The following is a 115,343-nucleotide window of genomic DNA, read 5'->3' as shown; positions in this document are numbered from 1 at the left end:
ACTAATTTAAAAAGGAGATACAGTTTTTGCTATCTATCAGTACTTTTGTGCTGGCGATGATACCGCTTTATATCATGGCGATTATTGGCTTCACTGCGCGCAAATTACGCGTATTCAGTGAACATGCGAATCAGGTCTTTACACAGCTTATGCTGTATATTACTTTACCTGCGTTGATCTTGTTCTCGCTACAAACGACTTTTTCCATTGAATTGCTTGTCGATTTTGTTTGGCTTGTCGCCATGTCTATTTTCGTACTTACTGTATCTGTATTTATTGCGGCTATTCTGCGAAAAAAAGCTGCACTTCCTGATGAGCAAAAAAGTGTGTTTGAGAGCTTAATTGTTTTTGGCAATCAAGGGTTTATTGGATTTGCTGTTATTTATATTTTGATGGCCGAGCAAGGGGTTATCTACTTGACGATATTTAACATCTTTTACTTAATATTAATCTGGACGTATGGCATTTATCTGTTTACAAAGCATGACCAAAGCATAAATTGGCGTGTGTTATTTTTCAATCCGGGGATATTGGCAACACTGGTTGGCGTATGTATGCTATTCCTTCCGTTTAGTTGGCCGGACATGATTTTAACGACATTTGAAGGCATCGGTAAAATGACGATTCCTTTATCCATGATTCTGATTGGTAGCTTTCTTGCTGACATTCAGCGAAAGGACTTTCTACAGTACGGAAAGAATCTCTATATTTGGATTGCCGCCATGTTTAAATTAATACTTCTTCCGTTAAGCTTACTTGTTTTTATATTTCTACCTGTTCCACCTTCGCTCATCATCGTTGCCGTGGTGACAGCTGCAATGCCAAGTGCTTCGACGACCTCTGTTTATGCGCAAAAATTTGGTGCAGACGCTTCCTTTGCATCGGTTGGTGTTATGCTGACGACAACCCTTTGCATCCTAACCATCCCGATCATTTACAACATTCTACAGTGGGTACAATTAGTAATAAACTAGTTAATGTGCAAAAGAATTAACGTATCTTTAGTACTGTCCTTGGCAGTGCTTTTTCTATTGAATTTCTAACGCAATAAAAAAAGGACCCTATTAAGATCCATTCGTGATATTAATTTATTAACAAGCGCACCCAATAAGAGAATATGCTAATCCCAACAATTAAAAATAACTTCTCCGTTTGTATTCGGTCTCCAATGTTTCTCATTTTTTATTTCAGTCTCTGACAAGTCATGAGAATTGGGATCAAAGGGTTTGTTTAGAAATGCCTTTTCTAAAACTGTATAGTATGGTTTTAATTCGTTTCTTAGATTTTCAGAATCTATATAATGGATTTGAAGTTCATCTTCATATAAAGCGATGGCAACATAAGGGAAATATTCATGAAGTAAAATGGACATTATATTTTCACCTATTTTTATATCTAGGCGAAAATATTTTAACGGATACCTGGGCGAATTATAACCAATTACTTCACCATGAAATTTCCTGGAAATTTCGTATCCTAACTTTTTAAATAAGTATCCATCCATCCTCTTTAAATCAATATTGTGATTTGCTATACCTGTAATATACATTGGTAACCGCATTTAATTCACCTCATCTCCACAAGCATTTTACTTCTATAATCTATAATTTAAATTAGAATATTTCACAACAACCTGGCCCGTTGCAGGAACCTCACCTTACTGTAAAGTCTCAAACCTTTTCGTTTTCGCATTGTATTTTATTATTTCAGGTTGTTATTCTTCTCCTGAAGGGTGATTAGAGCGTAGCATTTGAAGGATTTCCCTCTTCGTCAATCTGGTACAGCGCCCCACCGAAATACCATCCTCTTTCTTCAATAAATTCAATAAAAGCATTCGAAAACTCTTCTTCACTTAAATCTTCTCCACTAGTTGCATAAACACAACCATCGAGTCTTATTCCAAATGGTCTTTTCAACATCTGATACCTCCACAGTAAAAACTCTTTTTAGTTTATATCCAACAACCATGGCCCGATAAGACATAAAAGAGATCGTCAATGACGATCTCCTGTTGTTTAATTAATACAAGAACGTCAACTGGTTTCTGTTCATAGACATCTAATTCAGCACAATAATTCCCGATTTCTTCTTCAATAAGTTGGAATGTTTCAGAGGTAAGCGGTCAATACTGAATAGGGCGTCGCCTCATCATGTGAATAATGAGGCGACTGATTCGGTTCTTCTGCCAAATTCGTCGTTCGACTGCCAAGCAATTTATCTCGGTCATTTTCGCGCATAACAATTCCACCTCTGACTAAATTCCTTGTTTCTTTACCTGTTCCACTTCCAATGATAATAAAATATTGTAATTAATACGATAAACTCTGATGTTGGAATAGCTAACCAAACGCCCGTCAATCCTAATATCTTCGGTAGAATTGCAAGCAGGATGAGCAAAAAGACAATTTCCCTAGAAGCTGTAATCCAGGTTGCCATCCTGATTTGTCCGATAGATTGGTAGTAAGTCATCATGACAAAGTTCATGCCCATGAAAAGATAAGCGATAAAGAATAGTTTAATTCCTGGAATAGCCAGGGCCATCACTTCCTCTGGGAAATCTCCGAACAAACCTACAATTGGTCCGGACGCAAAGAGACCGATAAAGAAAAAGAGGATACCTGCTCCTACCGATGTCCCAATCGCCATTCGTAATGTTTTTTTCATTTTCTCCTCGTTCTTTGCCCCGTAATAATAGCTAATTAACGGTTGAATCGCTGCACCCATCCCTAAAAAGAGGAGGAGCATAACGCTGTGGACATAATTCAATATTGTAAATGCAGATACACCTGCGGTTCCTGCAAGGCGTTCAAATGTGTTGTTATGCGAAATTGTAAAGACCGAAAATCCGACCTCAGCAAGAAAACTAGGGAATCCTATGATCAATACGATTAAGAATAACTTTTGGTCGAATTTGAAGCGAACGAAACGTAAGTTGCTTTTCTTTTTGAAAAAATGGGTACTCAATATGATCATGCCAACAGCCGCACCGATTACCGTTGCCGCCGCAGCTCCCCTTACCCCATAATCGAGTACGAAAAGGAATACATAATTCAATCCTATATTAACAAGTGAGGTTGAGACAAGTGCAATCATTGACAGATTTGGTCCCCCGTCATTTCTCACCAATATGCTAAATGCATTTTCTACCGTAAAAACGAAACCGAACAATAACATGATACTCATATAGTCTGCTACATAGGGGAAGGTATCAGTATTCGCACCTAATAAATACGCAAGTTTTGCCCTATTCAAATAGGCAAGTAGCCCAATAATTATCGTTAAAATAAAGATAGAGATAATCGCATGTGAAAAAATAACGCGCGCTTTATCTGGCCGTTTAGCGCCCATCTCTGCTGAATAACGGGTTGCAGCACCAATTCCTATCCAAAGGGACATCGCTACGAATATCGTATACACAGGAACGGCAATGCCCACTCCAGCGAGCGCAACCGGGCCTAAACGATTGCCTACCATAATTCCGTCAACCACAATATTAATAGCCATCAATATCATTCCAACTGTGGAAGGAATCAAATACCTCATAAATGACTTTCCAACGGATTCCGTGTCTAAGCGGTTTAATAACTGTTGTTCTCCCATACATGTCCACTTCCTTAGCTACTATCTTTCCTTAAAACGTGGAAGCTATCTTAGATTTATCTCAAACTAAAATGGATGGCAAGTCCCATGTCATTTTTCTCTAATAATACCCGTTAATAACATATCCACAATCGTTTCAACCGCTTCGGTTACTGATATACTATGTTCTAAAAAAAACTGGCGATCGAATGTAGTGTTCATAGCCTCGATAATAATTTTCATTAGCAAATCAATATTACGATCCTTAATGACACCAGTTCTAATACCTTCTTCGAGCAGCCCTTTCAAGTCATCCCACATATATAATTCACGATTCACTCGTTCCCATTGTTCCGGATAAAAGCGTTTCAATTGCTCTAAAATACGCGTGTCGTAAAACTCATTATGCTTCGGCATGACCACAATGGCTTTTCGGATTTTCTCCACCAACGTAAATTTAGGGTTCTCAATTATATTGCGTGTCTGGTCGTCGAACTCTTCAAGCGTCATATCAATAATTGAATCCAATATATTCACTTTCGATGGAAAATGCTCATATAGCGTACGCTTACTAATTCCAAGTCGTCTTGCTAAATCATCCATCGTGAACTTAACACCATTATCTACAGACTCTTCAATAAATCCATTTATGATTCGACTCTTCAAATTTCAACCTCCTCAGATAAAACTATTGAAACGATTTTAGTTTTCTTAGTTTCATCATAAAATATGAACTGCTTTTCTGCAACTTTTATGGGACCGCTCGTAGAACTCACAAAAGAAGGGCTCGTTAGATTCTTACCAACTGTTTCTTCCATATTCACCAATTTAGAGCTAAAAAAAGCCTAATTCCTGCGTATTTTTGGCAAGGAATTAGGCTCTTGATGTTCATTTTTATGGATATAGGTCAATTTAAATTGGTTAACCCTCCACAAGCCCGTAGTATTTATATAGCTATTTCTCTAATTCTACAAGTAAAATTGGCCCTCCAACTTTTCCCGATTCTTAAGCCGAAAAGATTTTTGCACCAACAGGCAATTTGTTCGACATATCATCTTCAAAGTTTGTATTTGTTCACGTAATACCTCCTTTTATTGTTATACGTATAAAGGTTAAGAGAACCCGTTATGAATTAATAGCGTCTATTTAATAAATCTATTCAATCTCTAAAGAAAAGACATAACTTGCTGTTCCTTGTTCCCAGTGTGCGAGCACTTCGTAAATAACTTTTCCTTTACTAGAAAGAACCACTTTATCTGAGGCGCTTACAACATTGTCGCCATCCCATATCCTCACGCTATAACGATCTGGTTGTATTTCAAAGTTCAGTTCAACGTTCGTGTCTATTGTTACTTGCAATGAATTATTGTCGTTCATCATTTCTGGTGGCGCCAACGAATCTGACTCTATTACAGTTTCTGTCCCGTCTTCATTGTCAATACGCCAACTATAAGTGCCCAGAGCAGGATTTATAGTCTCTTCCCCAACTTTAATCGTTAAAATTGGCGGTTCCAGGATTGTATGTTTGGAAGTCCCGCCACTCCCACTTTCAACAATTGGTCGATCACTAACCCTGGAACACCCCATTATTGATAACAGGCATGTAAGCATTAAAATGAAAAGCAATAATTTGGATTTCACCTAATCCCCCCCCTAAGGACTTAGACGGTAAATGGATAAGATAGTTACACTCGGGTTTCATTCGCTACCTTTTTACTGTGCAAAGAAGGATTATTCGACTTATAACCGAATAGAAAAAAGTAAAGGAGTCCAATTCGCAGATGAATTGGACTCCCTAGATTTGCTTATATAAAAAACTTTCGGATACAAATAACGATTGTTTTATAGCATACTAAGTTTTCAGGATTCGGGCGAAATTCGATGATTCCCGCAGAAAAGCACCACCTGCAGAGAAAAACCCACGCCAGAATACATCAAATAGATTTCGTCTCCAGTTCTTCCCTATCTTCAACATGTTCAACAAACATACTCTCCACAACAGCCTTCAAAGCAAACGGCGTGTGCACAAATGCACTCTTCTTATGCAACCGCTCCGTCAACTTATGCGCATCTTTCCCAAATGGCCCAATGTTCAACACAGGTGCCTGCAACTGCTGCATTTCCTCGAAAGGTATACTGTATACATCTCCCCATAAAGGTGTATTATTTTTATATGCTTTCCAACCTGTATCATTTTCATCATAATTAACATAACTCAGATCCGAAATCCCATTGAAATAATGAACTTGTTTTGCGTTAACATCAAACTTTTCTTTCAAGATTCGTTGCGTCAGCTCAATCTTTTCTGTAACCAGTTCATTGTCAGACGAGTTAATCGCCGGATAGTAAGGCGGTGCATAAAATAGGATCGTTGCTGGTGCTAATTCTTGACAATTTAACATGAGTTGATCGCTGATTTGGATGGACATATCGCGTTCATCGAGTGTTTCATCTGCCATCACGACGTTTTTTATTTCCACGACTTTTGCGATGCCTAGTTTTTCTTCTGCATACGCCAATAAATCGCAGTATTCCATTACTTTAATTTTACCGATTGGATTGACGCCTTCGCGTTTACAAATCGCGTTGTAATCTATTTCACATTCAGCCATCGCAGCCACAGCTGTTTTATTGAACGTATTCATAATGTCCGTTGCATTTTGTTTCATTAGAAAAACGTTGTATAACGCTGCACTATGATGTGAGGTCTGTGTTGAATAATTTACTTTCAAGTCACTGATTTTTAAACAGATTGGTAATGGTGTTTTTTCATGGTACACTTCTTCGACGAAGTCTGCGTTGAACTCCATCGCCTTTGTTAAATAAGTGGCCATATAATGCCCGGTAATCCCATTTAACGGTTCGCCTGCATGCGTTTCCCTTCCGTAAAATAAAGCAGAAGGCATGATTTTCCCGATTGTTCCTGAGTAAATATAATAATTTTCATCTTGTGGTCTTTGTGAAAATGAAGGTTCACTGTTTAAAAATAATTCATATTCTAGCCCATACTCTTCTCGTATATCGATTAATCCACTGACAGCCGCCCTCATTCCCGATGAGTTCACTTCTTCATCAGGTACGGTTAATAAAATCAAGTTGATTGGCCATTTCTCAGTGGTTGCCAATTCCAGCAAGTGCAGATGCAACACTAGGCCCATTTTCATGTCCATCGTTCCCCGGCCAAATAAATACGCATCCGATTCAACATCTGGTTGGACATCCTTAGGTAAATCATCAATTTTTGTTTTGAGTTCCTCCGTTAACGCTTTCGGTTGGAATGCAAGCGCTTCCAAGTTACCGAATTCTTCTATATGGACCGTATCGAAATGACTGATCAGCACAATCGTTTTAGCTGTCACCCCACTATTATAAAAGCCTGTCACTGCGTTTCGGCCTTTCCCTGCATCATGAAATTGGATCTGCCAACGATTTTCTTCAAAATACTTCAGTTCCAGCAATTTGTCTTTTATTTTACTTGAAAACTCCATTTCGCCGGCTGTCCCGGTTCTGCTGTCCCAACTAACGACCTCGCATAATAATTCTTCTAGTTGTTCGGGTGTATTCCATTTCATGGCTTGCCCCTACCTTTCCTTTAATTCTTAGCGTAATAGCCTAAAAACCGTTTTTCCACATTATCTAAATGAACAATGATTTTATTTCTAGCCAATCGGATATCTTTTTTCCTTAACGCCTCGACGATATCTACATGCTCTTCATAAGCACCTTTTGCACTCGTTGGCAACGTGCTCGATAAGATTAAAAACGCACGATTGACGCCTGTATTTACGCGGTGAATCATATTCCTAAACTCGCTGTTTTTATTTGGCGACGCCAATAATAAATGAAATTCACGGTCTAATTCAATGAAATCATGGTAATGATCCCGTTCAATCGCATCTAATTGATTGGCAAGATTTTCTTCCAATAAAAGCAAAAATGATGCGTCTATTTTTGAGATGATTTTTTCAATATTATTCACTTCTAACAAGGTTCGTAACTCCATGAATTCCAAGGAATTTTCTTTCGTAAAACTAGCTACAACCGCAGGACGACCTTTTTTATGTATGACCAGTCCTTCAGCTGCAAGCCGATTAAGCGCGTCGCGTAAAGGCGTCCGACTAATTCCCAAGTCAGCAGCAATCTTCTCCTCCGGCAACGACTCATCGCCTTTTAACTTCCCCATTATAATTGCTTTCTTTAGTAAGTCATACGCCTGATCAGCCAACGTCTCGCTTTGTTTAATCTTCTTCATAAGCATCACCTCACTTGCTTTATATGTAAACTTTGTTTCATACCCAATCACCAAGTTCCGAACTTGCTTGCAGCTCCAAGCGATTTGCTTGCACTTGTAGCTAGTTTGCTTGCAGTTCGGACTAGTTTCCTTGCACTGATTTAACATTTGCTTGCACATAAATGATTTTGCTTGCAAGTCGGGACTATTCACCCACCAACATCTTCCACGCTCTATTTGAACCATTCCTAATAAATGTCTTAGTAAACAACCGCAATCATCTCTAATTCTTGATCAGTAAGATTCTCCAATCCATGACTCTGCCCTTTTTTAATAAGACATAAATCGCCCGCTTTTACAGGAACCCGCGCTTCGTTGTGATCAAGGAAAATCCCTTCGCCTTTCAACAAATAATAAGCTTCCGCATCGTCCGTATGCTGATGATAGCCGATTGTCGAGTGGGGGCTTACCACTACTTTGGCAAATAACGATAACCCCTCCACCTGATCTTCCTTCGTGATCTTTTTATGGATTTCAATCTTTCCTATCCCACCGTGCGCATTTTCAATGACCGTTTTTTCTTGTGTATTTCTAATCATGAACAGCACCCCTTACTCAAATAGATTTGGCAAAAAGGTTGAAATCGCTGGGAAAAATATAATGAGTAAAACGACAACAGCTACAATTCCAATGATGTGCAATACATACGGGAATGTGTCCTCAATCCCCATTTCCTTATCCGTAATACTACATCCCGCAATCAACGATAGGCCTACTGGCGGTGTAATATTCGCTAATGCAAAGTTCATAATCAGCACCATTCCGAAATGGATTGGATCGATTCCGTATTGCATAGCGATTGGCATGAAGATTGGGCTTAATAAAATGATTAACGACGTAACCTCGGTTAACGTACCAAGGATAAATAAGATCACCGATACGACTAAGAGGAACTGTAATGGCGTACTTGCAAACTGCAAAAAGAATTTGGATATCATTTCAGGGATGCGATTCGCTGTTAGCACGTAAGTAAATGCGCTCGCAACTGAAATAATAATTAAAATAATTGCAGAAGTCGATGCAGAGTTAATCATAATTTCTTTAAACTTTTTAAACGTTAATTCCTTATAAAAAATCGATAAGATGAAACCGTACACGACCGCAATGACCGCTGCTTCCGTCGCTGTGACGAGTCCACTGAAAATACCGCCTAAAATAAAGATGGGTGCCATTAATGGGAAAAATGCCTGCAAAGCAATTTTCAAAAACTCTTTCCCTGATGGATTCGATTGTTCGACGACACCGAAACCTTTTTTCTTCGACATGAAGGCCACATATATACAGAGCACGACTGTTAGTAGAATACCAGGTAAAAATCCAGCGATGAATAGTTTTCCAATTGATATATTTGCTGTGATTCCTAATATAACCATTGTTATACTCGGCGGGATGATTAATCCTAGTACGCCCGCAGGACCAATGATGCTGGCGATAAAGGAGTTGCTGTACTTTTGTTCTTTCATTCTTGGGACAACGACAGATCCAACAGCATATGTGGTAGCTACAGTTGAGCCTGATACTGCTCCAAAGAAAGCACTTGTGACCACTGCCGTCATGCCTAATCCACCTGAAAACCTTCCGACCAATGCATCTGCGAGCGCTATTAATCTTCGAGTAAGCCCGCCTTCACCCATAATATTTCCAGCCAGTATAAATAGCGGAAGTGCTAGATAAGAGAAGTTGTTAACCCCAGCAAACATTCTTTGGACCATTATTTCTAATGAAATGTCACTAAAAATCAATACGCCTGCCGAGACAATTCCGATAGTAAACGCGATGGGCATTCCTAAAAAAAGTAATGTGAAAAACGCGATTAAAATGGCGATAATCATAAGGTCGCCTCCCTGCCCTTAGCGCCACGGCTAGTAGGATTAAACATATTATTTAGGATGAAGTAAATCGAAAATATCGAGCTGATTGGAATGACACCATAAAATAACCCCATTGGTAATTGCAGTGTCGAAGAAGTTGTTGCCATAGTCGACCATGTTAATTTGAATCCATAAATCATTAAAATACCAAAGAATACAATCATAATAATATGTATAACGAAGTCTATTACTCTTTGTTTATTTTTACTAACCAAACCTACAAAATACCTTACCCCGAGATGCATTTTTTGATGAATGGCTAAACTTGTTCCTAGGAATGTCAGCCAAACAATTAGCAATCTCGCTAACTCTTCAGTTCCAGGCATCGATAACTTGATAAATCGTGAAAAGACTTGCACAAATACGATAACTGTCAATCCCGTAATTGCGATTACACATAATATCGAAAGGACTTTCACTATATTGTCGGTCAATTTCGGCAACATGATTTTCCTCCTTTAACTTAAAAAGAATTTTCCTTGTTTAAATGAATTCATCTAAACAAGGAAACCTTTACTAGATTACCAACCGGAAGCTTCACGATAAATATCCATTAACTCTTCTCCAAAAACATCTTTTTCCCACTTATCATACACAGGAAGCATTTTTTCACGGAAAGCGTCTGAATCTACATCTTCATTCACCGTCATGCCTCTACTTTTAAGTTCTTCAACATAGCCTTTTTCTGCTTCATCATTCTTCACTTGAACTTCTTTTGAAATTCTAGCAGACTCATCTAAAATAACTTTTTGATCATCTTCAGAAATTTTGTCCCAAGTATCGTTTTCAACGACCATCATAATTGTGTTGTAAAAATGGCCAGTTAAAGATAGATAATCTTGAACTTCATCAAATTTCGGTGCGACAATATTAGCTAAAGGATTTTCTTGGGCATCTAATGCGCCTGTTTGTAAAGCACCATAAACTTCACTGAACGCCATCGCTGTCGGCATTGCATTTAATTCTTCAAATGCATCAATGCGAAGTTTAGATTGCGCAACACGAATTTTTAATCCGTTCATATCTTCAGGTGTTACGATTGGTTTTTTGTTATTTGTGATATGTCTAAAACCCCATTCGACATAACCAATTTTTTTCATGCCTTGTTCATCCATTACATCTGCTAGATAGTCCCCAAATTTACCGTCATATGCGGCTCGCGCATGATCGATGTCTTTCCACATATAAGGTAAGTCTTCGATTGCCATACGCATGTCGAGAGATTGCATGGATCCTATCATAATTGCTGCTGATTCCATCGTTCCCATTTTAACTTGCTCCAACATTTCAGTTTCTGATCCCAGTTGACTGTTCGGGAATACATCAATTTCGACACGACCATCTGTTTTCTCTGCGATATTTTCAGCCATCTCATTGATTAAATCGGATGCTGGTGTTCCTTCTGATAATGCATGTCCTAGTTGTAACTTCACTTTCTCTCCACCGTCTTCTGAACACCCCGCTAGGATAATCATCAGTACGATTGAAAATGCAATCTTCTTCAACATTTTATTTCCCCCTTTATTCTATAAATCTTTTTGGTGAAACAACTACATGTAAAGCGCTTACATTCATTTTTTTAGTTTTCAAATTAACGCCTGTATACCGTGTACAGGGTTTAGATAAAGATACAATATGTTAAATAAAATGTCAATTCAATATTTTCCGCAATCCTATACCGCTATCCCCCCTGCTATGAAGCGGTATGAACACCATTTATTAACTCTCAATTTAATTAATTCCAAACATTACTAATAAAATTCATTTACAAATAACAATCCTTAAATTAAGATAGGTGTATACAGTACACAGTTGCGTGATAAGGAGTGTTATGATGATAAATCGAGTGAATGATCGTGTAAAGGATCTGGAAGTTCCCGGTATTCGGGTATTCTCAAATGAAGTCGCCCAATATGGCGATGGGGTTAATCTAACGATTGGCGAACCCGACTTTCCAACACCTGATCGAGTGAAACAAGCAGGAATTGAAGCGATTCAGAATAACTTAACGGGTTATTCACATAATGCGGGTTTACTAGAATTACGCGAGAAGGTTTCATTATTTTTTGAGGAAAAATATAAAATTTTATATGATCCAGTAACGGAAATAGTCATCACAACCGGAGCTAGCGAAGGAATCGACTCGATCTTAAGAACGATTTTAAATGAAGGCGACGAAGTAATCATGCCGGCTCCGATTTATTCGGGGTATGAACCTATTGTTCATTTAAGCGGTGCTAACGTAGTTTATTTGGATACGATGAAAACTGAACTTGTCCCATGTCCTGAAGCGTTAGCGGCTTTGATCACCGAGAAAACGAAAGCAATTATATTAAATTATCCATCGAATCCTACTGGAATGACTTTAACAAAAGAGCAGATGGACGGTATCGTGAATGTGTTGGAAAAACACGACATCTTTATCATCTCGGATGAAATTTATAGCGAGAATTCATTCAATGAAGAGCATGTATCTTTTGCTTCTTATCCTCAAATTAGACATAAACTCTTTTTAATCCACGGCCTCTCCAAGTCACATGCGATGACAGGTTGGCGATTGGGGTTTGTATTGGGTCCACAAGATTTAATGGATCATGTTTTAAAGGTGCATCTGTATAATTCCATTTGTGCCGCCCTGCCCAGTCAATATGCAGGTATCGAAGCGTTAACGCATAGTCGTAACACACCATTAGCGATGAACACCGCTTATTTGGAACGAAGAGATTATGTGTATGAAAGACTTACTTCAATGGGATTAAGCGTGATTAAACCGACTGGCGCATTTTATATTTTTCCATCGATTGAGATTACGGGATTAACATCATGGGAGTTTGCAACGAAGTTATTGGCCAGCGAACATGTTGCCGTTGTTCCTGGAAGTGCTTTTACTATATATGGTGAAGGATTTATAAGGATCTCCTATGCAAATTCCATGGAGACATTGGTGGAAGGCATGAATCGGATTGAACGTTTTATCAGTGGTTAATCGCTAGAAAAAAAACGACCTTTGCCAAAGGTCGTTTTTTTGTTCATACACAAATGGTCAATCTATTTCCAATACGTTGCGCTCATTAAGGATTGGATGTACTTTTCTTATATTTATCTTCTAGTGTCTGAATCGCTTCTTTAAAGTTACTATCATTTAATGCTTTTAAATCCTCTCTTAACTTGTCGTATTCTTCTTCAATCCATGAATGATATGAAATATTTTTCTCCTGTAAATAATCATGACTTTCACCTGTCATCATTTCTTTTTCTTGCAATAGGTAAGTCAAAACTAAGCTGACTTGTTGTCTTTCATTTACCCATTTTACAAATTCATCCGTATGATACACAAACACATCTAGATTTTTTTGTATTTTATCCACTTCCAAACTAGCTTCTTTTGAAGCCTTCCACTGTTCCCAGCTCTCTGCGATTTTATGGGCTTGGTCTAATTCATCTTGAAGACCTTGCGCATCTCGAACATCTTGATAAGAACCTTCTGCTGCTTCTGCAATTTCCTTTAATTGTTTTTGTGCTGCATCATCAACATTAAAACCAATTACATTAACGATTGGTGTTATATCCGATTCATATAGCTTTTTTGCCGCAGCCGCTGGGTCATCGTCACATGTAGAAATCCCATCTCCGACCAAATAGACGATATTCGTATTTTTATCTCCTTTGAATTCAGCTAAATCTTTTTCTGCTTCACTCAAAGCAAACTCGGTTGGCGTCCACCCTGCTGGGTGAACCTTATCTAAAATAGCATTAAATGAATTAGCGTCATACTTGTCAATCGGGTACACGATGTCACTGCTATTACACGACATTTCTTTATCGGCACGAGAACCAGTTCCTTTATGACCATATATGCGCAGCCCAACATTTGCTTCTTTGGGCAAACCTTGAACAAAGTTCTTTATCGCTAATTTTGCCGCTTCCATCTGCGTTTGATCATTAATATAATTTGCCATACTACCCGAGGCATCCAAAATGACCATGACATTCAGATTTTCCTTGAATTGCATTCGTGGATCTTCGACGTCCGGGTTACCAATCGAATCGAATTTCATTTTATTAATAATATCTTCCGGTCCATTAAAGTCTTGTTGGAAGAGAGATAACAGGGCTTCATAGTACTTATCCAATTCTTCGTTCGTTGGATTCTCTTTTATGTTGGGTAACCTGGCCGTCAGTTCATCAATTTTAGGCAGGTCTCCTTCGGTTTCCAAAGTGCTTAAGTAATTTGTTTCTCCTGGAAGTAGTCCTTCTAATTCTGTCAACGAAGTTGGTAAGGAGGCACCTGTTATGACATCCTCCACGACTACTTTTTCGGAATCATCATCGTCATCTATTGCAGTTTCCTCATCCAGCGTTTCGTCAGTAGACTTATCAGTTTCGATGTTTTCCGCGGTAGGCTCATCTTTAACAGTTGGTTCACCATCTTTACTGCATCCTACTAATACAAGCAATACCATAATTGGAATGTACAGTAATTTTATTCTCATTGCGTTTCCATCCTTTCGACGAGCTTCTCACGCCACCATTCTAGGCGATTATTAAGTGTGTAATGATACTTATAAATAATTCTCACAAACATTTCTAAGTTTGTCAAAAGTCTACAAGTCTTACCTATTCCAGTGCAGGTAGTTAGTCTAAATTTCAAAAAAGTTATAACTACTTTACCTGTCAATTTCAATATTTCTTCACCTAACAATTCAATTTACGTATCAATACGCTTCTATATTTAGGTAATTTGAACCCTTTTCAGCAAAAGCGCGCGTTTATCCTAGAATTTAACACGTTATTTATTAAAGGGTTGAATTTGCAGAAAAAAACGACCTATGCGTGTGCCAAAAGGTCGTTTTGTATTTGAATGGCTTATTGGGGATGATTCGTAGGCTTATATTGTGATCTGTAACCCAGTACTGTTCCAACTATTGAATAGTTGATTTTATGATACTTACAACATTTTCTACCGGCATATTTAACACGTCCGCGATTTCCTCAATCGGGTATTGTTTTCGATGCATACTTAAGATTACTTTTGTTATATTTTCTTCTTTGCCTTCTTCTTTTGCATCTAGTTCCCTTTGAATTTGATCTTTCAAATGAATTTCACGTGCGATGGCTGCTTTACGCATTTCCGTATCATCGCTTAAACGTTGGATCTCACTAAATGCATCTCTAATGGTTAAACTTTCCATCGCTAACGCCTCCTTTGTTTCTTTATCGCCCTTCATAAAAATTAACCATTGTTCAAGTTTGGTCGCGTTTTTAAGTTTTAATCCCTTCACTTTTGATAATTCAAGCACATGTATTTCCATATGAGATGAAAATAGAGCGCCATTCTCAGGGTCAATTAATTGAAACATGCTGTGGTAATGTGGTTTTTCAAGCAAGTTGAAATTGGTGATAACGATTTGAATCGCTTTATTGGTTCGACATATGGGCTCGTCAACTCTACAATAAAACCACGGCCTCATCTCAATTCTTTACGTCTATTATAAAACAAATGTTCTTACAAAACAATCCTGTAGTCTGAATAGTCTTTAAATATTATTGGATGGGAATAACCCGGCACGACACTCAAAATGGGAAACCTCCAACAACAAAAAAAACGCTTCCCATAACCGGGAAACGTCTAGAACATAGTTGTCTACAAGTCCGTTACTTCACTCTACCACCCGATAACTATTCAACGTAGCTATACAATCCCTTATGATTCTCCCCCTTTATGATATGTTCATTCAAAATTAAAAATGCCTGGCACCCACGTTGCGTAGGTGTCAGGCACTCTATTTTATTTACCGAAAAATTCAGCAGGTACATTATGCAAATCAAGTCCCCACGCAATTGGCATTAGGAAGTAAATAACCAATACGATTAAAAACAGGGCGAATAAGTTGACCAAGAAACCGACGCGAACCATTTCAACGATTCTTAATTTCCCGGTTCCAAAGATGATTGCGTTTGGTGGAGTTCCTACTGGCAACATGAACGCGCAGTTTGCAGCCATTGCCGCTGGTACCATCAATGCGAACGGGTGGATTTGCAGGGCTAGCGCTAGTGATGCCAATACTGGAAGAATCATCGTCGCAGTTGCCGTATTTGATGTAATCTCCGTTAATCCAAGAACGAGTAACGTTGAAAGTGTGATGATGATAATAATGTTAAAACCATCTAATACAGTGAGTTGCGCACCAATCCATTCAGACAGACCTGTTTGACGGAAGCCGGCAGCGATTGCAAGACCGCCTCCGAATAGGAGTAGAATGCCCCACGGGATTTCCTTGGAATCTTTCCATTCAAGAATGCGCGCGCCATACTTTTTAGATGTCGGGATTGCAAATAAAAGACCCGTTGCCAACACAGCAATCATGCCATCTTTTAAATCAGGTACGATTCCCAACCAAAGAAATTCTCTTGTAATCCACATGAAAGCTGCAAAAACAAATACAGCGGCAACTACTTTTTCTTCAAAAATCATTTTTCCAAGTGCTTTACGTTCATCTTGAATCACTTCTTTTCCACCAGGAAGGCCTTTAATACTCATTTTAAAAGCAAATCTTCCCAAGTAGATCCAAGTTGTAATCGTGAGTATCACGACAATTGGAACTGCAATGAGCATCCAACCTGCAAATGAAATCTCTACACCGAATAATTCTTTCACTTGTGCGGCAAGAATGATATTCGGCGGCGTACCGATAAGCGTACCGAGTCCACCGATTGTTCCCGCATAGCCAATTCCAAAGATTAACGCTTTCTCAAACTTCGGTAATTCTTTTTCCTCGGGTCGCCCTTTTAAAGCGGATGCGACTTGTGCAGTGATGGCTAACCCCATTGGGATCATCATCATAACTGCAGCGGTGTTAGACACCCACATCGATAGAAACGCTGTGGCTACCATAAATCCAAGTAAGATTCGTTGCGTGCTCGTCCCGATGAATGCGATGATCGCCAATGCCATTCTCTTATGGAGATTCCATTTTTCCATCGCTAGCGCAATAAAGAACCCACCTAAGAATAGATAAATAATGTCATTACCGTATGCAGCTGTTACGGTTCCGCTATCTAACGCGCCCGTTACCGGCAATAAGAATATCGGTAGTAGCGAAGTGACTGGAATCGGAATCGCTTCCGTAATCCACCATGTTGCAATCCATAATGTTACAGCCAGAACTGCTCTCGCTTCTGGAGACAATCCTTCAGGCGAAAAGAATAACAGCGTTAAAATGAATAATAAGGGGCCAAGTATCAAACCTACAATTTGTGCCGTTGTATAGGATTTTTTATTGTATTCATTATCCGGCTCCTGTAAAGGTCCCCCGGTATTTGTTGCTTGTTTCGATTGTTCATTTTTATTCTTTGCTTTTTCTATATCCTTCTTATACGAAAAAAAGTTTAGTAGATTTTTGGTCTGGTCATGCGAACGCCAAAGTCCTTGCCAGACAGTAGATACCATTGCTTTCAAGAATAATCCCTCCCAATGTAAACGCTTACTATTTGAAAGCTAACTATATAGGCAAATTTATCGTAAATATACATTACGTAACTAAGCAAAGACTTTTGTAACTAAAAAAAGAAAGCCACAATTGAACAAATTGTGACTTTCTTTTTGGTTATTCGCGGATTAATGCTTCGAGAATATCGATTTTTTCAGGTTTTACAATGAAGCGATTTAATGGACGACCCGTTTCTTGATACACGATGTCGACGGTTAACATGTCAGTTTCCACTAAATGATTTAAATATTTTCGAACGGAGACGCGTGAAATCCCCGTTTCCTTCGCCAAATCAGCGGCCGAAAATGCACCTTTTGGACGCTTCATCATTTGCCGGACAATCGTTGTAAAGGTTCGAACCGTGAGCCCTTTAGGAAGATCGAGAACAGTCGCTTGCGATTTTTCTGATCGAAGCAAAAATGTATCGATTGCTTCTTGACTTACGTGTTCCGTATCTTTCATCACCTGATGCTTCTGTTCATATTGGAGAAGCGCTTCTTGGAATCGTTCGAAGGTAAAAGGCTTTATGAGATAATCAACCGCCCCGTAACGGAGCGCTGTTTGGACGGATTGTTTATCGTTTGCCGCCGAAATGATGATGACATCCACTGGGTCATCCGCTTTTCGAAAATCGCGTAGCAGTTCAAGGCCAGTTTTTTTCCCCATATGTACGTCAAGTAAGATGAGATCGACTTTATTTGATTGGTAAAATGTCCATCCTGCTTCGGCAGTTTCAGCGATTCCAGCAAGGGTAAACCCCGGGATGCTTTCCAGATAAATCCCATTGAATTTTGCAACCATTGGATCGTCTTCAATAATTAATACGTTAATCATTCGTATCCCCCTCATAAGGAATCTTCACATGAAATCGAGTACCCGCTCCTTTCTCCGAAGAAATATCTAGCTTGCCGCCCAGTTCAGTGAGGGCTTTATTGACCAAATAAAGACCGTACCCACGATTTTCACCTTTTGTCGATAAGCCAATCTGCGAAGTTTGTTCAAAATCCGCTTCGCCAATACCCGGACCGTTATCATGTATATCAAAATAGAAGTGCTTGTTCTTATAATTTATAGCAATTTCAATTTGACCGTTCTCTTGATCTCGTACGGCTTCGCTCGCATTATCGAACAGGTTGCCTAGAATTGTAATGATTTTGTCCATATGCTCAATCTTCTTCAATCCGGGGAGTGGGTTGTCCCCTGCTAGTTCGACATGAATGCCGGTTTCACGTGCTTTGCTTAACTTATTAACCAAATAGCCCGATATGACGGGATCCTTGATGAGTCGAGAAACTGCGCCCACTTCTTTTTGATAAGCATCTGATAAATAGGTGGTGTATTCTTTTAGCTCGTCATACGATTTTGTGTGCACCATCGCTGTGATGACGTGTAGTTTATTCATAAATTCATGTGTTTGCGTTCTTAGGGTTTCCGCAAAAGCTTTCGCACCCGATAGTTGTTCTACTAAAGAAGTTAGTTCGGTTTTATCTCTAAATGTCGCGAGTGCGCCCACGATTTCACCGTTTAAAATGACCGGGACTCGGTTGACGACGATATCGATGCCATTCAGTTGTTGTTCTTGGTTGAAGGCTGGTTCTCCGGAGATTAGGACTTGTTGTAAACGTGAGCCCGGTAAATAGGCATCGGCTGTTTTGCCGATTGGGTTTTCCAGTAGACCCGCTTGGTGAAATAGTTGACTTGCGGCTTGATTGGCCACAATGATTTCGCCTTTATCGTTGATTGCAATAATTCCTTCTTTGACGGATTCCAGCATCGCATCGCGTTCGCCAAGAAGTTTAGCGATTTCCTCCGGTTCCAAACCGTATAGGGTTTTCTTAACTTGTCTTGCTAAAAGAAAGGCCCCAATGATGCCGATAAGTAATCCAAAGCCAATGCCTATGTAACTTGTGCGTAGGCTTTGAAATACGGCGGCTTGTATGTTTTTCGACAAAATACCTACGGAGACGACACCGACTATCTCATTTTCAGCATATATCGGCACAAAAGCCCTTAATGATTCACCGAGCGTCCCTTGGGCTAAAGATGTGTAGCTTTCCCCTTCGTACGCAAGGTCCTCGTCGCCCCCGACAAAATATTCACCAATTCGTTCTTCTACTGGGTGCGACTGGCGAATATGATCCTTGTTTAACACGACGATATACTGCACACTTGTACTTTTTTGAACTTCGCTTGTGAAAGATTGAATAGCTTCCACGGGTCCGTCTCCGGTTAACCCGTCTTTGATCAGCTTTGTATGACTGATAGTGGTCGCGATATCCATTACTTTATTTTCGTGAAAAGCCCTTGAATTTTCAACGGCTTTGCTGCCAATCAAATAGGCTGTTACTGATAATGAAACGAGGACTACTGTACAGACTAATATCGTTAATTTTGTTTGGAGTCGAATTTTACTTTTAGTAAACAATTTACATTTGGCCTCTATTCAACAATGTCTGATAAAAGTTTCATAAATTTTGAACTTGCATATACTACTTAATAAAGAATTATACAGTAAAAGGATGATGATTTGGAATTCAATAACCAATTTAATGGACATGGATTTCAAAACAATAGCAATTCCCAAGATATCGGTCCGAAAATTGCTTTGTGGGGCACTGTGCTATCAGCGCTTGGCGATACAATACAAGTCATTGGAGGAGCAATTTCAATAGAGGAAAGCAATATTGCCGATCAACAGCAACAACAGGCAATGGCAAAACTTCAAAGTCAGATTGATGATTTACAAAAACAGCAATCTCAAAATAACGGGATGAGTATAGATGTTGATACGTTTAATAATGTATTGGAGAAAATACTTGATAAACTGGAGACCATCGATAATGCTCAGATGGAAAATAAACCAAAGAATGAATACAAGAATTAAACTTCAGTTATATTTAATGATACACTATTCATATCAATATATATGTCAAAGGTTGTGTTCTTTATGAAATGGTTCGGAGGAATTTTGATTAACGCACTGGTATTACTATTTCTTTCGTGGTTGATTCCTAGTTTTATAGTCGAGAGTATTGGCACTGCAATTTTGGCAAGTATCGTCTTAGCGATTATCAATATGCTCGTTCGACCGATTTTAATATTGTTTACGCTACCAGCGACAATTGTCACGCTCGGGTTGTTTTTATTTGTTGTGAACGCGCTGATGCTTCTATTGACCAATAAAATAATGGGCGATGGATTTATTATTGAGAGTTTTGGCACGGCTTTGTTGATTGCGGTATTGATGTCGATATTAAATCTCTTTCTTAATCCTGCGAAGAAGAAGATAAAATAAAAACTCAGCCACTATTATGTGGCTGAATTTTTTATTTCTATTCTTTTAGTTCTCATTTTCACGTTTCTTTTTTATCCTACGGTTCTTTTCTTCTCGACGATTAATATGAATCATCGGGGAGTCATAATCTTTTGACGCTAAAATATCTTCACTCGAAGCCTTCATAAATGACCAAGCAAGTAAAAACAATATAAATACAACAGGAAAACCTGCAACGATACTCGCTGTTTGGAGCGTCTCAAGTCCCCCAATAAACATCAACACGAGCGGAAGCAGCGTTAACGTGAATGCCCAGAATAACCGATTCCATCTTAGTGGATCTGAATCCACTTCTTTCTGCACAACCGCTGCCAAAATAAAGGACGCCGAATCGAAAGTCGTCGAAAGGAAAATAATTGCTAGGATCGTGAACAAGGGCACAATAATTTTTGCGATTGGAAGCTGATGAAAAATGGCAATGATTGTCGCGGGCGCACCTGCTTCATTCATGAACCCAATTACATCAAAAGTACCGCTCAATTGCAGATAAAGTCCAAAGTTGCCAAGTATTCCAAAGAACAACATACTCCCGACAGTTCCGTAAATCATCGTACCGAGAATCATTTCCTGGATCGTTCTACCACGGGATATGCGCGCAACAAATAAACCGACGAATGGTGCGTACACTACCCACCAGGCCCAATAAAAAATAGTCCATTTCTGAGGAAAACTTGTTTTTTCAAACCCATCTAAATTCCCGAATGGCTCAAGCCATGTCGCCATTTTAAAGAAATTATCAATGATAATACCGAAACTTGTAAACGCTGTATTACTAATGAATAATGTCGGTCCAACTATAAAAACAAATGCCAGAATAAAAACCGCTAACCAAAGATTGATGTCACTAAGTAGTTTAATTCCTTTTTTGAGGCCGAAATAAGAACTCGTTGCAAAAATAACTGTACAAAGCATCATAATGACAACCTGCATACCGAGGGTAACAGGAATGCCTGTTATGTCTGAAACGCCGGCTGCAATCATCGGTGTCCCAAGTGCCAGCGTCGTGCCCGCCCCGCCCATTAAACCGAACATAAATAGAACGTCGATAATAACGCCGATTGGTGTGTCAACGAGTTTTCCGAGAACGGGTCTTACCGCCTCACTAATTTTCAATACGCGCTTTTTTCGAACGTAGTAAAAATAAGCAATTGGAAGAGCCGGTAAAGTATAAATTGCCCAAGCTATGGGTCCCCAGTGGAAAATACCATAGGCGGTAGCCCATGATATTGCCTCATTGGATTCTGGTGCAAGGCCGAATGGCGGTGCTTGATAATAATAAGCCCACTCGATCATCGCCCAATAGAGAATACTCGAACCTATTCCTGCCGAGAACATCATTGCTGCCCAGGAAAATGTATTGAACTCTTTTCGTTCTCCTCTATCGCCCAGCTTTACTTTTCCATTTTTACTAAAAGCAACATACATAAGAAATACAAATGCTGCTAAACCAACAAATAAATAAACGACGCCGAATGTTTCCGTCATAAATTCATTTGCCATATTGACAACTACTTCACCGGTTTCAGGAAATAGCATCAGCGGAATTGACACCGCCAGTAATAATATTAAAGCGCCTATGAAAGTAGGCCAATCAATAATTTTCATCGTAAGTAATCCTTTCAACAAATATTTTGATTTAATTATATACTAAGAATAAGGAATTGTAACTTTTGCTAGCAAATAACGTCTATCGCGAAATTTATAATATCGGTGCATTCGGTATGTATTTCCGCATGAAACGACATTATTTCCGTGCATTATAGAAATATATCCGTACCAATCTTTGCTGTATCAGCACATTTATCAATTATATCAGCAAACCGGGACTTTACATCTTTCCAATTGGATCATTCCTATAGCCCCTCAAAAATTCTAGTTACTAAAACTTTTGTTTTGGTACGTATGGACTACATTTTAACTTATGTATTCTGTTTAATCCTGTATTCGTGAATTTATTGATTTATTAATAAAAAGTCTCTGTTAAAGTTTAATGTTGTTTTATTTTTAAAAAACAGATCCTCCAATAAATGGAGGGCCTGTTGATTTTGGATTAACAGAGCTTTCCTCAACAATCGCCCCCGATTGCTGATAGCTTAATTTGGCTCAAATTTACTTTCAAAACATTCCCTACAGTAAATTACTCCATCAGTTTCTTTAACCCACTTTTTGATAATTGAATCTGTCCTGCCAACATATTCCTTTGTGGGATATTCCGCCAATACCGCCATAAATTCTCCTGGTTTAATCTCTCCACCGCAGGAATCACAGTTTAATTTATTCATATAATCACTCCCAACTTTTTATAATAATTCTTTTAATTTTATTCTGTTAAATTGCCCGTTTGTTGAATAAAAAATAATTCTATATTGTGAATTTACTTAAACTTAGTGTACCATATGTTTCTGTATCTTGAAGAATCACGTCTTTTATAGTGACTTTATTGTTTTGATGTGGATACCCTCTAATACTCGTTCTAAAAGTGCAATTATCAACAACAAGAATTAACAGAGCTAATAAAAAAAAGACCATCGTTTGATGATCTTTTAACTGCTAAACTAAAATCAACAGTCTCGCCTTTTATTCGTTCGGATAAAGATTCTGATATGTTTCCATAGTATATTTTATTAAAGCCTATCAAATATTGGTATCGATATCAGCTAATTTATTAACATAAATACAAGCCTTACTCAACGCTACGCTTCTCGCATCCGTATAGTAACTGCTCAACTTGATTCCTTTTTAAATCGATTGCCCAAGTTAGAATATATTAAACTAAAAATAAGAATAGCTAAAAATAAGATCAAACCAATAACGAATAGTACATTGTTTTGTAGTATGTCGCTGAACAACCAAAATACCATGCTTGCTGATAAAGCTAGAATTGTTTTTCCGTAGAATTTACTAAAAGCCAGTTTATCGTATTTTGCTTTTTCCTCTTTAGGTAACGTGTTAAATCCTGCAATAAGAAACGTTCCTTTTCCATTCAACAGAAATACACCTATAACAGTAAATATTAATATAGTAATAATTAATAGCATGTTAACACCTCCGTAAAGTAGCATTCTTACTAAGACATACGCATGCTGGCTAATAAAGTTTCAGAATGAGTAAAAGTTAATCAGTAAACTTCCTATTTCCTTATTCATTGCGGATTATATTCTTCCCAAGGTGGTCATTTTATTATATCCGCGCATTCAGGACGGATATCCAAAGAAGTCCACACTATATCCGTACATTTGGAACACATATCATCAATAATTCAACTTATATCCGCAAAACAAGACTTTACGCCTAGCCGGAAAAAACATTTATTCATAAAAAAAGGAAGTACATGATGTACTTCCCCGAATTGCTTTATGGAATGAGCACCAATTTCCCCATAGTCTTTCTTCCCTGAAGGTCTTGATGTGCTTCGGCTGCATCTTCTAATTTATACGTGCCACCGATTGTCAGTTCAAGTTCGCCGCTTTCAATATAACGAAGCAATTCTTTGAAACTCTTCAAGTACAATTCTGGTTTACTCACGATTTGTGGTAAGAAGAAACCTATCACTGATTGATTTTTACGCATGAGTTGCGCTGGATAAAGATGTGCTTGTTCCCCGCTGGCAGCACCGAATATGACTAATCTGCCGAATGGTGCTAGACATGCCAATGTTTTATCGAAGATGTCTCCGCCGACCATTTCGAGGGCAACGTCGACCCCTTTTCCATCTGTCAGCTCAAGAACTTGTTGTTCCCAATCTTCTTCTGTGTAGTTGACGAGATGATCTGCGCCTAGTTTTTTGGCATGTGCCAGTTTTTCATCACTACTGGCTGTCGCGATCACTTTGCCTGCACCGAATAATTTTGCGAGTTGTACGGAAATTGCTCCGACGCCGCCCGCTGCTGCATGAACGAGAACAGTTTCACCTTTTTCCAGTCTGCCCATAGTCGTTAAGATATGGTAGGCAGTCTGTCCTTGTAGCGGAAGTGCAACTGCATCGGAGAAATCTACGCCATTTGGAATCGGCGCCAATGCCACTTCATGTGCTTTCGCAAATTCCGCATACGCATCCGATTCAATTAACGAGACGACCCGCATCCCCGGCTTGTACTGTGTGACATTTTTACCTACAGCGACAATTTCACCGGCAATTTCTGCGCCTGGAATAAACGGTAATGGCGTTGGCACGACATACTTCCCTTCGCGTCGTGCGATATCTGCATAGTTCACACCAATCGCTTTAACGTTAACCAAGACTTCACGGTCACCTAATTCAGGAATATCAACATCCATATACTTTAAAACTTCCGATCCACCGTATTCTTCAAATTGAATTGCTTTCATTTTAGTCATTTAATTTCCTCCTCTTGATTTTACAAACCAACCGAGATATATTTTACTTCTAAATACTCGTCCATTCCTTGCTGCCCGCCTTCTCTTCCTAGGCCGCTCTGCTTGAATCCGCCGAATGGTGCTTGCGGTGTGGACGGAATGCCGTCGTTCAATCCGACAATGCCGTATTCTAGTTGTTCGGATATATGGATTCCTTTTGTGATATTTTCCGTGAATACATATGCTGCAAGTCCGTAAATGGAGTCGTTCGCTCGCTCGATTGCCTCGTCTTCAGTTTTGAATGTTGTAATCGGCGTGACTGGACCGAATGTTTCGTCTGTCATACAAATCATGTCGTCCGTGACACCGGTTAGGATTGTCGGTTCGAAGAAGAGCCCATCTTTTACGTTTCCACCAAGTTCGACTGTCGCGCCTTTTTCTTTTGCATCGTCAACATGTTGCCCCACTTTTTCAATGGCCGATTCGTCAATTAGGGGTCCGATATCGGTGCCCTCTTCCAAACCATTCCCCACTTTTAAAGCACTCGCTTTTTCTACGAGTTTCTTGGTAAAAGCATCGGCAATTGATTCATGAACGTAGACGCGGTTAACACAGACGCAAGTTTGTCCAGCGTTGCGGAATTTTGCAGCGAGTACGCCTGCTGCCGCTTTGTCTAAATCAGCATCTTCCAAAACAATTGCCGGTGCATGGCCACCAAGTTCGAGTGAAATTTTCTTGACCGTGTCCGCCGCGCCTTTCATAAGTTCCTTTCCAACTTCGGTGGATCCTGTGAATGTCAGTTTTCGCACACGCGTATCTGCGAGCCATGTTTCACCAATCACTTTTGAATCGCCGGTTACAACATTGATAACGCCTTTTGGAATGCCGGCTTGCTTCGCGAGTTGAACGAGTTTAATCGCCGTTATCGGGGTTAAATTGGCTGGTTTAATGACAACTGTGCAACCTGCCGCCAGCGCCGGACCAACTTTTCTCGTGATCATCGCTGCCGGGAAATTCCACGGCGTGATAACCGCGGTTACACCGACGGGTTGTTTATGGACAAATAGTCGTTTGTTTTGTCCGGTTGCTGGAATCGATTCGCCGTAAATTCGCTTTCCTTCTTCCGCATACCAAGAGATGAATCCATTCGCATAATTAATTTCACCGCGTGCTTCTGGTAACGGCTTTCCTTGTTCTTCAGTCATCGTTCTTGCTAAATCTTCTGTGTTTTCCTTTATCAAATCATACCAATCGCGTATTAACTCGCTTCGCTCATAAGCCGAAAGCTTAGACCACTCTTTGAATGCTTCATAAGCTGCATCGACTGCTAAAGCTGCTTCGTCCGCGCCGCCTTTTGGCACAGTCGCAATCACTTCACCTGTTGCGGGATTATTGACTTCAACTACTGGTAAATTTTCACCCTGGTTTTCACCATTAATCATCATTTGATAAGTTTTCATGATTTAGCCTCCTACTTTTAGTAGTGTGTTCTTATTATCGTATCTTCAATAAAATGCCAAATCAAGTAATGACGTTCAGGGAACTCAGCTTGCTAGAATCGATTCTGATATAATGATCCTATAAGGGATTAATTTGAAAGACCGGAGGATATTATTACATGAAGAAAAAATTAATCGCGACGCTTTATTTATTAATAGGTGCGGCGCTTTTATGTGCGGGATGTATGAATAGTAATGCGACATCGCCACCCGCAGCTGAAATTGAAGACAATATCAAGCTATCAAACATGATTGCCCATTTTATCGATGTTGGCCAAGCGGATGCGACACTGCTCGAGTTTAGTGACGGAACGGATAGTTATACGATGCTCATCGATACGGGGAATTGGAATGCAACCGACGTTGTCTCTTATCTTCACGATGAAAAAATCAAATCTATTGATATCATCGCGATTACCCATCCCCATGCCGATCATATCGGCCAGTTGGATAAAATCATCGATGCATTTAATGTCCACGAAGTGTGGATGAACGGTCAATCGGCGGAATCGGATGTATTTCTACGGGCATTGGATGCGATTGAAGTGAATGGGGTAGATTATTACGAACCGGAAGTCGGAGAAGTTTTTGATGTGGGTCCTCTTGAAATTACGATCTTGCATCCGAGTTCTTTGACTGGATCGACGAATAATAATTCACTGTCCATGCGAATGACATACGGGGATGTCGCATTCTTGTTCACAGGCGACGCCGAGGTACAAGCAGAGCGCGACATGTTAACGAGCGGCGCCAATTTAAACGCTGATATCTTGCATGTTGGACACCATGGATCGAATACGTCGACAACAGAAGATTTTCTAAATGCGGTCAATCCCGAAATCGCAATCTACTCCGCAGGGAATGAAAATCAGTACGAACATCCACATGAGGAAGTCGTCACTCGACTTCAAGCACATCAGGTGTTATTGTACGGCACGAATACGCACGGAACGGTTCGTGTTGAAACAGATGGTGCGACTTACTCGGTTCAAACGAATAAAGACGGCACCATTCCGCGAGATTCACCGGATGCAACAACAGCTGAAGGCTCTTGTATCAATATTAATGAAGCGACCGATGCAGACATTCAACAAATTGTACATATCGGTGCTGAACGCGTGGCTTTATTAATCAAAGGTAGACCGTACAAATCACTCGATGATTTGAAACGGATTCACGGCATCGGCCCTGCTAGAATCAATGATATTAAAGAACAAAACATCGCATGTATTGGAGGCTAATTTATGTATTCAGCATATCTTGACCGATTCACCGATAATCAACAAGCGCTCATTCTCGTAGAGCGTTTGCAAAAAGAATACCACGTCCCCACTTCTTCACTCCCTACTGGAAGTAAGGAAGGGTCATGGTTACTTGCTACTATTCAAGGAGATGCAGTTATTTCGCTACAATTGGACGAAAAGAAAACGAGCGACATGAGGCGGGATACACAAAATCGATTGGAACGATTGAAATCGAAAAAATCGAGTCGCTTCAAACGCGGTTGATAAAAAGGAGGCCTATAGGTCTTCTTTTTTTTATGAACAGATACTTATGATTGGGTACGAATATGATAGTATAGAATTATCAGAACTATTAATCACTAGGGGGATACTAATTGAAACGGAATTGTATGCGATTGCTCGTTTCCTTGTTTTTTATTGTCCTAATCGCTGGTTGCGGCACACCTTATGGAGATGACGTGATCCTGATAGATACTGACGATTTAGCCCCGAAGTTCGTACTTGAGGACTTGGATGGGAATCCGGTTTCGTTGGAGGATATCGGGCAAAAAGTTTACGTTAAGTACTGGACTTCCTGGTGTTCAATTTGTTTGGCGGGTCTAGAAGAACTAGATTCATTATCGGCAACTGAAACCGAATTTCGTGTGATTAGTATTGTGAATCCTAATTATAAAGGAGAAATGTCTCCCGAAAAGTTTAAAGAATGGTATGCATCGCTCCCCTACGAAAACATTACAGTCTTGCTTGATGAAGACGGTGTTTGGGCAAAAGAATTTGATGTCATTGGTTATCCGAGTTCTTATTTTATTAGTCGATTCGGGGAACTCGAGGAAACGATTGTCGGACATACTTCTAATAAAGAGCTATCGAAAATTATGAAACGACTCAGATAGGAGGATAGCGATGAAACGATTATTTAGCGGATTCTTATTTTTTAGCCTACTGCTGGTTATTTCGGCATGTGCAGTTCAGACAAAGACGGTGGATGAGGTCGATACGAAAACAAAACCAGTTAATTCGGCTTCTTCTGAGGCTAAAGATGAGCGTCAACTCGAAGTTATTTATTTCGCAGGTGGTTGCTTTTGGGGAGTCGAAGCATTCTTTTCTAAAATGCCCGGGGTTCATGAAGTAACCTCAGGCTACGCAAATGGCTTAGGCGAAAACCCGACATATGAAGAAGTGATTAGCGGAAAGATGGGATTTGTTGAGGCTGTGGAAGTTCAATATGATCCCGATGACGTGGAACTATCCACGCTTATCGAGTATTATTTTAAAGCTATCGATCCCACTACACTCAATCAACAAGGCAACGATGTCGGTATTCAATACCGTACGGGAATTTATTATTTAAATGAAGACGATGCTTATATCATTGATAAATTATTGACTGCGGAGCGGAAAAGACATGATAAAGCTGTCGTTACGGAAGTGTTGCCTTTAACGAATTATTTCTTAGCCGAAGAGGAACATCAAGACTTTTTAGTGAAAAACCCAAACGCCTATTGCCATATCGACATGAGTATTTTAGATGATTTGGATTCATTAGTAGATCCGGCACTTTATTCACGACCGAGCGATAAGGAGATTAAAAAGAAATTAACAGATGAACAATACAAAGTCGCGGTTCTGGACGACACCGAAACCGCTTATTCAAACGAGTATTGGGACTTGTATGAACCTGGAATTTATGTGGATATCGTCACAGGTGAACCCCTGTTTTCAAGCGTCGATAAATATGATTCCTATTGCGGCTGGCCAAGTTTCACCAAACCTATCGACCCGAATGTCGTGACATATACAGTCGATACGAGTTTTAATATGGTACGAACGGAAGTCCGCAGCCGCGTCGGTGATATTCATCTCGGGCATGTGTTTGACGATGGACCGGTGGACCGGGGCGGGAAAAGGTATTGTATTAATAGCGCGTCCATCTTATTTGTTTCGATGGAAGATATGGAGCAAGCGGGTTATGGATATTTGGTAGAATTGGTGAAGTAACGTTTATAAGTAATACCGGCAATGCGCTACTTAATCCGAAGAGCACCGAATACTGCAGTAGTAAAGTCCCGTTTTGCGGATATACGTGTAAAAGGTGCTGATATGTGACTCCGAGTGTCGGATATGCTTCCCAAATCGTCGCATATAAACGCCAATCTGTCGGATATCCGCTCCAAACCTGCGGCGACGCCCGCTTTACGCTCCGGGTCCTGTTCAATCCACACCCTTTTCACCGCAATGTCCCTGTATTCACGACTTTCATATTCACATTTACTTCATAATCCAACGACGCGATTACTTTCTGCGTCATTTCCTCTGTCCATTTTCCTTTATAATGCATTCTGAAAGATTCACTTAAGCCTACCGGGTCCAATTCTAACTCTTGTAGCTTTTTAAGAATATCTTCAATTTCTTTTTCCAAGTGTTTGTTAATTTCTTTCTCTAGCTTCTTATATTCGCCTATCTTACTTAAATCTCGATTACCTTTATATTCAACTAGCACCGCTTTAATGTTAAGGTCAATATTCACTTTCGGTGATTCAATATTCTTATTGCTTTTTATCTTAGCTCTGTTTTCTATTTGCTCTAAGAAGAGTTGGTTATCCTTCTCATTGTCTTTAAATTTCACGGCGAGCGGCGAAAGTTTTTTCAGTCCAACCAACGCCTGTACTAACAACGATTGCTCAGTCGTGATGGTATCCACCATTCGTTCACTATTAAATAATGCAACTTTAGTAACCTCAAGTGAATCGCCCTTCTTCTCCAAATATGGAACCATCGTATGATAAACCGGACTTGTTTGAGTGTTTATATAATCATGTATGGATGTAAACGGACTAAATGAAGTATGAAGTTTCGGCTCGAACAATTCATTCAAATAAGCGTCCATATGTTGATTTTCCGGATAATCTGCTTTCAGAACATCCTCAACTTGATCTTTGACAATGACGATGCGAACTTTGTTTCCCACTGTAGAATCCCGATAAAAATGTTCCACTACCCCTGTTACTTTTCCACTCTTCGCGAATGCTTCGCTAAATAAGAACGTACGCAATTGATTTAAAACAATCATTTTATCTGCTTTTGAAGATAGCTTAACGAGCCCTTCCTGTACCATTTCCGTGTTAATTGAATAAGCTTCGGTCAGTACAGGTGATTCTCCAGCAGGTTGTGGAATACCGACTGTCATCCTCATTTCTTGATTATCTACTAAATCGAAACCGATGCTACTAACGAGCGAGAGCTCCTCTACAGATGCGCGTTGCTCCGATTCAGTACATCCAGCCATTAAAGCAAAACCTGATACGAAAATAAATAATATGGATTTTTTCACTTCGATCCCTCGTTCTTTTTTGGTTTCATCATGTGGATTAAACATAATAGTATGGGCCAAAGAAAAAATGCATACATTACGTAAAATACACGTTCAAACAATAGCTTTTGAAACGCTTCCATATAAGGGGCTCTTACAAGTATAAAAACAATCGCTGCAACAAAATACAAGTGACTTTTTTTGGTCGAGGAGAGAACGGAATCGAATCCCTTCTTTGCCACCCATATATAAGCGGCCGTTGTAGATAAAATTAAATAAACCCACATCGTGATTCCTAGTACATCGAGTCTTTCAAGATAAGATAGCTGAACTTCCTGGAACAAGTTTAAAACAGGATACAACAAATTTTCAAGTTGCCATTCTGAAAAAAACATGACACTTACAAACGTAAAAGCAAATGTGAATACCATGCTCATCCATAAACCGAGGGATGCATGTTTGAAAGCTTTTTTCTGATATATGATATATGGAAAATAAAATAAAATTAATTCAAAACCGCCGATTGTCATTAACCCTTTTTTCGAAGCAGTGAATAATTCCTGGGGCGTGAAATTGAAAAATGGCATTATATGACGGATGTCCCCGTCCGCAACACCCCACTTCAAAAAGTAAAGCAGTCCGAACGTCAAGAAAAAGCTAATGATACAAAACCGCGCAACTGATTTAATTCCTCCGTGGGCAATATAAATTGCTATGATTAAGAAAATAATCAAGGGGGCTGTGATTTTTTGATCTACAAGCGCGACGATTTGAATTAATCGTATATAACTTGAACATACAGCCGCTATTACAATGATGAAATAGACAAGAAGAATTGCATTAATTGTTTTTCCTGCCCATTTGCCGAATAGTTTTTCATGAATGACAAATAACGTATCATTTGGGTATTTTCTTACGAGCCATATCATTGGTATGAGTAGTAAGTTTGCGACCACGCCAAATAACAATGGCATCCACCACAAGCTGTAACCCATGGAACTTAACCGGTTTGGCAGTGATAAAAGCGAGGTTCCTATGATCACATTTTGAATGAGAAACACGACGTGATAGTGATTCAACACTTTTAATTTATTGTCGACCAAGTTCATTCCTCCTTGTCTACTGGAGGCGTTTTTTTAGTTTGGGCCCTTGTAATCCCAGGTTTGTATTTTAAAAACTTGGTCGGCATTCGGACGACGGAGTCAAAAACGTCCGTCCACTTTCTGGGAATTAAAGGCGTCAAATAAGGCGTGTTTAGTGAAGTCAAGCTCAGTAAATGGTGAAACAGCCATGCAAATGCAATCATTTGGCCATACAGCCCGAACATACCTGCTCCAAAAATAAACAAGTAACGAACGAAGCGACTCGAGTTACTCATGATAAAGTTTGGGGGTAGAAATGATAGAAGTGCGGAAACAGCAACAATTACGATTAATGTATTACTAACAAGACTCGCTTCAACTGCTGCAGTTCCAATAACGATACCGCCGACAATACCAATCGTTTGACCAATCTTAGTCGGCATTCGCGAACCGGCTTCTCTCAAAACTTCAATAACAAGTTCCATAAATAACACTTCCATGAAAGGTGAAAAAGGAACCTTTCCCCGTGATTCCTGTAGATTCAACAGAACTTCGAATGGCAACATTTCAGGATGATAGGTTAAGACTGAAATATATGTCGGCGTTAGTATGATTGTCAAGAAAAACCCAAAGAAACGAAGAAATCGGAGAAGTGATGCTGTCGTCCACCGATTATAGTAATCCTCCGGAGAAATAAATAACTCGAAGAAGGAGATTGGACAAATGATGATACCTTTACCATTCTCCATGGCTATAACAATGCGTCCGTCTAATAGACCTGACACTGCGATATCTGGTCTTACCGTTTCATGGTATTGCGGAAACGGGGAAAACGGATGATCATCCATTAACTGTTGCAAAATTGAAATATCGTTAAATCCAGGGTGATCTATTTTTTTTATTTTATTAATGACGATGTCCAGATTTTCTTTATTGACAATATCGTCCATATACAGAACGGAAACTTTCGTATTGGTTTCAGATCCGATAACGAAATTTCGGATTTTTAAATTCGTGTTTTGGATTCTTCTCTTTACTAGTGATAAATTTGTTTCAAGTGATTCAGTAAATGCATTTTGTGGCCCGATAACACTAGATTCAGTGTCAGTATCGGATATCGCGGCAGTTGGCGCACTGAATGTATTTATACTTAAGTAAAGCCCTTCCGCATGGAAATAGAGGACAGTATTTCCTTCCGTAATTGTGGAAATGACGTTTGCAATATCGATTGCTTCGATAACTTCCGAGGTCTGCAACACATCTGCTTTCGATTGCAATAATGGCGCGATGACAGTCTGGTGCAATATTTTATTGTCGATTAGTGAACTAAAATAAATTAGTGTGATTCGTTCTTTATCTACATATATATCTTTAAATACGGCATCCTCAATTCCATCTAATTTCGTTTTAAGCGTTTCGATTGGAATGCCTCCTTTAGTGAATCGGTATAAGATTATTGTTTCCCTGTGGAAGAGGGTTTATTCAATATGGGGAAAGGCTTAGCGGCATAATAAAAACTGCAGAAACAATCATTTTACTGATTGCTCCTGCAGTTATTTTTATTTCGGACGATGATTCAGGAAGTTTTGATAGGCAAATCCTTTTACTTCCTCTTCGCTATAATGTTTTAGAAGCTCATTAAGTAAATTTGGATGCATGGACGCATCTTCTAGATGGATGATTTTTGATTCGATTCCGTCAAAGTCGGAACCCAATCCAATTTGTTTTACCCCACCTAGCGAACAAAAATGATCGATATGTTTAATAAGATCTGGGATTGTCACTTCCCCTTCTTCCTTCACAAACGGCGGACAATAGACGACGTGTATGAGTCCATTTTTGGCAAACATGGCTTTCGCTTGTTCATCTGTTAGATTGCGAACATGATCGCATATTGCTCTTGCATTGGAGTGGCTTGCAATCGGGTAAGTCGCTTCGTCCATGACATCCCAAAACGCTTTTTCGCATAAATGGGAGACATCCGTCAATATTTTATGACGGTTGTTAAATTGAACAATTTCTCTTCCGAACGTTGTCAGGCCAGCACCGCGTGATTCCCCTGCTCCGTCTGCCGCCAAATTCGCGTTATTCCAAGTGAGTCCAATTGAACGAACGCCTAGTTCATAAAGAATGCTCAACTTCTGAAGATCATTCCCAATGGCGTCTACCCCTTCAAGTGTTAAAAATGCGCCGATTTCTCCGTCTTTCAGTTGGTCGAAGTCGCTCCATTCTTTAATTTGTTTCATATTCGGATTATTCGCTAGGACATCTGTATAAAAATAATGAATTTGATCTAAAGCCGCTTGAAATTTCTCGTCTGATTTCATGTCAGGTTCGATGAAAATTGCAAACGCTTGGACGCGTACGCCGCCTTTTTTCAATTTTTCATAACTCGTATCGAGTTCTGGCGCGTCTTTAAATTTCAATTTTCCGTTTGATTCGTAAAGTCTTAAAAGAACGTCGCAATGTAAGTCGATAATAGCCATTTTTTTAGGACCTGCTTTCTTTGCATTTTTCTACGAATGTATTGAAAAGCCGAAGCGACACGGCTTCTCCGTATTCCGCTAATGCTTCCGGATGCCACTGCACGCCGACTACGAAGTCGTGTGCGGTGCTTTCTACGGCTTCTATGATGTCATCGCTTGCCGTTCCGCTGATTTTGAGTGGTTCCGGAACGTCTTTTACTGCTTGATGATGGAATGAGTTTACTTTAATCGTAGGTGTTTCTGTTATTGATTCGAGAATGGACGCTTTTTCTACTTGCACGAAGTGAGATGTATGGCTCCTAGGTGCTTTTTGCGAATGTTGCAAGATTGTGTTTTCACACTGCGAATGAATGTCTTGAATAACTGCCCCGCCCAGTGCAACATTTAAAATTTGAAGCCCTCTGCAAATACCTAAAATCGGTTTATTGACTTGAAGCATTTCTTTCGCAATTTTTATTTCGAGCGCATCGCGAGTTGGCGTCACTTCGCCTAGCAGCGCATGAGGTTCTTCATCGAATAAAGTTGGGTCAATGTCCCCGCCGCCAGTGAGTATGATGCCGTCGAGCATATGGGCTATTTGCTTGGCGTCACCTTCAACACCGATTGGTAAAATGAACGGCAATCCGCCTGCACGTGTGATTGCAGTTACATAATTTGTGTTCAATTGATGCTTTCTATCCCCATCGATATCTGTTGTTATGCCGATAACTGGTTTCATTAATTATATTCCCCCTAATTGATCGTGTAGTGCCAAACCCCGTTTTGCATTTCCCTTTGACAATTTCCTTTATGTCGCAGATATTCTAGATGCGCCAACGTTTCGCCTACTGCAAAACGAACTTCGTGAATGGTTAATTCGAATTGGAATAGTCGATTGAAAACCTCATAGACTGTAGCACCTTGGCCTATTGCTTTCATCGTTTCTGCAAGCCGTGTATCATGGTGCTTTATAATTTCATCGATTCGCTGATTTGCGCCGTGAAATGGTTTGCCGTGGGATGGCACGACAAAATCGATATCAAGTTTTTTTATTTTCTCCAATGATGTCAAGTAGGATTTCAGCGGGTTGTCATTTCCATGGAACCAGTACGAAATATTCGGCGTGATTCTCGGTAGGATATGATCTGCTGAAAGGAGCACATTTTTTTCCGCATTGTAAAAACAAACCATACCGTCCGAATGTCCCGGCGCAAAAATCACTTCATAGTCGAAACGGCCAATCGGCACTTTCTCGCCTTCGATAAAATAATGGTCAATTTTCGGATGCGGCGTAACGAGCGGTATAAATTCAACGGTATTTTGCACCATTTGCGTGCCGATTTCTTCAGGAATTCCCGATGCCTGATAATAACTATGTATACTTCCTAGAAATTCATCAGTCCACGCATTATACCCAGCATCCGCATCAATCTTTGACATGGAAACCCGTGCGCCGGTTTTCTGTTGCAGTGTCCCAGAATGCCCGAAATGGTCTGGATGATAATGCGTTAGATAGAGGTCTGTGACAGTTTTCCCTTGTAGTTTTTCGTCCCATAATTGAGTCGTATATGGATTATTTAATCCCGAATCAATCACCGTCCAGCCATTTTCGCCTTCCGCCATAAAACAATTGACGTGATTCAATCGAAATGGCAATTCTACTCTAATCGGTGTAATTCCTAGCTCTTTAAGCAAATGAACTCCTCCTTTGATGATGAATATTCCTATGTAACTATCATACACGTTTTCGGAGTTTTTTGTGAAGTGTGAATTTGAGGATCACTAACTTGGTGTAGAGCGTTGCGTTCTCATAATAATCATCTCGCACCACCGTCGAAATAATTCACAAAAAAAGCCGCATACGATTGAATTTGACATTCAATCGCACGCAGCCATTCTTTACTTCTCGGCAACTAAATTGAGGTAGTTGCTTAAGAAGTGTTGGACTTTATTTTTATACTCAGCCTTCTGCATGGCAAAAGATTCACCGTGATTCGCCCCATCGACCAGATAGAGTTCTGCTTCACTCGATGTATGTTGATACAATTCTTTGGCCATTGCTACTGGAACAAAAGTGTCGTCGTTTCCATGTACATACAGAATCGGGACATTCGTTTTTCCGACTTCTCGTAATGCGCTCGCTTCTTTAAATAAATAGCCTGCCCGAATCTTTGTTAATAGACTCGTACTATCCAACAAAGGAAATGCGGGTAGGTGAAACATGCGATCCATTTGATAAGCAAATAATTGGTAAACAGACTTATACGGACTGTCCGCGACGATGGCCTTGACCTGACGTGGCAATCCTTCTTCCCCGCTAGCCATTAAAACAGTTGCAGCACCCATCGATAATCCATGGTAAACGACTTCGGTGTCAGCGCCTAGTTTATCCACCAGCTTTTCAGTCCAATCAATCAAGTCCAGTCGATCCGGCCAACCGAACCCATAATAATCGCCTTCGCTCTTTCCATGTCCTCTTGCATCAGCCATGAAAATATTAAAACCTAACTCCTCATGGTAATACTGACCGAATAGCCCCATTTGTTTCGCGTTCCCTAAATAACCGTGCGTCAAAATGACAAGCTTATTCGTCGGCATGGAAGCACTTAAATAGTACCCGGATAGTTCCATGCCGTCTCGAGAAACTATATTCATTGGTTCAAAGTCTTGACTGGCCACCCAGTCTTTCCATTGCCCCTTCGTATATAACGCCATTGTTTCCGCAGACACTTCTAAATCTGCATTCTTCTGCAAGTATTCTTTCTCTCCCCTTTTGATTGCTAACTCATAAAAAAAGAAACTACCTGCAACTTGAATCACCAGAAAAACGACCGGGACGAGCAGCAAAATCATTTTCCAATTTATTTTTATCTTTCTCATTCCTTCTCTAGTAGACTATGACTTTCAGTTCACAATACAACTACTATTATACTACAAAAGCCATAGAAATAGATTGTTATTTTTTGTGAAAGAATGCTATGTGGGCGAATTGCGCGCATTTCGCGACCGATAGAGAGGAGTTCAGTAATTGCACGGACTTCACAGCGAATTCCGCGGACTTAGGCGGCGCTGGAGAGGACTTCGAGTGGACGAGAGAGGACTAGAAAGATTGCGCTGACTTCGCGACCGGTTGAGAGGACTTTGAAAGCTCTAGTGAGGACTTCAAGATCAATTACGCGCAATCAAAAAAGAGGTTTTTTCTTATGAAATCAAGATTAAGAAACTTTCACAACTAATCTTGTGATTGCTTTTGTTATATTTTCGCCTCTTCTGTCCCATACTGAATATCATTCTCGTTTAGTAGGAGGTCAAATTGAAAACCAATACACTCTTCCCTTTACAAATGAATGAATTGGAAGTCATTATTAAGAGTAAATTCGAGAATCATTCGGATGAAGATTTACTCTTTTCCGTATACGAACATAAAGGCAAAAAAGTTGCCGTGTTTGGAATTACTTATCTAATAGATACAAATAAGTTGGAAAGTTCTTTATTGACCCCTTTATTAAGTCATGAAGAGGCATGGACAAGTCGTGGCATAATAAACGAAATTCCACTGGGTAATGTAACGACAACAAACTCTTTAAAAGAAGTATTCAACAAGATTATCCTCGGTGAGGTTTTTATATATATTGAAGAGGAAAAAGAAATCGTTTCTTATTCCTTAGCCGATGAAGTAAAACGTAGTTTGGAGAAACCCGAGACCGAATCAGTTGTCATCGGCCCCCAGCTAGCTTTCACGGAGTCGTTATCTACAAATTTAAATGTAATTCGGCAAATTATCCCATCCACTGATCTTGTCATGGAGAAATTTACCGTCGGTCATTCAATCCCTCGCGAAGTCCGACTCGTTTATATGAAATCGGTTGCGAATGACGCGGATGTCAATACGATGCGTCAACGAATTCAAGATTTAGATGTCGCTGAAATAGAAGATAGTACTGCGTTAAAGCAATATATTGAAGATTCGTCGAAGACCATATTTCCACAGTTTTATATAACGGAGTTACCTACCCGTCTTGCCTATACCATCAAGGAAGGTAAAATCGGCGTTTTAGTTGAAAATAGTCCGAACTGTTTCATAGGTCCTACTAACTTTTTCAGTTTTTTCGAATCGATGGAAGATGTTTATATGCGATGGATCCCAGCATCTACGCTTCGACTTATTCGGATGTTTGCAACATTTGCTGCACTTATACTCACACCCTTTTATATCGCTGTCGTTACCTATCACTATGAACTTATTCCAACGGCATTGATTGTTTCCATTGGGCAATCTAGGGCAGCTGTTCCATTTCCACCCATTTTGGAAGCATTACTGATTGAACTCATGATTGAGTTATTACGGGAAGCCGGTGCCAGACTTCCGACAAAGGTCGGACAAACAATGGGGATTGTCGGCGGAATCGTTATTGGACAAGCAGCCGTTGCAGCCGGGCTGACGAGCAACATTTTAATTATTGTTGTCGCGATGAGTGCACTCGCCTCTTTTACGACACCCAGCTATTTGATTGGGACTTCTGTTCGAGTCCTTCGTTTTCCGATGATGGTATTAGCGGGCTTCTATGGTCTAATCGGTATCATGTTCGGAATTAGTTTATTAATCATTCATCTGCTCAGACTAAAATCTATCGGGCGTCCTTATTTGACACCTCTCTATCCACTAAAACTGAAAGATTTCAATAAAGTGTTCTTTCGCTCGCCACCCGATCAAAAGAGCAAACGCGCCACAATGTATCGTCCAAAAGATCATGCGCGATATTCCAAAGAAGAAGCCGTTAAAAAACGTGATATTGAGAAGTAGGTGATGTGATTGAAAGTCAATTTGACGATAAAACCAGGGCAAAGTATACGTGCTTTTTATTTGATCTTTATCATCGTCGGTATTCAAGTTGGTGTCGGTATCTTAGGCGTGCCGCGCTATATTTTTGCAGTGGCTCATCAAGATGCTTGGGTTTCGATCATTATTGCTTTTGCTTACATGCTCATTGTTACATGGGCGATGTTTATCATTTTAAATAAATATGAAAACGCCGATATTTTCGGCATTCAAGTCGATATCTTTGGTAGATGGATTGGAAAATTGCTTGGTACTATTTATCTTCTTTTCTTTATGGTGGAGTTTCTCTCAGTATTGCTAAATTATATTGAAATCGTTCAAGTATTTATCTTTCCAACGATTACTACTTTCATTATGGGCTTATTGTTACTTTTACTCGTTATCTATAGTGTTCAAGGCGGGATTCGTGTCGTGGTTGGCACTGTCTTTATTTTCAGTTTGCTGTCACCATGGATTTTCCTCTTGCTATATGATCCAATCTCGCGAATGGAAGTCACGCACTTTTTTCCAATGTTCGACGCCTCTTTTACGGAATTGCTAAAAGGTGCCCGATCAACTATTTATACTTTTCTCGGATTGGAAATTATATTTGTGATTTATCCTTTTATTGACAACAAAAAAGATGCAAAACTACCGAGTTATATTGGGATATCGATTTCCGCTTTACTCGTTCTGAGTACAACGATTATTTCCCTCGGCTATTTTAGCCCAAATGATTTCAATTTGATTACCTGGCCAGTTTTATCTTTATTTAAATCTGTCTCTTTTTCATTTATGGAACGCTTTGACTATTTCATCATCGCAGAATGGATGATGGTTACCATTCCAACGATGGTGCTTCTAATGTGGATGATTACACACGGGGCGAAACGTCTATATGCCATACCGGAAAACACCACATTATATGTCGTTTCAATTTTATCTTTAATCGTTTGTACAGTGCTCAATAGAGATTTCGAAATTCGAAAAGTTAGCGACATCGTTAATGTGATGGGATTTTGGATTGTATTTATCTATCCGTTACTGCTTCTTCCAATCGTCTTGTTCAAAAAGCGACGTCAGAAAACTAAAGGAAGTACAAAATGAAAAATTTCAAGAAAATAATAATCCTATCCCTTTCCAGTTTTTTACTTGCAAGTTGTGTGGAAACCCAAGCAATCGAAAAAATAGGGATTATTAACGCGCGTGGACTTGACATCACGGATGAGGACTTACTCGAAACTACTTTAGTCACTTTTCAATTTACCCCAGACTCAACAGAGATGACTAAGATATTATCAGGTAAGGCGAAAACAGTTAAAGGTGCAACAGAGAATGCCGGAGATGCCTTTTTATACAAACTTGCCCCTGGTAAGTTAAAACTCTCAGTAATTGGAAGAGATTTAGCGGAAAAAGGAATTTTACCACTATTGGACACTTCTGCACGCGATGCACGAATTCCGGATTTAATGTATTTGTCCGTGAGTGATACGACTGCAAAAGAATTATTATCGATTGATGAAGAAAATATTGCGACAGATATTGGACAGTATTTACATGGACTGATTGCTAACCGTTCAAACGATCATAATATTCCTCGAAAGACGTTACAAGACTTTTTGACGACTTACTATGATGTTGGACAAGATAATGTACTACCGATTTTTGAAATAGAAGAAGACATGCCTAAACTGAGTAAACTTGCATTATTTAAAGGCGATCAAATGATTGGCGAATTAACTAGCGATGAAGCAACGCTCATAAACTTAATGGAGCGAACTGTAAAAGAACACCATTTAGAGGTTACATTACCGCTTGCTCCGTTTAAAGACCACCTTGAAGAACGAGAAAAGAGGCCGCAGGAAACAGAAGTTCAGATGATATTTGTAATAGATAAAGGGCATAGTAAAACAAAAGTATTGGATGAAGATCAATTAGTTTTTCAAACAGACACAACGCTGAGATTACGCTTATTAGAGCAGTCAGCAGGAATCGTATTGAAAAAGTCACAAGTCGGTAAATTGATAGAAAATGAAGTGAAAAAGTACATGGAAGATCATTTTGATAAGCTCTTGGCTAAACTTCAAAAGCTTGAGTCTGACCCTTTTGGTTATGGTCGTATTTATAAAAGCAGCCAAAAAGGGAAGAATTTAACAGTAGAAGAGTGGCGTGAAAGTTTTCCTACAATTGAGGTTAAGTATAATGTCGATGTTGAATTTATCCAGCACGGCGTTATCGATTGAACATGGCGACAGTGTCTAAGACACTGTCGTTTTTTCATTTATTTGAATGGTAACCTTTATACTTATAATTCGTTATAATTAGTACATTGAAAACGATTGGAGGTGCATTGTTTGAAGTCAAAACCAATTTACGTTGAAGTTCCGATTCACTCTAAACTTGATGCCTTATGGGAAGCTTCTCAAAATCCACACTTACATGAACAATGGGATCTTCGTTTTTCCTCCATAACCTACTTGACGAAAAAAGAAAACGAAGCCCAGCAGTTTACCTATACAAGGACAGTCGGCCCTTTTTATAAAGTCGAAGGATGGGGGAAAAGTATTGGCTCGTTTCAAAACGATAACCAAAGAACTTCTTCACTTCATTTTGGTACCCCGCAAAAACTTTCCCCTATTCGTGAAGGTCGCGGGTATTGGAAATATGAACAACTGGATGACTCAGTGAAATTTCTAACGCAATACGATTATGACGTCAATTTCGGTCGAGTCGGTAAAATAGTAGACAAGTTTGTTTTCCGTCCATTGATTGGCTGGGCAACCGCGTTAAGCTTTGACGTGTTGAAAAGATGGCTTGAAAAAGGTGAAACCCCCTCCTCCCAGTACGTCCGTTTTTTCAGTACCTATATGATGACATACGCATTTGCTTTTATATGGATGTATCAAGGGTTGATTCCTAAAATTATCGGCATGCATCCGGCGGAACTTTCGATGATTGGCAATGTCTTTTCGGATAGACATGCATTGTTAGTAGTCATGATAATTGGCTTGTTGGAGGTCTTTTTTGGTCTGTTTTGGCTTTTCTACCGTCGGAAAGATCATTTGTTTCTAGTGCAAATGATTTTGTTTCCATTATTAACAATTACAGCGGTCATTTCTCTTCCTGAAACAGCAATTCATCCATTCAACCCCGTGACGTTCAATCTTTCGCTCATTATTCTTTCCGTGATTGGATTCATGTTATCGAGGGATGTTCCGTCTGCCAAAAGTTGTCTAAGAAAACGACGAGGTGTGTAAAATGATTTTTAAAAAAGTAATGGGTGATGATTTTTCTCGACTGCATCCGATGCTTCAAAAACGGTACGACTTGCCGGCAGGCACTGTTTTCAAAGCCTCTGGAATTATGGATGAAATAAAGGGCGGTCCCAAGTGGCTCTCTCCCTTTTTCCGTATTGGTACAAAGTGGAAACTACTCTTTCCAGAACGCGGAAAATCGATTCCCTTTTCAATCACGAATACGGCTTATTTGACGGATTACGATAAAAGCCATGTTCATTGGGAGCGCATATTTTATTTTGGCAATAAAAAAAGATATTTCAATGCGTTGATGAGTCTTGATGAAGAGCGGCTCGTGATTAAAGATTATTTAGGGGAACCACATAAGGTGTATGCTGATTTAACATTTACAGTGACTCCGGAGGGAGATTTAAAGATTGCCTCGTTGAATCAAAAGCTCGTTCTCGGTAAGTTTGAAATTCCCCTACCGAAATTATTTCAAGGCCTGGCGACTGTGACGGAGAAATATGTGGATGAACTCGAATGCTATCAAATCATTGTTCAAGTGGAGAATCTATTGATTGGAATGGTTTTTTCATATGAAGGGACGTTTTCTGCAGATGAAGATGCGTAACTTTGTACTTATACATAGTTTGCTATTTTTTATTTATATGCTCATCGGTACTGATCATTGGCCATTTCTACTTTTGACAGTTGCGCAATTGGTGTATGTTCCGATTGCTTTACGGCTCGTGATGGTTCCAGGGGATTGGTTGTCGAGGTATTATTGGTATTTTGCAGTGCCTGCATATGTTTCAGTGGTGGTAATTCAATGGGTGCCCTCCCAATGGGATAGCTTTTTAGCTGATGTTTATTTAGTTTTTACCGTTATTATTGCGTGCTACGGGTTATCGCGTTTTATTGACAGAGGGTTTACAAATATTGAAGAGTTTGCGATTGATAGCGGACTTGTTTACCTAGCGCTTGGCGGTGGATGGTATTTTGCCTATGTCGCAGGAATCGACACTGGTTTTACACCATTAATCACGTGGTTGACAGGCATCCATTTTCATTACTCCGCGTTTTTATTGCCAATTTTCGTAGGGTTTTTAGGAAGGCTTTATAAAAATAAATTTTACCGATTCATTTGCTTGGTTATTATCGTATCGCCTATGGTTGTCGCCATTGGCATTACGTTTTCGCGGTGGATTGAACTTTTCTCTGTCATCCTTTACATATTTGGTATCTATGGGCTACTTTATCTCACTTGGAAGACACCTTTTGTTAGTCGCATTCAAAAATGGTTCGTTCGCGTTTCTTTTGCTGCACTTGGGCTTACTATTGTATTTTCTTTGTTTTACGCACTAGGAAATGGGTTCGGAATTGTTTCTGTTTCTATCGATTTCATGTTGCGTTTTCATGGACTGTTGAATTGTGTTTTATTTGCAATGATTGGCCTTATCGGTTGGTCGCTATCTGTTCCAAAAACAACTTTTTCTCCGCGGACATTTCCTGTTAGCAAGATTCGCGGCAAATTTTTAAGTGAAGAGCAATCCGAAATATCAGGACTTGTTGATCGTATGAAAGTATTCGAACCTCAACTCGATTGCCATACACTCTCGCCCAAGGTCATTGATTTCTATGAAAACACAGTGGATTACCGCTTATTTGCCTCTGTAAAGTGGCATGCTTGGTTTATGCCTTTCGCGGTTGTTTACAAGGCAATTAGTCGGAAATTGAAGCAAATCAATTTGCCTTTGCACCGAAGAGAAATTGAAATGACGGGTGTGATTCTTTCAGTAGATGAAGAACTGGATGGTCGTGCAAGTGTTCGTGCGTGGGTTCGAAATGTAAATGGAGAGACTGCTTTTGTCGCGCTTTATTCCATTCATGAAAATGAAGAGCGTACCTATATGAATATCGCATTACCATTGCCTTTTTCAACCATGATTGGTGTGTTGGATTTGATGCAAGATGGACGAGACTTGCGCCTTACAAGTCAAAATCTTAACGCTCCTACTCCAGATGCCGGTATTTATTTGGCTGTGAAGAAAAAGATATTAAAATTGCCGATTGAAGAAGATTTTATCGTTCGGGAAAATAAGGATGGATCGCTTATCGCTACCCATAAAATGTGGATCTTCTCCATTCCATTTCTAACAATAAATTATTCGATTCATCACAATTCAATTGAACGTCCGTTCTAGAAAAACTATGATAGGATAGACTACGGAAGAATAAGGAGTGAAGTTACATGTTGAAAAAACAATTGGAACAATATATAGCAGACCAATTACTAAATGATCCCCAAAAAATCGAATTACATAAAGTAGAAAAAGATTATGCAGAAACGCATCAACTCCTCCCTACTGGCGTTGAAGTCGTTCTAAAAGATGCCACTTCAAATTTTTCAGATGCTTATTTGGAGCGTTGTGAAAAAGAAACAGTGGCGCTTATCATCGTTGAAACACCTCGTTTTTTAGAAGAAAAGATTGATCATCTGAAAACGCATATAAAAGAATTTTTATACGTCGAATCAAAATCATTCGATCTCGTCGGCGTCGATGCTGTTTCTTTAGAAGTCGATGATGTATTCGAAACTTATACAGCGATGTTTGGATTGAAAATGAAAAAGAAATATGAAGCAGCAATTAAAGAATACCTTGATACAAATTTATCTGGTGATGTAGGAAAATATAGTGTAGCTTTCTCTGGCAATGATGGTTTATTTGATATGAATTTCGCCTTGAATTATGCGACTGGCTTTACTGAAGAAATGACATTGCTAGAAGCTTATGACCTCATCTACTCATTTATCTTTTCTATGGTTGCGGAAATCGAGGATGCTGAATGACCAGTTCTAAATTCGTTTATACTTATGTCCGACATGGGGATGAATACGACTTATGCCAATTGGAAATGCGTTCTTTTTTTGGGTTTGATACGCAGTCGAATGTGTTGTTAAGCGATAAGAAGATCAATCCGAGTCGCAGTCCGTTTATGAAAGAGCGACTTGAAGTGTTATACGATGCGGATAGTTGGGAAAGTCTGGTCCAACAAGTTGCGCAACTAGATGTTTCAGGAACAACTTTTAAAGTTGTTTGTATGAATACAATGGTATTAGACGGAACGGAAAAGATGGAACATGCGGATCGACGCAAAATCGAGCGTGAAATTGGCTTACAGATTAACGGTGAACCGGATTTGTTTCACCCTGAAAGCGTTTATGGATTTTTGGTACTGGATAAACACTGGTATTTCGGGAAGTACGTTGAGAGCGAATCGGTTTGGTTTCGTCACCAGAAAAAACCGCATAGCTATTCCACCGCTTTGAGTACGCGTGTCGCTAGAGCTGTAGCAAATATTGCGGTTCCAAATCCTGATGGGTTAAAAGTGATTGACCCATGTTGCGGAATTGGAAATGTGCTTGTTGAGGCGCTTTCAATGGGAATCGACATTATCGGACGGGATATTAACCCGCTTGTAATTAAGCCTGCGAAAGAGAACATTGCATACTTTGGCCTTTCTGGTGATGTGGAACACGGTGCGATTGCAGATGTTATGGACAAGTATGATGTCGCGATTATCGATATGCCGTACAATATTTTTTCAGAAGCGACACCTGAAGATCAACTGGATATCTTGCGTCAGGCGCGACGGATTGCCGATAGGGTTATTGTTGTGACGATTGACACGATCGATCATATGATTGAAGAAGTCGGATTTACGATTTCAGACCGCTGTGAAGCGAAAAAAGGATTATTTGTAAGGCAAGTGCTTGTTTGTGAGTGAATTGTTGGACCGCGCTGGTTGATGGCGCGGTTTTTTTTGTTGGGTTTGGTTGGATTGGTGTGTTGTTTAGTCGTTTAAGATGGGTTTTGGTCGTTTTGATGGCGTTATGGTCGTTTCGTTCGCGCTTTAGTCGTTTACGACGGGGTTATGGTCTTTTCGTGGGCGGCTTTAGTCGTTTCATCAAGTATCCGATGTATTTTCAATCTAAAAAAGTGCTCAGTCATCCAGACTGAGCACTCCCCTAATTATTTCGAAACAAATGTTGTAAAGTCAGCTAATAGTCTTGCACCATATCCTGTTGCAGATTTTGCATAGTAGCCAGATGCTTTGCTTTTGTCCATGACGCCCGCCATGTCGACGTGCAGCCATTTGCTTTCTTTCGGTACGAAGCGGCGGAGGAATAGACCTGCTGTAATGGAACCTGCCATGTTTAATGAACTGATGTTGTTCATATCTGCATAATCGCTATCTAGTGAACTTTCATAAGCTTCAACTAATGGCATTGGCCAGATAAAGTCACCGTTTTGATCGCCAATTTTCTTCATTTCAGCAGATAGTTCCTCATCTCCGAAGACGCCGCCTAATTCAGTTCCAAGTGCATTCCCAATTGCACCTGTTAGTGTTGCGATATTCACGATATACTCCGCATTTAATTCGCCTGCACGGATCAAGGCATCTGCTAAGATGAGACGACCTTCTGCATCAGTGTTTCCGACTTGAACTGTCAAACCATTTTTATAAGTGATGACTTCGCCCGGAAGAACTGATGTATTATCTGGCATGTTTTCAACCATTGGAATTAAAACAACGACGTTCGCTTTCGCTTTTGTTTTCGCAAGCAAGGTCATCGCGCCTGCAACCGCTGCAGCGCCGCCCATGTCCATACGCATATCGCTTAAGTCTTTACCACTCTTCAAGCTGATGCCGCCTGTATCGAAAGTGACGCCTTTTCCGACCAATGCTACGAGTGGTTTCGATGCGTCGCCTTTATAAACGAGTTCTACGAATGCTGGTTTATATGTACTTCCGCGACCGACAGTCAGTACACCGTTCATTTCCATTTCTTCAAGTTTCTCTTTATCTAACACATTCACTTCAACGTCTGTGTCTTCAAATTGCTTCTTCAAAACTTCTGGAAAAGTTTCTGGATTTAAGACGTTAGAGACTTCATTCATCAAATCGCGTGAGAATGCAGTTGCTTCTGCGCGAATCTTCCCTGTCGTAACGGCTGATTGGACTGACTCGTCCCCTTCAACTTCTAGCGCTGTATTGAATGCTGTGACACTTGGTTTGTACGTGACAAATTGATAAGCGCCGAGTTCCCAACCTTCGACAAATGCAGTTAGAACAGCTTCTTTCTCCAATTCTGCAAAGCCAGCTGCAATATCATCAGCTACTGCAACCGCAGTTTCAACTTTCCGGCTGCCTAAGTCACGTGAAATATTTCCAGCAGTTGCCCGAACCTTTTCCAAACTTACAGGTGTTTTCTCATCGTTTTTTACGACCACATAATGTTCATCATTCAGTAATACAGAACAATGTCCAGCTGGACTGTTTTTCACGAAATTCTTTACTGTTTCATTTTCAGCAATTGCTGAATTGCTTTCGAAAATAACTTTTACTACATTCGACATTCATAAATTCCCCCATAATCGTGTTGACAAATTCTATCTGAAAATTGCCTACACTTATTATAACACTAGCAGACGGTTTCATCTATTAGCTTAGTGTATTAAAACAAAAAAACTGACTAATAGACCAACGGGTTCTCTTGAGATGTATACGCGCCTGTAGTTCAATTAAAAAATACTTAATCATTTTAATTTATATAATTTAGTATACTTGTGTAGTATTTTCTAACTTCGACAGACTCGTGATTTTTAATTTTTTCGGCTAATGAAACTAACGAATCCTTATTACTGATTTTTTGTTCCGTGTTGGCAATCTTCTTCATCATGTAAGCCATCACTTCCGGTGCTATGAATTCATCTGGATTGTCCATAACAATAAGGGCTTGTGACACTAACCAATCAAAATCACAATCAGCTACAGAATAATATAAAAAACTGTCTGTGATCAAGAATGGATCATCACCCTGTTCAACCACTCTCTCAAGTTGCCCCGTTGTATAAGAGCTTTCTGAAATTAATTCAAACTCATTCACTTTACCATCTCGAAAAAGTTTATCTATAAACCCTTTGAAATTATTCGCTACTATTATTTCAAAATTTTCTTCTGTATCTATGAAGGTAACACAAGGATCCTCTTTTTTTTGCCGGTAATCTAGAAAAAACCAACTATGTCCATCTCCACTAATTAAGACAATATCGTTAGGCAAACCCCATTCTTTAATCATATAAGGAGTAATAAGGATCCCTTCATTTTTCCTACTACCAATACCTAGAAGATGATCCGCAATCACATTCTTCTTATTAATCTTGAAAGAGTTTTTAAATAATCGTCCACCATTTTGAGTTCTCATTAATTCAACATAAAAATCTGGTAGTATTACTTTTAAACTTTTTTCTGCTTTTATTAATAAATTCTGGGTCAATTCTTCTAATTCATATTCGTCGAATGGTTCGTGCTCCCAAAGTCTATCACCCATAACAAAATCACCTTTTTCCTTCATTAAAAAAAGAACTGCCATAAAGCAGACGGATCTAACCAATTTGATCCGAATGCAAGGCAACACTTATTCAAGTATTGCACCCGTTAACCTAACAAACTATCCCTCTTCTTAATACCAATAGCCATTAAAGTAACCCCTATCCAAAGGACAATAAAACCTGGTATAAAAAACCCCTCTACTAAGTACAAACCTATGAAAAACAAGCAAAAGCTTATAAAAAATAAAGCTAGACCAATCTCAATATACCTCACTTAAATCACTCTCCTTCTTGTGCAATCTTTATTAGGCAATTGTGGCCTGTTTATAGAAGAACCAAATTTCATTCCTTGGACTCTGTGAACGAAACCTTCGAGTTATTTAATAGCGGTATTAACACATACATTAGCAGACCTACAATAGAAATTGAAATCCTGCTATAGGCTTATCAATAGAGCGTCTAAATTAGGTGTGTTGAATTCATAAATGTTGATACACTGGCAAAAAGAAAGAGTCCAATTCGTATGCGAATTCGGACTCTAATTGTGTGTTAAATTTATGTTTTGTATCACTCAACTGAACGGGTTACCATTGCAGTTTTGTGTCTCTTTACATAAGTTGTTTTGCTCGTTGTTAATTTATTTTTTCTTTGTGAGTCTTCCTAGTATAAACGCACCCGCAGCAAGACCAATCATCGTATTCGTTTTCTTTGTGAAGACTTGTTTCACGACAAGGTTCAAGTTTTGTGGGCGTTCCGCAAGTCGTCTCATGAAGTAGCCGTACCAATCATCTCCAAATGGTACGTAAACGCAGAAGTTATACCCTTCCTGCGCCAACTCCTGTTGCATATCTGTTCTAAAACCATACAGCATTTGGAATTCAAATTTATCGTTTGAAATGTTGTGTTCTTTAACAAATTGTTTTACATGATTAATGACATGATGATCATGTGTTGCAATCGATGTAAACTTACCATTCAATAGATGCCACTCGATTAACTCGATGTAATTTTCATCAATCACGGATTTTTCTTGGTAAGCGATTTCAGCCGGCTCCTTATAAGCACCTTTTACGATTCGCAAACGGAAATCCTTATATTTTTCGATATCTTCTTTGGCTCTAAAGAAATAGGCTTGAATAACAGTTCCGATATTGTTAAAGTCCTTTGATAACGTTTCCAAAATATCAAAAGAAGGTTGAAGACGTTCGTGATCTTCCATATCGAAGTTTACGAAAATATTATATTGATTCGCTTTTTCGACAATTTCTCTTAAGTTTTCATAACAAAAGTTATAATCGATATCAAGGCCTAGTTGTGATGGCTTTAATGAAATATGTGCATCCACGCTATGCGTATGAATCGCTTCAATTACATCAAGAATGCTATTTTTCGCCTCGGTTGCTTCTTCTCTTTCATAGACAAATTCGCCTAAATTATCGACAGTACAAGAAATTCCTGCCGCATTCAGCTTCTTAATACTTTCAATTGTTTCTTCGATATTTGTCCCCGCGACAACGTTCTGAGCACCCATTTTAAGTCCATACTTTTTAGCAGCACTATTCAAAAGTTGGTTTTGGGATAACTCCATAAAGAAATTTCTTACTAAAGCCATTGTCATACCCCTTACTTTATAAGTAATTGTAATATATTTTTTCCTACTCTTAATAATATAGCTTCGACTCGATATTTCAAACCTTTTTGTCCCATTGATCATAGGATATACATATGAATCGTAAGTCTTCAAATGATGATGAAAGAGGCCGCCATTTTGACTAATGGCGGCCTAACGTATTTCGGATTAATATATTTTATTACTCAGCTAACACTTTTTCGAGCTTGTTCGCCATACTTGTCCAGCCATATTTAGCTCCTTCAATGGCTCCTTCGGTTGCTTTTGTCGCATCACTAAATCCAGATTGATCAAGATGCAGATGAACAGTTCCATCCGAATCCTCTTTCAATGTCCATGTAACAGTAGTCGTTTCTCCGGCACTTGCCCATGTGTATGATAATCGATGAGGCTCGTCTACTACAAGCACTTCGCCGTCTACAATACCGTCCCACCATTCGGAAGGCTCCGCTCGAAACTGAAATTTATGTCCAACAACCGGTTTAAAATCATTATCCCAAATCCATTCCGCAAGCATATCCGATTCCGTTAATGCCTTCCATACTTGCTCGATTGAACTTGTAAATTGAAAATCTAATGATACATCTGGTTTCATTTCTTTTCCTCCAATAATTGATGTAATTTGGTCATTCTTGCTTTCCAAAAATCTTCATAAAATGCTACCCAATCTTGAATCTCTTGCAACGGCGCGGCATTTAACCGATACCTCGTTTCTCTACCGACCTTTCGAACACTGACAAGATGGGCATCCCTAAGGATGGTTAAGTGTTTAGATACTGCCGTGCGACCCATTTGAAAATGAGGGGTTAATTCGTGGAGGGGTAATTCCTCAACATCTGACAGTATTTGAATTAACTTTCGTCTTGTCGGATCCGCAACAGCCTCATAAACATCTCTTTTTGGTCCTGTCCTGTTCACAATCACTCCCCCCTGACTTGCATAACCAACATGCGACACTGAACGGTGTCGTATCTTGGTTTTATAATACGACACTAAATGGTGTCTCGTCAAGTGGAGGAATTATAACGAAAGAAAAAGCCTGGATTGGTTTGGAACTAACCCGTTCAATTCACTGGTATAAAAGTTAAAATAACAAGCGAAATAACAACGAATTAAAACAACTATTAGCATCGCAATTAGCGGTGCTATTTCATTTTAAAAAGGGTTTTTGTGGTAATTCCGGTATAATGGCAGTAGGATTAAGTATATATTCAGTATTCAACAATCGGGCCAGTTTATGGGGAATGTTTATGAAAAAATTCGACATTTATAGGCTGATTAATTTGTAAAGGGAGGGCGTAATGGTATTTTCAACAATGATTTTTGGTTGGATAGGAATTTTAATATTTTTAACGATTATTTTTAGGTTCCAAAAGATGATTAAAAGTAATGAGTATGCTTTTATACATTTATTAATGGCAATAATGTATGCAGTTTGGCTACCATTACCATTTGTACTATTTCAATTGCTAGATTCAGATGTTCTGTTAGTAGGAACTGTGTTTGGTTCAGTATATTTAATTATGTTAGTGATTGGTATGGTTCTGCAAACTGGTCATTTAGCATTTATAACAAAGCATAACGAAAATGGTGCAATTACTGATAGCCAAGGAAATCATATGATGGCGACATTATCCCATCCATATGAAAGTTTAGTGAATGTTTTTAAATGTATATGGGCTATATTTTTAGGTATAACCTTTTGGCAAAATGAAGAAATATTAATGGCAGGTTTGATGTTTTTATTTGGATTATTCATTTTTTATTATCTATTTATCATTCTAGATGCGAGTTTAATAAAAAGAATTAAGCTGTTTACAATAATGAAGCCAAATACATTTCTTGTTAATTTTGAAACTCTGTTTTTCTTTATATCTTTGATGATTTATCTAACCTTCAAATTATTAAAGCTTAATTAATATTTGTAAAGCGTTCTGCAATCGGGCGCGATTGTTGCACAAATTTTATGCCATTAACGGGCCAGATTGCGGAATAGGGGAAACCAAGGGTAAGTTTGTAATTCATAATCGTAGGGGTGAACGAAATTGGAGAAGAAAAATAATAATGGGGTTCTCATATTTCTAGGTATTTGTATTCTTTTTGCTGGAGGATTTATAGGAAGTGGTCTTGGCGATGTGGCGGAGAGTGTTAGTATTAATCAGTCCTATGATGGAGAAAGTGACTCATATAGAGTGGTTGTGCAAGATGGAATTATTTATATGTATGACATAACTACAGGACAAGTTTGGAGAAAGGCCGATAATTCCGATTCCAAATGGGAAGAAGTCGACGACTTGTATAGTGATTAAATAAGAGGTGCCTCAAACGGGTGCGATTGTTGCACAAACTTTATGCCATTAACGGGCCAGATTGTTATATAAGGAGGTAGCCAATTGTTTAAACGTAAGTTGTATTGTTCTAATTGTAGTCGTGAAGTTCAACCAGGAGAAGAAATATATGCAAAAATGAAAGTGCCACAATATGCAGGGATGGTAGAAATTAAAGCTTATTTGAAAAACGAGAGCAAAATCCTTTGTACAGATTGTTCTAAACCAAAAGAGTGAACAAAGGCAGCTATCCGGCGCGATTGTTGCATAAGAAATTTTAAGAACACAACTTTAACCAACAAATTAGCAGCGGCTTTAACGTATGTATTAGCCGCCCAAAGCTGTTTTCTTTTGAATCAAAAGGTTGATGGATAGGCAAAACAAAGATACCTAATTCATATGCGAGCTAGGTAACTTGGTTGTTTAATTGCGTTTTTGTACCGCTCAACTGAACGGATTTGTTTTGGAACGAAACACATATGATGTGTATTTCTCCAACGCTTTCTTAACTCCTCTCAATGACTAGATTCCTGGAACTAAAATAATCATATCCATCTCATCTACTGTACTTTGAAAGGCATAAACAGGTTGGTAATAGCTTTTGGAATCTAAATAATAGCTGACCCATACTTTATGGATTTGTAAGCTATCAATCTTGTTATTCTCAGCGTAAACTTGAAACTTCCCTACCAAAATTTCTTGATACGCTTCTTGTTCACTCTTTATTTGAACGTCTCGAACTTTGTCGTAGATAACTAACTGATTCTCGATTTCCTTCACCGTATGATCATTGTAATAACTTGCCTTTACAGCACCATCTATCAACTGGTTTTTCATCACTTTTTTATCTACTGTCCACTCATACACGCCAGTATCACTTTTTTGAAACTTGGCTTCCTGAGGAATTTCAATGCCGAATTTCATTAAATTTTCTTCCAAAGTTTCTTCATCTACATCTGTAAGCTTTATACCCGGGTCCAGGATTGAAAAATCCGTGAAACTGTAGCTTCCATCCAGGAATTGGAATGACATATTATATGAATTCTCGCCATTAATTCGATACATCGCTAAATCTGGATAAGAAATATCCTCCATGTCTGAAGGACCTTCCTGTATGCGTCCAAAAAAATCCTGAACAAATTCGTCAGCGGCACTCTTTGAATAGCTTGGTGCCTTATAAATCGGAACCGTCTTACCGCTGTCGTTCAATTCTACATTCGTCGTAATTGCGGCTGGTCTCATATCAATTTTATGAGTTGGCACAATGGAAAGGTTCCCAAACTCCTTCGAGTGATAATACGTAAACATGCTCCCTGAAAAGATAATCACTAGCAATAAAGGGGATAGGTAGTAAAAGAATCGCTTTATTTTTTTATCTTTTATGCTAATAAAGCCCATGGTAATCCCATATCCAATGGTTGCCCCCAGAAAATTATTAAATAAATCATCCACTACAAAATTACCGTAACCCGTTATTAACTGAACACTTTCAATGGATAGCGTAAATAACGCGGCTCCCCCGATTGTCCATACAGCTTTTCGAAAGCGTGGATGCAACAGCGGGAATAAAATGCCGAAGGGTACGAACATGAATATATTTAAATAGATGAACTGCCAATGTCGAATGCTAAACTGATACCAAGCTTCACGGTATGAAGAAAATAAGGATAAGTCTATCCCGCTATGATAGTTAGGTCCCCTGATCAAAAAAGTCACGCCAATCACCATGATGACATAACCCATAAACATGCCCAGCAATAGCATCTGTTTTTTCGGAAGCGTTCTCTTCCCTTTGAATAGTCTTTTATAAACAATGAAATAGATTAGAAAATAGATCATTCCCAAAGCAATTACTGCTAATAATGCCAAAGAAAAATATTCCCTAACGATGCCGATGATTTCTTCTAACCTCATTTTTTTCTCCTTCATCTATAAGCAGAATAAATACTTGTAGAATTTCATTAGTATGATCTTGTAAAGTCAACATTTTTTAATTTAAGATAGATAGTTTAGCGGTCGGACAACCTCACAAATTTCACTCTCTTCTAGAAATTTGTTCACGATAGTTGAATGCGAACTGCCTACTAAAAATAAAATACTTTCCTCTTCCGAATCAATCAGACGCGTTAAATTAGCGAACATAATTAAGTTTCTTTTGTACCACCAGCTTAACCACTTCATGCCAATATTGTTATTAACATCGCCTATACGGGCCATATTTACATACATTCTATGCAACATGTTAAGCCAAGAGGGCTCATTTAGTTCTTGATAATAGTCCACTATGCTTTTACTTTCCGTTAATTCAAGTATAGAAAGCCCCTGATATATTTCACTTAAAAGTTCTGGTTGATTGTCTTGCGCCCACTTCTCAACTTCTCCATATTCCATCTCAGCCTCACCCATCCAATCGGTTGGATAAATCCAATTATGCCCCAGCTTTAAACCTAAACGAAAGCCTACTTGATAAATTTCATTCATTTCCAATTCATATGTACCCAATTTGTATTGTTTATATTTTTCATTATAAAATTCACCATCTTCCGGTACCATTTCAACTGCAATTTTTGTTGGCTTAAAACCCGCTAGTTTAGAGACCAATTCCTCAATTTCAACTTGCCTCTTCTCTGCATATAAGCCCTCATGTTCCGACATATGAAAAGTTCCAAGTACAAGAACTTTCGCCTTTTCCCATTTCACTACTGAATTCCCCCTTTAAAGTGGTCCAATTTGAAAGAAGATAAATGATTAACTTCTTTTATCTTCTTTCAATTCCACTAACCTCTGTGATAATTCATCCATTTTTTGAAGTAATAACTCATCACTGCGATTTTTCCTTTTCATGAACAGAATTACCGTGATTAATAAGTAAGCGACGAATACAAAAATAAAAATATAGACAAGGAAAAATATAATGGGTACAAATGAAAACAAATCCAATTCTTCACCCCCTTTTTTATTTATTCGTTCATCATAATACTTTTTGGATTAGAATATCGTTTTCAATAAATAACTTTGCCAGATCTTTAAACAAATCGATATAAATATTTTACTTTTTATATGCAACCTCCACGTTTCTCCAAAATGGAAATTAAAAAGCAAAGGGACTTATTCGTTTAACAATAAACATAACCACGAATGACAAAGTAACAATGACCGCCAATTGTTTTGGTTCCTTGTAAAAGATCCTACATAAAATGACATACATAATGAGTTCTTCCACATAACTTAAAGACATATAAAAGAAACCTACTCCCAAAGAAAGGCTTAGCATTAATCCCATAGGTAATGCCGGTAAGCTATTAGCCGGACGCATACTATTTTTCGCTTGCCAAACAATGATTGCCAGAATAGGAGACGCTAGTGCAATACTGCCCCAAAGTAAAAAGTAGCTGGTTGGGAAAAATCCAAATAAATAAGCTGAATATAAATAATAACTGATGAGCATTCCTAAAAAGAAAACGAACGTATTCAATGCAGCTTTACTGAGCGTTTTACTATATGCGGCAATAACGGTTGCTATCAAAACCCAAATACCTAACCTCGTAAATAAATCCCCCAGGTAAGATAGAATGCTCATCCACCAATTCTCATCAATAATTGCAATGGTATCTAGATACTTGGATATCACGCCTAAGACTACACCTAAGGCGAAATATGCAATAAAATCTGGGGTTTTGTTTTTTAATTTACCCATTCCGACACCTCAAAAGGAAACTGCTTGTTGTACTTACTTCAACAAGCTATCTATTCCTGTTTTCTTTCTGAAATTCTGTTCGCGTCAGTATTTTTAAATGCTTTGATGCCAACTACAATCATAGATAATAAATTTAAAGAAAAGAATACTAAATAATAGGTACTTGTAGACCCCTCTAACAGATAGGATCCATATCGCAAAGTGTTAATTCCTAAGACAACCAATAACAATACCAACGTTTTATTATTCATTCTTCGTTACCCCCTATTAAGAAAAAAATTAGTTCTTATCCGAAAAAGCACGCGATTTGCTCAACTCATCCCCTTTGATTTCCTCCCAATTTCGCCATTCCGTAAAGTGTTTTGCCAAGTTGTTCGCGTTCTCTGTAATGCTTTCCGGATAGGCAAGTATTTCAAGAAGTTTAATGGCATTTCGGGTTCGTGACGGTCCATCATGAATTTTATAGTCAAACAGTACCTCGCCATTTTCAATGGATTCTCTGAAATGATAATTTGTGTAGATTGTTCTAGTCATTTCGGTCAGTTCGATATCATGTGAGGCAATAAGATTCATGCCTTTATTCGAAGCCAGCCATTCCATCATTGAGGCCGATGCAGCAATTCGTTCAATCGTATTCGTTCCTTTTAATATCTCATCGATAAATGAAATGACCGGTTTTCCTTCTTCAATCAGTTTAATAATCCGCTTAAGTGATTTTATTTCAGCTATAAAATAACTATCTCCGTCCAATACATTATCCTGAATCGCCATTGAAGTAACGATATAGCTAGGTTTCATCGTCCACTTTGTAGCCAGCACTGTATGAATTGTCTGCGCCAAAATTGCGTTGATCGCGACTGCTTTAATATAGGTTGATTTCCCGGAAGCATTAGATCCTGTAACAAGTGTGCTTTTACCCAAAGTAGATGTGTTCGTGACTGGATGAGAGATAAGTGGATGTGCTATATTTTCGAATAGAAGATTTTCATCTTCAATAAATGCTGGCCTACAATAGGTATCAAGCGATTTGCGGTAAAATGCAACTGCAATCGCTGCATCCAACTCCCCTATCCGCTCCCATACTTGACGATACGCTTCTTTATGATCGGTTATTGTTTCGATAATTCGATTGTATGCGATGAAATCCAGCATGAATAACATGCGGATATATTCAGATACGAAATCAAATTCCCCGCCACCACCAGTGGAAACCATCTTTCCCCAAAATGAGATTTTCTTAATCGGTTTGAGATTATCCTTAATATCCTTCACATATGCTCCGAGCGCAGGGTGATTAATTGTTGTTAATTTTTTGCCTGTATTAATAATCGCCGCCGCGTATGTAATTGAAAACATCTTGTTTTCTAATCTGTTTTTATTGCGATAGTAGACTAGCATATTAATCGTAAATGTAAGAATTAGACTTACAATGCCGTACTGTAAACTAAAAAACATCATGGCAACTGAAGCTATTGGCAGTAGTGCTAGTAAAATGTAAAGATACGAATGATCAATTTTTTCGTGATGATGTTCGTGGAAAAAAGAAGACGAGTTCGTATAATTTAATTTTCCAAGACCTGACAGAGTAAGTAGTACTTGTTCCCTTAACGCCTGGTCGTTTGCCAGCAAAAAGTAAAGTTCTTCCTGTTCATTTATCCCTTCAAGTTTCGGATCAATATCACGAAGTTGATTGAATAAATATTCTGAGCCAACTGTTGACTGTGTATAGTTAAGCTTATGGAAGATTTCATCCATCGCTAAATCATCCCAGGTTAGCTGATCTACCCCGAAGTAACTTTGGCTACTGTTCTTCTTATTCGACCAGTAAGAAGATATAGATTTCAGATCTTCACTTAAGGCGTGGAACTCACCTGTTTTCCATTCTCTACGCAATTTTTCTAGCTTTTTCTTATTTCTGGTTAGGAAATGATAAGCCATAAAAATAATAACGCTGGTAACAATAATGACTAACGGATCCCCCACCTATAATGCCCCCCATTCTCTCTATTCACTTAGCTACTATTACGATTGAACTGTCTGAAAGTTTCATGTTACTTCATATATGATACACTTTCGGTAATAAGTTAGGAGTGGGATGATTGAAAAAAGCATGGGATTATAAAGGAATCGTTGAAAAATTTGAGGCGAATCGTAATGTGGAACAAGCTGGCCCTATGGCGGCGTATATGAAAAACCATTTCACTTTCCTGGGAATCAAAAGTCCGCTTCGTAAACAATTACTACGCGAAGTTTTTGTGGAATATTCATTGCCGGAACCTGATCAGTTGTTTGAGGAAGTGTGGAAACTGTATGAACTACCTGAACGTGAATACCAGTATGCGGCATTTGCATTGCTTGAGAAAATGAAGAAACACTTGTCCGCTGAAGATTTACCCGAATTACGTAGGCTAATCGAAACGAAGTCTTGGTGGGACAGCGTGGATTCAATTGCACCGAAGTTTGTTGGCGACATTGTGAAAGCAGATCCTGAACGTGGTGAAAAAGTGATGCTGGAATGGGCTCAGTCCGATAATATGTGGACGAATCGTGCTGCGATTCTCTGCCAATTAAAATTTAAACAGGCGATGAATACGGATTTATTATTTGAGATAATCCAGCGACATCTGGATTCCAATGAATTCTTTATCCAAAAAGCGATTGGCTGGGTTTTGCGAGAGTACGCCAAGACGAATCCAGAAGTCGTGAAAGCATTTGTAGCCGAACATCCGTTGAAACCGTTGAGTAAGCGTGAAGCGTTGAAGCATTTTAAGTGAAAAAACCTTTGAATAATAGCGACGGGTTCAGTTTTAGTTGAGAAATTAAGCTCAGATTAATTTCTGGGCTTTTTCATTCATTTAGCAGAAAACCACCATACAAATAAATATTTTTTATAACAGTACCTTGCATTGAATAGTACTGTGTGATATATTTATGTTAACAGGTACTCCTCATGAGGTAGTACTATTCATTAAACAGTATTGAAAGGAGCGGAAGAATAATGAATGTACAATTTAAAAAAGGCGTATTAAACCTATGCGTTCTCGTTCTTTTAGACAAACAGGACCGCTACGGCTACGAACTCGTTCAAAAAATATCTAACCAGATTTCCATCTCAGAAGGATCAGTTTATCCGTTACTTCGCCGTTTAACAAAAGAAGGTTATTTTACAACCTATCTACAAGAATCCTCTGAAGGTCCCCCGAGAAAATACTATAAATTAACGGATACGGGCCGAACTTATTTACACGAGCAATTGGTTGATTGGCGAAACTTCACTGAAGGCGTCAATACATTAATCGAGGAGTGTGTGCGAAATGACTGAAAACCAATTTATAAGTGAACTTGAAACGGCTATAAATCGCTTACCCGAAGAGGAACGAAACGATATTCTCATTGATATCCGCGAATATTTTTCAGATGGACGCGAGGACGGAAAAACAGACGATGAAATTGCTTCTTCCCTTGGGTCTCCTGCAAAAATAGCTGCTGACCTTCTCGATTCATATCCATTTGTTCAAAATGAAACACCTGCGAAAATAAGCGATGAATACATTACAATTACAGATAACAGCTATACAAATGTCGATATCGATGTTCAACACGGCGCACTTTTTGTTAGACCCGCTCACGATACGACAACGACTGTGGAACTCATCGGCTCGAATGAGAAACTTGAATTGACTGCGCAAGTAGTCGGCGATACTTTAGTTGTCCGGTTGAAAAGTTTACGTCATTGGTTATTAATGTTCAATTTTAATATGAAAGCAGTGACTCTTAACGTGTTTATTCCAAAGAAGTTGTACCAAAAGTTTGCGATGAAAACGGATAATGGCCGTATTGACGCTACTAAAATTATTGGGAAGACTGTAACTGCAAACACGGACAATGGACGCATTCAACTAAAAGAAATTGCTGCCACTTCCCTAACAGCCGAAACAGATAATGGCCGCATTGACCTAGAAAATGTTCAAGTGGATCATGTCAGAACGAAGACGGATAACGGACGAATTGAAATGAGCCATATCGATGCCGAAAGTATCGGTGCCGAATCGGATAACGGGCGAATTGTGCTTGAACATGTAAAAGGTTCCGTTGTGGGAATTACAGACAATGGACGAATTATTTTACAAACGGAAAATCTAGATCGGAATATCGATTTGAAAACAGATAATGGCAGTATTTTGGTAGAATCAAGAATGGAACCAACGAACGTTTCCATCCATGCCAAAACAGGTCATGGTCGTGTAGATATTTTTGGGGATAGTAACTCGCGTACAGTCATTGGCGCTGGGGAAAATACCATTCGATTGAAATCAGATAATGGAAGAATCACAGTTAAGTAGCAACTTATTCAATCAATAAAGAGCAGATCCTCTTATTACAGTTAAGCGGAACTGCTCTTTTTTCTATTAGTTTTTAATGACCATATCTAGCAAATAATGATATTCAATCGGAATTTTATGAATCAGATCGAAGTTCGTATTATCGATGACTAGCAAATTCCCTTTCTTATCATCGCCTGCCCCTTCTACAATATAGATGCTATTATTTTTATGATCTTGATATAAAATTTTGTAATCGTTAGCTGGATTCAGATAGTCTTTTTCAAGAAGGTCGAATTTCGGTTCTTTCGATAAAGTTAACAAACCGAGCGTCGTTTTTCCGTCTTGATGGATACCCTGTAAAGCCACTTCTTCGTTTAACATTAGAAATTGACCAGCACTGTAGTAGATATCTTGTTTCGGCAAGTCTTTGTACGGTTCGTATGTTTCATACGCTAAATCTTTGTCCATAACGAATAGTTCACCCGTATCTGCGAGAATATAAGCATGTTCTTCTGTCGTGAAAATCGGTGCAAATTCAACCGCTTTTCTATCGAAGTTCATATACTCTGCAGTGCCCTTATTAGGGTCGGCAATCGCAATAAATGTATTCTCCGGGATTCCAGCATCATTCACCTGTCCGCTTCCCGCGTAAATAAAGTTATTGTTGAATTGTAAGATAGGTGACCAATCCGGCGCACGTCCATATTCCGTTTCATAGCTTTTTTCCTCAGTGAAATTGGAGATTGACATTTTAAAATCACCGGTTTGACTATTGTAATCCTGGTCCCCTGTTTTATGAGATGCGATTGTGTTGAATATAACATCCGTCCCATAATGCATGATATGATTGACACCAACATTGTGCTGAAAGTATGTCAACGGAACTTGTTCAAATTTCTGTTTAGACATGTCATACGTGTAGTAAAAATCTTCTACCACTGCTTCACCGAAAAGAGAGATATATAATCGATTAGGATCATTTGGCTTTTGGTGAATGGCTGCACGTCTGAAATCTTCGTCTTTAATTTCAAACTCTTTCATCACTTCTCCAGTTTCCGAAACTTCTTTCACTAACGTAAACCCTTGAGACACACGATGATCTGACGGATACATTAAATAATAATGACCATCTTCAACAGTAAAGTTTTCAATCCCATTAATGACACTTCGCGTACTCGCTTCGCTATGACTTTTAAACACTTGAAAAATAACAATAACTGCCGCGAGTACAACTAAGCATAATGCGAATAAACCTAATCTCTTGTTCATTATTCAGCCTCATTCCAATAATCTAGGTCAAGAATAACCCGGTGTACTACTTCCCCACGTTTTGTGCAAACGTGTGTTTAAGTCGATTATGATATCGTACGGAATTACGGCAATAATTCCCCCGATTGTCATACCTCTAGTCCCCCTCAAGTCATAACCTGCGTTATACCACATTCTCATCGTCAGTTTTGAGCAATACCATTTATCGCTCGCGAAAATAGATGTCAACATCGAGTATGGTTTTCCGACTTGATTTAACCCATAGGTTACCGCTGTTCTCCGTTCGGTTGTGGTTGCGTTCTTTCCCAGTTTAGAAGTCACTTTATATTGTTTAATGCCAGATGCACCTTGCCACATATTTGTTCTATTCCAATGGAACACTTTGTTCCCGCTCTTTTTTGTTTTTGATGCTTCAACGACATAATAATTTGTAGTTGTTAATACTGCAGTATGGCCTGTAAATGATTTTTCTCCCACTGCGTTGGTATTTCCAATTCCATAATATAATATATCTCCGTAACGCCATGATGTAGCAGTTATTCCATTTTCCGCTTCAAATTCTGCATTTACTTTTTCGTCAACGGCATCAAGATTATCGATTAATATTTCCATCAGATCTAGATTCATTTCGATATCTTCTGATGATAGTGATTTGACGTACTCATCCACTTCTTCGTGGATGATATTGGCCTTATCCTCGAGATCATTTGCACTTTGACTTATAAGATTATTAATCTCCATGACTTTCGATTCGACAAAAGCATTAAAATCTTTTGATCCATCATTTATATCTACGCTTGAAGCATATGCATTCATTCCACTACCGGATAAAATCATCAGAAAAACAAATGACAAGTAAATTATTTTCCTCATTAAAGTCCCCTCCAAAATGTTTTTTTGCTGAATATAACCCGTGATATAAGAGGCTTCTCAACATAAAAACCATGACTCGGCGGCTGCAACTCGAGACTTTTACTTACCTGTTTATTTGGGCTTTAGGGACCGGCAGTGGAAGTTACCTCCACAAATTCCATTAATTTTACTTTATGCTAAATACCTCCTCCTCTTGTTAACTAACAGTATGCGATTAAACTAGCAAATTTAACCCCATTCACTTGGGACATTTTTCTTTAAAATGCAGATTTATTAACCCATCCTAGAACATATTTCCGAAAGTTCTATTTATTCAATAAATTGACGAAAAAATAATAAAAAGCAATTCCACATAACGTCGAAATGTCATATGGAGCTGCCTTTTATATTGTATAAATAACATATCTCTATACTTTTCAATTCACACAACTGGTGCTTCTCCGCCAAACGCGGTCCATTCTTCACGAGCCGGCCCATAAACACCTGGTACGCGTAAACCTGCTTGACGCATAAGCACTGTCATTTGTCCGCGGTGATGTGTTTCGTGTGCAGTTAAGATGCCAAGAACCGTACCGACTGTCCATTGCTCTCCGTACATATCTTTCATTTCATCCAATACTTCGTCGTTCCACTGCGCTTTCATTGCTGAAATCATTGCTTCATTGGTCGAATGGTAAGCATCTGCTATTTCAGCGGCAGATTCTGGTACAGGTGCATCGTCTAGTGTTCCATCAAATTCTAAGCCTGTTTGTGATATCATTTCATGTAGCGTTTGTACAATGTGCCAAGCAATTCGACCTAGTGTGCGGTCTTCTGGCGATACTTCTTGGGCTAATGAATCGTCTGTAAGCCCATTCAATATTTTTTGTGTTGATCCGCTTTCATGTCCCCTGTGATTTAGGAATTCTTCGATTGTTGTAAACATAGACTGAACCCTCCAAAAATTCATTCGTGTACAGGCAACTTTCGACATGACATTAGAGGATTCCTTCTTTCCAACGCTATTAACTATTAATTGAATTCATAGTCCCGCCATCTTTTATGTTTTTATAATTTTGCTCTCCGACCCGCCGTTTGATTTCTTCTTCAGATATAGGCGGCGGGATTTCCTCCGGAGATAACGCATTTACGCTGTCCTCCACAACGACATTTTCATATAATGCATTTTTCGCATCAATTTCTCTTCCGTATTTGGCTGCTTCCTCTTCGGTCATTCGAGCTTCTTCTGGTTTCTCAAACATTTTTTAAACTCCCTCCAATTCCCTTCTTTTTCTCACTATCCCCCGAAACAAACCATTTGAAACGCATACAGGTCTTGCTTAGTTGTATTTATGGTATAATTCTCATAATTTGAAAGGAGGGATGACATGGTTCGAAAAACGATTTTAACTCCCATCTTGTTAGTACTATGTATCTCCATCACTGCTTGCTCTCCACCTGTTCAAGAAGTAACTAGCGATTCTAGAGATCATGTTGGTTCTGCTATTTTAGATAGTCTTGATGTCGATAGAATTTATTCGAACGCAGAAGAACTCTCAAAGGAGCCACGCGTTGCAGGTACAGCTTCTGAAAAAAATGCAGCGAATTTCATAACCGATCAATTAGAAACGTACGGTTATTCTGTGGAATCTCAACCCTTCGATTTTGATCAATATATTTTTCCTAACCAGGTGGAATTGACGATTGAAGGTATAGAAAAATCATTTTCACCCGCGCCATTTCAGTACTCGGTTTCCGGCGACGTTACAGCCGAATTAATAAACGTCGATAAAGGATTGGCATCCGATTATGAAACAAACGATGTCTTAGGAAAAATTGTGGTTGCATCAATTAGCGATGTGTATTTCGAGGAAATGGTTCTGAATGCTGCTGGAGCCGGTGCTGTCGGCATAATTATTGTCTTCAAAGATGGTTTGCAGAATGATGGTTGGTCGCTTGGAAAACATCATGACGATTATATTCCGACCATCGCATTGTCTCCCAATGAGGGGAAATCATTACTAAACCTCATGGACGACAATAAATCCTTAACCGGAACCATTACAATTGAAGGCGCCAATATTGAGAAACATGAATCACAAAACATACTTGTGACAAAACCGTCCAAGACTTCTGATGAAATTATTATCGTCGGGGCTCATTATGATTCAGTGGAGTCATCCCCTGGCGCAAGTGATAATGCAAGTGGAACTGCTGTTCTTCTAGAAATTGCGCGTGTTTTAGAAAGTGTGAAAACCGATAAAGAGCTTCGTTTTTTATTTTTCGGTGCCGAAGAACTTGGGTTATTAGGTTCGGAAAAATATGTAGATGAAATGACGCAAAAAGAAATCAAAAATACTGAAGCTATGTTAAATATGGATATGGTCGGTAGCGCGGATGCAGGTCCACTCACAATGTTCACTGTAGATGGTTTTTCCAATACAGTGACAGATACTGCCAAGTCGAATCAAAAAATCCCGCTTGAATTGACAGATCTAAGTGACCATGCGCCATTTCACAAAGTTGGCATCGATGCAGCTTTGTTCAGTTATTTTCCACTGGAAGAATGGTATCATTCTCCACATGATGAAATTGATAAAATCAGTAAGGAGCGTTTGGATGAAGTCGCTAAATTAGTGGCTGTATCCGTATTAAAGTTATCGATGAAATAATAATCAAGAATAAAGTTCTATTTTTGTTATACTAGACGTAGAAATGAATAAGGGAGGCGGGTTTATGCCTGCAATTCTTATCGATGCAGATGCATGTCCAGTGGTAAATGAAACCATACAAATTGCGAAACAATATGGATTTCGGTGCATCCTCATTTGCGATACGGCACATGAAATGCATCGTGAAGGCGCGGAAACAGTCATTGTTTCCAAAGGGGCGGATGCAGTCGATTTCGTCCTGGTTAACCGGGTTCAAAAAAATGATATTGTCGTCACGCAAGACTATGGATTAGCCGCGATGGTGCTCGCGAAACAAGGGCATCCAATTGACCAAAATGGCCGCCGCTATACGGATGACAATATCGATCAACTTCTATTTGCACGTCATACAGCACAAAAAATTCGAATGAGTGGTGGGCGATTAAGAGGGCCAAAAAAACGTTCGAAGGAGAATACCATCAAATTCGAAAACAGCTTGAAAAAGTTATGTAAGGAACTAACGACAAATAAAAACTAAAGCCTGCTGATTTTTCAGCAGGCTTTTTTCATGGCATGATTTGAAATACTAAAAGATCCGTGTCTTCAACAGCAAGCAGACTATGTTTTTCAAAAGGCTTCATATAGAGCATATTATCTTGTTTAACAATTGTTTCTGTACCTTCAACGTCAAAGATGACAGCGCCTTTTCGAACGACAATTACAACATCTCGACGAGAATCATGTTCAGCGATTGTTTCGCCTTTTTTCAGTTGAATATTAATGATGGATGCATTCTCCAGCGTTTGAAGTTTGGCGATATGTTTAGCTTTCTGCCCAAGTTGATACGGTGTCGGGATTAAGTCCATTGTCTCTCCTCCAATTCATTAGAATGATTTTTCGCAAATGACACATCCTACCGAGAAGGAGATGACAAATGATGCGAAAAACTTTTATTGCGCTTGGAATTTTTACGATTGTTAATGCTGCACCTGCCCATGTCCAAATCCTTGCCAATGCTCAAACAGAAGTTCCTGCTTACGCGAAATGGGGAAAACTTGCTGTGCAGGAAACCCAAGCGAAGTATCCTGCTGCCAATATTATTGACTACCTCCATGAAGGTAGCGAATCTATAGGCGATTCAACGGTTGAAAAGTTTAAGCTTTGGTTAAAAGAAGATGACCATGAATTCGGTGTTTTTGTGCGTATTGAGTATAATAGTGCGACTGAAAAAGTCATTGCGATCAGTTTCCTAGAAACACCTAGTTGATCTGCCGCATAGTTGGCGCAGACCATACATATAATCAAAGAACATTATTTCAACATCTCATTTGCGATTAATTCATAAGATTTGAGTTTGTCTTGAAAGTCATAAGCAATCATGACGAGCATAACTTCATCAGCACCAAAATCTGCTGCCAGTTGTTCGATTTGTGATCGTACTGTTTTGGGTGTGCCAACAATCATTCGCTTTCTATTTTCAATTACATGCGGTTTCTCATAATCTGTGTATGGATAGACAAGTGCTTTTTCTGGTGAAGGCGTTCCTTTTGAAGGGATCCCTTGTGCAGAAAGAATGAGCGATAGGTCGAGTGAAGAAGCAATTCGCTCGGCTTCTTCTTCTGTTTCAGCACACGCGAAGAAAACTGCAACTGCCTGTTTAGGTTTCTGCAAAGTTTTTGAAGGTTGAAATGTTTCACGATAATGTTTGGCTGACGTTATCCCGCCTTCACCGTTAATAAATTGGGCAAACATATAGGGCAAACCTTTCTCGGCAGCTAATGCGGCAGAACTAGGACTCGAACCCAACATCCAGATTGGTGGTACAGACTTTGTCATCGGTGTTGCTTTCAACCCGAAGTATGGATGAGCTTCAGGCATTGTATCATGCAGGTACATGTGTAAATCATCTACTTGCTGGGGGAATTTATGGATATCCCGGTATTCCCCGTCATTTAGTGCATAGGTAGCTCGTGGCATTCCACCCGGGGCACGGCCAACCCCGGCATCGATTCTTCCGGGGAACAATGCCTCCAATAACTTAAAGTTTTCAGCGACTTTGTAAGCAGAATAATGTGGAAGCATCACGCCGCCTGAACCAATTCGGATGGATGATGTAACGGTCGCCAAATGCGCCATCAAGATTTCTGGTGATGAACCTGCGAGTGTCGCCGCATCATGATGTTCGGAAACCCAGAAACGCGTATAGCCCCATTTTTCAGCTTTTCTAGCAAGTTCTGCAGTATATTTTAATGATTCCATTGCCGTACTTCCTTCAGCAATTGGTGATTGATCTAAGATGCTTAATTTTAGGGTCATTAACATCACTCCTAACCTAGTGACTTTATATTACATGAATTATAATTTTTCATCATTGGACATGCTTGCACTCCAGAGTTTAGAATAGTTAGATAACAACAAATAATTTTCTACGGAGGGACCTATGCCAAAAATTCTTTCTGTGAGCACTTTTAAACCGCCCCATGAAATACAACAACATCAGGCGGCCGAATTAACCCGTGCATTATTCAGTGAACGGTTTTCAAATATTGAAAGACTGTTACGCGTTTTTGATAATGGCGATATTGAAACTCGGAATATTTGCATGCCACTAGATTGGTTTGAAAAGGAACATGATTTCGAAGAACGCAATGCACTTTATATAAAACATGCCGTAGAATACGGAGTTCAAGCCGTAACATCCTGTTTAAAAGGCGAACATACACTGAATCGCCCTGTCGACGCATCTGAAATAGACGCTATTTTTTTCATCTCCAGTAGCGGAATTTCAACACCGAGCATTGAAGCGCGGATTATGAATCTACTTCCCTTTCGCGACGATACCAAGCGCGTTCCAATCTGGGGCCTTGGTTGTGCAGGCGGTGCTGCTGGCATAAGTCGAGCTTATGAATTCTGTCTCGCCTATCCAACTGCCAATGTACTCGTTTTATCCGTTGAATTATGCAGTTTGACGTTTCAAAAAGACGACTATTCTAAGAGCAATCTTGTAGGCGCCTCATTATTTTCCGATGGTGTAGCTTGTGCATTGGTCGCAGGAGATCATTCAACTATCAAAGCAAATCAACCCACACCGAACATAATGGCAACTTCTTCAAAATTCATGCCCGATTCGGAGGATGTCATGGGCTGGGATGTGAAAAACAGCGGTCTCCATGTTATATTTTCAAAAAGTATTCCAAGTATTATTACGAAGTGGCTCGGTCCGTTTGTTCATGAATTTCTAGCTGTTAATGAATTAACGAAAGATGATATTGCCCATTTCGTCGCACATCCTGGCGGCAAAAAAGTATTGGAATCTTATGAAGCTGCGCTAGGATTTGATTCGACTAAAACGGATGTATCAAGGGATATATTACGGGAGAATGGAAATATGTCATCCCCGACGATTCTATATGTACTTGAACGATTCATGGTGAACAAACCAGATGTTGGCGACTACGGGTTGATGGCCGCCCTTGGACCAGGCTTTTGTGGAGAACTTCTTTTATTGAAGTGGGAATGAGGTGAAGTCGGGATGCTATTTTACATGATCATTTTCATTGTCATTATCCAACGACTCGTTGAACTAATTATTGCGAATAGAAATGAAAAATGGATGCGGAGTCAAGGTGCATTTGAAGCAGGTGCCACCCACTACCCAATCATGGTCACTATGCATATTGCATTTTTCATTTCACTTCTTTTAGAAGTATTCCTAACAAATAAACCGCTATCGCCATTTTGGATCCCGCTTCTTTCTGTATTCTTGCTAGCGCAAATCGCCAGGGTCTGGTGCCTTGTCTCCTTGGGCAAGTTTTGGAACACCAAAATTATTATTTTACCCGGTGCCGATGTCGTGAAAAAAGGGCCTTATCAATTTATACGTCATCCTAATTATGTGATTGTAGCAACAGAAATACTCGTTCTTCCGTTAATATTCAGTGCTTACTTTACAGCTGTTATTTTCTCGCTCTTAAATATATGGATGCTATCAGTTCGGATTCCTACGGAAGAAAAAGCGTTGAAAGAGGTTACTAATTATAGAGAAGAATTTAAGCTGAAATAGCAAGCACGAAGTAGAGCTGAAAGGATTGATGTTGAATTGGATGTAGTTCTGGGCTTTCTTCCATTCGTTGTGATGGCACTAATTTGCGTTGGAATCTATTTCATTTTATATTACACTTTGAAAAAATTAAGAAGAGATTAGAATGAAATGACCTACTGAATCTATTCGCTATTAAAAACATGATACGAGAATTGTCTAATTAAGAGTGGCTTCTGCTACTCTTTTAGTTTTTTCAGAGAACTTTATGACGGATTGCGCGGACTTCGTACCGTGCGGAGAGGACTTCGGAAGACGACGGGAGGACTTCGTACCGTGCGGAGAGGAATTCGTCGTCACGACGAATTTTGAGTGTACATCTTTCGCGATTGCGTGGACATAATCAGGCTTTTTAAATGATTGGACGGACATTGTGAGGAATTGCGCGGACATAATCGCCGTACGGCTAGAAAAATATCAAAAAAGTCCCCACCATTCGCTTTGTATCCGAATGATAGGGACTTTCCTAATTCGTGTTAAAACAATTCTTTCGCCAACAAACGATAAACCTCAAGGCGTTTTTCCTGTGAATGAGGAATGCTACAAATCATTGCCTCATCAAAACCGTATTGCGCTTGCTCTTCTCGTAATTTAGTTGCCACTTCTTTCGCTGATCCGACGATATGAATGCTGCGATTTTGTTGAATCGTCATGCGGTCCATTTCGGTCAATTGAAAGTTTGCAGCCTCTTCTGGTGACAATACTTGGCCGATACGCCCTTTCGTAAACAATAGACGCCAAATATCTTGCGGCAATGCCTCATACTCAGCCTCTTCGGCAGTTTCAGCTGTTGTGACCATATACGTTACTTTAATTTCTGGTTTTTCCATAAACACAGTTGGTTCAAAGTTCTTTCGATAGGCATCTAAAATTTCTCTCGTCATGCCACCCATGAAAAACTCTGCAAATGAATAGCCGACTCCCATGCGCCCGGCTTGAATTGCGCTATTCCCAGTTGACCCTAACAGCCAAGCTTCAGGTAGTACTACTTGGGCCGGTGTAGCGATGGTTTTATTGTACAAATTATCTTCCGGCACTTCATCGTTGATCAATTGCATGGCGAGTTCAAATTTCTCGTACATATTGCTTGTCATCGGCTGGCGTCCTTCGGATAAAGCGTAAATCGAATGATTATCGCCGCCTGGTGCCCGCCCCACGCCAAAGTCGATTCGACCTGGTGAAAATGCGCTTAATGTTTTAAATACTTCCGCCAACTTCAATGGCGAGTAGTGCATCATCATGACGCCACCCGTTCCGATTCGCAGATTCTTTGTTTTCGCCGCTAAATGGGCAGCCGTTACTTCAGGTGCAGAACTGGCAAAAGTATTCGTTCCGTGATGCTCGGCCATCCACATTCTTGTGTAACCTAGTTCATCTGCTAAAATGGCCAATTCCTCTGCTTTTTTCAAAGCATCCGCGGCAGTATTTCCTTTTGTAATCGGTGCTTGGTCTAATACACTTAGTTTCATATACTTAACTTCCTTCCTTTTTAAAATCGCGCACTTTATCTGGCGTGACATCATTTCCTAATGGATCGATGACTGTTAAACCAGAAAATGTATCCAGCACTTGCCCGCGAATTTGTCGCAAGTAATCTTCTCGCAACGCTTTTTGCTCGACCTTTTCAGCATTGGTTAAACCTTCTTCACGTTGTTTTTTTGCCAATTGATTGATGCGCTCTAATTCTTTTATCATTTTACACACTTCTTTCTACTTTAAATGTGATGGAAAATGCGGAACCACATATTCGCCTAACTCTTGAATGACTTCATTCGCAGGGCGGCTTCCAGATTTCAATCCAAATAGCACATGGTTGACCCCCGCATCCTGATACGCATATAAATAATCGATGATGAATTTATAACCCGCTCTAAATCCGCCGGTTATCGGCTTTGGAGCCTCGTTTGGATTTTCGGATAAATCGAGTGCAACGGGTTGTGTGAACGGTTTAAATCCGCCTGCGGACTCATGCCAGTTCTTAATAAGTTCCCGTTGTTCATTCACGCCTTGTGCGTAAAATAACCAACCATCCGTATGTTGTGCCAACCACTCAATTGTTTGACCCGAATAACCGGTTCCGAAAATCGGGATATCACCTAGTTTAGGTTTTGGCACAACGTCACCTACCGTCAATTCAACTTGTTCAGTTTGAATTTCTGGGAATGATTCTCGCCATAACTTTCTCATCACTTCTATAGATTCCCTAAATAATGCTTCTTTATCATTCGAATCTATTTTAAATGCTGGGAACTCAATGGGACGGTCTCCTGTCGCTGCCCCAAATAAGAAACGTTGCCCGGATAAGCTATCCAAAGTCGCAGCTGCTTTCGCCAAATGAAGTGGATTTCGTAAAGGTGTAACGATACTTGCTGTACCTAATGCGATTTTTTCAGTATGTGCCGCCGCATACGTTAAAAACATGAGCGAATCATAGAGAAAGCCCACATCTCCAAAATTTGGATCGTACAGCGGCGAATCTCTTACAAATAGAGAAGCAAATCCTAAATCTTCTACCGTCTTGGCAAGTGTGATTTGTTCTGCTAAATCCATTTTAGGGAAACTGCCCGAATACGCCTCTAGTGGAAATAATAATCCAAGCGTCAATTTATTTTCTTTAAACGTACGTGTAAAACCTTGATGCGACTGAAACTTCCCCATGGGAATCCCCCTATATAACCATTTTTTCTCGAATCAATTCCTGTAATGCAGTCACTTGTTCTGAAAAACGATCTGCTAGAATTTCATCAGATAATGAGGCGATTGTTTTACGCTTTAACACAGTTTTCCAAGCACCCTCAGCCTCATCCATTAAATCTGTAAGTAAGCAACATTGTTCTTCTTCTTCCAAATCCAGCAGGTCATCGAGAATACCGCTCGGGGAATAAAGTGATTGATGTCCTTCTATCGCTAGATAAATATCGTATATTCGAATGTCTTCAGGTTTTTTATATAATTTAAATCCGCCTTTTACCCCAGGAACAGAGGCTATCAAATCCGCACTGACTAATCTTCTCAATAATTTCTGAGAGTATGAAGGCGATGTGCCTAACTTTTGACTGATTGCTTCGCCTGGTAGTACAGCTTTATCGGGCAACATATTTAATAGGAGAATGGCATATACAGCTTGTTCCACTCCTGTTTTCATTCTCAAGTTATTCACCTCTTCCTCTAACATGGATAACTAATGTCCACTTTATCAAAGTATACATTACTAAATGCGCAAAGTACATAAAAATGCCTGTGCAAACAAATGATCATTGTTTGCACAGGCATTTTGAAATTCATAATTGATGGGAGCATTATTTTTCATATATCCGACATTCTGATGAATATATCCGCATGTTTCTGCTGCATATCCGACAGTCTGCTGAATTTATACGTATGTTTCCACCGTATATCCGAACATTTATCAAACATATCCGCATTTTACGACTTTATACCAAACCGAAATATGGTTTACGACCCTATCTATGACTCATAAAACCCATGATTGCTTCATTCACAAAAGCTGCGCCTAATTTTACAGTTCTTCCATCAGCATCAAGCGTAGGGTTCACTTCCGCAATATCAAAAGAAAGCGTTTTGGAATTCCGGGCGACTTTTCGAATGATTGACCGAACAACTTTTGGATGCAGTCCAAATGGAGATGGTGCACTCACACCAGGTGCCGCGTCTGCTTCAAGAACATCCATACAAAGCGTTAGAATAATGGCATCATGCTTAGCGATAAAAGCATCGATTGCCGCATTCATGTTTTCATCCGTCAACTCATCTTCATAAATGTATTCACAACCGAGCTCATCCGCCTTTTGGAATAAACTCTCCGTATTTCCATACCGTTGAATTCCCAAAACGAGATAACCCGCATCTGCATCATTCTCTAGTATTTGGCGAAACATTGTACCCGAAGAAGGTTGCTCATCATACGGTCTCATATCGAAATGCGCATCGATATTAATAATGCCGAGCTTCTTCCCTTTTCCTAAGTAACCACGGGCACCAAGATAATGACCAAAAAACGTTTCATGCCCACCGCCTAAAATAATTGGCGTTCTATGCTCGTTCAAATTCGTCTTTACAACCGAACCTAGTTCTGCCTGCGCTTCTTCCAACTGTTCGCCAACGCAGACAATATTACCCGCGTCAGCTAGCTGTTTCCCTTCTGGAAGTCGCCATGCCATGTTCGAAAGCGCTGCTCGTAATGCATTCGGTGCCTCAGCCGCACCAACTCGCCCATTATTACGTCTTACCCCTTCATCACATTCAAAACCAATCAACACACAATCGGCCTCTTCCCCGATCACCTGATGGTATCGAAACTGTTGCCAGTCGGTTTTATGATCCGTCCTTCCTTGCCAATTAAACGAGGGTATTTCCTTCATATGAATTCCTCCAAGCCTTAAGATTTAGCAACTTCTTTGTACGTCAAAGTCTTCCCAAGATATCCGAACAATACGGTTAATATTGGCGAAAGCAGACAAAAGAATGCAAATGGTAAGTAAGTGAGTGTCGCGACACCTAACATCTTTGTTATAAATATACCACAAACGCTCCAAGGCACTAACGGATTCACAACCGTTCCCGCGTCCTCCATCACACGACTTAAGTTCTTTGGTGCAAGTCCAACCTTTTCATATTGCGACCCAAAAGCTTGTCCCGTTAATAAAATCGATAAATACTGCTCGCCGATCAACACGTTAATGCCGATTGCGGTTAACGCAGATGCGGCAATGACAGAGGATACCTTCCGCAACAGACTTTCAATTTTCGCAAGTAAACATTGCACAATGCCTAGTGTAAATAACAAGCCACCCATACTAAGCGCCAACAACACTAAACCAACCGTAAACATCATGCTTTCCATACCACCGCGTGTAAGCAAAGCATCAATATCTTCAATGCCCGTCGATGAAACAAAACCACCAAATAGAATGTTGAAAATTTCAGGCGCACTGTAACTATGATGGAAAAATGTGATGGCTACCGCAGTCGCAGAACTGATTGCTAATGTCATCATCGCTGGTGTTTTCTTGATTGACAAGACAACGAGTACGGCGAGTGGAATCATCGTATACCAATGAATCATCCCGGTTTCTAGCAAACCTTCTTGGAATCCAGTAATCTTATCAATATCAGTCAACGTAACACCCGGTGATAAAAGTCCAAAGATAAGCAGTGATAAAACAAATGCTGGAATTGTTGTCCAGCTCATATTCCGAATATGTTCAAATAAATCGACCCCTACTATGGATGACGCCAAGTTCGTCGTATCTGAGAGTGGTGACATTTTATCTCCGAAAAATGCACCTGACACGATTGCTCCAGCCGTGATTGCAAGTGATAAATCAAGCACAGTTGCCATACCTATAAAAGCAACCCCCACTGTCGCGACCGTTGTCAATGAACTTCCAATAGAAATCCCGACAATTGCCGTAATAACAAAAACAATCGCGAAGAAAAATGTCGGCGTAATTAATGTGAACCCTGCATAAATTAACGTCGGAATCGTCCCGCTCATGATCCAGCTACTCACCAATATCCCAATAAAAAAGAATAGAAAGACAGCAGCCATCCCTTCACCAGCACCTTTTACCAAACCGCGTTCAAGTTGCTTGTATGAAACCTTTTTAACAAGCCCATAACAAATTAATAATAAAATAGAAAACAAAATCGGCAAATGCGGCACCGCACCGAATTTAATAATACTCACATTTAGCAGCGCAACGATTGCGAATACTAATAGAACTGCTTCTACAAATGTAGGTGAAATAACTGCTTTTATTCGAAACATAATGGAACCCTCTCTCTGTCATCAATTATTTTTAGATACAAAAAAACCCCTACAATCCCTTAAAAAGGGACGAAGGAGTTCTCCGCGGTACCACCCTAATTGAATGTGCTGAAGGCCTTCAGCTAACAATCCACTTCATTACTATCTGAGAAAAACGGACGGCGTACTTCATCCCTATTGCTGCCTGAACTTCCACCACTAGCGTTTTGAAAATCACAAAACGCACTATTCAGTCTCTCGCTGCTGCTCACAATATGACTACTAAACCATCTCTCATATCAATCTATTTAAGTTTTAAAGATACACTTTACGCAAAATGTAATTGAATTGAATATTAACATGTTCATCATAGATGTCAACTGGAAATTTTTAATTATTGAACCCGCGATTCGTCACATAATCTTCGATTGACCAAATCCCAATCCCTGCTAGTTGTGCTTTCTTTTCTGCTTCTTTATACGGATCTAGATGCTTTGTATTCGGTGGATAAATATAAGCAACCCGCGCTAATCCTTCTTCGACGAGTTTCTGTTGAACACTTTCGCCGTCAATATACACATACGCTAGCAAGCGCCCGTATTTGTCCTCTCGCTCACCAATATCAAATTCGATTTCAAGTTTACCGCTCTTTAGCAGTTCGTCATTTCGTTTTGTCGCTTCTTCAGCAAATGGTTGTTTACCTTGCTGTTTATGGTTTAATTCTGGCGTATCGATTAATAAATAACGCAAATTTTGTTCTTTTCCATTATAGATGACTTTGATCGTATCCCCGTCAATCGTCCTCACCAACTCCACTGGGATAAAACCAGTTCTGTCTATTTCAGGCTCGTCATCAAGTGAGAAATACATAAATAGCCCAGCAACTATAAGTGCGATAATTGTCGTGAATCCTGACTTTCCTTTCCATCTTGATGTCCCTCGTTTTTGTCTGTTGTTTTTCATATGTTTCATCCTTTTTATCTGAAATTATATTCTCATGTTAACAGGTAAACTGCCAAACATGTATATAAAAAGACCCTTTTTAAATTGTAGAACTTTATAAAAATCATGATTGCATTCTAGTATTCACTAATGTATAGTTTATTCAAACTAGAATAATAATTCATTGTTGCATTAATCTACTGAATTGAGAAGGAAGGTGATTGTATGACTGGTTTTTATTTGCACCCAAATTCCGAGCAAGAAATTATCGATACAAGTGAAGAAGATATTATCGTTACAAATCATAAGGGAATCATCGTAAAAGCTTCTAAAATCAGTGGTAAATATTATGACATCGACCCTACTCAACTATTAGGTAGATCAGTTTATGATTTAGAAAAAGAAGGTGTATTTTCTCCGGCAATTACACCGCTTGTGCTAAAAAAACAAAAGAAAGTTGTCTTGGTTCAGACGACCCCCAATGGACAAAAAGTGCTCATTACGGGGATTCCATTCTTCAATGAATCGAATGAAATCGAATATGTCATTAGTTATTCTTACGAGGTTTCTGAGTTGCTAATTATTGAAGATTATTTAAAAGAACTTAAACACGAGATGAAAATGGCTAAAGAAGAACTTACCCTGCTAAGAAAGAAAAACCTAAAGATTGAAGGAGTAGTTGTTGAAAACCGTTCAACACGCCGGGCTTATGAAAGTGCACGAAAAGCCGCTCCAATTGATGTTCCCGTCGTAATTTACGGTGAACATGGTACCGGAAAAACGACGCTCGCAAAAACAATCCATAACGAGAGTGCTCGAAGCGACGGTCCTTTTATCATTGTCGATTGCGAAACAATCCCAGAGGCTTTATTTGAACAGAAATTATTCGGCATGGGTAATGAAAAAATCGGCCTATTATCACTCGCAAACAGAGGAACGCTCTTCTTGAAAGGAATCGATAAACTTGCCCCGCATCTGCAAGCGATGATTGCCCGAACTCTTCAAGAAAAAAAGTATATGCCTTTATATGCGAAAGAGGAGATGCCGCTTGATGTACGTGTCATTAGCTCATCAGAAATTCAATTGAATGAACTCCCTTCCTTTCAAAAGGACTTATTTTATATGCTTCATATTGTGCCAATTGAATTAAAACCGCTTCGCGAACGAAAACAAGATTTAAGCTATTTAATACCGATTTATTTACAGCAGTTTTCATTGAAACATAAGATCGAATGTTCACTAAGAGATGATGTATACAATCATTTACTAGATTTACATTGGCTGAATAACCATTACGAACTAATGAATGTCATTGAACGACTAGTTGTCCAAAGCACATCCGCAATTATATCCATGGAAGACTTGCCAACGGAATATAGACTCCCTATGGAACATGGACGATACCATGTGGAATTAGAGGGTAGCTCTCTTCCCATTATTTTAGAACGCGTCGAAAAAGAAGTCTTATTCAATGCACAAGAACGTTATCGAACAACGACGGAAATCGCCAAGTATTTAGGCATTAGCCAACCCACAGTCGTGCGGAAATTACAGAAGTACGGCGAAGAAGAAGATTAAGGGGGATTTATCAATGACAAAACAAATTGAAGAAAAAAATGACTGGACTCACATGGTCGGTCATATCGGAAATTACCTAGCGCCAAGCATGGCAAAAGATCATCCGAACTTGCCTGTTGTGAAAGCCGAGGGATGTTATTACTACGGTGTCGATGGAAAGAAATATTTAGATTTCACATCGGGTATCGCAGTAGAAAATGTCGGCCACCGTCACCCGAAAGTCGTCCAAGCAATTAAAGATAGCGCTGATTATCTTATCCACGGTCCATCAGGCGTCATCATCTATGAGTCGATTTTAAAATTAGCGGCCGAACTGCAAAAAATATTGCCACCTAAACTAGATAACTTCTTTTTTGCCAATAGCGGAACTGAAGCGATAGAAGGTGCGCTAAAGCTCGCAAAATATACGACAAAACGTCCTTATGTCGTATCCTTTACAGGTTGTTTTCACGGTCGTTCGATTGGTGCACTAAGTGTCACTACGTCAAAAAGTGCTTATCGCAAACATCTGCAACCATCTTGGCTAGCCTACCAGCTACCCTATGCCCTTCCTGAAGATTTACCAGAAGGCGCTGATCCTGAAGTCTTCTTTCCGGAAAAACTGGAACGCGACGTTAAAAAGCTTTTTAATCATCAAGTATCACCGGAAGAGGTCGCATGCATGATTATCGAACCTGTCCTTGGTGAAGGCGGTTATATTATTCCACCGAAAGCCTGGTTAAAAAAGATTCGCGAAATTTGCGACCGTCACGGAATTTTACTCATTTTTGATGAAGTACAAACCGGGTTTGGACGAACTGGCAATTGGTTCGCAGCACAAACATTTGATGTCAAGCCGGATATTATGGCAGTGGCAAAAGGGATCGCAGCCGGGCTTCCATTAAGCGCAACGATTGCATCTAAAGAATTGATGGACCAATGGCCACTCGGTTCACACGGGACCACTTTTGGCGGCAACCCGATTGCTTGTTCTGCGGCACTCGCTTCACTTGAAGTGATGAAAGAAGAAAATTTATTGCAAAATGCACAAGACATGGGCGAATACGCTATGAACCGCTTACGTAAAATGCAAGAAAACTTTCCAATCATTCGAGAAGTCAGAGGCGTCGGCCTTATGATTGGCATAGAGCTCGGAAATCCTGAAACTGGCGAACCAGACGGGAAAGCTGTTATGGACGTTCTCGATGGTTGTCTTGAAGGTGGCGTGCTCTTCTATTTATGCGGAAACTCTGGGGAAGTAATCCGTATGATTCCACCATTAACGGTTTCAAAAAGCCAAATTGATGACGGATTGGACATACTTGAAGACGTTTTAAAGAACTATCAAAGCTAAGGGGGAAATCGGATGACGACAGTAAAGGGGCAAGAAACGGTAAAAGTCAAAAGCTTGAATGCTTGGAAGTTTATCATTCCGTCATTAATCGGGGTATTATTATTCCTTGTTCCGATTAAGGTTAATGGGGAAATCACAATCGGAATTGGCGTACTGGCATCATCACTTCTAACAACATTTAAAAATCAAATACCCGCGTTTCTAGTTATTATGTTAGGTGTGACGGTTTTCTTCACTTTATTCGCGGTCGTACTCAAACCTAAATTCATTATGAATCAACCATTTTTCAAATCTGTATTTTACACCGGCCCCTTTGGGATCACGATGCGCATTATCGGATTTCTGGTGGGTGTCATGGCTTTCTACAATATCGGTCCAGAATTTATCTCATCCAGAAATACAGGCGGAGTTGTGCTCTATGATCTGGCGCCCGTCCTCCTGACTTGGTTTTTGTTTGCTGGAATTTTATTGCCGCTTCTTGTGGAATTTGGCTTAATGGAATTCGTCGGCTCGTTGTTGCAAAAAGTCATGCGTCCGCTATTCACCCTACCTGGTCGTTCATCGATTGATACGATGGCGTCTTGGATGGGCGCAGGAACCGTTGGCGTGCTGGTCACAATGAAACAGTACGACCAAGGTTACTATACGAAACGGGAAGCAGCTGTCATTGCAACAACTTTTTCGATTGCATCTGTCGCCTTCTCCCTTGTCATTGCGCAAGTGATTGGGATTGGTCATCTCTTTATTCCTTTTTATATTACCGTTACAGTTGCTAGTATCGTTGCCGCGATTATTATGCCGCGCATTCCGCCATTGTCGCGTAAGGCAGATACTTACTACGAACCTGTTGGACAACAAATCGATGAAACCACTCCAGATGGCGTGTCTGCAATTCAATGGGGATGGCAACAAGCGGTTGAAAAGGCAAACACAGGAAAAAGTCCAAAAAGACTTATACAAGACGGCGTTGAAACCGTGCTAGACATTTGGCTCGGGCTTATCCCGCTCGTCATGAGCCTTGGCGCGATTGCACTCATTCTTGCTGAATTCACACCGGTTTTCCAAATTATGTCCTATCCAATTGTGCCACTGCTCGAATGGATGAGAATTCCTGAAGCAACGAGCGCAGCACCTACCATGCTCGTCGGTTTTGCGGATATGTTCCTGCCAGCGGTCATCGGAAGCGGTCTAGAAAGCGAATTAACTAAGTTCATTGTCGCAGCGCTTTCATTAACACAACTCGTATACATGTCTGAGATCGGAATTTTGATATTACGATCAAATATTCCAGTAAGTTTCTTAGATTTACTCATTATCTTCATTCAACGTACAGTTATTACACTACCAATCATCGTGATTATTGCACACTTTATTATTTTTAGATGAAAAACGAGTGATAAATGAGAGAAATACTAAAGAAGAATTAAGTTCAATTCTTCTCCACTCATTTATCACTCGTTTTTATGGTTGTGCAATTTATGACGTTGGTGAAAGAAAATCCCCAAATTGAAGATAGAGGATGGAATTTCACTAATGTCATTTTTTATCAGTATATTGAACAAGTCCTATTACTCGCTGATTTGCGTTCCGTGGGGCCGTCGGACAAGTGAGGACATATACAGTTCAATCTTTCGCTCCTCTACGAAGTCTCATCAGTTCCCGCTTAATCCCACTGGAGTCGCTGTTCTCCACTCCGTTAAACTAAGCGTCTACAAAAAAATTATTCAACAATCGCACCCTTTAATGGAGTAACTAAGTTGACCGTCAATTCTGTATGGTTCCAACTAGGTTATTTCATTTTAAACGGAGGAGTTGTAGTATTTAACTGGTTTGCATACTGGATAATGACCATTGCGATTTGTTGAAATTCTTTCATCTGTTGCTTTAACATTTCAAATTCTTGTTGCTGAACAATATTGGCGTTGGATTTTATTTGTTCAATATACATCATTGCGTGTTCGAAGTTTTCAGCTGCTGGATAAACAAGTTCATTAATCCAGATGTTAATGCTATATGAAGAGTAAGCATTCGTGACTAAGAGACACTCAGCGTAACCTTGGCATCTGTAATGGTAATACGTACCGAGATTAAAGAAGTGGTTAAAAGCAGTCCATTGTTCTGGTAACGGTTCTTGAAGTTTTCCTGTAATACGATAAGACAGGTTTTGGATTACTTGAATCTTTTCACTGAACTTTACTAATTGGATATATATTTGTTCAAATGTATTCTGGATTGTTGATGTTTGCATAGGGGTTGATTCCACCTTTACCTAATAATCTTCATTATCACGGTATGCAACTTCCAGGTTATTTGTACATAAGTATCCAATAAAATGGCCCTATTGTTGAATAAAGAATAATGCCAATTCTTTCACTATCTATATTTAGTTTAACACAAAGATTCCAATATTCTACAAGTAATTAGCGTTATGAATTACTTATAGAATATCAATTCGTAACCCTCTTGGCACTGGTTTTAACGACACCGCATAAATTTAATGTGGTAGTACAATTCGTTTGTTAACTGATGTGCCAATATATGTGAATTGTATCCCCATATAGACTGATATTTAATGTTTCTCCCCAACAACCGTACCCGTTACCATTAAAAGTACTTGTTATAAAAATCATATCTTAATTTTCCACTAAGATGAGCATAAATCCTTGTCGTTTCACTTTTTTCATGCCCTAAAAGACTTTGGATTACTTCGAGTGGGGCTCCGTTGTCAACCATATGTGTAGCATAGCTGTGACGTAATTGATGAGGATGAATTGTCTTTTTGATTCCAGCACGCTTAGAAATACGTTTCACAACGTATCTCAAAGTGTCTACACTCATTCGTCGTATTGGTTTACGTTCTGTAACGAATAATGGTGGTTCTTCATCATCGCGCTCGTCTAAATACCTTTTCAGCCAAATCGCACACCGTATATTAAAATAAACTTCTCTTTCCTTATCACCTTTTCCATGGACAATTGCCTGTGAAGTTAATATCGTTACGATTTAATTTCGCAATTTCTCCTATTCGACAACCTGTTGAATAAAAAAACTCAAATAGAGCATTCTCCTGCGATGTGTGACAGCCTTCTCGAAGAAGTTCAATTTCATGTTTGGAAAGGAACTTTGGAATCCGTTTTCCTAATTTAGGCTCTTTTAATTTTGCAGCCGGATTTTTCAAAATAAATCCTTCTTCGTGCTTTCTTACAATAACGGAAGAATTGAGGGAATCAACAATAAAATAGCAAAAACCGTTATATCACGAAGCCACGTTACTTTCTAGGTACTTTATATGATCCAAAAACAGAAACTTTCGCTTATACTTCTCTCGTTAAAAGAAGATGGCGACTCCTTGGGGGTCAGCGTTAAGAGCATTGAAAATGTACTTAGTGGGATTTTTAATTTTTACTATCACTGTAGTTGATTGGAACGGAAGGCGGCGACTCCAGTGGGAAAAGCGCGTCAGGGTGAGACCCCACAGGAGCATAGCGACGAGGAGGCTCACCGACCGCCCACCGGAAAGCGTCCGCCTGGAGTGGAAATCAACGGCTTCTATGGGAAATACTAATTTATCTAGACTTTTTCAGTGCTCTCATCACCGAACACCCCACGAAAGCGTCCATCTGGAACGGAAAGCAACGAGGTATTAGGAAAACACCATAAAAAAGACTGTCCAGAAAATCAGTTTTACTGACTTTCTGGACAGTCCTACGACAAAAAATTCAATTGTAGTCGACTATTATTCTTCACCAACGTCATTTGACAAAGAACCATTTTTATAAACCTTTATCCATCTCATACAATGCACGGTATTTTGTAGATGTGGCAAGCAACTTTTCGTGGTTTCCTTGCAACGCGATATTCCCTTCTTCTAAAAAGATGATCTCATCCATCTCTTCAACGCCGGCTAAATGATGTGTCACCCAAATGACTGTTTTATCCTTTGATGCCGTGAACATCGTTTGTAGCAGATCGTTTTCTGTTTTCGGATCTAGACCGATTGTCGGTTCATCGAAAATGATCACTGGCGTTTCTTGTAATAGGACGCGCGCAAAAGCAATTCGTTGTCGCTCACCACCTGAAAAACGGTGTCCCATTTCCTCCATAGAAGTTTGCAGTCCCAAAGGAATAGAAGCGATTAACTTTGCTAACTGTGCTTGCTCCACGACTGATGCGACTTCTTCATCCGTTGCATCTGGGCGTCCAATACGAATATTATTTCCAACCGTCGTATTAAACAGATGTGATTTTTGATTCAATATCGAAATCGATTTCGAAAGCAAACTCTGATTTGCTTGTTCACCTGCGATTAGAACATTTCCGGTTGTCGGCTGAAGTGCGCCGGTTAGTAGTTTTAATAATGTTGATTTCCCCGTTCCACTACGGCCTAAAATCGCAATTTTCTTTCCTGGCTCTACTGTGAGCGAGAGATTATGAATGACATATTCACTACTTCCAGGATACTGATAAGATACATTTTGAAGTTCAATTGCAGCTCCACTATCCTGCTTCTTCAAAGTTTGTTCTTTTTCTATTTGTATATCTGCTGGAATTTCAGCATGTTCAATTTCCGTTAACCGCCGCAAAGAATCTTCATAGGCCGGGACACGTTCGATGGCTTCAGATGTGGGTGATAATGCATCCGTAATGGCCAACATCATTAATGTAAATGCCGCAATCAGCGTCGGCTCTAGCTGTTGTGCATTCATCTGATTTCCTGTCCAACTAATCATCATGATCACAGCGACTCCGATAAAGAATTGAATCATCCCGCTGCGAATATGTTGCCAACGCTTTAGTTTCTTTTCAGTTTCCAACAAGTCATGTTCATCACGTTTATAATTTGTTAAAAACGATGAAACTCTTCCACTCGCAATCCAATCAGATAAACCGAAAACAGCATCTGTTAACTGTTCATATAATTTGTTACGGCTTTTTTTCATTGCGATAAATTTACGACGCGTCATTGTTAAAGATATGAAAGGAATTAAAAACACGATAACAGCCAACACGAGCGCCATTAAACTCGCAAAAACCCAATCAAATAAACCAAGTACACCGATGAAGACGCCGTAAATAAAGAGCGATAATACGCTTGGAAAAACAGATCGTAAATAAAAATCTTGAAGATGCTCAATGTCATCCGACAACACGCTTAATAAATCGCCTGTTTTATAGCGAGATTGGAAAAAAATAGCTTGCGGCCGTAACGCACCATACAGACGGGTGCGCATTTTCTCTAACATCCGTAAAATGACATCATGACCTACCAAACGCTCCAAGTAGCGCATGACTGCTTGACTAATACTAAATGCTCGAACCGCAACGATAGGCACATACACAATCATAATATTTTCGGGGCGAAGCGCTGATTTTGAGATTAAGTAACCTGATAAGAACAATAGCATTGCACTCGATCCGATACCAAGAACCCCAAGCAATACTGTCAACAACATGCGTCCTTTATGCGCTTCTACATAAGGTCTAATCCAAGTATTCACAGCTCCCCACCCCTTCCCGTATGATGTCTAATTAAGTCTTGATACAACTGTTCACCTAGCAGCTCATCATGGGTACCGCTAGCAACGACACTTCCATCTTTCAGGACAATAAGATGTTCCATTTCTTTCATCCAATGAATGCGATGCGTCGCTAGAAAGACAAGCTTGCCTTCAAAAAGACGGATCATGGATTGTTTCAGTTCATATTCTGTTTCGATATCCAGGTGCGCTGTCGGTTCATCAAGAATAATGATGGGACGCTTGCTTAATAAGGCGCGAGCCATCGCAATTCGTTGTTCTTGACCGCCACTTAATGGCCGTCCGCCTTCACCGATTTGCTCCTCATATTTATTGGGTAACTGAGAGACAAGCGCGTCGAGTCCGACCTCCCCAATAACCCGTTTAACTTCCTCTTCAGTAGCAGTTGGTTCATAAAAACGAATATTCTCTAGGATGGAAGTCGGGAATATATAGGGATGTTGTGGGATATACGCAATTTGCGATGTCCAATCCGATCGCATGAGCGAAGTGGTTTCTTCGCCATTCACTTCAATCATTCCACGAGTTGGTTGCAAGAAACCTGCGATAATGTCAATGAATGTAGATTTTCCAGCACCAGACTCTCCTACAATCCCAATTAGTCCATTTCCTTCCCACGAAAATTGAAGACCTTTTATTATCTGTTTATTTTCGTCGCCTTGATTTACAGTTAAATCATGAATTGCAATTTTGCTTGTTGCGCTCCATTCAATAGGGGACTGAATAACTGGTTTCTTTTTTTCTTCTTGCTCTTTTATCATTGCCTCTACTTCTTGCAATGCGATTTGTCCGTCTAATGTTGCATGATAATCTGTGCCAACTTGTCTAATCGGCAAAAAGTATTCAGGCGCTAAAACAAGTATCGTTAACGCAGGCAATAGCAATACCGCCCCCTCAATGAGACGAAAACCAAGACTGACTGCAACAAAAGCGATGGACAAACTCGTAAAAAAATCAAGCGCAAACGAAGATAGAAAAGCTATGCGCAATGTTTTCATCGTTGCTTTTCGGTATCGTTTACTGACACTCGAGATTTTCCCTTCATGCGCTTCACTTTTACCTAAATAGGTCAACGTTTCTAATCCCTTTAATGTATCAATAAAATGATTCGATAAAACTCGATACGTCTTGTATTGGGCATCCGCCGTTTTCTGTGCAGCCATTCCGAGTAAAATCATGAAGATAATAATGATCGGAACTGTCACGATTAAGATGATGGAAGAGCCTTTATCGAGGGTGAATATATAAATGGCCAAGACCGCCGGGATGATAAATGTTCGAATCATCCGCGGTATTGTGATTTCCAAGTACGTTTTGATTTGATCTATGCCTTCAATTGCAAGCGTAACGAGTCTGCCCGTCCCGTTAACTTGTGCAAATCGCGGACCGAGCTTAAAATAGGCGCTGGTAAGTTGTTCACGCAATGCTTTTGTCGTTCGAACGGCAAAACGTTCCGCGAGCAGTTGTTGCACATGTGACAAAACGTGACGCAATAGAAAGAACAACATAAATAGCAATAGCTCTTGTCCGATTTCAGTAACAGACGTCCCTTGGAATAACAATGTAACGCTCCGTGCAAGATAGATTGCTTGAAGAATGATTGCGCCAGCTTCGACCGCGATTAAGATCGTCAACAGCACGTAAAGTGATCGGCTACCAGGATAGGATGGAAGTCCTTTTTTTCTCTCCATCAGTATTCCAACTGGTCTTTGCCTTTAAGACGTCCACGAAACACGTAATAGCTCCATCCTTGGTAGGCCATTACAAACGGTATTAGCGTTAACGATATATAGCTCATCACTTTGAGAGAATAGTCACCAGACGACGCATTGTACACGGTTAAATCATTTGCTGCGCCAAGCGTGCTAATCATGACCCGCGGGAACAACCCGATAAACACACTTGCAGTTAATGCAATGATTGTGATTGTTGTCATAAAAAATGACCAACCATCTCGTTGTTTTTTATTAAACACGCCTGACAGAAGTAACGCTCCCCAAGCCAAAACTGGGAGTGCAATCCAACCGCTTCCATGCGCTGTGAAAATATCTGTTTTCCAAAGCCCAATTGCCGCAAAAACCAATAATGATAGTAAAGCCACAGGTGCAAATTTGGATGATGCCACACGCGCTCGCTGTTGCAACTCCCCTACTGTACGAAGCGTAATGAATTGCAACCCATGAACGATACAAAGAAGCGTAAACATGACGCCGCCGAGTAATGCAAATGGATGTAACAGCTGTAGAAACCCGCCAAGCATTTCTTTATTTTCATCAATCGGAACGCCAGTCATGAAATTCGTCAATGCCACGCCCCAAAGGAATGGCGGAACAACACTTCCGAAAAATAACGCCGCATCCCATACTTTCTTCCATAGGGGATTATCGACCTTCCCTCTAAACTCGAAAGCAACTCCTCGTAAGATTAACGCGAGTAACATAAAGACAAAGGCGATATAAAAACCGCTAAAAAGCGTTGCATACCAATGCGGAAAAGCCGCAAACATCGCAGCTCCCGCCGATATCAACCATACCTCATTGGCATCCCAAAACGGGCCGATGGTATTTAAATAAACGCGCTTTTCATAATCATCACGTCCAAGAAACTTTGCAACCGTTCCAACGCCGAAATCGAATCCTTCTAATACAAAAAACAATGTGAACATAAAAGCGATTAGTAAAAACCACAACTCACTTAGTAGCAATATCGACACCCTCCTTATCGAATGGATCAACCGACTCAACTTCGACGGGTTCATCTAAACTCGCATCTGTCTTAATCTTTTTGACAAATAGATAAATCGCTACGCCAGCCAAAATCGCATACAACGTTGAAAATGAAATCAGAGAAAACAACACTTGTCCCGCTGTGACATTTGGAGATACAGCATCTTCTGTTTTCATCACGCCAAAGACGACCCACGGCTGACGACCCATTTCCGTCATAAGCCAACCAACCGAGTTTGCGATAAATGGTAATGAAATCGCAAATACCATGAATTTCATAAACCATGGATTTTGTTCTAGTTTGTTTTTCCGTGATAAGTACCAACCGTATAAACCGACAAGAACCATGATCGTACCCGTGAAGACCATTGTACGGAAACTCCAAAAGACTGTACGAACAGGTGGAATATAGTTTCCAGGACCATATTTTTCTTCATAATGGTCTTGAATCGTATTCATCCCTTCAACTTGTCCACTAAATTTATTGAATGACAAAATGCTTAGCATATACGGAATCTGTATTTGATTTGTCGTCGTTTTTTCATCTGGATTTATTTTAGCGACGACTGTAAACGGTGCTGGGTCTGTACTGTCTTCCCATAATGCTTCTGCTGCCGCCATTTTCATCGGTTGCGCAGTCATTAAATGAAGTGCTTGTTGGTGACCGACCAAAAGAACGACAACCGTTGATAGTGTTGCGATAATAATTGAAATTCGAAAAGACTTTTTGAACATATCTATTTGTTGCTTTTTGCGTATTTTCCACGCACTTACACCTGCTACGAAAAAAGCACCCGTTGCAAATGCTGAGAATAAGACGTGCGGGAACTGCACCCATAATTGCGGGTTCTTTAATAATGCGAAGAAATCATTCATTTGTGCGCGGCCTTCAAAGTATTCAAAACCAACCGGATGATGCATAAATGAATTGGCTGTTAAAATCCAAAACGCAGAGAGAACCGTTCCAAATAAAACGAGCCAAATTGATAGTAAATGAATTCGCTTCGGTAATCGATTCCAGCCGAATACCCATAAACCGATGAACGTTGACTCCATGAAGAATGCGAGCAACCCTTCAATCGCTAAGGACGGGCCGAAGACGTCACCAACAAATCGCGAATAGGATGACCAGTTCATGCCGAATTGAAATTCCTGTAGGATTCCAGTTACTACACCAACCGCGAAATTAATAAGAAACAACGTTCCCCAAAACTTCGTTAACTTTTTATACTTTTCATCGCCCGTCCGATAATAAATTGTTTGCATAATCGCAATGATTAATGCAAGACCAATTGACATCGGGACGAATAGATAATGAAATAATGTTGTTGAAGCAAATTGAATTCTTGCTAATATGAGAGGATCCATGTCGTATTCACTCCTTTAAACGTTGCCGACAATAGTAATTTATCAATAGTAGATAGTTGACTTTTTTCAACACATTTACCATTCTACATTGTACATTTGCACTATCTATGAAGTTTATATGCCGAAGCATTGACTAATCTGTCTCGTTTTCTTGTCCAAAGTTTGGCGAAATTATGTCCTTAACCCTATTGTGACAAAACAATTATCTCAATTGGTCACAATTGAAATTTGTCGGTGCTTTTTAATTGATAAAATAAAAAAGCCGCTATGAACTTCACCCAATAGGGATGAAACTCATAACGGCTTTTCTTTTATACAAAAAGTAAATAAGCGCCTATCAAGAAAAACGAAATAACAGCTACAAAAACACTATACGCATTGGATGAATGTTTGACTGATTCGGGCAGTATTTCTTTCATGGTCACCATATAAATCGTGCCCACTGTCAAACTCATTAAGAATGACCATAAATGCGTATTTTGTGTGCCAATCATCTCACCAATAATTGCCCCAACTGCGACCGGTGCCGCAACAATAAAAGATAGAAATAGTAACGGTAATAAACGGAAGCCAGCTATAAACAATAACGTAAATAAGACCATGCCCTCGGGAATATTGTGTAAGATAAGCGTTTGTAATAAGGATGTACTTAGAGCTGATTCTTCGCTCGTTCCTAGAATGACACCGATCGGTAAATTATGAAATGAGATAATAATCGTTAGCAGAAAACCACTCTTTAAATCAGGGCGCTTGTGTAAATGGATCTCCAACATCGCATGGACAAATCGAAACAATAATACGCCAACTATAAAACCAATGGATAATACAATCCAATTCCCCATTTCAATCGCTTCAGGTGCAATACCAAAACTCATTAGACCTAAAATTAGCCCCGCACAAACAGCGTAAATCGTGCCCATACTTCTCTTAAATCCATTTATGAAATAGGAAAGGCCACCGCCAATTACCACTCCGAAAAAAGTAGCTATAAAACCAACAAACCAGACATGTTCCAATCCATCATCCTTCGGTTATGTGTCACTAGTTTTTTATGTGAATGAATGATGATTTATGAATAAATCGAGCCTAAATAATAACCAAGCAGCGCTAAAATAATTCCCCCGGAAAAAGTAATCAAAACGTAAAGAATCGTTTTGATACGCTTACCGCCTTGCCATAATTCAATCAGTTCTTTGTTTAACGTTGAAAACGTCGTCAAAGACCCTGCCAAACCAGAAGCCAAGAGCAGCGTCCATATTCGTGACAAATCAGAACCGAATACAACACCAATTAGTAATGAACCCGCTAAATTCACAAGCAATGTCCCTATAGGAAAGCGCCCAGATTCATTCATCTTCGTGGCCATGAAATACCGCGTGACAGCACCCAAAAAGCCGCCAACGCCAATCGCAGCTAGCTCAAGAAAGCTCAAACTGCCACCTTCTTCCGACCGACATAAAATCCGAGCAGACCAGCGGCAAGCCCGCCAATAATGCTAAATACAACGTACAGAACTGCAATGACAAGCTGTCCATTTTCAAAAAGCAAGACAGTCTCCATACTTAACGCGGAAAACGTTGTAAACGAACCAAGAAAGCCCGTATTCACCGCATTTTGAATATGTGTAGCTTTACTAATCTTTGTGATAATACCTGAAACGAATAAACATAATATAAACGTGCCAATCATATTCACCGAAAAAGTAGCGAACGGAAATCCTGATTCATGCGGGATTAGCTCTCCAATCCCAGTTCGTGATAGCGCACCAAGCGCGCCAGCAAGCCCAATCCATAAATAACTCTTCATAGGTCTACCTCTTCTAAAAGTCCGAGCGACAAAATCGTTTCAAGATCAAATCGCCTTTCCATCTTCTCAAATTGGATTGCTATTTCCTGATCTTGTAGGCCCTTTATTTCTCCGTGTCCAAATACCCGATGTTTGACCTTCATGCCAATTGCTAGTCCTTTACTCGTTTGAATGCCGTTCGGGTTAATCTGAACTTTGAAGTTAGGTTTTTTCGACGCTGGAGTCGATTTCGTAACCCCGTTCAATTCTTTGGGCTTTACCAATAATCTTCGCACTTCATACAAAAAACGAGAATCTTCTTCTGCTTTCCCATTATCTTGTCGATACGTTAATAGTTCCAGACGTTCTTTTGCCCGTGTCATGCCGACATAAAAAAGCCGTCTAGCCTCTTCTAAAGTCGCATCGCTGCCTTCATCATCCTCAGATGGAATAATGCCTTTTATCAAATCAATCATAAACACGCGTCTGAATTCAAGCCCCTTGGAACTGTGAAATGTCGATAACGTCACCGCGTTTTCAGGCGGATTAAACTTCGCATTTTGTACAGCGTTTTCCAGTTCCTTTAATTGGTTCGCGAATTCCACCATCGTTCGAAGCGGCGCTGCGATTCCTTCGAGCGTATCAAGAATACTTTGCAGATGCTCGAACCTAAAACCAAACTTTTCCGCCCTGCTTTTCAGGGCAGCTTCATACCCAAGGTCGTTTCGAATGAGTTGGATCACACGCATCGGACGCATCTCTGGGATTACTTGATACTCCTTTTTATAATCTTCAAGTTTTTTTATTTGATCGTTCCTTAAATCTACACTTCGAATAAACGCATCGAACACATTCCCCGTCGTTTGACTATTTTCAAATTGCGTCACCATACTCCGTGAAACGTACAGATTCATTTTCAAAATGACTTTCGCGAAAATATCTTTTCGTTCTGTATTGAAGCTTAATCGCATGAAATTCAATATATCCTCTACAATCCAATGCGCAAAAAACCTATCATCGGCGTCTTTCATATAAAACGGGATTCCTCTGCGATGTAATTCACTCACAAACATCGTTGACGACGAGTTATTTCGAAATAAAATGGCGACATCACTGAGTTCTTTCTCACCTAATAATTCATAAGTGACATATTCAAGTTGCCGTTTCGGATCATCCAATTGTTTCAATGTAATCGGCCCGGCAGATGGGTTTTCAGTATGCATTTCTTTCGGATAACGATTCTTATTTCGTTTAATAAATTCGGCAGACGTCTTCACGATTTCTTTCGTTGAACGATAATTTCGTTCCATCATTAAGACCTGTGCATCCGGATAGACCTTTTTAAACGCCAATAAATAATCTGGATCAGCACCGCGCCACGTGTAAATCGATTGATCATCGTCCGCGACCACGCAAAGATTTCCGTGATGCGCTACTAGATGCTCGACAATCTGGTGTTGTACGAGCGAAGTATCCTGGCTTTCATCCGTCAGCACATAATCGTATTTATTTCGAAACTGTCCAGCAAGATCGTCGTCGAGTCGAAGTGCTTCTTCTGCAACGACTAACATATCGTCAAAATCTAAGAATAAATGACCCGGTTGTTTTGATTTAAACGCTTCATACTTCTGGGCAATGACGCCCGCTTTTTCAACTGGCCCCTTCAACTCGCTCCATTTTTCCATTGGGATCATACGATTTTTCAAGTAGCTAATGTATGTAGAAAGTGTAGAAAATTGATCATCCGTACACTCTTCTTTCAGCACTTCTTTATAAATATTTTTTAGTAGAAATAATTTATTCACAGTCCGCGATTCCCTACTACCCTCAATGAGTTCGTATGTCACTTTTTGCTTATCTAAATAGGTACGCGCGATTTGCAGCGCAAGACTATGAATCGTCGAGAAATCGACCCGTTTACTATGCGGGAAAAATCGTGCAAAACGCTCCGTCATATCCGCCGCGGAAGCGCGACTAAATGTGATGGCTTTAATACGCCTTGGATCCACTTTTTTCTCCTCAATCAAGTACCCGATTCTCATAATAATAGTTGTTGTTTTTCCCGAACCTGGACATGCCAAAAGAAGTGTCGGCCCTTCTGTTTGCAACACCGCTTTCTTTTGGATGTCATTTAATTCAATGCCAAGTTCAATCTTTTTTCGCTCAAAAAAATCAGTCATAGATGTAACTCCTTCAACTTACGATGTCTCTAATTTACCATATTGGAAGCAGAATGTAGAACCAGCAAGAATTGAGACGACATTTTTGCTGCGCGAGACGACATTTTATTAGATTGCGACCACATTCCTGAATTCAGACGACATTATTGCTCCGCGAGACGACATTTTATTAGATTGAGACCACATTCCCGAATTCAGACGACATTATTGCTCCGCGAGACGACATTCTATTAGATTGAGGCCACATTCCTGGATTAAGACGACATTATTGCTCCGCGCGACAACATTTTATTAGATTGAGACCACATTCCTGAATTCAGACGACATTATTGCTCCGCGAGACGACATTCTATTAGATTGCAACCACATCCCTGGATTGAGACGACATTATTGCTCCGCGCGACAACATTTTATTAGATTGAGACCACATTCCCGAATTGAGACGACATTTTAATATATTCCCAATCGAATCACATCACTTCATCCAAGCCTACTGATATATTATTAATCATCAACTATGTTTACAAAATGAATGTCGGGGTATTCACTTAGTAATAGACATTGAGGAGAGAATTTACATATAAGAAAAACGATATATCCTTAACGGAACTATCTCATTAACTTCTTTGTCAAATTCACATTCCCAATGTTCTAATTCCTAAAAAGAGCAAGCTCCCCCTAGCTTGTTCTTTTTTAATTCAAAAAAGCCTATTGCATATAAACTACGCAATAGGCTATCAATATTTAAAAACCACCAGATTCCAGCTTGTCATTTTTCAATGAACCGCGTTTTTTTCCGCCTCCCATATACTCCGTTGAAGCCACTTCATTCGTCATTCTTTCCTCGTGCGAAAATTCTTCGCTCTTCATTTTCGTATTTTTCAGGACATCTAAGCTATTTTTGGATTGTGGTTTTTTTCCTTCATTCGACAATACCTTCACTCCTTTACATCATTGCATCTAGTGAAAGTATGCCCAATCAAATCGAATGCATAACCACTAACCGCAATCCGATTATCTCGGAATACCAATATCCGTTAAAGGATAAAAACGAAAAGCCACTTTCCCAACGATTAATTTTTCATCGATAAATCCAAGTTCCCGGCTATCTTTACTAAACCGTCGATTGTCTCCAAGTACAAATATCTTTCCTTCAGGAACAACGACTTCGAAGTCCTCCGTTAATCTTTCACCGATAAAAATCTCATTCTTATGGGCCGCAAGATAATCTTCCTTATGTTCTTGATCATTGATATATAAATGATCTTTATCCATTACAACATGATCCCCAGGTAGTCCAATTACCCGCATGATCAGATTATCTTCCGCATACGGTGAATGAAACACAACCATATCAAAACGATTTATCGAATGGATTTTCGAAATAACAATCATATTATCATTTTCAAAAGTTGGTTTCATCGATTCACCGGATACAATCACAGGTGTAAAAAGAAATTGGCGGATAAGGATAACAAGGATAAGTGCAATTGCAGCTGATTTCACCCACGAAAAAAGTTCTTTTTTGTCCACTTCACTCATTTTATCTCCACCTTTATCTTTAGACGATATACCCCAGTGATCGTAAAGCGCTATGCATGAAAGATTCCGTATATAAAAATACTTCTTCTTGTTCGGGCTCTTGGTAAACGTCATGGTATAACTTGGCCCATTCTTTATATTGAAATTCCGTAAGCTGTTGTTTCAAAAGCCAATTTTTCGCGACAGTGGTGTCTGTAATTTTGTCATGTCCACCCGCGTGAAGCAAAACAGGCACATTTCGGATGGTCCCTTCATGCTGATTAACCGTCTTCATATAACTTTGCAACTCTCTATACCACCCTGCGGTTACCATTGAGCTGAAATTCTTATCATCACGAGCTTCGATATAAAAATCATAATTCCTTGTCAGTAGTTCAACATTAATATTATGATTGATTTTCATAGATGATGACAACTTCGTAAGCACACCCGCATACTTTGATGGTTGATGATCGAGTTGCAACCACGGGGAACTAATAATGACACCCGCACATATGATGTCTTCCGTTTGCAAAACACGCATGACAAGCGTCGCACCAAGACCGTGCCCTATTATAAATAACGGAAGCCCATCGACAATCCCAATTTTCAAAAGCTCTTTCACGTATTCCGTGTATGTAGCAAACTTTTCATCATGAATATTCCGAGTAGTTTGCGTTCCGTGTCCTGGTAAATCGCCCATGACAACATGAAAATTACTATTTCGCAGTTTTTGAATAAGCCAAGCATATCGATTATGATGTTCGTATGCACCGTGCACAATTGCAACCACGGCTTTTGGCTGACCTTCCGCTTCCCATTTCCACATGGACAAATCCCCCTTTTATGTTATACTCACTTAATTTCCCCTAATAATTCTCAATAAAACCATGTTCTTTGTTATGATGATTATACACTACAGAAGGAAAAGAGGAGAAAATATTTGATTTACCCTTATAAAGATAAAACACCAAATATCGATCCATCAGTTTTCATCGCAGATTACGCAGCAATTACGGGGGATGTGACGATCGGCGCTGAATCGAGCGTATGGTTTAACACCGTCATTCGCGGCGACGTATCACCCGTTATCATTGGAAAAAAAGTTAGCATCCAAGATTTAAGTTGCCTTCATCAAAGCCCAAAGTTTCCACTGATTATTGAAGACGAAGTAACAATAGGACACCAAGTAACACTACATAGTTGCACAATAAGAAAAGGCGCGCTGATCGGCATGGGTTCAATTATTTTAGACGGGGCCGAAATCGGCGAAGGTGCATTCATCGGAGCCGGCAGTTTAGTGCCACCAGGAAAAAAGATTCCTCCAAACATGTTAGCACTCGGCTCCCCAGCAAAAGTCGTCCGCGAATTAAATGACGAAGACCGGGCGGATATGGCGCGCGTTGTAAGAGAGTACGCTGAAAAAGGACAGTATTATAAGCGGTTGCAGAAATAAATTTTTTCTTCCTGCACACCAATATAAAAAAGCGTTAGAAGTGGGACATCCCCGCTTCTAACGCTTTTCTTATTTATTAGCTAGTTCTTTCAAAGCTTCAGCTTTATCAGTTTGTTCCCACGGAAGATCAATATCCGTACGGCCAAAGTGACCATAAGCAGCTGTTTGTTTGTAAATCGGACGACGAAGGTCAAGCATTTTAATAATGCCGGCTGGACGAAGGTCGAATAACTCACGAACAACTTCGACAAGTTTGCTCTCTTCTACTGTGCTTGTTCCGAATGTATTAATCGAAATCGATACAGGCTGTGCAACACCGATCGCGTAAGCAAGTTGAACTTCACAACTATCGGCGAGACCTGCCGCAACGATGTTTTTCGCAACATAACGTGCCGCATAAGAAGCTGAACGGTCAACTTTTGTCGCATCTTTTCCAGAAAATGCGCCCCCGCCGTGACGCGCATATCCGCCGTATGTATCGACAATGATTTTGCGTCCCGTAAGTCCTGCATCACCTTGTGGGCCGCCAATAACAAAACGTCCTGTTGGATTGATGAAATATTTAGTATCTGCATCTATTAAATCCGCTGGTACAATCGGTTCAATTACGTATTTTTTAATATCTTGCTGAATTTGTTCAAGCGTTACTTCCGGATCATGTTGAGTTGAAATAACGATTGTGTCTATTCGTAATGGTTTATTGTCTTCATCATATTCTACAGTCACTTGTGTCTTGCCATCTGGACGTAAATACGAAAGAATTTCTTCTTTTCGCACTCTCGCCAGCTCTTTTGAAAGCTTATGTGACATACTAATCGGAAGCGGCATGAGTTCCGGTGTTTCATTGCAAGCATATCCGAACATTAGTCCTTGATCTCCTGCGCCAATTGACTCGATGTCTTCATCGGACATTGAACCTTCACGGTCCTCAAGTGCCTGGTCTACACCAGCAGCGATATCTGCTGATTGTTCGTCAATTGCAGTTAATACTGCAGAAGTTTCCCAATCAAAACCAAACTTCGCACGAGTATAACCTATTTCTTTTACGGTTTCTCGAACTACTTTTGGAATATCAACATATGTTGTCGTTGTAATTTCACCAGCAACAAGAACGAGCCCTGTTGTGATGGTCGTTTCACATGCGACACGTGCATTTGGATCTTCTGCTAAAATTGCATCCAGAATGGCATCAGAAATCTGATCACACATTTTGTCCGGATGTCCCTCTGTCACTGATTCTGACGTAAACAGACGGCGGTTTGTCATATTATTTCCTCCTTATATCCTACGAGATTGATACGGTACTCATTTTCCCATGTCAAGCCCCAAATCATACAGGGGAATGGCTTTCATCACCATTACGAGCTTTGCACACGAGGATAAAGGGTAAACATATTTAAAAAAGCCTTTCACTCACGTTTTTACATGAGGAAAGGCGTAATTTCAAAGCACCCTTCACTCTTATCATCCAAGGAGTTTCACCTTGCATCAGGTTTAGCACCTTTGCATGAACATTATAGGTTCATGCAGGTTGCCGGGTTTCATAGGGACTGCCCCTCCACCAGCTCGGGATAAGAGTATCCGTTCAATAGTACATTTTACGAAACTGTATCAAATAAGTCAAATTTCTTTATTATTTGTAGTTGCACTTCTAAGTAGTATAGTTTATTATTTTAAATGTGTTATACTAATTAATGAATGTGATGACAAACCACCCTTAATCATGGGACTAACTTAAAAAGGACGGGACAAATCTATGATTTCAGCGAAAATTGGTAACGAGCTTATGAATCTTCTATCTGGCAGCAACGTGAATGTACAACTTTCAGTTCCACAACTAGTGGAAAAAGCAATTTCACGTGGTGAGGCTCTATTAACTGCAGATGGTGCAGTAACGGCGCAGACAGGAAAATATACGGGTCGTTCTCCCAAAGACAAGTACATCGTTGAAGAAGCTTCTTCAAAAGATAAAATCGATTGGGGAGCTGTAAACCGTCCAATCTCTGCAGAAATTTTTGATTCATTATATGAAAAAGTAATTTCCTATTTACAATTAAAAGATGAACTATTTGTTTTCAAAGGATTTGCCGGTGCGGATCACGCATCTCGTCTTTCAATTCAAGTCGTTAATGAATATGCTTGGCATAACTTGTTTGTCCATCAATTATTTATACGACCGACTCAAGAAGAACTTGAAACGCATGATGCACAATTCACAATCATCTCGGCACCAACATTTAAAGCAGACCCAGAAGTCGACGGAACGGACTCTGAAACTTTCATCATCGTTAACATGGAAAAGCGTATTATTCTGATTGGCGGTACTGAATATGCTGGTGAAATGAAGAAATCCATTTTCTCCATTATGAACTATCTGCTTCCTGAAAACGGTATCATGCCGATGCATTGTTCAGCTAACGTTGGTGAAGATGGCGACGTCGCATTGTTCTTTGGCCTTTCCGGCACCGGGAAAACGACACTTTCCGCGGATGCGAATCGTAAACTAATTGGTGACGATGAGCACGGTTGGTCCGATAATGGGGTCTTTAATATTGAAGGCGGTTGCTATGCGAAATGCATTAATTTATCGGGGGAAAAAGAACCTGAAATATTTGGTGCGATTCGTTTTGGTTCGGTATTAGAAAACGTAGTTGTTGATCCGGTAACGCGGATCCCTGATTATGACAACGGTTCATTAACGGAGAATACACGTGCAGCTTATCCAATCGAAAACATTGATAATATCGTTTCACCATCTGTCGCAGGACACCCAAACACAATTGTCTTCCTGACAGCGGACGCGTTCGGCGTACTACCGCCAATTTCAAAATTAACGAAAGAACAAGCGATGTATCATTTCCTTAGCGGCTTCACATCGAAACTCGCTGGAACTGAACGCGGCGTCACATCACCAGAAGCCACATTCTCAACTTGCTTTGGTTCACCTTTCCTTCCATTACATGCAACAGTTTACGCTGAAATGCTTGGAAAGAAAATTGACGTTCACGGCGCACAAGTATTTCTTGTAAACACGGGTTGGACCGGCGGCGAATACGGCGTAGGAAAGCGTATGGAATTGAAATACACACGCGCAATGGTACGCGCAGCACTCGCTGGACAATTAAATGATGTCGAAACTGAAGATAACAGCGTATTTGGTCTTCACATGCCAAAAACAATCGAAGGCATTCCATCTGAAATCCTAAACCCACGCAATGCCTGGGCCGATAAAGCTGCCTACGATAAAAAAGCAAACGAATTAGCAGATAGATTCCGTACAAACTTCAAAAAATTCGGCACCGTCTCAGAAGAAATCATCCAAAAAGGCGGACCAACTGCATAACAGCAAAAAAAATAGTAGATGAGGCGATTATAAATGAATCCCCTCATCTACTTTTTTTATTCAATGGCTCTTATGAATTATTCAATGCTTTTCCGATTCTTTCGATTATAAATAAATTGTTTGATGGAATACTTAATTATGTAATAGATAGCACTAACAATTGCCACTACTAATGCCAAGAAACTTAACGTCATCATAAATCCCCCAATAGCAGTTTGCAGGACATTATTCAAGATCAGAGTCGCAACCGCATAAACAACCCCTAAAATCAAAATAGTTCTTTTAGTTCTTTTGCTCATCTTAAAACCAAACCTCCTTATCGCTTTTCAATAACACGAAAATTGAATAATAATCCAATAAATCTACACTTTTTCAGAGATAATAACCATGTTCTTAATTTGCTTGCACTCTGATGGGGTTTGCTTGCACCTAACTCTAGTTTGCTTGCACACCGGGCGGGGTTCCTTGCACTAATCGACCATTTGCTTGCACTTAAATGACTTTGCTTGCAAGTCGGGACTATTCACCTAGCAATACACACCTGCATCCCACAGGAAAGCCTTCGCCCGGAACAGAAAGCAATGGACATCACCTTACTTCCCCTGTCTTCTCATCCACGCACAAAGATCCCGAACAATTTCTGCATTTTTCACAGGCGGAATATAATGTGTAAACTCCGGAAAATACCAAGTTTCATAGTCTTTATTATGTTCACGAAGGGCATTTTCCAATAACCTTGCCTGTTCAATAGAAACATGTTCATCAAGCTTACCGTGGATAATTAAAACACGCGCATCAAGTTCTTTGATTCGAAACAGTGCAGTTCTCTCACGATAAGCATCCGGATTATTATTCGGGGTCCCCCCGATCACACGCCTCATCATTCGCCTTAAATCTACACGTTCATGATAGGTAAACACAACGTCAGACACACCTGCCCACATGACAACAGAAGTAATATCTTCACGAAGAATTGCCGTCCAAAGTGCCATAATGCCGCCGCGAGAAAACGCCAATAGATGAATGCGATCAGCGATTGTCTTCGACTGCTGTTTCAAAACATCAACCGCATTCACCGCATCCAGGCGATCATCTCCCGCAAATTCATCGCGCCCTTCCCCGCCGCGATTACCACGGTAGTAAGGTGCAAACACAACAAATCCATTCGAAGCCAATTGCGCCATACGCGCCGGTCGCACCATCCCCACATGTTGAATGCCGCCCCGCAAATAAATAATGCCTTCATACTTTCCATCAGCAATCGGTTCTGCAAGCAAGCCTTTCACTTTCAAACCATCCGACCAATAAGTGATTTCCTCAAGCCGCACATGTGGATTTGGGGAAGGATAAAGCCGCCTACTTTCAACCATTCCGTCGCTTCTCATATGCTTCCACCCACTTTCGAATTGCCGTCATCCCATCGTCTTTCATATGGAAACTTAACGAATCACAATCAGTCAATTCCTTATCTGTCATCCAAACAGCACCTTCAGTTTCATGGAGTACAGGATTCTTTTCAATATGTACAACATCCGCCGTAAATACAGCTTTACAAAATGTCACATTACTTTGAACGACATATTCGGCAAACTTCACCAGATTCGTGATCGTCACGCCCGTTTCTTCGATTGTTTCACGAATAGCCGCCGCTTCAATCGTTTCCCCTACTTCCGCCTTGCCACCTGGAAATTCAATCCCACGGCTAGAATGTCGGGTCAGCAACCATTTTCCATTATATTTTAATACAACGAGCACATGTCGAGCTTCCATTCCAAATCGGTTTTCTCCGAATGTCAGATCGACCTGTGCGCCATTTAAATCTTTGAAATTCAGGATTGAAATCACGTCCTTTTATTCAGTGTAGCGAACGAAAGGATTTGATTCAACGGAAATAAGGCAGTTGTTCAATAAATAATTTTGACTCATTATCAGTGAATTCATGAATTAACGCATACACTTTTTTTGTTCGCGTATCGATTTGGTCATTTTGTTTGTCATAATGATAAGGAATAAAAGGAAGATGCGCTCGTAAAAAGTTACGAAATTCAAGATCACTCGTCTGTTTAAATAATTCGTGGAATATCGGCACATACTCTCGTGGAACTGTCACTTGATAATCCCATAATGAATCATCTGGGTAATGGTACACTTTCTGATCTGTAACTGAAACGTACATATTGTATTTTTCCATGAAAAAACCATCCTTTTTAACTGATAGGATGGTCCATAAAATAAAAAACATGCATCCCAATTATCTGGGACACATGTTCTTATCAATTAACTATTGTCTTCACCAAGGAATGCATTCAGCATCCACTGATGTTTCTCAATGCTTTGATACGTCGCATTCAATAAGTCTTCAGTCATGTCATCGCCAACTTTAGCAGCTTCGTCCATGCCTTTTTTAAGTGATTCCATAATCGAGCTGAAGTCATCGACAATTGTCGCGACCATTTTATCAGCTTTTTCATCACCTTTAGCCTCTTTTACGACCGATTGCTCCAAATGTTCCTGCAACGTTGCAACAGGATCTCCACCTAGTGTTAAAATTCGTTCCGCGATTTCATCCATATGAGCAGTCGCTTCGTTGTATAATTCCTCGAATTTCTCATGCAATGTGAAAAATTGGTGGCCTTTTACATACCAATGATAATTGTGTAATTTCGTATACATGACTGACCAAGTTGAAACCTGTACGTTCATTTCTTTAATAAGTTCCGTTGACATAAAAACATCTCTCCTTATATAATTCGTCTCACTGTTAATTTACCACAATCGGACCTACAATAAACATTAAGGAGAAATGATATGAAAAAACTACTAAAAGGGATCATTAAAATATATCAAAAAGCGATTTCACCTTTGATGCCGCCTTCATGCCGATTTCACCCGACCTGTTCGAATTATGGTCTTGAAGCGATTGAGACACACGGCGCATTAAAAGGCTCGTGGTTAGCCATTCGCCGTATTTCCAAATGCCATCCATTCCATGAAGGCGGCTATGATCCAGTTCCTGACAAAAAGTCAAAAAACACATAAAAGTTCAGTTATATGCTGAACTTTTTTATTTTGCAATTGTGTTGCGAAATTATGCCTATTCTTGTATGATAAAAAGTAATCATTCCAAATCGTAACGATTACTATTTAGAAAAACGGAGGACTCATTCATTTGAAAAAGAGAAAACTATTTATCATTTCACTACTAACCTTGGTGCTATTTACATTAGCAGCCTGTAATAAAACAGACATAGATGATGCTAATAAAATTATCATTAAAACCACTGTCTATCCACTTCAATATTTTGCAGAGCGAATTGGTGGCGATGTGGTTACTGTCCAATCAATCTACCCACCAGGTGCTGATGAACATACATTTGATCCTACACAAAAAGATATGATTGCACTTGCCGATTCGGATTTATTCTTTTATATTGGGTTAGGTCTTGAAGGTTTTGTTGAAAACGCTGAAAAGACGATGAAAAATGAACATGTAAAAATGGTCGCAACAGCAGATGCAATCACAGAAGAAATGCTTGGACACGAAGACGAGGATAGTCATGAAGAAGAAGATCATCATCACGGAGATTTGGATCCGCATGTCTGGATGTCACCAATTTTAAGTGATGCACTCGCTTACTCAATTAAAGAATCATTAATTGAAATAGCGCCTGACAAAAAAGCGGCATTTGAAAAAAACTATGAAGCATTACAAAACGACTTACTAAAACTTGATCGTCAATTTATCGAAATGGCTTCAAATGCACCTACAAAAACATTTTTTGTGTCGCATGCAGCCTTTGGATATATTGCGGATACGTACGGTCTTGAACAAATCGCGATTGCGGGATTGAATTCTCAAAGCGAGCCTTCCCAAAAACAATTAGCGTCACTTGTCGAAGATGCGAAAGCGAATAATATTAAATATATCTTATTTGAACAAAACGTGTCGTCGAAACTAACAGACGTTATCCGAAAAGAAATTGGCGCAGAATCGTTAATGCTGCACAATCTTGGCGTATTGACTACAGAGGATATTAAAAACAACGAAGATTATTTTTCTTTAATGGAATACAATATCCAAACCCTCAAAACAGCATTAAGCGGAAACTAAAACAGGATTGTCCAATTTGGACAGTCCTGTTTTTTAATACGATTCTATTAAATATTTTTCAACAAGCTCTTTATTTAAATTCACACCAATACCTGGTCGTTTCGAAAGTTTAATCACACCATTTTCTATTTCGACTGAAGGTTCTACTGGGTCTTCATGCCAAAAATGAGTCGATGCACTAAAATCACCAGGCAGTGAAAACTGTGGAAGTGATGCCAACGCCAAATTGTGGGCTTTCGATATCCCGAATTCAATCATGCCGCCAATCCAGATGGCCAAGTCATTCTCTTTCGCAATTTCAATCACCTTCAGCGCCTCAGTCGTCCCACCAATTCGTCCCGGTTTCAACACGACAACTGACCCCACACCGCTCGTCGCCATGCGTTCCGCGTCTAATACGGACCGAATACTTTCATCCAGCGCTATCGGCGTCTCCATAGATTGTCCAGCCTTCCAATGCATAGCCCATTCGTCATCGCCAAATGGTTGTTCAATTAAAGTCAATCCCGCTTGATCAAACCTCTTTAGCGCATCAAGTCCAAGCTTGTCAAAAATTCCATTGGCATCTGCAAAGAACAACATGTCTGCAGAAGAATCAACAAGTTTTTTTAATTCCACCGGATTCGTGTCCGCATCAATCTTCAATTTCACTCGCTTATAACCAGCATCTCGTGCTTTTCGGACCGACGAAACCATCCGATCATCAACACCGCCTGTCAATACGACACCAGCATCGATTTCATTCCGAACACCGTCTAAAAGTTTCCACAAAGGCAAATCCTTTTTCATCGCAAATAAATCCCAAGCTGCTTGATCCAAACAAGCTTTTGCCATTCGATTTCCTTTTACATGTGAAAACGCGGCACTTACTTCGGACGGATGTGTAAATTCCTTGTCTACTAATGCAGGAATAAGCCAGTTAACAAGCGCGTCCCAACAAGTTTGCACCGTTTCCTCCGTATACCAAGGCGACGAAAATGCCACACACTCGCCCAGTCCAACTTCCCCTTCCAAATCAACCATCTCAACAAAAATACTTTCACGTTCTTTCACAGTTTGCAGATGAGTTGAAAAATGATTTTTCAAGGGAACCAAAACACGATACAGACGAATTTCTCTTATTGTGAATCCACCCATTCCTTCAACTCCCGCCGTAGTAATTTATTGGATGCATTACGCGGCAACGCTTCAACGAAATAAAATTCTTTTGGCGCTTTATACGCAGCAAGTCTTTCCCTGCAAAATACCTTCAACGCTTCCTCCGACACATTTTCTGTTACAACGACAAACGCAATCGGTACACTTCCCCAATGTTCGTCACCTTTTCCGCAAACACCGGCCTCAGAAATCAGCGGATGCGCCGACAGTACATTTTCAATTTCAGCAGGATAAATATTCTCGCCGCCTGAAATGATCAAATCAGAACGTCGATCAACAATATATAAATAACCTTCGTCATCAAAATAACCGATATCTCCAGTTGGAAGCCACCCATCGATGAATGGATTTTGACTCGCAACATGTCCGATATAACCAGGTGTAACATGTGGGCCTCGAACATAAACTTCCCCATTTTCCATCGAATTTTCTGTGTCATTAATTTTTATTTGATTAAAAAATAACGGTTTCCCTGCAGACCCAATTTTTCGGATCGCATCTTGTGAGGAGAGCGTTGCAGTTTGAGAACTCGTCTCCGTCATTCCATATGTTTGCAGCACTGGAATACCGCAAGTTTGCGCTCTTTCCAAGTAGTCAATCGGAACAGGTCCACCACCCGCGAGCATCGTTTTAAACGAACTATGTGCGACAGTTCCATGCTTCTCGAATTCACGTAGGATCTTATCCAACGTAACCGAGACCACCGAAATTCGTGTCACCAGCCCTTGTTGAATATCATTATATATTTTTTCAGCATCAAACTTATCATAAAGTTTCACTTCCATCCCATAAAGAACCGAACGGACAAGAATTGAAAAACCACTGATATGAAATAGAGGCATTGAGCAAAGCCAAACATCATTTTCCTCTAGACCTAAATTCAACACAGAAGAGAGCGCACTTGAAGTATGATTATTCGCTGTTTGTCTAACACCTTTCGGAAATCCGGTCGTCCCCGAGGTATACATAATCGTAATCGTCCGGTTTGAATCCCAGGTTTCCTCGACTTCAAATGTACTTTCGTCACTCGATTGAATACTGGGAAAAGATAACGTAGAAGTTGTTAAATCACTTAAGCTGCTTTCTAACTCATCCGCAACGAGCACAACTGATGCTGCTGAATCCGCAACTTGCCATGCTATTTCTTTTTTCGTCAAGCGACTATTCAACATGACAATTTCAAGTCCAAGGAGCATACATGCATGGATGATAAAGACCATCTCATCATTGGAAGGACCGAGTAATGCGATACGGTCTCCACTTTGTAAACCGTTCGCTCTTAATTTACGCGCAAGCGTCATCGACTTTTCTTCTACTTGTTTAAAAGTCCAACTTTCGTCATTATAGGTCAACGCAGTTTTATGCGGCGTTAAATAAACGCGTTGTTTCAGCCAATTAGGTATCAACATAATCACCTTCCATTTAGAAAAAGCTGCCCATATACGCGGGCAGCTCGTTGTTCTATTAAATTATGGGAAGCGTGGGAATTGACCAAAATCCGGTTTACGTTTTTCTTTAAACGCATCGCGGCCTTCTTTAGCTTCGTCCGTTGTGTAATACAGTAATGTTGCGTCTCCAGCCATTTGTTGTAGACCCGCAAGACCATCCGTGTCCGCATTCATAGCTGCTTTAACGAAACGTAATGCTGTCGGGCTCATTGAGAGCATTTCTTCACACCATTGAACCGTTTCATCTTCTAATTGCTCATATGGGACAACAGTATTTACAAGCCCCATATCAAGCGCTTCTTGTGCATTGTATTGACGGCATAAGAACCAAATTTCTCTCGCTTTCTTATGACCGATAATGCGTGCAAGATAACCTGAACCATAGCCAGCATCAAACGACCCTACTTTCGGTCCTGTTTGACCAAAGATTGCATTGTCTGCAGCAATTGTTAAGTCACAAACAACATGTAAAACATGCCCTCCGCCAATCGCGAAGCCTGCAACCATTGCGACAACCGGTTTAGGAATTACACGGATTAAACGTTGTAAGTCAAGAACGTTCAGACGTGGAATTTCATCTTCTCCGACATAACCGCCGTGACCGCGAACTCGTTGATCGCCACCCGAACAAAATGCTTTTTCACCTTCTCCAGTTAATACAATTACACCGATGCTTTCATCATCACGCGCACGTGAAAATGCATCGATTAGTTCAGTAACTGTTTTCGGACGAAATGCATTTCGTACCTCAGGACGGTTAATCGTAATCTTAGCAATACCACTGTGCTTTTCGTATTTAATATCCTCATATGTACGTAAAGTTTCCCATTGACGAGTCATTACTTTTCCTCCTCTAATACTAACTTTTTAATATGCTCCTCTATCATTGTAGCAAATAAAGTCGGTTTTTCCACATGTATTGCATGCCCTGCACCATTTACAACATAATGATTTGCAAGATAGAGTAGTTTTTTCATTTCCTGGGCAATTTTAACGAACTTCTTGTCGATTTCCCCGGTAATTAGTAGCACAGGCGTGTTTATTTCCTTAAGCCTAGTCCAATTCGAAGGCTGGCTACCTGTCCCAATTCCAAGCAAGCTATTAGCTAAGCCAACTGCATTCTGCGATAAACGTTCAGTGCGTATTTTTTGTTGTTGTTCCGTTGACAACTTCTTTTGCGTATCAAAAAGCGGAATACCCTCCCAAAACTCAACAAATGATAGGATACCTTCACTGCAAATTTTTTGCGCAAGTATTTTATCTTTGTTCATTCGTTCGATTCGTTCACGCTCAGTTTCTAATCCAGGCGTCGAACTTTCAAGAATTAAAGATGCGACACGTTTGGGATGGTTAATCGTATAGCTTAATGCAATCCGACCACCCATTGAATACCCTACTAGCGTAAATTTTGAAAGGTTTAATTGGCTAAACAATGTTTCCAAATCAGCAACTTGCTTTTCCATCGAGTAACGACTTGGATCCAATGGCGCCGTTGTTTTCCCATGACCAATTAAATCGACAGTCACCGTATGATATTTCCCTTTTAATAAGCCGATTATTTCAGACCAGGTATCCGTACTTCCCGTAAAGCCGTGTAAAAAGACAATAACCGGCAAATCTGTATTGTTACTTCGCCTAACATTATAAACGATTCCATTTATCGGAATAAGCATTTCATTCAATGGAATCAATTCTTTTCGTAATTTCATTCCAAAGCGTGCGGTGTGCTATCACATTCTCTTTACGATTTGTAAATACTTCGATAATACGGATATTCTTCTTTTTATCTTGAGCCAATTCTTGTTCAAATTCTTCTATCGACTCAATCGAACTGTATTGTGCATCGTACATGGCCGCAATATGTTCAAACGTTAAACCTGTCGGCGTGCCGAAAAGCCTTTCAAAATGATTGCCGGATTCAGCTTGTGGCAAATAAGAAAATATACCGCCGCCGTCATTATTCATAATGACGATTGTTAAATCCGTTTCATGGAATCTCGACACAATGAGCCCATTCACATCATGCAAAAATGATAAATCACCGATTAGTAACCATGATGGACGTTGTCGTGCAGCCTGAATTCCCAATGCAGTCGAAACAACACCATCAATCCCATTCGTACCACGATTTGCAAAAATGGTAATGTCTTTTTCAGTTTTATCGAAGAAAGTGTCTACATCACGAATTGGCATACTGCTACCGCTAATCAGATCTGATTTGTCCGGTAAATTACTAAGTAGCATTTGGGTATAAGCTCCCTCGTCACTACCTGATGAATTTTCCAATACTACGCTTGCTTCATCATTTGCCTGAACCCAGGTTTTCACGTATGCGCTGTCCTCTTTTTGAACATCAATTTGAAGGAATGCCTCAATGGATGATTGGATATGGTGTGTGACAATACCTAGTGGATCTCGAAACTCTGGTGATTCGTCAATTAATACAACAGTATTAGGTCTTACATTTTTTAAGAAGAGTGATAATGGCTTTGATACAGGTTGTGCACCTAAGCGAATAACAGTATCGGGTATTGCCTTTTCTTTGAATCGATTACTTTTTAACAGTGCATCGTAGTTATCAATACAAAGGTCCATACAATTCGTGGGAACTTTTGCACGCAGGTTTGAAAGTGGATCGCATAAAACTGGCCAGTTCAAAGCTTTTGCGAAATTCCAAAACAACTTAGTATTGATACCGATTGGCAACTCCCCAATAACGAGTAAACCTTTTTCAGTTTTATTTAAGATATCATTTACGAAGTGTATGATAGAAGTATCTAATAAATCATTCCCCTTCATACGTTGGATAAATGTTGAAGTCGGTATGTCCATTTCAAAATCAATGAGCAACGGTTCTCTAAATGGTACATTTAGATGAATCGGCCCGTATGGTGCGGTAAGTGCAACAGAGGCTGCACGTTGTACATGACGTACTATAAAATCATCTACATCCGTATTGTCCTCTGCCAAGGGTAAATCAACGCTATACTTCACATGATTTCCGTATAACTGAATTTGATCAATCGCTTGTGGCGCACCAACTTCTCGCAATTCATGTGGACGGTCAGCTGTAATCACAATCAGCGGTATACGCGCATAATGGGCTTCTGTAACCGCAGGAAAATAGTTCGATGCAGCCGTTCCCGACGTGCAAAGGAGAACAACAGGTTCACCGCTTGCTTTTGCTAATCCAAGTGCGAAAAAACCTGCTGATCTTTCATCTACCTGCATATAGACATTCAGTGATTTCGTTGACGCAAATGCATAAGCCAAAGGAGTAGACCTTGACCCCGGACTAATCACAACTGATTTCACGCCCGCATTCATTAATGCACTTGTCATGCGACGTACATAATTCGTCAAGGATTTCTTGTTAACCATTCAATTTTCCCCCAAGCGCCCGTAAAACGGGTCTGAACTTAACCCAAGTTTCGTCATATTCTTTTTGCGGTTCTGAATCGGCGACAATTCCACCGCCAGCATATAAATATGCTTTATCTCCGTCGAGCAATCCAGAACGTATCGCAACCGCAAACTCACCATTTCCATCGCTATCCGTCCAACCAATAGGCGCAGCGTAATAGCCACGGTCCATCTGTTCCTCGCGACGAATCACTTCCATTGCTTTATTTGTAGGGACACCACCCAGTGCAGGTGTAGGATGAAGCTCTTCAACTAAATTAAATATATCCGTTCCACTCTTTAGCTTACCCTCAATAGAGGTAAACAAGTGTTGAATATCACGTATCCGCATTAGTTTAGGTGCTTTAGGCATTGAAACATCGGTACAATTTTCATTAAATACATTAGAAATCATTTTAACTACATAATGATGTTCCTCACGATTTTTATCGTCATTTAATAACTCTTCTCCTAGTTCCCGGTCTTCTGTAGCAGTTTTTCCGCGTTTAATAGACCCAGCTACACATGCTGAATAAGCTTGTCCGCCAACAATTTCAATCAGACGCTCGGGCGTCGCCCCAAAAAATAACTGACCATCCTTTTGTAATCCAAAGTGGTAGCTTTCTTGTTGCTCGCTAGTAATATGATGAAGTGCAGCGACACTCGATACTTCCTGTTCAAAATTCATTTGCAATGAACGCGCAATCACAACTTTCTCCGCTTCACCTTTGTTAATTTGATCAGTTACATCTTGAACGGCTTTTAGATAAGAATCTTTCTTAATTTCATCTACACTACTAACAATCGGCTTTATCGAAGACGCAAATTCATTTACTTCTGCAATATGAATTAAACGATCGCGCTCATCCCGTAATGCATCGAATTCTTCAACCGCATTGCTGGCAGTTGTAATCAAGTTAATCGAAATAAACATTTGACCATTCTTACTAATTAGTTGATAAGAAGGTACGACAAAATATGCAGACGGAAACCCATCCCATTCGGAGGCTTTCAGGCTTTTTGGATCGAAAGAAAAACCTCCGAATAGTACAGGTGCAATATCTTTCTCCTCTTTGATCAAGACCGCACATAATTCCTTCCACTGTTTTGAAACATCAAGGAAACGTTTGTCATCTTCAGCACTAGTTATTACTTTAGCGTGACCAAGACCAACAATTGTTAGTGTTCGATTAGCGTTTTGCCAATAAAAATGTTTTTCTTTATGATCTGCACTTCCCGCTTCCAAAAATGAAAGTGGAGATATCCGTGCAATTTCGATTGTCTCTGAAAAAAAACGATAATCAGAAGTCGTATCAGTCTTTCCAATATTTTTTGTTACAGTTGTTTTTCGACTCATTTTCTTCCCTCCAGGAAGTAGTAAAATACATCACTCTTAATAAACCCATTAAAAAAACTCATGTCTCTATTCTACCACATCAGCTCCTATAATAAGCGTATCGCATACCCAGAAGCTCCAATTTAGCGTATAATAAGTAAGGTGAATATGATAATAAGGAGAGAATTATTTTGCAACAAACTATAAAAGCCGACACTGGTTGGCGTATTTGGTGGCAATTGACTAGACCTCATACGTTGACAGCTGCTTTTGCCCCTGTATTTTTAGGAACAATGATTGCTTTAACATATGAGGCCATTCATTTTCCATTATTTATTGCAATGCTGGTCGCAAGTGTTTTTATACAAATGGCGACAAATATGTTTAATGAATACTACGATTTCAAAAGAGGTCTTGATACTGAAAAGTCTGTTGGAATTGGCGGGGCTATTGTACGCAATGGCGTTAAACCAAAAACAGTGCTTAATCTCGCTTTTCTATTATACGGAGTCTCAATACTTATAGGTATTTACATATGTATGGAAACCTCTTGGGGACTTGCGCTCGTTGGGTTGGTTTCTATGCTAATTGGTTATCTTTATACAGGAGGACCTTATCCAATAGCCTATACACCGTTTGGCGAACTTGTTTCAGGCGTAGTCATGGGAATGCTTTTAATCCTTATTGCCTTCTACATACAAACTGGAACGGTTACCACAGAGGCAATCTTATTATCAATCCCTAGCATGTTACTTGTAGCAGCGATAATGATGGCAAACAATATTCGGGATCTTGAAGGTGATAAAAAAAGTGGTAGGAAGACCCTGGCAATTCTTGCTGGACGTTCCCAAGCCATTACAATCCTATTTATGTTTTTTATCGTATCCTATCTTTGGATAGTCGGACTCATTATTTTTGATCATCTAACACCTTGGGCTTTACTTGTACTACTAAGTATCCCAAAACCAATCATCGCCATTTCGGTTTTCAAAAAATATCTTCAACCACTGGAAGTTGCTCCTGCAATGAAGGAAACAGCAATCACAAACACATTATTTGGTTTATTACTGGGCATTGGTATTCTTATAGGTCATCTTTTATAATTTTTCAGCTATCCAAAAACTGATTAAACCCAGTTAAATTGGATAGTTTTTTTTATTAATGTTTTACCTAACCACTAAATAGGGAATCAGTGTTAATAAGATGGATATACTACTAAAAATATGAAAAGGTTGGGATCTATAATGTTATCTGAAAAAGAGTTTTCTATATTAAAAAAAGAACTGTTAAGTCTTAAGGAAAAATCAACTGTACATGAAAAGGAAACATATCCCCAAGATAGTGAAAAAGAATCATTAGGTGAACTATCTTCTTATGATAATCATCCAGCTGATATGGGTACCGCTTTATATGACAGAGAAAAGGATTTAGCCCTTCATGAACATGCAGAATCAGAATTAGGTAAGGTTGATATTGCATTAGAAGCAATGGCTGATGGTTCGTACGGAAAGTGTAAAGTATGTCAGAAGGACATTCCTTTTGAGCGGCTACTTATAGTACCCTATACTACTCTTTGTGTTGAACATGCCGAAACCAAAGAACAATCCGCTGGAGAAGATGTAGCTATAAATGAAGTTGAAAATCCATTTGAAAGTACGAGAGATCCACGTGCAATTGATTATGAGAACAGTTTTCAAGAAGTCGCTGAGTTTGGAACCTCCGATGCGCCTTCAGACTTTATTGATAGTGAAAAACAGACTTACATGGATGATAATGATCATGATGAGGACGACACATCTAGAATGGATAATATCGTAGGTAAAAGTGTAACAAATAATACGAAGAATTCCTAAATAACAAAAAAAGCTACTTCGTTTACTGAGGGATACACAGTAAATGAAGCAGCTTTTTAATATTGTTTTATGACCCCTACGGGATTCGAACCCGTGATACCGCCGTGAAAGGGCGGTGTCTTAACCGCTTGACCAAGGGGCCAAACAAATATGGCGGAGAAGGAGGGATTCGAACCCTCGCACCGCTTACGCGATCTATGCCCTTAGCAGGGGCACCTCTTGAGCCACTTGAGTACTTCCCCGTATAAATGGCTCCGCAGGTAGGATTCGAACCTACGACCGATCGGTTAACAGCCGATTGCTCTACCACTGAGCTACTGCGGAATGGTGGGCCTAAGTGGACTCGAACCACCGACCTCACGCTTATCAGGCGTGCGCTCTAACCAGCTGAGCTATAGGCCCATATTGGAGCGAGTGAAGGGAATCGAACCCTCATCATCAGCTTGGAAGGCTGAGGTTTTGCCATTAAACTACACTCGCTAAATGGTGGCTCAGGACGGAATCGAACCGCCGACACAAGGATTTTCAGTCCTTTGCTCTACCGACTGAGCTACTGAGCCATACTTGATTTGTGCTGAATTTCTTTTCATAAGACTATGTATTTAAATACATAATGGCGGTCCCGACGGGAATCGAACCCGCGATCTCCTGCGTGACAGGCAGGCATGTTAACCGCTACACCACGGGACCATTTGGTTGCGGGGACAGGATTTGAACCTGTGACCTTCGGATTATGAGCCCGACGAGCTACCACTGCTCCACCCCGCGACAATAATATTATAATTACTTTGTTCATATACGCATTGGTATGTTTGACACCTTACGCTGCGTAGATCTTTAACTAAGTTGGAAATTATGTTGTTTTTAAGAATTGGTTGCGGGGACAGGATTTGAACCTGTGACCTTCGGATTATGAGCCCGACGAGCTACCACTGCTCCACCCCGCGATAATAGTATTGTAATTACTTTGTTTATATACGCACTTGGTATGTTTGACACCTTACGCTGCGCTGTCGGTGTTAATCGCATTCTTCGTTATGCGATTTGCTCCACCCCGCGATAATAGTATTGTAATTACTTTGTTTCGACTTATTAAATTACTTTAATTCATTTCACCATTTTGATTAAAAATGGCGGAGGAAGAGGGATTCGAACCCCCGCGGGCTTTAACACCCCTGCTGGTTTTCAAGACCAGTCCCTTCAGCCAGGCTTGGGTATTCCTCCGAGATTTAAGATGGTGGACCTTGCAGGACTCGAACCTGCGACCGGACGGTTATGAGCCGTCTGCTCTAACCAACTGAGCTAAAGGTCCTTATGATGGCGGCGGAGGGAGTCGAACCCACGACCTTACGGGTATGAACCGGACGCTCTAGCCAGCTGAGCTACGCCGCCAGGATATTTAGATAAGTTGATAGGTAATATAATTACTGAAAATAATTGGTGGAGCCTAACGGGATCGAACCGTTGACCTCCTGCGTGCAAGGCAGGCGCTCTCCCAGCTGAGCTAAGGCCCCGAAAAGTGGTCGGGAAGACAGGATTCGAACCTGCGACCCCTTGGTCCCAAACCAAGTGCTCTACCAAGCTGAGCTACTTCCCGAAATTGTTATGAAATTAATGGCGCGCCCGGCAGAAGTCGAATCCACAACCTTCTGATCCGTAGTCAGACGCTCTATCCAATTGAGCTACGGGCGCATAAAAAACTTTTTACGGAAAAACAAATGGTGCCGAGAACCGGAATCGAACCGGTACGGTAGTTACCTACCGCAGGATTTTAAGTCCTGTGCGTCTGCCAGTTCCGCCACCCCGGCAAATCAATGGAGCGGAAGACGGGATTCGAACCCGCGACCTCCACCTTGGCAAGGTGATATTCTACCACTGAACTACTTCCGCATTAAAAACTAAGTGCGGGTGAAGGGAGTCGAACCCCCACGCCCGAAGGCACTAGATCCTAAGTCTAGCGTGTCTGCCAGTTCCACCACACCCGCATGATTAATATGACGGCAAGTCATAAAATGGTGAGCCATACAGGATTCGAACCTGTGACCCTCTGATTAAAAGTCAGATGCTCTACCAACTGAGCTAATGGCTCGAAAGTGGTGCCGGAGAAAGGACTTGAACCCTCAACCTACTGATTACAAGTCAGTTGCTCTACCAGTTGAGCTACTCCGGCGTTGTTTCAAGATCTAGAATTGAATGGTGGAGGATGACGGGCTCGAACCGCCGACCCCCTGCTTGTAAGGCAGGTGCTCTCCCAGCTGAGCTAATCCTCCTGGGTAAGTTGTTGATGAGTTTTATAGAAATCACTCATATAAGGTTTCGTTCAATTTAACTATGTAATGAATGTACAAGCCTGGCAACGTCCTACTCTTGCAGGGGGAAGCCCCCAACTACCATTGGCGCTGAAGAGCTTAACTTCCGTGTTCGATATGGGAACGGGTGTGACCTCTTCGCTATCGCCACCAGACTTTTTTTATCGCTAACTTAACGACAATATTCATTATAACAACTTTTGAAATAAATACAAGCCTTTTTGAAAAATAATTTACTTGTTATTTCAAAACTGAATAAAACGAATAATCTTTTCACAAATCAGGGTCAATCAAACCCTTTTAACTTGAATAGGTTAAGTCCTCGATCAATTAGTATCCGTCAGCTACGTACGTCGCCGCACTTACACCCCGGACCTATCAACCTCATCTTCTCTGAGG

The 115,343-nt window shown here is 39.9% G+C and carries 114 protein-coding genes, 21 tRNA genes, 2 rRNA genes, 1 pseudogene and 1 riboswitch; of the genes and pseudogenes, 37 read left to right on the top strand and 101 right to left on the bottom strand.

The annotated features are described in order from the left end of the window. Nucleotides 1–26 precede the first annotated feature (26 nt). Complete coding sequence (locus J4G36_RS00685) at nucleotides 27–974, top strand: AEC family transporter (protein ID WP_246880352.1); 948 nt, start codon at nucleotides 27–29, stop codon at nucleotides 972–974. A gap of 146 nt (nucleotides 975–1,120) precedes the next feature. On the opposite strand, the gene J4G36_RS00680 is transcribed toward J4G36_RS00685, so the two are convergent. The 13 genes from J4G36_RS00680 to J4G36_RS00625 form a co-directional block, all read right to left on the bottom strand. Continuing rightward, nucleotides 1,121–1,561 (bottom strand): hypothetical protein, encoded by a 441-nt coding sequence (locus J4G36_RS00680; protein WP_210467912.1) that lies wholly within the window; start codon nucleotides 1,559–1,561, stop codon nucleotides 1,121–1,123. Between the two features lie 175 nt (nucleotides 1,562–1,736). Beyond that, nucleotides 1,737–1,919 (bottom strand): hypothetical protein, encoded by a 183-nt coding sequence (locus tag J4G36_RS00675; protein ID WP_246880351.1) that lies wholly within the window; start codon nucleotides 1,917–1,919, stop codon nucleotides 1,737–1,739. 189 nt (nucleotides 1,920–2,108) lie between these two features. Then, on the bottom strand, nucleotides 2,109–2,237 hold the full coding sequence (locus tag J4G36_RS18635; RefSeq protein ID WP_256439534.1) for a hypothetical protein: 129 nt from the start codon (nucleotides 2,235–2,237) through the stop codon (nucleotides 2,109–2,111). 34 nt (nucleotides 2,238–2,271) lie between these two features. Next, nucleotides 2,272–3,600, bottom strand: coding sequence for an MATE family efflux transporter (locus J4G36_RS00670; protein WP_210467911.1), 1,329 nt, complete (start codon nucleotides 3,598–3,600; stop codon nucleotides 2,272–2,274). A gap of 90 nt (nucleotides 3,601–3,690) precedes the next feature. Further along, on the bottom strand, nucleotides 3,691–4,245 hold the full coding sequence (locus J4G36_RS00665) for a TetR/AcrR family transcriptional regulator (RefSeq protein ID WP_210467910.1): 555 nt from the start codon (nucleotides 4,243–4,245) through the stop codon (nucleotides 3,691–3,693). Further along, nucleotides 4,242–4,397 carry a hypothetical protein gene (locus J4G36_RS00660; protein WP_210467909.1) on the bottom strand — a complete coding sequence of 52 codons (156 nt, stop codon included), beginning with the start codon at nucleotides 4,395–4,397 and terminating at the stop codon, nucleotides 4,242–4,244. Before J4G36_RS00660 ends, J4G36_RS00665 begins: the two co-directional genes overlap by 4 nt. Before the next feature lie 337 nt (nucleotides 4,398–4,734). Then, nucleotides 4,735–5,220, bottom strand: coding sequence for a hypothetical protein (locus J4G36_RS00655; RefSeq protein ID WP_210467908.1), 486 nt, complete (start codon nucleotides 5,218–5,220; stop codon nucleotides 4,735–4,737). Nucleotides 5,221–5,513: 293 nt separating this feature from the next. Next, a complete protein-coding gene (locus J4G36_RS00650) occupies nucleotides 5,514–7,151 on the bottom strand; it encodes a M20/M25/M40 family metallo-hydrolase (protein ID WP_210467907.1) in 1,638 nt (545 codons plus the stop codon). A gap of 20 nt (nucleotides 7,152–7,171) precedes the next feature. Continuing rightward, the gene (locus J4G36_RS00645; protein ID WP_210467906.1) at nucleotides 7,172–7,831 is read right to left on the bottom strand and encodes a GntR family transcriptional regulator; all 660 of its coding nucleotides are present in this window, start codon (nucleotides 7,829–7,831) and stop codon (nucleotides 7,172–7,174) included. A 239-nt stretch (nucleotides 7,832–8,070) separates the two neighbouring features. Further along, entirely contained in the window at nucleotides 8,071–8,409 is a 339-nt protein-coding gene (locus J4G36_RS00640; protein ID WP_210467905.1) for a cupin domain-containing protein, read from the bottom strand. Nucleotides 8,410–8,421: 12 nt separating this feature from the next. Next, nucleotides 8,422–9,702, bottom strand: coding sequence for a TRAP transporter large permease (locus J4G36_RS00635; RefSeq protein WP_210467904.1), 1,281 nt, complete (start codon nucleotides 9,700–9,702; stop codon nucleotides 8,422–8,424). Then, entirely contained in the window at nucleotides 9,699–10,187 is a 489-nt protein-coding gene (locus tag J4G36_RS00630) for a TRAP transporter small permease (RefSeq protein WP_210467903.1), read from the bottom strand. Before J4G36_RS00630 ends, J4G36_RS00635 begins: the two co-directional genes overlap by 4 nt. Nucleotides 10,188–10,262: 75 nt before the next feature. Next, complete coding sequence (locus tag J4G36_RS00625; RefSeq protein ID WP_210467902.1) at nucleotides 10,263–11,249, bottom strand: DctP family TRAP transporter solute-binding subunit; 987 nt, start codon at nucleotides 11,247–11,249, stop codon at nucleotides 10,263–10,265. A 326-nt stretch (nucleotides 11,250–11,575) separates the two neighbouring features. On the opposite strand from J4G36_RS00625, the gene J4G36_RS00620 reads away from it, so the two are divergent. Further along, nucleotides 11,576–12,727, top strand: coding sequence for an aminotransferase class I/II-fold pyridoxal phosphate-dependent enzyme (locus J4G36_RS00620; RefSeq protein ID WP_210467901.1), 1,152 nt, complete (start codon nucleotides 11,576–11,578; stop codon nucleotides 12,725–12,727). A gap of 85 nt (nucleotides 12,728–12,812) precedes the next feature. Here J4G36_RS00620 and J4G36_RS00615 read toward each other — a convergent pair whose 3' ends face one another. The 5 genes from J4G36_RS00615 to dcuS all read right to left on the bottom strand — a co-directional run bounded on the left by J4G36_RS00615 (nucleotide 12,813) and on the right by dcuS (nucleotide 19,656). Continuing rightward, nucleotides 12,813–14,234: a vWA domain-containing protein gene (locus J4G36_RS00615; protein ID WP_210467900.1), complete on the bottom strand. Its 1,422-nt coding sequence runs from the start codon at nucleotides 14,232–14,234 to the stop codon at nucleotides 12,813–12,815. A 429-nt stretch (nucleotides 14,235–14,663) separates the two neighbouring features. Then, nucleotides 14,664–15,212, bottom strand: coding sequence for an Rpn family recombination-promoting nuclease/putative transposase (locus tag J4G36_RS00610; protein ID WP_256439533.1), 549 nt, complete (start codon nucleotides 15,210–15,212; stop codon nucleotides 14,664–14,666). Between the two features lie 317 nt (nucleotides 15,213–15,529). Beyond that, the gene (locus tag J4G36_RS00605; RefSeq protein WP_210470361.1) at nucleotides 15,530–17,191 is read right to left on the bottom strand and encodes an SLC13 family permease; all 1,662 of its coding nucleotides are present in this window, start codon (nucleotides 17,189–17,191) and stop codon (nucleotides 15,530–15,532) included. A gap of 157 nt (nucleotides 17,192–17,348) precedes the next feature. Further along, the gene (locus J4G36_RS00600; protein WP_210467898.1) at nucleotides 17,349–18,065 is read right to left on the bottom strand and encodes a response regulator; all 717 of its coding nucleotides are present in this window, start codon (nucleotides 18,063–18,065) and stop codon (nucleotides 17,349–17,351) included. Next, nucleotides 18,058–19,656, bottom strand: coding sequence for a DcuS/MalK family sensor histidine kinase (gene dcuS, locus J4G36_RS00595; RefSeq protein ID WP_246880350.1), 1,599 nt, complete (start codon nucleotides 19,654–19,656; stop codon nucleotides 18,058–18,060). Before dcuS ends, J4G36_RS00600 begins: the two co-directional genes overlap by 8 nt. 102 nt (nucleotides 19,657–19,758) lie before the next feature. Here dcuS and J4G36_RS00590 point away from each other — a divergent pair, with 102 nt between their 5' ends. Further along, nucleotides 19,759–20,115, top strand: a complete 357-nt coding sequence (locus tag J4G36_RS00590; protein WP_210467897.1) for a hypothetical protein — start codon at nucleotides 19,759–19,761, stop codon at nucleotides 20,113–20,115. Between the two features lie 63 nt (nucleotides 20,116–20,178). Continuing rightward, nucleotides 20,179–20,526 (top strand): phage holin family protein, encoded by a 348-nt coding sequence (locus tag J4G36_RS00585; protein ID WP_210467896.1) that lies wholly within the window; start codon nucleotides 20,179–20,181, stop codon nucleotides 20,524–20,526. A gap of 45 nt (nucleotides 20,527–20,571) precedes the next feature. Here J4G36_RS00585 and J4G36_RS00580 read toward each other — a convergent pair whose 3' ends face one another. The 5 genes from J4G36_RS00580 to J4G36_RS00560 all read right to left on the bottom strand — a co-directional run bounded on the left by J4G36_RS00580 (nucleotide 20,572) and on the right by J4G36_RS00560 (nucleotide 26,342). Then, a complete protein-coding gene (locus J4G36_RS00580; RefSeq protein ID WP_210467895.1) occupies nucleotides 20,572–22,170 on the bottom strand; it encodes a BCCT family transporter in 1,599 nt (532 codons plus the stop codon). Nucleotides 22,171–22,658: 488 nt separating this feature from the next. Then, on the bottom strand, nucleotides 22,659–22,847 hold the full coding sequence (locus J4G36_RS00575; RefSeq protein WP_210467894.1) for a hypothetical protein: 189 nt from the start codon (nucleotides 22,845–22,847) through the stop codon (nucleotides 22,659–22,661). 441 nt (nucleotides 22,848–23,288) lie between these two features. After that, nucleotides 23,289–23,603 carry a DUF3784 domain-containing protein gene (locus J4G36_RS00570; RefSeq protein WP_210467893.1) on the bottom strand — a complete coding sequence of 105 codons (315 nt, stop codon included), beginning with the start codon at nucleotides 23,601–23,603 and terminating at the stop codon, nucleotides 23,289–23,291. 316 nt (nucleotides 23,604–23,919) lie between these two features. Next, nucleotides 23,920–24,894: a quinone oxidoreductase family protein gene (locus J4G36_RS00565; protein ID WP_210470359.1), complete on the bottom strand. Its 975-nt coding sequence runs from the start codon at nucleotides 24,892–24,894 to the stop codon at nucleotides 23,920–23,922. 29 nt (nucleotides 24,895–24,923) lie between these two features. Beyond that, a complete protein-coding gene (locus J4G36_RS00560) occupies nucleotides 24,924–26,342 on the bottom strand; it encodes an NAD-dependent succinate-semialdehyde dehydrogenase (protein WP_210467892.1) in 1,419 nt (472 codons plus the stop codon). Between the two features lie 158 nt (nucleotides 26,343–26,500). Between J4G36_RS00560 and J4G36_RS00555 the strand changes: the two genes are divergently transcribed. The 4 genes from J4G36_RS00555 to msrB all read left to right on the top strand — a co-directional run bounded on the left by J4G36_RS00555 (nucleotide 26,501) and on the right by msrB (nucleotide 29,623). Further along, the gene (locus tag J4G36_RS00555; protein WP_246880349.1) at nucleotides 26,501–27,622 is read left to right on the top strand and encodes an MBL fold metallo-hydrolase; all 1,122 of its coding nucleotides are present in this window, start codon (nucleotides 26,501–26,503) and stop codon (nucleotides 27,620–27,622) included. Between the two features lie 3 nt (nucleotides 27,623–27,625). Then, a complete protein-coding gene (locus J4G36_RS00550; RefSeq protein ID WP_210467891.1) occupies nucleotides 27,626–27,889 on the top strand; it encodes a DUF3006 domain-containing protein in 264 nt (87 codons plus the stop codon). 110 nt (nucleotides 27,890–27,999) lie between these two features. Continuing rightward, nucleotides 28,000–28,518 carry a redoxin family protein gene (locus J4G36_RS00545; RefSeq protein ID WP_210467890.1) on the top strand — a complete coding sequence of 173 codons (519 nt, stop codon included), beginning with the start codon at nucleotides 28,000–28,002 and terminating at the stop codon, nucleotides 28,516–28,518. Nucleotides 28,519–28,528: 10 nt separating this feature from the next. Further along, complete coding sequence (gene msrB, locus J4G36_RS00540; RefSeq protein ID WP_210467889.1) at nucleotides 28,529–29,623, top strand: peptide-methionine (R)-S-oxide reductase MsrB; 1,095 nt, start codon at nucleotides 28,529–28,531, stop codon at nucleotides 29,621–29,623. A gap of 229 nt (nucleotides 29,624–29,852) precedes the next feature. Here the strand turns inward: msrB and J4G36_RS00535 are convergent, their stop codons facing one another. From J4G36_RS00535 to J4G36_RS00505, 7 genes are all read right to left on the bottom strand, one after another. Next, nucleotides 29,853–30,956: a Ger(x)C family spore germination protein gene (locus J4G36_RS00535; protein WP_210467888.1), complete on the bottom strand. Its 1,104-nt coding sequence runs from the start codon at nucleotides 30,954–30,956 to the stop codon at nucleotides 29,853–29,855. Then, the gene (locus J4G36_RS00530) at nucleotides 30,953–32,038 is read right to left on the bottom strand and encodes a GerAB/ArcD/ProY family transporter (protein ID WP_210467887.1); all 1,086 of its coding nucleotides are present in this window, start codon (nucleotides 32,036–32,038) and stop codon (nucleotides 30,953–30,955) included. The genes J4G36_RS00535 and J4G36_RS00530 overlap by 4 nt, the downstream gene beginning before the upstream one ends. A 2-nt stretch (nucleotides 32,039–32,040) precedes the next feature. Further along, on the bottom strand, nucleotides 32,041–33,438 hold the full coding sequence (locus J4G36_RS00525) for a spore germination protein (RefSeq protein ID WP_368668755.1): 1,398 nt from the start codon (nucleotides 33,436–33,438) through the stop codon (nucleotides 32,041–32,043). 138 nt (nucleotides 33,439–33,576) lie between these two features. Next, entirely contained in the window at nucleotides 33,577–34,503 is a 927-nt protein-coding gene (locus tag J4G36_RS00520) for a dipeptidase (protein ID WP_210467886.1), read from the bottom strand. A 4-nt stretch (nucleotides 34,504–34,507) separates the two neighbouring features. Further along, nucleotides 34,508–35,221: a gamma-glutamyl-gamma-aminobutyrate hydrolase family protein gene (locus tag J4G36_RS00515; protein WP_210467885.1), complete on the bottom strand. Its 714-nt coding sequence runs from the start codon at nucleotides 35,219–35,221 to the stop codon at nucleotides 34,508–34,510. Nucleotides 35,222–35,235: 14 nt separating this feature from the next. Beyond that, the gene (locus J4G36_RS00510; RefSeq protein ID WP_246880347.1) at nucleotides 35,236–36,177 is read right to left on the bottom strand and encodes an MBL fold metallo-hydrolase; all 942 of its coding nucleotides are present in this window, start codon (nucleotides 36,175–36,177) and stop codon (nucleotides 35,236–35,238) included. A gap of 204 nt (nucleotides 36,178–36,381) precedes the next feature. Beyond that, complete coding sequence (locus J4G36_RS00505; RefSeq protein WP_210467884.1) at nucleotides 36,382–37,362, bottom strand: alpha/beta hydrolase; 981 nt, start codon at nucleotides 37,360–37,362, stop codon at nucleotides 36,382–36,384. Nucleotides 37,363–37,795: 433 nt separating this feature from the next. On the opposite strand from J4G36_RS00505, the gene J4G36_RS00500 reads away from it, so the two are divergent. The 9 genes from J4G36_RS00500 (at nucleotide 37,796) to J4G36_RS00460 (ending at nucleotide 46,562) form a co-directional block, all read left to right on the top strand. Further along, nucleotides 37,796–39,286 carry a spore germination protein gene (locus tag J4G36_RS00500; RefSeq protein ID WP_368668703.1) on the top strand — a complete coding sequence of 497 codons (1,491 nt, stop codon included), beginning with the start codon at nucleotides 37,796–37,798 and terminating at the stop codon, nucleotides 39,284–39,286. A gap of 21 nt (nucleotides 39,287–39,307) precedes the next feature. After that, complete coding sequence (locus J4G36_RS00495) at nucleotides 39,308–40,408, top strand: GerAB/ArcD/ProY family transporter (RefSeq protein WP_246880346.1); 1,101 nt, start codon at nucleotides 39,308–39,310, stop codon at nucleotides 40,406–40,408. Continuing rightward, nucleotides 40,405–41,544, top strand: a complete 1,140-nt coding sequence (locus J4G36_RS00490) for a Ger(x)C family spore germination protein (protein ID WP_210467882.1) — start codon at nucleotides 40,405–40,407, stop codon at nucleotides 41,542–41,544. Before J4G36_RS00495 ends, J4G36_RS00490 begins: the two co-directional genes overlap by 4 nt. 102 nt (nucleotides 41,545–41,646) lie before the next feature. Beyond that, nucleotides 41,647–42,558, top strand: coding sequence for a DoxX-like family protein (locus J4G36_RS00485; RefSeq protein ID WP_368668702.1), 912 nt, complete (start codon nucleotides 41,647–41,649; stop codon nucleotides 42,556–42,558). A gap of 1 nt (nucleotide 42,559) precedes the next feature. Next, on the top strand, nucleotides 42,560–43,171 hold the full coding sequence (locus tag J4G36_RS00480) for a DUF4166 domain-containing protein (protein ID WP_246880345.1): 612 nt from the start codon (nucleotides 42,560–42,562) through the stop codon (nucleotides 43,169–43,171). Then, the gene (locus J4G36_RS00475) at nucleotides 43,119–44,744 is read left to right on the top strand and encodes a YndJ family protein (RefSeq protein WP_246880344.1); all 1,626 of its coding nucleotides are present in this window, start codon (nucleotides 43,119–43,121) and stop codon (nucleotides 44,742–44,744) included. Before J4G36_RS00480 ends, J4G36_RS00475 begins: the two co-directional genes overlap by 53 nt. A gap of 47 nt (nucleotides 44,745–44,791) precedes the next feature. After that, nucleotides 44,792–45,391, top strand: a complete 600-nt coding sequence (locus tag J4G36_RS00470) for a branched-chain amino acid aminotransferase (protein ID WP_246880343.1) — start codon at nucleotides 44,792–44,794, stop codon at nucleotides 45,389–45,391. Continuing rightward, nucleotides 45,388–46,329, top strand: coding sequence for a TRM11 family SAM-dependent methyltransferase (locus J4G36_RS00465; RefSeq protein WP_210467879.1), 942 nt, complete (start codon nucleotides 45,388–45,390; stop codon nucleotides 46,327–46,329). The genes J4G36_RS00470 and J4G36_RS00465 overlap by 4 nt, the downstream gene beginning before the upstream one ends. Continuing rightward, entirely contained in the window at nucleotides 46,326–46,562 is a 237-nt protein-coding gene (locus tag J4G36_RS00460; protein ID WP_210467878.1) for a hypothetical protein, read from the top strand. The genes J4G36_RS00465 and J4G36_RS00460 overlap by 4 nt, the downstream gene beginning before the upstream one ends. 12 nt (nucleotides 46,563–46,574) lie before the next feature. Here J4G36_RS00460 and J4G36_RS00455 read toward each other — a convergent pair whose 3' ends face one another. The 5 genes from J4G36_RS00455 to J4G36_RS00435 form a co-directional block, all read right to left on the bottom strand. Then, complete coding sequence (locus tag J4G36_RS00455; RefSeq protein WP_210467877.1) at nucleotides 46,575–47,963, bottom strand: leucyl aminopeptidase family protein; 1,389 nt, start codon at nucleotides 47,961–47,963, stop codon at nucleotides 46,575–46,577. Between the two features lie 185 nt (nucleotides 47,964–48,148). Beyond that, complete coding sequence (locus J4G36_RS00450) at nucleotides 48,149–48,979, bottom strand: SMI1/KNR4 family protein (RefSeq protein WP_210467876.1); 831 nt, start codon at nucleotides 48,977–48,979, stop codon at nucleotides 48,149–48,151. A 596-nt stretch (nucleotides 48,980–49,575) separates the two neighbouring features. Next, complete coding sequence (locus J4G36_RS00445; RefSeq protein ID WP_210467875.1) at nucleotides 49,576–50,550, bottom strand: proline dehydrogenase family protein; 975 nt, start codon at nucleotides 50,548–50,550, stop codon at nucleotides 49,576–49,578. Nucleotides 50,551–50,749: 199 nt separating this feature from the next. Further along, on the bottom strand, nucleotides 50,750–51,163 hold the full coding sequence (locus J4G36_RS00440; protein WP_210467874.1) for an SRPBCC family protein: 414 nt from the start codon (nucleotides 51,161–51,163) through the stop codon (nucleotides 50,750–50,752). Next, entirely contained in the window at nucleotides 51,160–51,486 is a 327-nt protein-coding gene (locus J4G36_RS00435; RefSeq protein WP_210467873.1) for an ArsR/SmtB family transcription factor, read from the bottom strand. Before J4G36_RS00435 ends, J4G36_RS00440 begins: the two co-directional genes overlap by 4 nt. A 383-nt stretch (nucleotides 51,487–51,869) precedes the next feature. Between J4G36_RS00435 and J4G36_RS00430 the strand changes: the two genes are divergently transcribed. The 3 genes from J4G36_RS00430 to J4G36_RS00420 all read left to right on the top strand — a co-directional run bounded on the left by J4G36_RS00430 (nucleotide 51,870) and on the right by J4G36_RS00420 (nucleotide 53,132). Then, complete coding sequence (locus J4G36_RS00430; RefSeq protein WP_210467872.1) at nucleotides 51,870–52,487, top strand: hypothetical protein; 618 nt, start codon at nucleotides 51,870–51,872, stop codon at nucleotides 52,485–52,487. Nucleotides 52,488–52,613: 126 nt separating this feature from the next. After that, nucleotides 52,614–52,877, top strand: coding sequence for a hypothetical protein (locus J4G36_RS00425; protein ID WP_210467871.1), 264 nt, complete (start codon nucleotides 52,614–52,616; stop codon nucleotides 52,875–52,877). A gap of 84 nt (nucleotides 52,878–52,961) precedes the next feature. Beyond that, nucleotides 52,962–53,132 carry a Fe3+ hydroxamate ABC transporter substrate-binding protein gene (locus J4G36_RS00420; RefSeq protein WP_210467870.1) on the top strand — a complete coding sequence of 57 codons (171 nt, stop codon included), beginning with the start codon at nucleotides 52,962–52,964 and terminating at the stop codon, nucleotides 53,130–53,132. 285 nt (nucleotides 53,133–53,417) lie between these two features. Here J4G36_RS00420 and J4G36_RS00415 read toward each other — a convergent pair whose 3' ends face one another. The 5 genes from J4G36_RS00415 to J4G36_RS18795 form a co-directional block, all read right to left on the bottom strand. Then, nucleotides 53,418–54,809, bottom strand: a complete 1,392-nt coding sequence (locus J4G36_RS00415; RefSeq protein WP_210467869.1) for a VanZ family protein — start codon at nucleotides 54,807–54,809, stop codon at nucleotides 53,418–53,420. An 81-nt stretch (nucleotides 54,810–54,890) separates the two neighbouring features. After that, complete coding sequence (locus tag J4G36_RS00410) at nucleotides 54,891–55,595, bottom strand: DUF5694 domain-containing protein (RefSeq protein WP_210467868.1); 705 nt, start codon at nucleotides 55,593–55,595, stop codon at nucleotides 54,891–54,893. Between the two features lie 48 nt (nucleotides 55,596–55,643). Continuing rightward, entirely contained in the window at nucleotides 55,644–55,835 is a 192-nt protein-coding gene (locus J4G36_RS00405) for a hypothetical protein (protein ID WP_210467867.1), read from the bottom strand. 151 nt (nucleotides 55,836–55,986) lie between these two features. Beyond that, on the bottom strand, nucleotides 55,987–56,592 hold the full coding sequence (locus J4G36_RS00400; RefSeq protein WP_246880342.1) for a hypothetical protein: 606 nt from the start codon (nucleotides 56,590–56,592) through the stop codon (nucleotides 55,987–55,989). A gap of 279 nt (nucleotides 56,593–56,871) precedes the next feature. Next, nucleotides 56,872–58,575 (bottom strand): MutS-related protein, encoded by a 1,704-nt coding sequence (locus J4G36_RS18795; protein WP_210467866.1) that lies wholly within the window; start codon nucleotides 58,573–58,575, stop codon nucleotides 56,872–56,874. A 191-nt stretch (nucleotides 58,576–58,766) separates the two neighbouring features. On the opposite strand from J4G36_RS18795, the gene J4G36_RS00390 reads away from it, so the two are divergent. From J4G36_RS00390 to J4G36_RS00380, 3 genes are all read left to right on the top strand, one after another. Next, a complete protein-coding gene (locus tag J4G36_RS00390; protein WP_210470351.1) occupies nucleotides 58,767–59,366 on the top strand; it encodes a DNA alkylation repair protein in 600 nt (199 codons plus the stop codon). A gap of 224 nt (nucleotides 59,367–59,590) precedes the next feature. Next, nucleotides 59,591–59,914 (top strand): PadR family transcriptional regulator, encoded by a 324-nt coding sequence (locus J4G36_RS00385; RefSeq protein ID WP_210467865.1) that lies wholly within the window; start codon nucleotides 59,591–59,593, stop codon nucleotides 59,912–59,914. Beyond that, nucleotides 59,907–60,935: a DUF4097 family beta strand repeat-containing protein gene (locus J4G36_RS00380; RefSeq protein ID WP_210467864.1), complete on the top strand. Its 1,029-nt coding sequence runs from the start codon at nucleotides 59,907–59,909 to the stop codon at nucleotides 60,933–60,935. The genes J4G36_RS00385 and J4G36_RS00380 overlap by 8 nt, the downstream gene beginning before the upstream one ends. A gap of 66 nt (nucleotides 60,936–61,001) precedes the next feature. Here J4G36_RS00380 and J4G36_RS00375 read toward each other — a convergent pair whose 3' ends face one another. The 4 genes from J4G36_RS00375 to J4G36_RS00360 form a co-directional block, all read right to left on the bottom strand. Further along, on the bottom strand, nucleotides 61,002–62,186 hold the full coding sequence (locus J4G36_RS00375; RefSeq protein WP_210467863.1) for a hypothetical protein: 1,185 nt from the start codon (nucleotides 62,184–62,186) through the stop codon (nucleotides 61,002–61,004). A gap of 27 nt (nucleotides 62,187–62,213) precedes the next feature. Further along, the gene (locus J4G36_RS00370; RefSeq protein WP_210467862.1) at nucleotides 62,214–63,059 is read right to left on the bottom strand and encodes a YiiX/YebB-like N1pC/P60 family cysteine hydrolase; all 846 of its coding nucleotides are present in this window, start codon (nucleotides 63,057–63,059) and stop codon (nucleotides 62,214–62,216) included. A gap of 421 nt (nucleotides 63,060–63,480) precedes the next feature. Next, nucleotides 63,481–63,984: a DinB family protein gene (locus tag J4G36_RS00365; RefSeq protein WP_210467861.1), complete on the bottom strand. Its 504-nt coding sequence runs from the start codon at nucleotides 63,982–63,984 to the stop codon at nucleotides 63,481–63,483. Between the two features lie 79 nt (nucleotides 63,985–64,063). Then, nucleotides 64,064–64,300 carry a hypothetical protein gene (locus J4G36_RS00360; protein WP_210467860.1) on the bottom strand — a complete coding sequence of 79 codons (237 nt, stop codon included), beginning with the start codon at nucleotides 64,298–64,300 and terminating at the stop codon, nucleotides 64,064–64,066. Nucleotides 64,301–64,426: 126 nt separating this feature from the next. Here J4G36_RS00360 and J4G36_RS00355 point away from each other — a divergent pair, with 126 nt between their 5' ends. Together J4G36_RS00355 and J4G36_RS00350 are read left to right on the top strand one after the other, a co-directional pair. Next, a complete protein-coding gene (locus tag J4G36_RS00355) occupies nucleotides 64,427–65,710 on the top strand; it encodes a M28 family peptidase (protein WP_210467859.1) in 1,284 nt (427 codons plus the stop codon). Nucleotides 65,711–65,774: 64 nt separating this feature from the next. Beyond that, complete coding sequence (locus J4G36_RS00350; protein WP_210467858.1) at nucleotides 65,775–66,227, top strand: YaiI/YqxD family protein; 453 nt, start codon at nucleotides 65,775–65,777, stop codon at nucleotides 66,225–66,227. 28 nt (nucleotides 66,228–66,255) lie between these two features. On the opposite strand, the gene J4G36_RS00345 is transcribed toward J4G36_RS00350, so the two are convergent. Next, nucleotides 66,256–66,555: a cupin domain-containing protein gene (locus J4G36_RS00345; protein ID WP_210467857.1), complete on the bottom strand. Its 300-nt coding sequence runs from the start codon at nucleotides 66,553–66,555 to the stop codon at nucleotides 66,256–66,258. A gap of 68 nt (nucleotides 66,556–66,623) precedes the next feature. Between J4G36_RS00345 and J4G36_RS00340 the strand changes: the two genes are divergently transcribed. Next, nucleotides 66,624–66,956, top strand: a complete 333-nt coding sequence (locus tag J4G36_RS00340; RefSeq protein WP_483315874.1) for a DUF3889 domain-containing protein — start codon at nucleotides 66,624–66,626, stop codon at nucleotides 66,954–66,956. A 44-nt stretch (nucleotides 66,957–67,000) separates the two neighbouring features. On the opposite strand, the gene J4G36_RS00335 is transcribed toward J4G36_RS00340, so the two are convergent. Further along, nucleotides 67,001–68,005, bottom strand: coding sequence for an LLM class flavin-dependent oxidoreductase (locus J4G36_RS00335; protein ID WP_210467856.1), 1,005 nt, complete (start codon nucleotides 68,003–68,005; stop codon nucleotides 67,001–67,003). A 124-nt stretch (nucleotides 68,006–68,129) separates the two neighbouring features. Here J4G36_RS00335 and J4G36_RS00330 point away from each other — a divergent pair, with 124 nt between their 5' ends. Together J4G36_RS00330 and J4G36_RS00325 are read left to right on the top strand one after the other, a co-directional pair. Then, nucleotides 68,130–69,209 (top strand): type III polyketide synthase, encoded by a 1,080-nt coding sequence (locus tag J4G36_RS00330; protein WP_210467855.1) that lies wholly within the window; start codon nucleotides 68,130–68,132, stop codon nucleotides 69,207–69,209. Nucleotides 69,210–69,221: 12 nt separating this feature from the next. After that, nucleotides 69,222–69,752 carry an isoprenylcysteine carboxyl methyltransferase family protein gene (locus tag J4G36_RS00325; protein WP_210467854.1) on the top strand — a complete coding sequence of 177 codons (531 nt, stop codon included), beginning with the start codon at nucleotides 69,222–69,224 and terminating at the stop codon, nucleotides 69,750–69,752. A gap of 512 nt (nucleotides 69,753–70,264) precedes the next feature. On the opposite strand, the gene J4G36_RS00320 is transcribed toward J4G36_RS00325, so the two are convergent. From J4G36_RS00320 to J4G36_RS00290, 7 genes are all read right to left on the bottom strand, one after another. Next, the gene (locus J4G36_RS00320) at nucleotides 70,265–71,257 is read right to left on the bottom strand and encodes an MsnO8 family LLM class oxidoreductase (RefSeq protein WP_210467853.1); all 993 of its coding nucleotides are present in this window, start codon (nucleotides 71,255–71,257) and stop codon (nucleotides 70,265–70,267) included. 4 nt (nucleotides 71,258–71,261) lie between these two features. Then, nucleotides 71,262–71,483 carry a DUF896 domain-containing protein gene (locus J4G36_RS00315; protein WP_210467852.1) on the bottom strand — a complete coding sequence of 74 codons (222 nt, stop codon included), beginning with the start codon at nucleotides 71,481–71,483 and terminating at the stop codon, nucleotides 71,262–71,264. 15 nt (nucleotides 71,484–71,498) lie between these two features. Next, nucleotides 71,499–72,446 (bottom strand): LLM class oxidoreductase, encoded by a 948-nt coding sequence (locus J4G36_RS00310; RefSeq protein ID WP_210467851.1) that lies wholly within the window; start codon nucleotides 72,444–72,446, stop codon nucleotides 71,499–71,501. A gap of 10 nt (nucleotides 72,447–72,456) precedes the next feature. Further along, nucleotides 72,457–72,939, bottom strand: coding sequence for an RrF2 family transcriptional regulator (locus J4G36_RS00305; protein ID WP_210467850.1), 483 nt, complete (start codon nucleotides 72,937–72,939; stop codon nucleotides 72,457–72,459). A 313-nt stretch (nucleotides 72,940–73,252) separates the two neighbouring features. Next, the gene (gene hutG, locus J4G36_RS00300) at nucleotides 73,253–74,170 is read right to left on the bottom strand and encodes a formimidoylglutamase (protein WP_210467849.1); all 918 of its coding nucleotides are present in this window, start codon (nucleotides 74,168–74,170) and stop codon (nucleotides 73,253–73,255) included. Between the two features lie 17 nt (nucleotides 74,171–74,187). Beyond that, complete coding sequence (gene nhaC / locus J4G36_RS00295) at nucleotides 74,188–75,579, bottom strand: Na+/H+ antiporter NhaC (protein WP_210467848.1); 1,392 nt, start codon at nucleotides 75,577–75,579, stop codon at nucleotides 74,188–74,190. Between the two features lie 369 nt (nucleotides 75,580–75,948). Then, the gene (locus tag J4G36_RS00290; RefSeq protein ID WP_305792209.1) at nucleotides 75,949–76,521 is read right to left on the bottom strand and encodes a thermonuclease family protein; all 573 of its coding nucleotides are present in this window, start codon (nucleotides 76,519–76,521) and stop codon (nucleotides 75,949–75,951) included. A 204-nt stretch (nucleotides 76,522–76,725) separates the two neighbouring features. Between J4G36_RS00290 and J4G36_RS00285 the strand changes: the two genes are divergently transcribed. The 3 genes from J4G36_RS00285 to J4G36_RS00275 are packed head-to-tail and all read left to right on the top strand — an operon-like array spanning nucleotide 76,726 to nucleotide 80,797. Then, entirely contained in the window at nucleotides 76,726–78,078 is a 1,353-nt protein-coding gene (locus tag J4G36_RS00285; RefSeq protein ID WP_210467846.1) for a sigma 54-interacting transcriptional regulator, read from the top strand. 13 nt (nucleotides 78,079–78,091) lie between these two features. Continuing rightward, nucleotides 78,092–79,411 carry an aspartate aminotransferase family protein gene (locus J4G36_RS00280; RefSeq protein ID WP_210467845.1) on the top strand — a complete coding sequence of 440 codons (1,320 nt, stop codon included), beginning with the start codon at nucleotides 78,092–78,094 and terminating at the stop codon, nucleotides 79,409–79,411. A gap of 12 nt (nucleotides 79,412–79,423) precedes the next feature. After that, nucleotides 79,424–80,797, top strand: a complete 1,374-nt coding sequence (locus J4G36_RS00275) for a YjiH family protein (protein ID WP_210467844.1) — start codon at nucleotides 79,424–79,426, stop codon at nucleotides 80,795–80,797. 403 nt (nucleotides 80,798–81,200) lie between these two features. Here J4G36_RS00275 and J4G36_RS00270 read toward each other — a convergent pair whose 3' ends face one another. The 13 genes and pseudogenes from J4G36_RS00270 to J4G36_RS00210 all read right to left on the bottom strand — a co-directional run bounded on the left by J4G36_RS00270 (nucleotide 81,201) and on the right by J4G36_RS00210 (nucleotide 95,357). After that, a complete protein-coding gene (locus J4G36_RS00270) occupies nucleotides 81,201–81,659 on the bottom strand; it encodes a hypothetical protein (protein WP_210467843.1) in 459 nt (152 codons plus the stop codon). Nucleotides 81,660–82,015: 356 nt separating this feature from the next. After that, nucleotides 82,016–82,607: pseudogene (locus J4G36_RS00265) on the bottom strand (tyrosine-type recombinase/integrase); the annotation flags it as partial. Between the two features lie 577 nt (nucleotides 82,608–83,184). Continuing rightward, nucleotides 83,185–84,909, bottom strand: a complete 1,725-nt coding sequence (gene cydC, locus J4G36_RS00260) for a thiol reductant ABC exporter subunit CydC (RefSeq protein WP_210467842.1) — start codon at nucleotides 84,907–84,909, stop codon at nucleotides 83,185–83,187. Further along, nucleotides 84,906–86,639 carry a thiol reductant ABC exporter subunit CydD gene (gene cydD / locus J4G36_RS00255; RefSeq protein ID WP_210467841.1) on the bottom strand — a complete coding sequence of 578 codons (1,734 nt, stop codon included), beginning with the start codon at nucleotides 86,637–86,639 and terminating at the stop codon, nucleotides 84,906–84,908. Before cydD ends, cydC begins: the two co-directional genes overlap by 4 nt. Next, nucleotides 86,639–87,655: a cytochrome d ubiquinol oxidase subunit II gene (cydB, locus tag J4G36_RS00250; protein WP_210470349.1), complete on the bottom strand. Its 1,017-nt coding sequence runs from the start codon at nucleotides 87,653–87,655 to the stop codon at nucleotides 86,639–86,641. Before cydB ends, cydD begins: the two co-directional genes overlap by 1 nt. Further along, nucleotides 87,639–89,042, bottom strand: coding sequence for a cytochrome ubiquinol oxidase subunit I (locus J4G36_RS00245; RefSeq protein WP_210467840.1), 1,404 nt, complete (start codon nucleotides 89,040–89,042; stop codon nucleotides 87,639–87,641). The genes cydB and J4G36_RS00245 overlap by 17 nt, the downstream gene beginning before the upstream one ends. Nucleotides 89,043–89,353: 311 nt before the next feature. After that, the gene (locus tag J4G36_RS00240; RefSeq protein WP_210467839.1) at nucleotides 89,354–90,058 is read right to left on the bottom strand and encodes a ZIP family metal transporter; all 705 of its coding nucleotides are present in this window, start codon (nucleotides 90,056–90,058) and stop codon (nucleotides 89,354–89,356) included. Nucleotides 90,059–90,111: 53 nt separating this feature from the next. Beyond that, a complete protein-coding gene (gene crcB, locus J4G36_RS00235; protein ID WP_210467838.1) occupies nucleotides 90,112–90,474 on the bottom strand; it encodes a fluoride efflux transporter CrcB in 363 nt (120 codons plus the stop codon). Continuing rightward, nucleotides 90,471–90,848: a fluoride efflux transporter FluC gene (locus tag J4G36_RS00230; protein ID WP_210467837.1), complete on the bottom strand. Its 378-nt coding sequence runs from the start codon at nucleotides 90,846–90,848 to the stop codon at nucleotides 90,471–90,473. Before J4G36_RS00230 ends, crcB begins: the two co-directional genes overlap by 4 nt. Next, nucleotides 90,845–93,007 carry an ATP-dependent helicase gene (locus tag J4G36_RS00225; protein WP_210467836.1) on the bottom strand — a complete coding sequence of 721 codons (2,163 nt, stop codon included), beginning with the start codon at nucleotides 93,005–93,007 and terminating at the stop codon, nucleotides 90,845–90,847. Before J4G36_RS00225 ends, J4G36_RS00230 begins: the two co-directional genes overlap by 4 nt. A 744-nt stretch (nucleotides 93,008–93,751) precedes the next feature. Further along, on the bottom strand, nucleotides 93,752–93,940 hold the full coding sequence (locus tag J4G36_RS00220) for a hypothetical protein (RefSeq protein WP_210467835.1): 189 nt from the start codon (nucleotides 93,938–93,940) through the stop codon (nucleotides 93,752–93,754). Between the two features lie 81 nt (nucleotides 93,941–94,021). Then, complete coding sequence (gene lepB / locus J4G36_RS00215; protein ID WP_210467834.1) at nucleotides 94,022–94,549, bottom strand: signal peptidase I; 528 nt, start codon at nucleotides 94,547–94,549, stop codon at nucleotides 94,022–94,024. Nucleotides 94,550–94,568: 19 nt separating this feature from the next. After that, nucleotides 94,569–95,357 (bottom strand): alpha/beta hydrolase, encoded by a 789-nt coding sequence (locus J4G36_RS00210; RefSeq protein WP_210467833.1) that lies wholly within the window; start codon nucleotides 95,355–95,357, stop codon nucleotides 94,569–94,571. A 114-nt stretch (nucleotides 95,358–95,471) separates the two neighbouring features. Here J4G36_RS00210 and J4G36_RS00205 point away from each other — a divergent pair, with 114 nt between their 5' ends. After that, complete coding sequence (locus J4G36_RS00205; protein WP_210467832.1) at nucleotides 95,472–95,984, top strand: gamma carbonic anhydrase; 513 nt, start codon at nucleotides 95,472–95,474, stop codon at nucleotides 95,982–95,984. Between the two features lie 69 nt (nucleotides 95,985–96,053). On the opposite strand, the gene metK is transcribed toward J4G36_RS00205, so the two are convergent. Beyond that, nucleotides 96,054–97,250, bottom strand: coding sequence for a methionine adenosyltransferase (gene metK / locus J4G36_RS00200; protein ID WP_210467831.1), 1,197 nt, complete (start codon nucleotides 97,248–97,250; stop codon nucleotides 96,054–96,056). 192 nt (nucleotides 97,251–97,442) lie between these two features. Then, nucleotides 97,443–97,562: riboswitch (SAM riboswitch) on the bottom strand. 178 nt (nucleotides 97,563–97,740) lie between these two features. On the opposite strand from metK, the gene pckA reads away from it, so the two are divergent. Next, complete coding sequence (pckA, locus tag J4G36_RS00195; RefSeq protein ID WP_210467830.1) at nucleotides 97,741–99,327, top strand: phosphoenolpyruvate carboxykinase (ATP); 1,587 nt, start codon at nucleotides 97,741–97,743, stop codon at nucleotides 99,325–99,327. 77 nt (nucleotides 99,328–99,404) lie between these two features. Here pckA and J4G36_RS00190 read toward each other — a convergent pair whose 3' ends face one another. From J4G36_RS00190 to J4G36_RS00170, 5 genes are all read right to left on the bottom strand, one after another. Next, complete coding sequence (locus tag J4G36_RS00190) at nucleotides 99,405–99,626, bottom strand: hypothetical protein (protein ID WP_210467829.1); 222 nt, start codon at nucleotides 99,624–99,626, stop codon at nucleotides 99,405–99,407. A 294-nt stretch (nucleotides 99,627–99,920) separates the two neighbouring features. After that, on the bottom strand, nucleotides 99,921–100,712 hold the full coding sequence (locus J4G36_RS00185) for an alpha/beta hydrolase family protein (RefSeq protein WP_210467828.1): 792 nt from the start codon (nucleotides 100,710–100,712) through the stop codon (nucleotides 99,921–99,923). Then, complete coding sequence (locus tag J4G36_RS00180) at nucleotides 100,690–101,172, bottom strand: NUDIX domain-containing protein (RefSeq protein WP_368668701.1); 483 nt, start codon at nucleotides 101,170–101,172, stop codon at nucleotides 100,690–100,692. The genes J4G36_RS00185 and J4G36_RS00180 overlap by 23 nt, the downstream gene beginning before the upstream one ends. A gap of 37 nt (nucleotides 101,173–101,209) precedes the next feature. Beyond that, on the bottom strand, nucleotides 101,210–101,518 hold the full coding sequence (locus J4G36_RS00175) for a transposase (RefSeq protein WP_210467827.1): 309 nt from the start codon (nucleotides 101,516–101,518) through the stop codon (nucleotides 101,210–101,212). Nucleotides 101,519–101,604: 86 nt separating this feature from the next. After that, nucleotides 101,605–102,054 (bottom strand): Dps family protein, encoded by a 450-nt coding sequence (locus J4G36_RS00170; RefSeq protein WP_210467826.1) that lies wholly within the window; start codon nucleotides 102,052–102,054, stop codon nucleotides 101,605–101,607. 81 nt (nucleotides 102,055–102,135) lie between these two features. On the opposite strand from J4G36_RS00170, the gene yidD reads away from it, so the two are divergent. Both yidD and J4G36_RS00160 read left to right on the top strand, forming a co-directional pair. Beyond that, nucleotides 102,136–102,366, top strand: a complete 231-nt coding sequence (gene yidD / locus J4G36_RS00165) for a membrane protein insertion efficiency factor YidD (RefSeq protein WP_210467825.1) — start codon at nucleotides 102,136–102,138, stop codon at nucleotides 102,364–102,366. A 130-nt stretch (nucleotides 102,367–102,496) separates the two neighbouring features. Beyond that, on the top strand, nucleotides 102,497–103,438 hold the full coding sequence (locus J4G36_RS00160) for a metal ABC transporter solute-binding protein, Zn/Mn family (RefSeq protein ID WP_210467824.1): 942 nt from the start codon (nucleotides 102,497–102,499) through the stop codon (nucleotides 103,436–103,438). 33 nt (nucleotides 103,439–103,471) lie between these two features. Here J4G36_RS00160 and menC read toward each other — a convergent pair whose 3' ends face one another. The 6 genes from menC to J4G36_RS00130 are packed head-to-tail and all read right to left on the bottom strand — an operon-like array spanning nucleotide 103,472 to nucleotide 110,803. Next, nucleotides 103,472–104,575 (bottom strand): o-succinylbenzoate synthase, encoded by a 1,104-nt coding sequence (gene menC, locus J4G36_RS00155; protein WP_210467823.1) that lies wholly within the window; start codon nucleotides 104,573–104,575, stop codon nucleotides 103,472–103,474. Beyond that, nucleotides 104,557–106,005, bottom strand: a complete 1,449-nt coding sequence (locus tag J4G36_RS00150) for an o-succinylbenzoate--CoA ligase (protein WP_210467822.1) — start codon at nucleotides 106,003–106,005, stop codon at nucleotides 104,557–104,559. The genes menC and J4G36_RS00150 overlap by 19 nt, the downstream gene beginning before the upstream one ends. A 60-nt stretch (nucleotides 106,006–106,065) precedes the next feature. After that, nucleotides 106,066–106,884, bottom strand: coding sequence for a 1,4-dihydroxy-2-naphthoyl-CoA synthase (menB, locus tag J4G36_RS00145; RefSeq protein ID WP_210467821.1), 819 nt, complete (start codon nucleotides 106,882–106,884; stop codon nucleotides 106,066–106,068). Next, a complete protein-coding gene (gene menH, locus J4G36_RS00140) occupies nucleotides 106,884–107,753 on the bottom strand; it encodes a 2-succinyl-6-hydroxy-2,4-cyclohexadiene-1-carboxylate synthase (protein ID WP_246880341.1) in 870 nt (289 codons plus the stop codon). The genes menB and menH overlap by 1 nt, the downstream gene beginning before the upstream one ends. After that, the gene (gene menD, locus J4G36_RS00135) at nucleotides 107,719–109,425 is read right to left on the bottom strand and encodes a 2-succinyl-5-enolpyruvyl-6-hydroxy-3-cyclohexene-1-carboxylic-acid synthase (RefSeq protein ID WP_210467820.1); all 1,707 of its coding nucleotides are present in this window, start codon (nucleotides 109,423–109,425) and stop codon (nucleotides 107,719–107,721) included. The genes menH and menD overlap by 35 nt, the downstream gene beginning before the upstream one ends. Then, nucleotides 109,418–110,803: an isochorismate synthase gene (locus tag J4G36_RS00130; RefSeq protein ID WP_210467819.1), complete on the bottom strand. Its 1,386-nt coding sequence runs from the start codon at nucleotides 110,801–110,803 to the stop codon at nucleotides 109,418–109,420. The genes menD and J4G36_RS00130 overlap by 8 nt, the downstream gene beginning before the upstream one ends. Before the next feature lie 170 nt (nucleotides 110,804–110,973). On the opposite strand from J4G36_RS00130, the gene J4G36_RS00125 reads away from it, so the two are divergent. Together J4G36_RS00125 and J4G36_RS00120 are read left to right on the top strand one after the other, a co-directional pair. Further along, nucleotides 110,974–111,885: a 1,4-dihydroxy-2-naphthoate polyprenyltransferase gene (locus J4G36_RS00125; RefSeq protein ID WP_210467818.1), complete on the top strand. Its 912-nt coding sequence runs from the start codon at nucleotides 110,974–110,976 to the stop codon at nucleotides 111,883–111,885. Nucleotides 111,886–112,005: 120 nt separating this feature from the next. Beyond that, nucleotides 112,006–112,635, top strand: a complete 630-nt coding sequence (locus tag J4G36_RS00120) for a TraR/DksA C4-type zinc finger protein (protein WP_210467817.1) — start codon at nucleotides 112,006–112,008, stop codon at nucleotides 112,633–112,635. A gap of 70 nt (nucleotides 112,636–112,705) precedes the next feature. Here the strand turns inward: J4G36_RS00120 and J4G36_RS00115 are convergent. From J4G36_RS00115 to J4G36_RS00005, 23 genes are all read right to left on the bottom strand, one after another. After that, nucleotides 112,706–112,777 (bottom strand) — tRNA-Glu (locus J4G36_RS00115). A 9-nt stretch (nucleotides 112,778–112,786) separates the two neighbouring features. Then, nucleotides 112,787–112,877 (bottom strand) — tRNA-Ser (locus J4G36_RS00110). A gap of 7 nt (nucleotides 112,878–112,884) precedes the next feature. Further along, nucleotides 112,885–112,959, bottom strand: a tRNA-Asn gene (locus J4G36_RS00105). A 1-nt stretch (nucleotide 112,960) separates the two neighbouring features. Continuing rightward, nucleotides 112,961–113,037, bottom strand: a tRNA-Ile gene (locus J4G36_RS00100). A 4-nt stretch (nucleotides 113,038–113,041) separates the two neighbouring features. Then, nucleotides 113,042–113,115, bottom strand: a tRNA-Gly gene (locus J4G36_RS00095). Nucleotides 113,116–113,119: 4 nt separating this feature from the next. After that, a tRNA-Phe gene (locus tag J4G36_RS00090) sits at nucleotides 113,120–113,195 on the bottom strand. Nucleotides 113,196–113,249: 54 nt separating this feature from the next. Continuing rightward, nucleotides 113,250–113,325, bottom strand: a tRNA-Asp gene (locus tag J4G36_RS00085). A gap of 3 nt (nucleotides 113,326–113,328) precedes the next feature. Then, nucleotides 113,329–113,403, bottom strand: a tRNA-Met gene (locus J4G36_RS00080). A gap of 104 nt (nucleotides 113,404–113,507) precedes the next feature. After that, nucleotides 113,508–113,582 (bottom strand) — tRNA-Met (locus J4G36_RS00075). Between the two features lie 184 nt (nucleotides 113,583–113,766). Next, nucleotides 113,767–113,859: transfer RNA gene (locus J4G36_RS00070), tRNA-Ser, on the bottom strand. Between the two features lie 11 nt (nucleotides 113,860–113,870). Further along, nucleotides 113,871–113,947, bottom strand: a tRNA-Ile gene (locus J4G36_RS00065). 6 nt (nucleotides 113,948–113,953) lie between these two features. Further along, nucleotides 113,954–114,027, bottom strand: a tRNA-Met gene (locus J4G36_RS00060). A gap of 46 nt (nucleotides 114,028–114,073) precedes the next feature. Next, a tRNA-Ala gene (locus tag J4G36_RS00055) sits at nucleotides 114,074–114,149 on the bottom strand. Between the two features lie 6 nt (nucleotides 114,150–114,155). Beyond that, nucleotides 114,156–114,232 (bottom strand) — tRNA-Pro (locus J4G36_RS00050). Between the two features lie 18 nt (nucleotides 114,233–114,250). Then, nucleotides 114,251–114,327, bottom strand: a tRNA-Arg gene (locus J4G36_RS00045). 27 nt (nucleotides 114,328–114,354) lie between these two features. Next, nucleotides 114,355–114,443 (bottom strand) — tRNA-Leu (locus J4G36_RS00040). A 7-nt stretch (nucleotides 114,444–114,450) separates the two neighbouring features. After that, nucleotides 114,451–114,525, bottom strand: a tRNA-Gly gene (locus J4G36_RS00035). A 13-nt stretch (nucleotides 114,526–114,538) separates the two neighbouring features. Continuing rightward, nucleotides 114,539–114,620, bottom strand: a tRNA-Leu gene (locus J4G36_RS00030). Between the two features lie 28 nt (nucleotides 114,621–114,648). After that, a tRNA-Lys gene (locus J4G36_RS00025) sits at nucleotides 114,649–114,724 on the bottom strand. Between the two features lie 5 nt (nucleotides 114,725–114,729). After that, nucleotides 114,730–114,805: transfer RNA gene (locus J4G36_RS00020), tRNA-Thr, on the bottom strand. A 24-nt stretch (nucleotides 114,806–114,829) separates the two neighbouring features. Next, nucleotides 114,830–114,905 (bottom strand) — tRNA-Val (locus J4G36_RS00015). Between the two features lie 78 nt (nucleotides 114,906–114,983). Then, nucleotides 114,984–115,099 (bottom strand): 5S ribosomal RNA (gene rrf / locus J4G36_RS00010). A 155-nt stretch (nucleotides 115,100–115,254) separates the two neighbouring features. After that, nucleotides 115,255–115,343 (bottom strand): 23S ribosomal RNA (locus J4G36_RS00005); the annotation flags it as partial.

It is taken from the genome of Sporosarcina sp. 6E9 (assembly GCF_017921835.1).
Classification (GTDB): Bacteria; Bacillota; Bacilli; order Bacillales_A; family Planococcaceae; genus Sporosarcina.
This window is presented reverse-complemented; position numbering and strand designations above follow the sequence as displayed.

Coding starts and splice junctions, on each gene's coding strand:
- J4G36_RS00680 (WP_210467912.1), bottom strand. CDS start 1,561: ATGCGGTTACCAATGTATATTACAGGTATAGCAAATCACAATATTGAT.
- J4G36_RS00675 (WP_246880351.1), bottom strand. CDS start 1,919: ATGTTGAAAAGACCATTTGGAATAAGACTCGATGGTTGTGTTTATGCA.
- J4G36_RS18635 (WP_256439534.1), bottom strand. CDS start 2,237: ATGCGCGAAAATGACCGAGATAAATTGCTTGGCAGTCGAACGACGAAT.
- J4G36_RS00670 (WP_210467911.1), bottom strand. CDS start 3,600: ATGGGAGAACAACAGTTATTAAACCGCTTAGACACGGAATCCGTTGGA.
- J4G36_RS00660 (WP_210467909.1), bottom strand. CDS start 4,397: ATGGAAGAAACAGTTGGTAAGAATCTAACGAGCCCTTCTTTTGTGAGT.
- J4G36_RS00650 (WP_210467907.1), bottom strand. CDS start 7,151: ATGAAATGGAATACACCCGAACAACTAGAAGAATTATTATGCGAGGTC.
- J4G36_RS00645 (WP_210467906.1), bottom strand. CDS start 7,831: ATGAAGAAGATTAAACAAAGCGAGACGTTGGCTGATCAGGCGTATGAC.
- J4G36_RS00640 (WP_210467905.1), bottom strand. CDS start 8,409: ATGATTAGAAATACACAAGAAAAAACGGTCATTGAAAATGCGCACGGT.
- J4G36_RS00635 (WP_210467904.1), bottom strand. CDS start 9,702: ATGATTATCGCCATTTTAATCGCGTTTTTCACATTACTTTTTTTAGGA.
- J4G36_RS00630 (WP_210467903.1), bottom strand. CDS start 10,187: ATGTTGCCGAAATTGACCGACAATATAGTGAAAGTCCTTTCGATATTA.
- J4G36_RS00625 (WP_210467902.1), bottom strand. CDS start 11,249: ATGTTGAAGAAGATTGCATTTTCAATCGTACTGATGATTATCCTAGCG.
- J4G36_RS00620 (WP_210467901.1), top strand. CDS start 11,576: ATGATAAATCGAGTGAATGATCGTGTAAAGGATCTGGAAGTTCCCGGT.
- J4G36_RS00615 (WP_210467900.1), bottom strand. CDS start 14,234: ATGAGAATAAAATTACTGTACATTCCAATTATGGTATTGCTTGTATTA.
- J4G36_RS00610 (WP_256439533.1), bottom strand. CDS start 15,212: ATGAGGCCGTGGTTTTATTGTAGAGTTGACGAGCCCATATGTCGAACC.
- J4G36_RS00605 (WP_210470361.1), bottom strand. CDS start 17,191: ATGGTATCTACTGTCTGGCAAGGACTTTGGCGTTCGCATGACCAGACC.
- J4G36_RS00600 (WP_210467898.1), bottom strand. CDS start 18,065: ATGATTAACGTATTAATTATTGAAGACGATCCAATGGTTGCAAAATTC.
- J4G36_RS00585 (WP_210467896.1), top strand. CDS start 20,179: ATGAAATGGTTCGGAGGAATTTTGATTAACGCACTGGTATTACTATTT.
- J4G36_RS00580 (WP_210467895.1), bottom strand. CDS start 22,170: ATGAAAATTATTGATTGGCCTACTTTCATAGGCGCTTTAATATTATTA.
- J4G36_RS00575 (WP_210467894.1), bottom strand. CDS start 22,847: ATGAATAAATTAAACTGTGATTCCTGCGGTGGAGAGATTAAACCAGGA.
- J4G36_RS00570 (WP_210467893.1), bottom strand. CDS start 23,603: ATGCTATTAATTATTACTATATTAATATTTACTGTTATAGGTGTATTT.
- J4G36_RS00565 (WP_210470359.1), bottom strand. CDS start 24,894: ATGAAAGCAATTCAATTTGAAGAATACGGTGGATCGGAAGTTTTAAAG.
- J4G36_RS00560 (WP_210467892.1), bottom strand. CDS start 26,342: ATGAAAACTTATCAAATGATGATTAATGGTGAAAACCAGGGTGAAAAT.
- J4G36_RS00555 (WP_246880349.1), top strand. CDS start 26,501: ATGAAGAAAAAATTAATCGCGACGCTTTATTTATTAATAGGTGCGGCG.
- J4G36_RS00550 (WP_210467891.1), top strand. CDS start 27,626: ATGTATTCAGCATATCTTGACCGATTCACCGATAATCAACAAGCGCTC.
- msrB (WP_210467889.1), top strand. CDS start 28,529: ATGAAACGATTATTTAGCGGATTCTTATTTTTTAGCCTACTGCTGGTT.
- J4G36_RS00520 (WP_210467886.1), bottom strand. CDS start 34,503: ATGGCTATTATCGACTTACATTGCGACGTTCTTTTAAGACTTTACGAA.
- J4G36_RS00515 (WP_210467885.1), bottom strand. CDS start 35,221: ATGAAACCAGTTATCGGCATAACAACAGATATCGATGGGGATAGAAAG.
- J4G36_RS00505 (WP_210467884.1), bottom strand. CDS start 37,362: ATGAGAAAGATAAAAATAAATTGGAAAATGATTTTGCTGCTCGTCCCG.
- J4G36_RS00490 (WP_210467882.1), top strand. CDS start 40,405: ATGAAAAATTTCAAGAAAATAATAATCCTATCCCTTTCCAGTTTTTTA.
- J4G36_RS00480 (WP_246880345.1), top strand. CDS start 42,560: ATGATTTTTAAAAAAGTAATGGGTGATGATTTTTCTCGACTGCATCCG.
- J4G36_RS00470 (WP_246880343.1), top strand. CDS start 44,792: ATGTTGAAAAAACAATTGGAACAATATATAGCAGACCAATTACTAAAT.
- J4G36_RS00465 (WP_210467879.1), top strand. CDS start 45,388: ATGACCAGTTCTAAATTCGTTTATACTTATGTCCGACATGGGGATGAA.
- J4G36_RS00455 (WP_210467877.1), bottom strand. CDS start 47,963: ATGTCGAATGTAGTAAAAGTTATTTTCGAAAGCAATTCAGCAATTGCT.
- J4G36_RS00450 (WP_210467876.1), bottom strand. CDS start 48,979: ATGGCAGTTCTTTTTTTAATGAAGGAAAAAGGTGATTTTGTTATGGGT.
- J4G36_RS00445 (WP_210467875.1), bottom strand. CDS start 50,550: ATGGCTTTAGTAAGAAATTTCTTTATGGAGTTATCCCAAAACCAACTT.
- J4G36_RS00440 (WP_210467874.1), bottom strand. CDS start 51,163: ATGAAACCAGATGTATCATTAGATTTTCAATTTACAAGTTCAATCGAG.
- J4G36_RS00430 (WP_210467872.1), top strand. CDS start 51,870: ATGGTATTTTCAACAATGATTTTTGGTTGGATAGGAATTTTAATATTT.
- J4G36_RS00415 (WP_210467869.1), bottom strand. CDS start 54,809: ATGAGGTTAGAAGAAATCATCGGCATCGTTAGGGAATATTTTTCTTTG.
- J4G36_RS00400 (WP_246880342.1), bottom strand. CDS start 56,592: ATGGGTAAATTAAAAAACAAAACCCCAGATTTTATTGCATATTTCGCC.
- J4G36_RS00390 (WP_210470351.1), top strand. CDS start 58,767: ATGGCGGCGTATATGAAAAACCATTTCACTTTCCTGGGAATCAAAAGT.
- J4G36_RS00385 (WP_210467865.1), top strand. CDS start 59,591: ATGAATGTACAATTTAAAAAAGGCGTATTAAACCTATGCGTTCTCGTT.
- J4G36_RS00380 (WP_210467864.1), top strand. CDS start 59,907: ATGACTGAAAACCAATTTATAAGTGAACTTGAAACGGCTATAAATCGC.
- J4G36_RS00375 (WP_210467863.1), bottom strand. CDS start 62,186: ATGAACAAGAGATTAGGTTTATTCGCATTATGCTTAGTTGTACTCGCG.
- J4G36_RS00370 (WP_210467862.1), bottom strand. CDS start 63,059: ATGAGGAAAATAATTTACTTGTCATTTGTTTTTCTGATGATTTTATCC.
- J4G36_RS00365 (WP_210467861.1), bottom strand. CDS start 63,984: ATGTTTACAACAATCGAAGAATTCCTAAATCACAGGGGACATGAAAGC.
- J4G36_RS00360 (WP_210467860.1), bottom strand. CDS start 64,300: ATGTTTGAGAAACCAGAAGAAGCTCGAATGACCGAAGAGGAAGCAGCC.
- J4G36_RS00355 (WP_210467859.1), top strand. CDS start 64,427: ATGGTTCGAAAAACGATTTTAACTCCCATCTTGTTAGTACTATGTATC.
- J4G36_RS00350 (WP_210467858.1), top strand. CDS start 65,775: ATGCCTGCAATTCTTATCGATGCAGATGCATGTCCAGTGGTAAATGAA.
- J4G36_RS00345 (WP_210467857.1), bottom strand. CDS start 66,555: ATGGACTTAATCCCGACACCGTATCAACTTGGGCAGAAAGCTAAACAT.
- J4G36_RS00340 (WP_483315874.1), top strand. CDS start 66,624: ATGATGCGAAAAACTTTTATTGCGCTTGGAATTTTTACGATTGTTAAT.
- J4G36_RS00335 (WP_210467856.1), bottom strand. CDS start 68,005: ATGACCCTAAAATTAAGCATCTTAGATCAATCACCAATTGCTGAAGGA.
- J4G36_RS00330 (WP_210467855.1), top strand. CDS start 68,130: ATGCCAAAAATTCTTTCTGTGAGCACTTTTAAACCGCCCCATGAAATA.
- J4G36_RS00325 (WP_210467854.1), top strand. CDS start 69,222: ATGCTATTTTACATGATCATTTTCATTGTCATTATCCAACGACTCGTT.
- J4G36_RS00320 (WP_210467853.1), bottom strand. CDS start 71,257: ATGAAACTAAGTGTATTAGACCAAGCACCGATTACAAAAGGAAATACT.
- J4G36_RS00315 (WP_210467852.1), bottom strand. CDS start 71,483: ATGATAAAAGAATTAGAGCGCATCAATCAATTGGCAAAAAAACAACGT.
- J4G36_RS00310 (WP_210467851.1), bottom strand. CDS start 72,446: ATGGGGAAGTTTCAGTCGCATCAAGGTTTTACACGTACGTTTAAAGAA.
- hutG (WP_210467849.1), bottom strand. CDS start 74,170: ATGAAGGAAATACCCTCGTTTAATTGGCAAGGAAGGACGGATCATAAA.
- nhaC (WP_210467848.1), bottom strand. CDS start 75,579: ATGTTTCGAATAAAAGCAGTTATTTCACCTACATTTGTAGAAGCAGTT.
- J4G36_RS00290 (WP_305792209.1), bottom strand. CDS start 76,521: ATGAAAAACAACAGACAAAAACGAGGGACATCAAGATGGAAAGGAAAG.
- J4G36_RS00285 (WP_210467846.1), top strand. CDS start 76,726: ATGACTGGTTTTTATTTGCACCCAAATTCCGAGCAAGAAATTATCGAT.
- J4G36_RS00280 (WP_210467845.1), top strand. CDS start 78,092: ATGACAAAACAAATTGAAGAAAAAAATGACTGGACTCACATGGTCGGT.
- J4G36_RS00275 (WP_210467844.1), top strand. CDS start 79,424: ATGACGACAGTAAAGGGGCAAGAAACGGTAAAAGTCAAAAGCTTGAAT.
- J4G36_RS00270 (WP_210467843.1), bottom strand. CDS start 81,659: ATGCAAACATCAACAATCCAGAATACATTTGAACAAATATATATCCAA.
- cydD (WP_210467841.1), bottom strand. CDS start 86,639: ATGGAGAGAAAAAAAGGACTTCCATCCTATCCTGGTAGCCGATCACTT.
- J4G36_RS00245 (WP_210467840.1), bottom strand. CDS start 89,042: ATGGATCCTCTCATATTAGCAAGAATTCAATTTGCTTCAACAACATTA.
- J4G36_RS00230 (WP_210467837.1), bottom strand. CDS start 90,848: ATGAAGAGTTATTTATGGATTGGGCTTGCTGGCGCGCTTGGTGCGCTA.
- J4G36_RS00225 (WP_210467836.1), bottom strand. CDS start 93,007: ATGACTGATTTTTTTGAGCGAAAAAAGATTGAACTTGGCATTGAATTA.
- lepB (WP_210467834.1), bottom strand. CDS start 94,549: ATGAGTGAAGTGGACAAAAAAGAACTTTTTTCGTGGGTGAAATCAGCT.
- J4G36_RS00210 (WP_210467833.1), bottom strand. CDS start 95,357: ATGTGGAAATGGGAAGCGGAAGGTCAGCCAAAAGCCGTGGTTGCAATT.
- metK (WP_210467831.1), bottom strand. CDS start 97,250: ATGACAAACCGCCGTCTGTTTACGTCAGAATCAGTGACAGAGGGACAT.
- pckA (WP_210467830.1), top strand. CDS start 97,741: ATGATTTCAGCGAAAATTGGTAACGAGCTTATGAATCTTCTATCTGGC.
- J4G36_RS00190 (WP_210467829.1), bottom strand. CDS start 99,626: ATGAGCAAAAGAACTAAAAGAACTATTTTGATTTTAGGGGTTGTTTAT.
- J4G36_RS00185 (WP_210467828.1), bottom strand. CDS start 100,712: ATGAGAAGCGACGGAATGGTTGAAAGTAGGCGGCTTTATCCTTCCCCA.
- J4G36_RS00175 (WP_210467827.1), bottom strand. CDS start 101,518: ATGGAAAAATACAATATGTACGTTTCAGTTACAGATCAGAAAGTGTAC.
- J4G36_RS00170 (WP_210467826.1), bottom strand. CDS start 102,054: ATGTCAACGGAACTTATTAAAGAAATGAACGTACAGGTTTCAACTTGG.
- yidD (WP_210467825.1), top strand. CDS start 102,136: ATGAAAAAACTACTAAAAGGGATCATTAAAATATATCAAAAAGCGATT.
- menC (WP_210467823.1), bottom strand. CDS start 104,575: ATGGGTGGATTCACAATAAGAGAAATTCGTCTGTATCGTGTTTTGGTT.
- J4G36_RS00150 (WP_210467822.1), bottom strand. CDS start 106,005: ATGTTGATACCTAATTGGCTGAAACAACGCGTTTATTTAACGCCGCAT.
- menB (WP_210467821.1), bottom strand. CDS start 106,884: ATGACTCGTCAATGGGAAACTTTACGTACATATGAGGATATTAAATAC.
- menH (WP_246880341.1), bottom strand. CDS start 107,753: ATGAAATTACGAAAAGAATTGATTCCATTGAATGAAATGCTTATTCCG.
- menD (WP_210467820.1), bottom strand. CDS start 109,425: ATGGTTAACAAGAAATCCTTGACGAATTATGTACGTCGCATGACAAGT.
- J4G36_RS00130 (WP_210467819.1), bottom strand. CDS start 110,803: ATGAGTCGAAAAACAACTGTAACAAAAAATATTGGAAAGACTGATACG.
- J4G36_RS00120 (WP_210467817.1), top strand. CDS start 112,006: ATGAAAAGGTTGGGATCTATAATGTTATCTGAAAAAGAGTTTTCTATA.